This window comes from Nitrospira sp., from assembly GCA_016715825.1.
In the GTDB taxonomy this organism is placed as follows: Bacteria; Nitrospirota; Nitrospiria; order Nitrospirales; family Nitrospiraceae; genus Nitrospira_D.
In genome coordinates this window covers 288,196-403,538 of record JADJXO010000002.1, presented here as the reverse complement: position 1 = coordinate 403,538, position 115,343 = coordinate 288,196, and the positions used below count along the sequence as shown (strand labels likewise).

At 54.0% G+C, this 115,343-nt stretch carries 96 protein-coding genes and 3 pseudogenes (1 of these 99 running past the window's edge); 11 read left to right on the top strand and 88 right to left on the bottom strand.

All coding sequences use genetic code 11. From position 1 onward, the window contains the following. Positions 1-19: 19 nt before the first annotated feature. Positions 20-1,252 (top strand): hypothetical protein, encoded by a 1,233-nt coding sequence (locus tag IPM58_07965; protein ID MBK9307009.1) that lies wholly within the window; start codon positions 20-22, stop codon positions 1,250-1,252. Between the two features lie 27 nt (positions 1,253-1,279). Here the strand turns inward: IPM58_07965 and IPM58_07960 are convergent, their stop codons facing one another. From IPM58_07960 to IPM58_07880, 17 genes and pseudogenes are all read right to left on the bottom strand, one after another. Further along, complete coding sequence (locus IPM58_07960) at positions 1,280-1,519, bottom strand: addiction module protein (GenBank protein MBK9307008.1); 240 nt, start codon at positions 1,517-1,519, stop codon at positions 1,280-1,282. 91 nt (positions 1,520-1,610) lie between these two features. Then, a complete protein-coding gene (locus IPM58_07955; GenBank protein ID MBK9307007.1) occupies positions 1,611-1,982 on the bottom strand; it encodes a hypothetical protein in 372 nt (123 codons plus the stop codon). Positions 1,983-2,107: 125 nt separating this feature from the next. Continuing rightward, positions 2,108-2,587, bottom strand: coding sequence for a hemerythrin domain-containing protein (locus IPM58_07950; GenBank protein MBK9307006.1), 480 nt, complete (start codon positions 2,585-2,587; stop codon positions 2,108-2,110). A 119-nt stretch (positions 2,588-2,706) separates the two neighbouring features. After that, a complete protein-coding gene (locus IPM58_07945; GenBank protein MBK9307005.1) occupies positions 2,707-3,018 on the bottom strand; it encodes a YtxH domain-containing protein in 312 nt (103 codons plus the stop codon). 89 nt (positions 3,019-3,107) lie between these two features. Continuing rightward, positions 3,108-3,479 carry a c-type cytochrome gene (locus IPM58_07940; protein ID MBK9307004.1) on the bottom strand — a complete coding sequence of 124 codons (372 nt, stop codon included), beginning with the start codon at positions 3,477-3,479 and terminating at the stop codon, positions 3,108-3,110. 49 nt (positions 3,480-3,528) lie between these two features. Then, positions 3,529-4,278, bottom strand: a complete 750-nt coding sequence (locus IPM58_07935) for a ZIP family metal transporter (protein ID MBK9307003.1) — start codon at positions 4,276-4,278, stop codon at positions 3,529-3,531. Between the two features lie 39 nt (positions 4,279-4,317). Continuing rightward, on the bottom strand, positions 4,318-4,518 hold the full coding sequence (locus tag IPM58_07930) for a hypothetical protein (GenBank protein ID MBK9307002.1): 201 nt from the start codon (positions 4,516-4,518) through the stop codon (positions 4,318-4,320). A gap of 23 nt (positions 4,519-4,541) precedes the next feature. Beyond that, positions 4,542-5,153 (bottom strand): DUF3365 domain-containing protein, encoded by a 612-nt coding sequence (locus IPM58_07925; GenBank protein ID MBK9307001.1) that lies wholly within the window; start codon positions 5,151-5,153, stop codon positions 4,542-4,544. 54 nt (positions 5,154-5,207) lie between these two features. Further along, positions 5,208-5,819 (bottom strand): hypothetical protein, encoded by a 612-nt coding sequence (locus IPM58_07920; protein ID MBK9307000.1) that lies wholly within the window; start codon positions 5,817-5,819, stop codon positions 5,208-5,210. A gap of 130 nt (positions 5,820-5,949) precedes the next feature. Beyond that, positions 5,950-6,597 carry a hypothetical protein gene (locus IPM58_07915; GenBank protein MBK9306999.1) on the bottom strand — a complete coding sequence of 216 codons (648 nt, stop codon included), beginning with the start codon at positions 6,595-6,597 and terminating at the stop codon, positions 5,950-5,952. A gap of 45 nt (positions 6,598-6,642) precedes the next feature. After that, positions 6,643-7,708, bottom strand: a pseudogene (locus IPM58_07910) (cytochrome-c peroxidase). A gap of 125 nt (positions 7,709-7,833) precedes the next feature. Continuing rightward, the gene (locus tag IPM58_07905) at positions 7,834-9,276 is read right to left on the bottom strand and encodes a c-type cytochrome (protein MBK9306998.1); all 1,443 of its coding nucleotides are present in this window, start codon (positions 9,274-9,276) and stop codon (positions 7,834-7,836) included. A 196-nt stretch (positions 9,277-9,472) separates the two neighbouring features. Continuing rightward, positions 9,473-10,537 (bottom strand): c-type cytochrome, encoded by a 1,065-nt coding sequence (locus tag IPM58_07900; GenBank protein ID MBK9306997.1) that lies wholly within the window; start codon positions 10,535-10,537, stop codon positions 9,473-9,475. 145 nt (positions 10,538-10,682) lie between these two features. Next, entirely contained in the window at positions 10,683-11,087 is a 405-nt protein-coding gene (locus IPM58_07895) for a DUF2202 domain-containing protein (protein ID MBK9306996.1), read from the bottom strand. A gap of 16 nt (positions 11,088-11,103) precedes the next feature. Beyond that, positions 11,104-11,592, bottom strand: a complete 489-nt coding sequence (locus tag IPM58_07890) for a hypothetical protein (GenBank protein ID MBK9306995.1) — start codon at positions 11,590-11,592, stop codon at positions 11,104-11,106. Between the two features lie 207 nt (positions 11,593-11,799). Then, a complete protein-coding gene (locus IPM58_07885) occupies positions 11,800-12,489 on the bottom strand; it encodes a c-type cytochrome (GenBank protein MBK9306994.1) in 690 nt (229 codons plus the stop codon). Positions 12,490-12,546: 57 nt separating this feature from the next. Further along, the gene (locus IPM58_07880) at positions 12,547-12,990 is read right to left on the bottom strand and encodes a CBS domain-containing protein (GenBank protein MBK9306993.1); all 444 of its coding nucleotides are present in this window, start codon (positions 12,988-12,990) and stop codon (positions 12,547-12,549) included. A gap of 542 nt (positions 12,991-13,532) precedes the next feature. Here IPM58_07880 and IPM58_07875 point away from each other — a divergent pair. Continuing rightward, the gene (locus IPM58_07875; GenBank protein ID MBK9306992.1) at positions 13,533-13,868 is read left to right on the top strand and encodes a hypothetical protein; all 336 of its coding nucleotides are present in this window, start codon (positions 13,533-13,535) and stop codon (positions 13,866-13,868) included. Between the two features lie 62 nt (positions 13,869-13,930). On the opposite strand, the gene IPM58_07870 is transcribed toward IPM58_07875, so the two are convergent. The 7 genes from IPM58_07870 to IPM58_07840 all read right to left on the bottom strand — a co-directional run bounded on the left by IPM58_07870 (position 13,931) and on the right by IPM58_07840 (position 18,156). Beyond that, entirely contained in the window at positions 13,931-14,446 is a 516-nt protein-coding gene (locus IPM58_07870) for a cytochrome c (protein ID MBK9306991.1), read from the bottom strand. Between the two features lie 60 nt (positions 14,447-14,506). Next, a complete protein-coding gene (ppk2, locus tag IPM58_07865) occupies positions 14,507-15,349 on the bottom strand; it encodes a polyphosphate kinase 2 (protein ID MBK9306990.1) in 843 nt (280 codons plus the stop codon). Positions 15,350-15,595: 246 nt separating this feature from the next. Then, entirely contained in the window at positions 15,596-15,955 is a 360-nt protein-coding gene (locus tag IPM58_07860) for a DsrE family protein (GenBank protein ID MBK9306989.1), read from the bottom strand. Positions 15,956-16,087: 132 nt separating this feature from the next. Next, positions 16,088-16,492, bottom strand: coding sequence for an OsmC family protein (locus IPM58_07855; GenBank protein ID MBK9306988.1), 405 nt, complete (start codon positions 16,490-16,492; stop codon positions 16,088-16,090). Positions 16,493-16,603: 111 nt separating this feature from the next. Then, positions 16,604-17,458: a c-type cytochrome gene (locus IPM58_07850; protein ID MBK9306987.1), complete on the bottom strand. Its 855-nt coding sequence runs from the start codon at positions 17,456-17,458 to the stop codon at positions 16,604-16,606. Between the two features lie 9 nt (positions 17,459-17,467). After that, a complete protein-coding gene (locus IPM58_07845) occupies positions 17,468-17,686 on the bottom strand; it encodes a DUF2892 domain-containing protein (GenBank protein MBK9306986.1) in 219 nt (72 codons plus the stop codon). A gap of 80 nt (positions 17,687-17,766) precedes the next feature. Beyond that, entirely contained in the window at positions 17,767-18,156 is a 390-nt protein-coding gene (locus IPM58_07840; protein MBK9306985.1) for a cytochrome c, read from the bottom strand. Positions 18,157-18,552: 396 nt separating this feature from the next. On the opposite strand from IPM58_07840, the gene IPM58_07835 reads away from it, so the two are divergent. The 3 genes from IPM58_07835 (at position 18,553) to IPM58_07825 (ending at position 30,347) form a co-directional block, all read left to right on the top strand. Further along, positions 18,553-27,822 carry an amino acid adenylation domain-containing protein gene (locus tag IPM58_07835; protein MBK9306984.1) on the top strand — a complete coding sequence of 3,090 codons (9,270 nt, stop codon included), beginning with the start codon at positions 18,553-18,555 and terminating at the stop codon, positions 27,820-27,822. A gap of 53 nt (positions 27,823-27,875) precedes the next feature. Further along, entirely contained in the window at positions 27,876-29,540 is a 1,665-nt protein-coding gene (locus tag IPM58_07830; GenBank protein MBK9306983.1) for a cyclic peptide export ABC transporter, read from the top strand. A gap of 135 nt (positions 29,541-29,675) precedes the next feature. Next, positions 29,676-30,347, top strand: coding sequence for a 4'-phosphopantetheinyl transferase superfamily protein (locus tag IPM58_07825; protein ID MBK9306982.1), 672 nt, complete (start codon positions 29,676-29,678; stop codon positions 30,345-30,347). An 18-nt stretch (positions 30,348-30,365) separates the two neighbouring features. Here the strand turns inward: IPM58_07825 and IPM58_07820 are convergent, their stop codons facing one another. From IPM58_07820 to IPM58_07725, 20 genes and pseudogenes are all read right to left on the bottom strand, one after another. Next, positions 30,366-30,800 (bottom strand): OsmC family protein, encoded by a 435-nt coding sequence (locus tag IPM58_07820; protein MBK9306981.1) that lies wholly within the window; start codon positions 30,798-30,800, stop codon positions 30,366-30,368. Between the two features lie 299 nt (positions 30,801-31,099). Next, positions 31,100-31,738 carry a membrane integrity-associated transporter subunit PqiC gene (locus IPM58_07815; protein ID MBK9306980.1) on the bottom strand — a complete coding sequence of 213 codons (639 nt, stop codon included), beginning with the start codon at positions 31,736-31,738 and terminating at the stop codon, positions 31,100-31,102. 19 nt (positions 31,739-31,757) lie between these two features. Further along, entirely contained in the window at positions 31,758-32,720 is a 963-nt protein-coding gene (locus tag IPM58_07810; GenBank protein MBK9306979.1) for an MCE family protein, read from the bottom strand. A 128-nt stretch (positions 32,721-32,848) separates the two neighbouring features. Beyond that, a complete protein-coding gene (locus IPM58_07805) occupies positions 32,849-33,652 on the bottom strand; it encodes an ATP-binding cassette domain-containing protein (protein MBK9306978.1) in 804 nt (267 codons plus the stop codon). 225 nt (positions 33,653-33,877) lie between these two features. Then, positions 33,878-34,990 carry an MlaE family lipid ABC transporter permease subunit gene (locus IPM58_07800; GenBank protein MBK9306977.1) on the bottom strand — a complete coding sequence of 371 codons (1,113 nt, stop codon included), beginning with the start codon at positions 34,988-34,990 and terminating at the stop codon, positions 33,878-33,880. 50 nt (positions 34,991-35,040) lie between these two features. Then, positions 35,041-36,903, bottom strand: a complete 1,863-nt coding sequence (gene ftsH, locus IPM58_07795) for an ATP-dependent zinc metalloprotease FtsH (GenBank protein ID MBK9306976.1) — start codon at positions 36,901-36,903, stop codon at positions 35,041-35,043. Positions 36,904-36,951: 48 nt separating this feature from the next. Next, positions 36,952-37,923, bottom strand: coding sequence for a DUF1207 domain-containing protein (locus IPM58_07790; GenBank protein MBK9306975.1), 972 nt, complete (start codon positions 37,921-37,923; stop codon positions 36,952-36,954). 168 nt (positions 37,924-38,091) lie between these two features. Further along, positions 38,092-40,491: a phosphoketolase family protein gene (locus IPM58_07785; protein MBK9306974.1), complete on the bottom strand. Its 2,400-nt coding sequence runs from the start codon at positions 40,489-40,491 to the stop codon at positions 38,092-38,094. A gap of 20 nt (positions 40,492-40,511) precedes the next feature. Continuing rightward, positions 40,512-41,723 (bottom strand): acetate/propionate family kinase, encoded by a 1,212-nt coding sequence (locus IPM58_07780; GenBank protein ID MBK9306973.1) that lies wholly within the window; start codon positions 41,721-41,723, stop codon positions 40,512-40,514. Between the two features lie 38 nt (positions 41,724-41,761). Beyond that, the gene (gene glgP / locus IPM58_07775) at positions 41,762-43,516 is read right to left on the bottom strand and encodes an alpha-glucan family phosphorylase (protein ID MBK9306972.1); all 1,755 of its coding nucleotides are present in this window, start codon (positions 43,514-43,516) and stop codon (positions 41,762-41,764) included. 103 nt (positions 43,517-43,619) lie between these two features. After that, positions 43,620-44,819 carry a hypothetical protein gene (locus IPM58_07770; GenBank protein ID MBK9306971.1) on the bottom strand — a complete coding sequence of 400 codons (1,200 nt, stop codon included), beginning with the start codon at positions 44,817-44,819 and terminating at the stop codon, positions 43,620-43,622. Positions 44,820-45,634: 815 nt separating this feature from the next. Continuing rightward, a complete protein-coding gene (locus tag IPM58_07765) occupies positions 45,635-46,207 on the bottom strand; it encodes a cytochrome c (GenBank protein MBK9306970.1) in 573 nt (190 codons plus the stop codon). Continuing rightward, entirely contained in the window at positions 46,194-47,468 is a 1,275-nt protein-coding gene (gene soxC, locus IPM58_07760) for a sulfite dehydrogenase (protein ID MBK9306969.1), read from the bottom strand. Before soxC ends, IPM58_07765 begins: the two co-directional genes overlap by 14 nt. Positions 47,469-47,597: 129 nt before the next feature. Then, positions 47,598-48,708 (bottom strand): annotated as a pseudogene (locus tag IPM58_07755) (ABC transporter permease). 103 nt (positions 48,709-48,811) lie between these two features. Next, positions 48,812-49,966 carry an ABC transporter permease gene (locus IPM58_07750; protein MBK9306968.1) on the bottom strand — a complete coding sequence of 385 codons (1,155 nt, stop codon included), beginning with the start codon at positions 49,964-49,966 and terminating at the stop codon, positions 48,812-48,814. Then, entirely contained in the window at positions 49,963-51,933 is a 1,971-nt protein-coding gene (locus IPM58_07745; GenBank protein MBK9306967.1) for an ABC transporter ATP-binding protein, read from the bottom strand. The genes IPM58_07750 and IPM58_07745 overlap by 4 nt, the downstream gene beginning before the upstream one ends. A gap of 155 nt (positions 51,934-52,088) precedes the next feature. Further along, positions 52,089-53,189 carry an efflux RND transporter periplasmic adaptor subunit gene (locus tag IPM58_07740; GenBank protein ID MBK9306966.1) on the bottom strand — a complete coding sequence of 367 codons (1,101 nt, stop codon included), beginning with the start codon at positions 53,187-53,189 and terminating at the stop codon, positions 52,089-52,091. A gap of 21 nt (positions 53,190-53,210) precedes the next feature. Then, entirely contained in the window at positions 53,211-54,578 is a 1,368-nt protein-coding gene (locus IPM58_07735; GenBank protein ID MBK9306965.1) for a TolC family protein, read from the bottom strand. A 327-nt stretch (positions 54,579-54,905) separates the two neighbouring features. Further along, entirely contained in the window at positions 54,906-55,544 is a 639-nt protein-coding gene (locus IPM58_07730) for a TolC family protein (GenBank protein MBK9306964.1), read from the bottom strand. Beyond that, entirely contained in the window at positions 55,502-55,735 is a 234-nt protein-coding gene (locus IPM58_07725) for a DUF4158 domain-containing protein (GenBank protein ID MBK9306963.1), read from the bottom strand. Before IPM58_07725 ends, IPM58_07730 begins: the two co-directional genes overlap by 43 nt. A 378-nt stretch (positions 55,736-56,113) precedes the next feature. Here IPM58_07725 and IPM58_07720 point away from each other — a divergent pair, with 378 nt between their 5' ends. The 3 genes from IPM58_07720 to IPM58_07710 all read left to right on the top strand — a co-directional run bounded on the left by IPM58_07720 (position 56,114) and on the right by IPM58_07710 (position 58,685). Beyond that, a complete protein-coding gene (locus IPM58_07720; GenBank protein ID MBK9306962.1) occupies positions 56,114-56,611 on the top strand; it encodes a fibronectin type III domain-containing protein in 498 nt (165 codons plus the stop codon). 429 nt (positions 56,612-57,040) lie between these two features. Continuing rightward, positions 57,041-57,442 (top strand): fibronectin type III domain-containing protein, encoded by a 402-nt coding sequence (locus IPM58_07715; GenBank protein MBK9306961.1) that lies wholly within the window; start codon positions 57,041-57,043, stop codon positions 57,440-57,442. 370 nt (positions 57,443-57,812) lie between these two features. Next, positions 57,813-58,685 carry a hypothetical protein gene (locus tag IPM58_07710; GenBank protein ID MBK9306960.1) on the top strand — a complete coding sequence of 291 codons (873 nt, stop codon included), beginning with the start codon at positions 57,813-57,815 and terminating at the stop codon, positions 58,683-58,685. A 93-nt stretch (positions 58,686-58,778) separates the two neighbouring features. Here IPM58_07710 and IPM58_07705 read toward each other — a convergent pair whose 3' ends face one another. The 5 genes from IPM58_07705 to IPM58_07685 form a co-directional block, all read right to left on the bottom strand. Beyond that, positions 58,779-59,510 (bottom strand): FkbM family methyltransferase, encoded by a 732-nt coding sequence (locus IPM58_07705; protein ID MBK9306959.1) that lies wholly within the window; start codon positions 59,508-59,510, stop codon positions 58,779-58,781. Positions 59,511-59,632: 122 nt separating this feature from the next. Then, entirely contained in the window at positions 59,633-61,525 is a 1,893-nt protein-coding gene (gene asnB / locus IPM58_07700) for an asparagine synthase (glutamine-hydrolyzing) (protein ID MBK9306958.1), read from the bottom strand. Positions 61,526-61,667: 142 nt separating this feature from the next. Then, a complete protein-coding gene (locus IPM58_07695) occupies positions 61,668-62,903 on the bottom strand; it encodes a glycosyltransferase (protein MBK9306957.1) in 1,236 nt (411 codons plus the stop codon). Between the two features lie 29 nt (positions 62,904-62,932). Further along, positions 62,933-64,069: a glycosyltransferase family 4 protein gene (locus IPM58_07690; GenBank protein ID MBK9306956.1), complete on the bottom strand. Its 1,137-nt coding sequence runs from the start codon at positions 64,067-64,069 to the stop codon at positions 62,933-62,935. Then, positions 64,066-65,427 carry an O-antigen ligase family protein gene (locus tag IPM58_07685; GenBank protein MBK9306955.1) on the bottom strand — a complete coding sequence of 454 codons (1,362 nt, stop codon included), beginning with the start codon at positions 65,425-65,427 and terminating at the stop codon, positions 64,066-64,068. Before IPM58_07685 ends, IPM58_07690 begins: the two co-directional genes overlap by 4 nt. 97 nt (positions 65,428-65,524) lie before the next feature. On the opposite strand from IPM58_07685, the gene IPM58_07680 reads away from it, so the two are divergent. After that, positions 65,525-66,754, top strand: a complete 1,230-nt coding sequence (locus IPM58_07680; protein ID MBK9306954.1) for a glycosyltransferase family 4 protein — start codon at positions 65,525-65,527, stop codon at positions 66,752-66,754. Between the two features lie 56 nt (positions 66,755-66,810). Here the strand turns inward: IPM58_07680 and IPM58_07675 are convergent, their stop codons facing one another. From IPM58_07675 to IPM58_07635, 9 genes are all read right to left on the bottom strand, one after another. After that, positions 66,811-67,422, bottom strand: a complete 612-nt coding sequence (locus IPM58_07675) for a serine acetyltransferase (protein MBK9306953.1) — start codon at positions 67,420-67,422, stop codon at positions 66,811-66,813. A gap of 7 nt (positions 67,423-67,429) precedes the next feature. Beyond that, positions 67,430-68,311 carry a glycosyltransferase gene (locus tag IPM58_07670; GenBank protein ID MBK9306952.1) on the bottom strand — a complete coding sequence of 294 codons (882 nt, stop codon included), beginning with the start codon at positions 68,309-68,311 and terminating at the stop codon, positions 67,430-67,432. A gap of 123 nt (positions 68,312-68,434) precedes the next feature. Then, positions 68,435-69,772 carry a phenylacetate--CoA ligase family protein gene (locus tag IPM58_07665; protein MBK9306951.1) on the bottom strand — a complete coding sequence of 446 codons (1,338 nt, stop codon included), beginning with the start codon at positions 69,770-69,772 and terminating at the stop codon, positions 68,435-68,437. Further along, a complete protein-coding gene (locus IPM58_07660; protein MBK9306950.1) occupies positions 69,772-70,959 on the bottom strand; it encodes a glycosyltransferase in 1,188 nt (395 codons plus the stop codon). The genes IPM58_07665 and IPM58_07660 overlap by 1 nt, the downstream gene beginning before the upstream one ends. 73 nt (positions 70,960-71,032) lie before the next feature. Next, the gene (gene asnB, locus IPM58_07655; protein ID MBK9306949.1) at positions 71,033-72,886 is read right to left on the bottom strand and encodes an asparagine synthase (glutamine-hydrolyzing); all 1,854 of its coding nucleotides are present in this window, start codon (positions 72,884-72,886) and stop codon (positions 71,033-71,035) included. A gap of 209 nt (positions 72,887-73,095) precedes the next feature. Continuing rightward, on the bottom strand, positions 73,096-73,779 hold the full coding sequence (locus tag IPM58_07650; protein ID MBK9306948.1) for a hypothetical protein: 684 nt from the start codon (positions 73,777-73,779) through the stop codon (positions 73,096-73,098). Between the two features lie 20 nt (positions 73,780-73,799). Then, positions 73,800-74,051, bottom strand: coding sequence for a glycosyltransferase (locus tag IPM58_07645; protein MBK9306947.1), 252 nt, complete (start codon positions 74,049-74,051; stop codon positions 73,800-73,802). A 71-nt stretch (positions 74,052-74,122) separates the two neighbouring features. Next, positions 74,123-75,244, bottom strand: coding sequence for a hypothetical protein (locus IPM58_07640; GenBank protein ID MBK9306946.1), 1,122 nt, complete (start codon positions 75,242-75,244; stop codon positions 74,123-74,125). 31 nt (positions 75,245-75,275) lie between these two features. Continuing rightward, positions 75,276-76,556, bottom strand: a complete 1,281-nt coding sequence (locus IPM58_07635; GenBank protein ID MBK9306945.1) for a polysaccharide pyruvyl transferase family protein — start codon at positions 76,554-76,556, stop codon at positions 75,276-75,278. 106 nt (positions 76,557-76,662) lie between these two features. Here IPM58_07635 and IPM58_07630 point away from each other — a divergent pair, with 106 nt between their 5' ends. Further along, positions 76,663-77,739 (top strand): DUF1624 domain-containing protein, encoded by a 1,077-nt coding sequence (locus IPM58_07630; protein MBK9306944.1) that lies wholly within the window; start codon positions 76,663-76,665, stop codon positions 77,737-77,739. Positions 77,740-77,800: 61 nt separating this feature from the next. On the opposite strand, the gene IPM58_07625 is transcribed toward IPM58_07630, so the two are convergent. The 18 genes from IPM58_07625 to IPM58_07540 form a co-directional block, all read right to left on the bottom strand. Further along, positions 77,801-79,351, bottom strand: coding sequence for an oligosaccharide flippase family protein (locus IPM58_07625; GenBank protein MBK9306943.1), 1,551 nt, complete (start codon positions 79,349-79,351; stop codon positions 77,801-77,803). Between the two features lie 229 nt (positions 79,352-79,580). Then, entirely contained in the window at positions 79,581-80,876 is a 1,296-nt protein-coding gene (locus IPM58_07620) for a DUF4910 domain-containing protein (GenBank protein MBK9306942.1), read from the bottom strand. 46 nt (positions 80,877-80,922) lie between these two features. Then, positions 80,923-82,350, bottom strand: coding sequence for a nucleotidyltransferase family protein (locus IPM58_07615; protein MBK9306941.1), 1,428 nt, complete (start codon positions 82,348-82,350; stop codon positions 80,923-80,925). A gap of 136 nt (positions 82,351-82,486) precedes the next feature. Next, positions 82,487-83,857, bottom strand: a complete 1,371-nt coding sequence (locus tag IPM58_07610) for a hypothetical protein (GenBank protein ID MBK9306940.1) — start codon at positions 83,855-83,857, stop codon at positions 82,487-82,489. Between the two features lie 35 nt (positions 83,858-83,892). Beyond that, complete coding sequence (locus tag IPM58_07605; GenBank protein MBK9306939.1) at positions 83,893-84,948, bottom strand: N-acetylneuraminate synthase family protein; 1,056 nt, start codon at positions 84,946-84,948, stop codon at positions 83,893-83,895. 11 nt (positions 84,949-84,959) lie between these two features. Further along, positions 84,960-85,874, bottom strand: coding sequence for a hypothetical protein (locus IPM58_07600; GenBank protein ID MBK9306938.1), 915 nt, complete (start codon positions 85,872-85,874; stop codon positions 84,960-84,962). Positions 85,875-85,891: 17 nt separating this feature from the next. After that, on the bottom strand, positions 85,892-86,614 hold the full coding sequence (gene pseF, locus IPM58_07595; GenBank protein ID MBK9306937.1) for a pseudaminic acid cytidylyltransferase: 723 nt from the start codon (positions 86,612-86,614) through the stop codon (positions 85,892-85,894). A gap of 28 nt (positions 86,615-86,642) precedes the next feature. Continuing rightward, complete coding sequence (locus tag IPM58_07590; protein ID MBK9306936.1) at positions 86,643-87,272, bottom strand: acetyltransferase; 630 nt, start codon at positions 87,270-87,272, stop codon at positions 86,643-86,645. Next, positions 87,265-88,419, bottom strand: coding sequence for a LegC family aminotransferase (locus IPM58_07585; GenBank protein ID MBK9306935.1), 1,155 nt, complete (start codon positions 88,417-88,419; stop codon positions 87,265-87,267). The genes IPM58_07590 and IPM58_07585 overlap by 8 nt, the downstream gene beginning before the upstream one ends. A 19-nt stretch (positions 88,420-88,438) precedes the next feature. Further along, complete coding sequence (locus tag IPM58_07580) at positions 88,439-89,449, bottom strand: SDR family oxidoreductase (GenBank protein ID MBK9306934.1); 1,011 nt, start codon at positions 89,447-89,449, stop codon at positions 88,439-88,441. A gap of 77 nt (positions 89,450-89,526) precedes the next feature. Continuing rightward, positions 89,527-90,684 (bottom strand): glycosyltransferase family 2 protein, encoded by a 1,158-nt coding sequence (locus tag IPM58_07575; protein MBK9306933.1) that lies wholly within the window; start codon positions 90,682-90,684, stop codon positions 89,527-89,529. Between the two features lie 283 nt (positions 90,685-90,967). Beyond that, positions 90,968-91,882 carry a DUF3473 domain-containing protein gene (locus IPM58_07570; protein ID MBK9306932.1) on the bottom strand — a complete coding sequence of 305 codons (915 nt, stop codon included), beginning with the start codon at positions 91,880-91,882 and terminating at the stop codon, positions 90,968-90,970. Then, positions 91,882-92,844, bottom strand: a complete 963-nt coding sequence (locus IPM58_07565) for a TIGR03013 family PEP-CTERM/XrtA system glycosyltransferase (GenBank protein ID MBK9306931.1) — start codon at positions 92,842-92,844, stop codon at positions 91,882-91,884. The genes IPM58_07570 and IPM58_07565 overlap by 1 nt, the downstream gene beginning before the upstream one ends. A gap of 100 nt (positions 92,845-92,944) precedes the next feature. Next, complete coding sequence (locus IPM58_07560; protein MBK9306930.1) at positions 92,945-95,290, bottom strand: AAA family ATPase; 2,346 nt, start codon at positions 95,288-95,290, stop codon at positions 92,945-92,947. A gap of 26 nt (positions 95,291-95,316) precedes the next feature. Further along, positions 95,317-96,504: a hypothetical protein gene (locus IPM58_07555; protein MBK9306929.1), complete on the bottom strand. Its 1,188-nt coding sequence runs from the start codon at positions 96,502-96,504 to the stop codon at positions 95,317-95,319. 183 nt (positions 96,505-96,687) lie between these two features. Then, positions 96,688-97,314 carry a polysaccharide biosynthesis/export family protein gene (locus IPM58_07550; GenBank protein ID MBK9306928.1) on the bottom strand — a complete coding sequence of 209 codons (627 nt, stop codon included), beginning with the start codon at positions 97,312-97,314 and terminating at the stop codon, positions 96,688-96,690. 74 nt (positions 97,315-97,388) lie between these two features. Beyond that, a complete protein-coding gene (locus IPM58_07545) occupies positions 97,389-97,670 on the bottom strand; it encodes a transposase (GenBank protein MBK9306927.1) in 282 nt (93 codons plus the stop codon). A 71-nt stretch (positions 97,671-97,741) separates the two neighbouring features. Next, the gene (locus IPM58_07540; protein ID MBK9306926.1) at positions 97,742-98,290 is read right to left on the bottom strand and encodes a hypothetical protein; all 549 of its coding nucleotides are present in this window, start codon (positions 98,288-98,290) and stop codon (positions 97,742-97,744) included. A 679-nt stretch (positions 98,291-98,969) separates the two neighbouring features. Here IPM58_07540 and IPM58_07535 point away from each other — a divergent pair. Continuing rightward, on the top strand, positions 98,970-99,659 hold the full coding sequence (locus IPM58_07535) for a response regulator transcription factor (protein MBK9306925.1): 690 nt from the start codon (positions 98,970-98,972) through the stop codon (positions 99,657-99,659). Between the two features lie 225 nt (positions 99,660-99,884). On the opposite strand, the pseudogene IPM58_07530 reads toward IPM58_07535, so the two are convergent. From IPM58_07530 to IPM58_07475, 12 genes and pseudogenes are all read right to left on the bottom strand, one after another. Beyond that, positions 99,885-103,221: pseudogene (locus IPM58_07530) on the bottom strand (efflux RND transporter permease subunit). A 109-nt stretch (positions 103,222-103,330) separates the two neighbouring features. Next, positions 103,331-104,398, bottom strand: coding sequence for an efflux RND transporter periplasmic adaptor subunit (locus tag IPM58_07525; GenBank protein ID MBK9306924.1), 1,068 nt, complete (start codon positions 104,396-104,398; stop codon positions 103,331-103,333). Between the two features lie 23 nt (positions 104,399-104,421). Further along, complete coding sequence (locus IPM58_07520; protein ID MBK9306923.1) at positions 104,422-104,967, bottom strand: hypothetical protein; 546 nt, start codon at positions 104,965-104,967, stop codon at positions 104,422-104,424. 39 nt (positions 104,968-105,006) lie between these two features. After that, positions 105,007-105,195 carry a DUF2892 domain-containing protein gene (locus IPM58_07515; GenBank protein ID MBK9306922.1) on the bottom strand — a complete coding sequence of 63 codons (189 nt, stop codon included), beginning with the start codon at positions 105,193-105,195 and terminating at the stop codon, positions 105,007-105,009. A gap of 54 nt (positions 105,196-105,249) precedes the next feature. Then, positions 105,250-106,977: an FAD-dependent oxidoreductase gene (locus IPM58_07510; GenBank protein ID MBK9306921.1), complete on the bottom strand. Its 1,728-nt coding sequence runs from the start codon at positions 106,975-106,977 to the stop codon at positions 105,250-105,252. A gap of 15 nt (positions 106,978-106,992) precedes the next feature. Continuing rightward, a complete protein-coding gene (locus IPM58_07505) occupies positions 106,993-108,240 on the bottom strand; it encodes an FAD-dependent oxidoreductase (GenBank protein MBK9306920.1) in 1,248 nt (415 codons plus the stop codon). A 76-nt stretch (positions 108,241-108,316) separates the two neighbouring features. Then, on the bottom strand, positions 108,317-108,625 hold the full coding sequence (locus IPM58_07500) for a hypothetical protein (GenBank protein ID MBK9306919.1): 309 nt from the start codon (positions 108,623-108,625) through the stop codon (positions 108,317-108,319). A gap of 194 nt (positions 108,626-108,819) precedes the next feature. Next, positions 108,820-109,284 carry a cytochrome c gene (locus IPM58_07495; protein ID MBK9306918.1) on the bottom strand — a complete coding sequence of 155 codons (465 nt, stop codon included), beginning with the start codon at positions 109,282-109,284 and terminating at the stop codon, positions 108,820-108,822. Positions 109,285-109,569: 285 nt separating this feature from the next. Next, positions 109,570-109,989, bottom strand: coding sequence for a CopD family protein (locus IPM58_07490; GenBank protein ID MBK9306917.1), 420 nt, complete (start codon positions 109,987-109,989; stop codon positions 109,570-109,572). Between the two features lie 210 nt (positions 109,990-110,199). Next, on the bottom strand, positions 110,200-111,096 hold the full coding sequence (locus IPM58_07485) for a formylglycine-generating enzyme family protein (GenBank protein MBK9306916.1): 897 nt from the start codon (positions 111,094-111,096) through the stop codon (positions 110,200-110,202). A gap of 50 nt (positions 111,097-111,146) precedes the next feature. After that, complete coding sequence (locus IPM58_07480) at positions 111,147-112,100, bottom strand: carboxypeptidase regulatory-like domain-containing protein (protein MBK9306915.1); 954 nt, start codon at positions 112,098-112,100, stop codon at positions 111,147-111,149. A 122-nt stretch (positions 112,101-112,222) separates the two neighbouring features. Then, positions 112,223-115,343, bottom strand: the 3' portion of a protein-coding gene (locus IPM58_07475) for a hypothetical protein (protein MBK9306914.1). It continues 1,820 nt past the right edge of the window; the window shows 3,121 of its 4,941 coding nt (coding positions 1,821-4,941); its start codon lies beyond the right edge, outside the window — the gene reads right to left on this strand; it ends in the stop codon at positions 112,223-112,225.

Genomic DNA, 115,343 nt, shown 5'->3' with positions numbered 1-115,343 from the left:
CTAGCAAATAAGGCCCTATATGTGTGCAGATTGGAAAAACGGTTATAACCCAGATGTAATCACTACGGGCTTAGAGAGGATTAAGTCAACGTCCGAAAATGGGGAGGTGTCGTTCACTGGCTTCGAGTTTGACGATTACGCAACCGTTCTACTTTCATCTCTCAGCTTCATCTTTCCTTTTCCTGATCGCTACAAGAGGCAGTTTGTTCACAAGGGCATCTCCATCGTAGCTAAATCGAAAACACTTACGAAGTCAGCACTACTGCAAGAAATCTCAAAACTAGAACAAGCGTACATGCGAGAGCCTATCAAGAAGTATTTACTGGTCAGTGATATCTCTCTTCATATACCTACGGCTCGTGCGCGTGTGAGCTTAAATGATACCCGAATAATTTTCACTCGTAGCCTCCACTCTAAGATTCAAAGAGATGTTTTTCTCAAACTGGGCCGTAAGTTCCTTAATCGAGAATTACCCACAGCATACTCACCCATTGAGATAATAACGCAAGGCCGGTCCCCAGAAGAGGCTGGAATGATAGCACTTGATACCATTGACCTTCTGAGAGGAATCTGGAACTTTGCCCTTAACAGAAGGCGTCACGTCATACTCCACGCTGGAAAAAGAGATCCGATCAATAAGATATTGTTAGGCCCCTTACACTCGCTTCATTATCCGAATGGGAAACGTCTTCCCGATCCGTTCTGGTATGACTCGACTTACGTTGAGGCGGTATCGCCGATAGATCTCCGAAAAAACTGGGACTCGCTCAGAAGCTTCGAACGACAGGTTAGAAAGCAACTGTCAAAATCTCATTCGAGACCTCTTATAGAGGAAGCCTTTAGGCGGTATGCCGGTGCCCTCGACGAAAGAAACCATGAAACTGCATTCCTCAAGCTTTGGAGCTTATTGGAGCACCTCACCAGAACAACAATTAAAGACTCCCATAAAGTGACCGTTGCTCGTGCCGTCTCAGTTTGGTCAGATCGCGTCTTTCATCAAGAAGTGTTGCACCACTTACGTGATTACAGAAACTCTGCCGTTCATATGGACCAACGGAATGAAGAGATCACGAAACTCTTATACCAGCTCAAGCGTTACGTTGAAGCCTTGATAGAATTCCATGTTTTTCATGGTTACAAGTTTGCCAATCTTGGGGAGATTATCTCGTTCTTTGATCTTCCGACCGACAAGGCAACCTTGATACGGCAGGAACATCTCATCCAAAAACGGCTTCGTTTCGTTCGAACATGACGACGAGTCGCCGTGCCATCCGTCAAATCAACGATCCCGTAACTTGTTTACGATTTCTGTGCGAACGTCAGCCCATGAGCGGCCTGCGTCTGGATGTGTTCGATACGACTCTAGTCGTTCACGAATGATGTTTCGATGCCAATCAGGCACAGGAACCTGCTCGGGGGTTGCCGCAATGCGATCCCACAGGGATTGCACAAAATCGATTCGTTCTTCGACGGGGAGCTCGTCGAATCCGGGAGGTGGAGAAGGGATTGGTTTTGGCATATTAGACACCTCTTGCAAACGAAGTATATCGCAATTTAGGAAGATGAGAATAGCGGCTCCTGAGAAAAGAAAAGGAGCCCTGTGGCCTGAGTTACTGCTCCGGATTGGGGTCTTTTCTGATGAGTGCGAGGTAGAGCAAGATGTCGGCGAGGTTTTGATCGGTCATCGTGGTGTCGGGAAACATGCCGGTGCCGGGATGGCCTTCTCGAATCGCACGAGACCTCTCTTTGTTGGTTTTCAGGCGCAGGACGTTGGGATTCCGTAGGTCGGTGGGAGGAGGGTTCAGCTTTGCGATGAGCTTCGCCGTGTCCGTTTCCAGTCGAGGAATCTTGTGCAGATATCCATCAATCCCATGGCAGTAGTAGCAGACCCCTTTCCCATTAAAAATCTCCCCGGCCCTCCATGATATTGCCTTTGAGCGTTCCAGTCGGCTGCGAGGACGACGTCTCGGCCCACCCGTCACGGGTCATGGTTGTCGACTCCACTCCCAACCATCCCGTCAAACAGAGACTGAACAAGAGTAGCCGGCGGTAGCTGATCTTTGAAACAAAGCCCCTGAGATCGCCTCGCCCTCGCCTTTGATCACTGTCAATGCTGACCACAGCAGGCATTGCCCCGGTCCTCCGGCATCGTGTTCATGTCGCTGAAGATCTTTGCGCACTCGTCCGGGCTGACGACATTATCAATGGCGGGATACAGTGCCCGCTCTTCCTTCCTGTTGTGAGAGCTCAAGATATTGAGCAGCGACTGTTCTTCCTGATCAGTCTCGAGACTCTGTGCTTCTACCTTGTAGTGAATGGCTTCGAGGAGCTTCTTGATCTGGTCATGTTCAAAACGCATGATGGGCGTCGGCCCGTCCTCGATCATCCCGGTTTTCTCTTCCCAGATCGGAAACAGCAGCTCTTCTTCCCAGACGATATGGCGTTGGAGACCTATCTTAAACTCCTTGAATGCTTCCTTCGCCTTGGGAAAATCCGACCGTTTCACTGTTTGAAAGGTTTTGAACAACTCATCCAGGCGGTCGTGATCCTTCTCATAGAATGTCGTGATCGTCTGTGGTTCGCTCATGATCCCGTCCTCATAACATGAATTGATGACCGAAGAAGATGGGCATGATGTAGCACCCCTCCCCTTCGTGATAGCGGAACATACCTCCATCCAGCGGCCAGAAGATAGCACACTCCCTATCAGTCGCGGTACTTATCAATTCTCTCTTTCACCGCCTCTCGACCTGCTCTCACGGCTGATTCGACGTCCGCGCGCTTTTCATCTACAAAATGCTTACCTCGCTCAATCACCTCATCCAGGGCCGCTCGTGCTTCCTTGGCTCGTTCGATGAGATCCTCCTCCGTCCTTCGCGCATGGGTTTGTATCACACGCCGGGTCTCCTCACCGGATTTGGGAGCGAGAAGAATACCGGCAATCATGCCTCCGATTGCCCCGCCGAGAAATGCGAGGAAAACCGTTTCAGGTGAGCTTCGACCATCCTGATGTGTCATGGCAATCCTCCAACTGTGAAGAATGTTCCTGTCATCCTATCACCCCTCCTTCTCCATGACCAAGCGGGCTCTTCTCTCCCTTGATACAACTAACCGACGGGGTTGAACGGAGCCAAGCTGCGAATGTGCCTCAGCACATCTCGGATTTCTTGATCCGACAACCGATCAGCCCAACCATGCATCGGACTGAAGAGGACCCCTTGTTTGATCGCGATGTACAGTTCCATATCGGTTCTTGTGCGCAATTTCGGCGCCCGAAAATTTGCAGGCGGAACGATCAGTTCCTTGATATCAGGCCCCAGTCCATCGCCGGCGGTTCCATGGCAGCCGACACAGTGTTGTTGGTATAAGGCCTCGCCTTTCTGTGGATTTCCGGACAGAGACTCGGCTTCCACCCTTGAACTGTACAGCCCCACTGCCAGAATACTCAGAATGCCCAAATACCACATAGTTTTTTTCACGACTCCCTACCTCCCAACCAGATGAATGACCTGTACCCTTGATACTCGCTTACCCACCGTGCTGCAATCGTAAGACCACGATGGTTCCCACACCAGCCAACAGAAGCAGAAGCTGTGCGATACCGGCTTCTGCACCGATCCGTCGATGGAGCCCTGGAATCAAATCCGCCAGACCAATATAGAGAAAGCTGGCTGCGGACAGCGCGAGGATCGGCCCGATGAGCGTGCTCGATTCTTCGAGCGCAAGATACCCGAGTAGAGCCCCAGGGATCGTGGTGCTGCCTGAGATCAGATTCCATTTCAGGGCACGCTTGCGAGAAAATCCATTATCGAGCAGGACTGCGAAATCCCCAACCTCTTGGGGCACCTCGTGCGCGATCACGGCAAGCCCGGTGGCAATGCCGAGCGGAATCGACGAAAGAAACGCCGCAGCAATCACGATGCCATCTACAAAATTATGCAGTGCATCCCCGAGCAGGATCAATTGCCCTGCGGCCCCATGCACTTCACAAGACCCTCCATGGTGGCAATGCCGCCAGATCATGAGCCGTTCCAAGCTGAAGAAGACGATCAACCCTGCTAATACCGAACCAAGACTTGTTTGCAGACCGCCTTGCGCTATGGCCTGCGGCAACAACCCGAGTAATGCCGCGCCCAGCAACGTGCCGGTGGCATAACTCACAAGGAAGGGAATGATGCGATCTCGTGTCCCCTTCGGGAGCAACAAGAATGTCGCGGCGCCAATGATGGCGCCCATACTGCCAAGCAGGGCAAATCCAAGGATCCACGTTAACACCATGATCGTGCGCAGAACTTCGCGACTGTACCATTAGCGATCTTACATACAGGCCGTCACCGAACTCGAACAGTTTATGCTGCGAAAGAGTGAGGCCAATCCATACTCTGCCCGAATCAGCGAGATCCACCAGGTTGTGTACCGTTTCGGCAGAAAGCGATCGGTGCCTGTGCCCCGTAGCTTCCCCTCTGTCTTACTTTCTCCTACCAGCACGGACTGTTGATGGCGAATCACTTCGTTCATGTTCGCCTCCGGTCCACTCTCGTTCACTCGTTCGTCTTTCCCAGCGGCTGCTTGACACTGATGGCACCGCGCAATTCTCCGGCCTTGTACCCGGTCGCCGCATCAAAGGGATACTGCTGCTTCAAGACCGTTCTGATCTCTTCCGGAATCTGTTCGCTCGGTCCATGACAGAGTACGCATTGTGGCTGCAGGGCAATCGGCTTCATAAAGCGGTAGTACTGCCCGTCAGGCTCCATCACCGCTTCACTACGGGTCATGCTTACAAACGACTCGCCCTTCCCTGCACGCTCAGCGAACTCGGCCAAGACTTGCTGCTCCCACGCATCAGGCATGCCGAGCAATGGATTCCGTACTCGCGTTCCCACACGAGTCACACGCCAGCCATGCTCCCGAGACAGCTGGCCGGCGATCTCCGGGGCAAGCTCGGCACAGACCTTGATCGCCTCGATGGGGCCTCCCTTGGTCATTTCCCTTATCATGGCCGCGCCCAACTCCCTCACAAACGAGACGGCCACTTCGCTGGCAGCCTTTTCACGTTCAGTGACGTCGGCACTCACGGAGCCTGCGGCCAATGCCAAGGTTGCCACACAGACTCCTTGTACGATCAGAACCGTGACTCTGCTCTTTGCCTTCATATCAGCACCTCTTTCTGTCTTTATAGCCGGAGTGAACGCCACGGCTTTGGTGCATTACTTCGACATCGTCAATCCCATCTGCTTCATCGCATACGCCAGGGTACCAGTGACGGGAGAATCAGTATCCCCTTTCCCATGCGTTGCGACAAGGAACGCCGCCACCTGGTCCGCATGCCCGTGTGTCTGTTGCACACCGGTGCCATGGACCGATTCCCGTGCATGGTTAACCGCATTGGACAAATGGGTGAGGGCATGGTCGATGGCTTCTTGCACGGCGACGGAAGCATTGGCCTCCTTGAGCGCCTCACGCGCCTCTTCGAGATACATGAGCGCTCCGTGTCCATCCCCGGGGTTACCGACTTTCTCGAAGAAGGGCGCTTCGTGCTTATCAAAATAATCCGGTGATGTTGTGCCTCCCAGCACGTTCAGCGCCCGCTGCATATACGTCCGGACCCAACCGCTTCCCTTGCGGTGCGGGCCAAGCGCCTTCTCGGCTTGATCGATTGCCAGCTCCAGTTGGTCGTGCGCCTTCTGCAGGCTTGCTTTTGCCTTCGCGCCGGAATCCTCTGCCGACACCACGAGCGGGCTACCGATCAACCCCAGCGCAAGCACTACCCATGCGCCTATCAAGAGCTTAGCTACTACATGATCTCTTAGTCCCATCATCGCATTACCTCCAGATTGCCTGCCTACTCATAAAGGGTTGGATCCGTCGCGCAGGCAATCTGCTGGACCCACCTCAGGACTCTGTGCCATCCGTGGCTGATCACTAGCACGGCTCATCAGCACTGACGCGTCAGTGTTGGTGTTCCTGTGCTCCACCGGCGTCTCCGCCCCCATGATCTCCACCGCCCTGTCCACCGTGACCTGCGCCGCTCCCCATGCCGCCACGGCTCATTCCCCCCATACCACCCATCATCCCACCGCGACCCATACCGCCCATTCCACCTCCCTGTTGGCCTTCCTTCGCACTCTTCATCTGTTCGCGATGGGCACGGTCCTTTTCCCGTTGATCGGGAGTCAACAGGGCCATGGCGGTGCGCTTACTTTTGACCGCCTCGAACAAACAGGCCCCTTCTGCTTTTTTCAGTTGCTCAACTTTCGCTTGAATCGCTTTGAGATCAGCTTGCTCATCATCCAGTAGCGCATGCAGTTCCAACTTCGCCACCTTGGTGTCGGCTTCCAACCTGGCTTCCGAGCGTTTGAAGTCCAGCTGGATGGCCTTGAGCTTGCCGATCTGCTCCGGCGTCAGCCCGAACTCTTTGGCATGTTTCAACAGATGTTTTAGGTAGTGCCCACTATGATCATCCTGTTCTTCCTGGTCGTGGCCACCATGCCCCTTCTTCCCATGGCCTTCGTCGGCGAAGACGGGCAACACTGCCAACGCGGCAATTAACGCCGCTCCCCCGAATCCAGCTACCCACCATCCTTTCAACTTCGTCATGATTAGTCCCTCCATTCTGAAATCAGAAAACTCCATTCCATGTTGCTACTTCGGTAATTTTGGCATCTCGAACTTGATCTTCTCGCCGGTGAGCGCGTTGAGAAACGCAATCAGCTCCGCCTTTTCTTGTTCGGTCAGTCCAAGGGGCTTCACCATCGGGCTCAAGTTCGGGTTCTGCCCCCCACCCTGATTGAGAAAGTCTACGACCTCCTCGAGTGTTTTGAAGACACCGTCGTGCATGTAGGGAGCCGTTTCGGCAATGCTCCTGAGAGTCTGTGTTTTAAATGCTCCCTTATCTTTCTCCTGCTGCGTCACATAGAAGCGACCAAGATCCTCTTTCATCGGCCCGACCTGTGGTACGCCCAGGTTATGAAAATCATTGTCGGTAAAATTCGGCCCGTTGTGACAGAGGATGCAGCGGGCCTTGCCTTTAAACAGCGCCATCCCCCTGACCGCCCTTTCGTCCATCGCCTTGGCATCGCCTAGCACATATTTGTCGAAAGCGGAATTTGACGAGATAACGGTGCGTTCATAGGCGGCGATGGCCTCGGCAATCCCTTGGAGATTCACGTCCGTACCGAAGACCGTACGAAACTGCTGCTGGTACCCCTTGATCTTGCCCAGCTTCTTGACGACGTTGTCGATCGTTTCGGCCATCTCGACTGGATTCACTGGATCGGCCCCAGGGCCTGTTCTTCCAGTGATCCGGCACGGCCGTCCCAGAACTGCGTCGGGTTGAATCCGGTGTTGAAGACGGTCGGCGATTGTCGGCCGCCGATGGCACCTCCGACGCCGATCGACACCTGGCGCGGATCAGCAAACCCTGTGGTGGGAGATGACAAGCGGCGCAAGGAACTCGACCATTCTTTGAGAGTCGGCCGTCAAAATAGAGCTGCTTGCCCAGCTCCACCTTGGCCGCATAGTTGAGGTTCCCTGGAGGGATCGGCACGACCGTCGGCAGCGGCCCGATATCCGGCACGGTGATGCCATCGACTGTCACCGTTCCACCAGCGAGCGAGGATTGGGCCTGCAGTTGAGTGGAGAAGAGCGCACCACTTATCATCACTCCGGCTGCCAGACAGCCGATCATCACGCATCTGTGCTTCTTCATCGTGCGCACTCCTTCCAATCAGTGGATGGACACACTTGGTTCTCCCCGTTATCCATCTTCATTCCCAATCTTCCCTCCTGCCCTGTGCATGCGAGTGTGGCGCTCCCGCCGCGCCCTCCTCCCTTTCATCGTGCCAAGCTGCGTACATAGTGAACGATCTGCCAGGTCTCATCGTCCGACAGTCCTGGGAATGCCATCATCCCGGTTCCTGGCGACCCGTTCTTGATCACCCAAAACAGCTGGCCGTCGGAAATGGGTTTCATCGTCGCACCGCAGGTGAAGTTTCGTGGCGGTGGAACCAGCGCGGCTCCGATCGGACCGGCGCCGTCGCCCTGCTGGCCGTGGCAATTCATGCACGCGAGCGGCTTAGCGGTCTCAAGGTACAGCTTCATTCCTGCCCGGACATGCGCCGGTGTCGCCGGCAACGGATTTGTCCGCTTGAAAAACTCCGCCGGTGCTTTCTTGGTCGTTCGTGCTTGCGGACAGACCCCCACTGGGCCACCGGTCGCCCCTGTCGTAGCTTCCGCGACTGCCGTTCCTTTGAACGTCTCCCGGAGATAGGCCATCACGTCCGCGACTCCCTGCTGCCCCAAGGTCAGAGACCAATATGGCATCAGCGTGGACTTCCCGACCGCCTTGCCGCCGTAGTTGATGACGTTATAGAGGTACTCGTTGGGAAGCTTATCGAACGCGATCTTTGTGTGCACGGCCGGCTTCGGCTCCAGACCGGATGCAGCCGCTCCATCTCCCTGACCGGTCGCACCATGGCACTGAGCACAATACTCCTGGTACACCTGAGCCCCGCGTTGAACATCCGCCTTTTTGAACGGCTCAGCCGTCCAGGGCTCATAGAAGGTGAACTCGTTCCACCCTCTGGTCGCGATATATCCGGTGATGTATCGCAATCCCAACTCACTGACATCGGCCACGAACTCGCCGCTATGCGGCACGAAATCCGGGGGGTTGGAATTGAACCGATAGATCCAATCAGCCTTCAGGCGACGACCGCTGCTCACAAACGACGAGCTTTGCGGCCCGCCAGTGGGTTTGCCGTCCACCATGATCTGATGGCACCCGGTGCAGGAGTGGTCTTTGAAGAGCTGCTCTCCGAAGGTGGCTTCGATGGCGCTGAACGTGGACAAATCGATCGCGCCCTCTTTCACCCGGGGATCTTTCAAATGCTGCTCGAAGTAATCTGCAATCTGCTCCGCCTCTGCCTGAGAGACGACCGGATGACGGTCCGGCTGCTGCGATTGATCCCAGCGATAGCTCTTCGCATACACCGGCGCTTCCTTTCCCAGCAACCAGCTCATGAGCCACTCCCGTTTGAACTTGCTCCCCGCTCCGGTAAGATCGGGAGCGTTGAGCTTGAACCGTGAATCGGCTGCCCCCTCTAGACGATGACAGCCTGCGCAGGATTTCTGCAGGAGCGTGCGTGTCTGTTGCTCATCACCTGCCGACACGGCCGGCGGCAACCACCACAACAAAGCCGACACCATTATGATCCCCAGGATCACGGACCCAGCAGGGCGCGCCTCTCCACAGTCTCTCCGCTTCACGATCCTCATCGGTTAATCCCTCCTCAGAAACATAGTTGACTACAGCCTTTCGTTCACGGCGTGCCGAGGCTGTCTGGAATCGACCCGCTTCACTTCTCCCCCATCTCTTGCAGGAGGCTGACGAGGTCGTCCGCGTGCGCATGCTGCTACGACCATCCATGTCGAGAGCGCTCTGGGTGTCATGGCTTACTTCCTTGCCGATTTCCTACTTCGGCAGCTTCGGCATCTCGAACTTGATCTTCTCGCCGGTGAGCGCGTTGAGGAACGCAATCAACTCAGCCTTTTCTTGTTGGGTCAATCCAAGGGGCTTCACCATTGGGCTCAAGTTCGGGTTCTGCCCTCCACCCTGATCGAGAAAGTCTATGACCTCCTCAAGCGTCTTGAAGGCACCATCGTGCATGTAGGGGGCCGTTTCGGTGATGCTCCTAAGGGTCTGTGTTTTAAATGCTCCCTTGTCTTGCTCCTGCTGCGTCACATAGAAGCGACCGAGATCTTCTTTCATCGGTCCGACCTGGGGGACGCCCAGGTTATGAAACTGGTTGTCGGCAAAATTCGGCCCATTGTGACAGAGGATGCAGCGGGCCTTGCCTTTAAACAGCGCCATCCCCCTGAGCGCCGTCTTGTCCATCGCCTGGGCATCGCCTAACACATACTTATCGAAAGCAGAATTTGTCGAGATGACGGTGCGTTCATAAGCAGCGATGGCTTCGGCAATCCCCTGGAGATTCACGTCCGTGCCGAAGACGGCTCGGAACTGCTGCTGGTAGCCCTTGATCTTGCCGAGTTTTTTGACGACGTTCTCGTGCGTTTCGGCCATCTCGACGGGATTGACGATCGGCCCCATGGCCTGTTCTTCGAGCGACCCAGCGCGGCCATCCCAGAATTGCAGCGGGATAAATCCCGTGTTGAAGACGGTCGGCGATTGACGGCCTCCGACACCGCCACCGACGCCGATCGACGTCTGGCGCGGATCAGCAAAACCCGTAAAGGGGTTATGGCAAAAGGCGCAAGAGATCGCGTTGTTCTTTGAGAGTCGGCCGTCGAAATAGAGCTGCTTGCCCAGCTCCACCTTGGCCGCATAGTTGAGGTTCCCTGGAGGGATGGGCACGACCGTCGGCAACGGCCCGATGTCCGGTACAGTGATCCCGTCCACGGTGACCAACCCAACAGCGAGCGATGATTGGGCCTGCAGTTGAGTCGAGAAGAATGCACTGCTTACCATCACACCGGCTGTTAGACAGCCGATCATCAGAAATCGCTGTGTCACCATCCGCTATTCTCCCTTCGTCGGATCCATGAAGCTTGTTCTACTCGTCCGCCATGCAGTTCTACCGTTCTCGTGAACATATGTTGGACCACCACTAGCTCGTATCCTTCTCGCATGGGACACACCTGGCTGGCCGCCCTCGCCCCACTCACCCACCTCGCGCCACGCACCGTCGGAACGCGGGGAGATGAGCATCTCGTGATCTGGCTTGCAGCCGCTGAAACAGCGTGCGGATGTCCGGAATATCGATATCCTCCAGGAACCGGTCATACATGGCGATATTCTCGATCTCCCCCTCGACACCAGCACGACAGGCTTCGAGAACCGACGCGGGCGGCTGCAACGCACGATCCCAGTCATCGGCCGGTAGTGGAATTCCGTATCGCGCACAAAGACCTTCAAGCGCGCGGGCATGCGTGTCTTCCGCCTCGACGATATTGACGAACGGCTGTACGGGACCGAACGTCTTGATCACCAGCCGATAGAAGGCGCGCGCCTTGTACTCATCGTTCAGGGCTTCGAGGACCATGGCCTTGTTCTTTTCGTCGATCATGATCGACCCTCACAACTTATAGACTTGATGGCATAGGGGAGACACAGGCCTCAATGGTCCGCTCAAGCTGCGGCAGAATCGCCTTAAGATCCTTCGAAGGAATCACCTTCGCCAAGTCCTCCGCCGCCTGATGGTGCGCCATCGCGAGTTCATGATACTTCGAAGGAAACGTCGCCCCAGCCTCACGTTTCATCGCTTCATGATGCTTGGAAAATCCGAGTTCATCATGAGCGACTTTGGCAGCCCGCTCAAAGTCCTGCCGCCCCAATGCAGCGACAATGTCACGGATCGCCTCCAAATGTTCCCGCATGGTCAGTTTCATACCGACTGAAGCCTGCTCACTCAAATCGAGCGTCACGCGTTCGTCCCGCTGACTATCGACGGATGCTCCATCGTTGATCATCACGTGTTCATGCTGGGCTTCAGCCGCATCGACCAGACCCAATTGATTTGCCAATCCAAACCCGACGAATAGGATCGTGAGCGGCATCCTCATAAGACTCATAATGTTACTCCTCAGACGTTACGACTCAATTGACCGGAGATAGGCAATCAAGTCGGCCAGCTGAGCTTCACCGGACTCACCATCGGGATCCCTGCCACACACGACACGGCTGGCACCAGGCACAGACTTAGAGCTGTCATCGTCGGTATGATTACGATCCTTTCCATCTGTTCTCCTTGCTCGTGTCGCGTGGGACGCTTCACAGCGTTACTGGAACGTCATCATGTAGGCCGTGATGGCATATATGTCTTTATCGGGGAGCGGAGGGTTTGGGATATAGGCCCCGCTCTCCGGCTCGAAGTCGTCTGGATTTTGGTTGAAGCGATACACCCAGTCCGGGTTCAGCCGCGCGTTCAATTTGAGCAACGACGTGCTGGAGGTACCACCTGTATACCCTTTCGGTGTGTTGGCCGGTGTGAGATGACAATTCTGACACCCATGCTCCCGGTAGAGCTTTTCTCCACGAGCCAACTGCTCTGGTGTGCCGGGCTTCATCACACCTTCTTTGATGCGCGAGTCTTTCCGTGTGGCAAGGAACCCTGTGACCACTCTTGCTTGATCTGCGGTCAGTGCCAAATGCGGCTTCTTCCGTTCTGGACGAAAGTCGTAGCCGATGGGATAGTGTTTAAACTCCGGCTTCTGGAGCCACGCGATCAACCACTCCTGTTGATACTTGTTGCCGGCCCAGATGAGATCCGGCGCCTGCTTCGTCTTGCGCGCCGCCGGCTTGCCCCCGATCCGATGGCATTGCACACACAGCGACTTCACCATCTTTTCTCCTACATCCGCAGCCATAGCTATCCCGCCCACACTGACAGCCGCCACTGAAGCGATCAAGACGGCAACGTGCATGACCACCCTCGCGAATGTCTTCAGCCACACGTCATTCAGCATCATCTTGTTTCTCCAGGCTGTGCCCTCCCAGCCGCCATGAACGACCGGAAGTCATCGCCTTCAGACCGCTTGATCCTCGATGGACACGCCAAGCCCAATCCAGGCTCTCAAGAGATCATGACGTGTGATTGAATGAGAGACTTTGCCGTTTCTTTTCACCGGCAGACTCAGGAGCCGTTTCTCCTCCATGAGCTTCACCGCTTCATCGATGCTCGTCTCATCGGTCACCGCGATCCGATCCTTGGCCATCACATCCTCCGCCGTCAGACGGTTGAGGTCCTTTGCCGCCTCCAGTGCACGAAGAATGTCGAACTCGCTGATGAAGCCGACGAAGTCGCCCCCTTCATCGACGACCGGCGCACCCGGCGTATGGGTGGTCAACAACTCGACGGCAATGCCCATCGCATTCTGGTCACGGCGAAAGACGAGTTGATTCGTCGCGCGTATTTGTCCCACCGTCTTAAACCCTCCGACAGGAACTCCTGGCCTCACTAGCGTCGTCATTGCATTTCCTCCTGATTGATAGTTGACTCCGATGAATTCGTTCCTCTCCTCATCGATTATCTACAGTCCCCATTGACTAAGAGTCATTGCGACTAATTAGGATTCGTGAAAAGTTAATTGCGATTCCGGTGCCTTCACCGATTCCGCATCCGTGACCAGGAATCTTCAGCAAAACTAGATGCTTGAGGTGGTTACGCGACTCAACGAACGTACTGACGTGATGCAGAAATACTCAGGCCCCAATATTCAGATGTGGAAAATGGCGACACGGAATGAACGGAGTTGCACACACTGAGGTATGGAATCGTTAATTCATCGAGTTGTGCTTCCGAAACAGCCCAGCATCAAGGCAGAAAGAAGCGAATACACGAATCTGATAGTTGCACGCACGAGGCGTGCGGAAGCTCGCTACCACTTCATATGTTGAGCCGTTGAATATCAAGATAACCGTCATCAACTTTTTCTGAATCTCATCTGATCGCAATGACTCTCATGCAATAGAGGACATAATCGGCAGATAGCTAACCATAAGGAGGAATGTCATGAGAGCGAACAACATATTAGCCGTGGGATTCTTGTCGATGATGGTTGCAAGCGGTGTCGTGAAGGCGAATGACAGCTTTGCCTCTGAGGGACAGCGAATGGAGGGTATCGAACGAATCGGAGCAGGAGGGAGTGTGTATACCCCCAGCCAGCCGCTGGTGTCCCGGGCAAGTAGTACTAGAGTATCAGAAACGGAACGAGGGAAGGTGGATGTCATGACGCGGATCGGGGCAGGAGGGTCTACCTATTCTTCCAGCCGACCGGGGGTAGGCGCCATTGAGTGTGTTGCAGTCGAAGGCGCGACCTATCCCTGCAGCCCACCAACCAGCCACTGATCGCCCAGGAAGAGTGAACGCTGAGGAGAGCGGGTCGCAGCTCTCCTCAGTCTCAAACGACACTATTCATCACCATCTTTTCCCCCGTGACGACCCATTCCTTTCATTCCACCCATCCCACCTCTATGCCCCCTCATTCCCGGCCCATGCATGCCCGCGAAGGTGTGTTCATACTGAATCAGGGCCCAGATTTCTTCATCCGACAGGACCTGACCGAACCCAATCATGCCGGTTCCCGGAGAGCCATGTTTGATGACCCAGAAAATTTCCCCCTCCGTGCGGTGCCGCCAGAACCCATGGTGCTGGAAATTCCGAGGGGAGGGATTCAGCTGGGCGCCTCCTGGTCCTGTGCCGTCTCCGTTTACTCCATGACAGGTGAAGCACGTGCCCTTGCCGTGATAGAGCGCTTTCCCTTTTTCTACGATGTCTTGAGATGCCGGGAGCGGGCTCGCCAGAGCTCGGGCTTCGGCCAACTTATCGGCCGGGACTCTCGGCTGCATCATGTGCCGTTCTGCGCCGCTGGTGGAAACTCCGAAAACAATCATAATACCCAGTACCGAAAACATCTTCGTCTTCATCGCCCTGCTCCTTCATCGATGTGACCCACATGGAATCCATGAGCCGCCTTGCTGAATCTGTCACAGATCCAATTCCACCATCTTGCGATGGAATCGAGTAATAATGTTCGGGTCTGGGGTCAATCGGATCTGCGCTTCTTCCTTTCCTTTGTATGGCAACAAGTTCAACACGTAGCGTAAACTTTCGAGACGTGCCGCCTGTTTGTCATTCGCCTTAACGATAATCCAGGGACTGTAGGTCGTGTGCGTCTTGCTGAACATTTCTTCCTTGGTGCGGGTGTAGGCATCCCACAACTCCTGCGCCTTTTCATCGACTGGACTGAGCTTCCACTGTTTCAATGGATTCTGGCGCCTGGCTTCGAAGCGCCTGGCCTGCTCGTCCTTCGAGATGGAGAACCAAAACTTGATGATGGTCACCCCATCTTCATAGAGCATGTGTTCGAACTCGGGTACCTGCTGCAGGAAGCGTTGATGTTCTTTTTTCGAGCAGAATCCCATCACCGGCTCCACAACCGCGCGGTTGTACCAGCTTCGATCGAAGAAGACGATTTCGCCCTTGTTGGGGAGTTGGCGGATATACCGTTGGAAATACCACTGGCCCCGCTCTTCGTCCGTCGGCTTGGGCAGTGCCACGACACGCATGGCACGAGGGTTCAAATGTTCGGTGAAACGACGAATAGTGCCCCCCTTTCCTGCTGCATCCCGTCCTTCCACCAGAATCGCAATGCGTTCTCCCGTATTTTGGATCCAGCGCTGCAACTTCACCAATTCGACTTGTAACTGTCGCAACTCATATTCATACAGCAGTCTCTTGCGGACGTCCGCAAGGTCGACACCTCGGTTCTCCAATAGCTGAAAGAGGCCCTTCCTCGTATTGATTCTTTGTAGATCGTCCTCGGTCAGGGTGGAGCCTGGGTCCCCGATTTTCTTCAACACCTTGTCGATGGCTGCACCGCCAGGCGGTCTATATCCATCTCCTTCCACAGGAACTCGTGTGGGAATCGCCTCCAGATCGTTCTCATCCGCTCCATCCGTCCGTCTCGTGAGTGCGTCGTGCTCCGACTCCTCTCGAGCTTTTCGGGCTTTAGACTTCCCGGTCGATTCGCCGTCAGCAGCCATGCGGGACCTCCTCCTTCACCAGATATGAAATCAGAATGCGACGCTTCGATCTCGCTCAGCCACAGCCTTGATGTAGTCCGGCATGCCTTTGATGGAGGCGCCGGCCACGAGATCGGCGGTACCGACTTGTCTGGCGACCGCACAGGCCCCGCAGACCCAGATCGGAACTCCTGCAGCCTGCACCGCTGCAACCAGCTCTTTGAGCGGGGTCAGGTTCACACCGGTTATATGTTCAGCCACGCCTTTACGTCCCAGCGTGACAGCTTCATTCCATAGCCACAGCACCACATCGTGTCCCTGCTCTTTGGCCGTCTTGGCCGCCATGAACGGCAGCGTTGCCATCGTTGGATCATCCGTCCCTCGACTCCCTGAAATAATGAATGTCGCCATGCCTCAAACCTCCGTCTCTCGTTGTTCGTCTCTCATCGTTCGTGAAGCGCATCGGCCAACGATCGATTGCCTTAGACCAGCCGCCGTGCTTCCGGCTTGGCTGTGCATCCCTTTCGCCTCACAAGTCATAGTTCATCTAGTGTGAAGCGGGGTTAGCTTGATCCCGATGTTCGGCGTCACGGCGATGGACTGGTGCACCGTACAGCCATGGGCGACCTTCAGGACTCGCTCCCTCTGATCTGCCGTGATGCGATGGGGAAGATGAATTTCAATGTCGATGCCGCCGACACGATGCGGACCTTCCGCCATCGTCCATTCGGCCTCGACCTCCAAGCCGTCTCGTGAGAGACCGTGTCGCCCACAGAATTGCCCCACAACGTACGCAACGCAACTTGCGACGGACCCGACAAACAGTTCCACCGGCCCCATACCGGCATCCTGCCCTCCGTCCTCAACCGGCTGGTCGGTGACAACTCGATGCTTCCCGCTCACAATGTCATAGCGTGTCCCGCCGTGGTAAGTCGCTATAAGTTTCATCGCGCCGCTCTCGGAATCACTAACCGACCGTATGGAGTTCACGGTTTCACGTTTCAGGTTGTGCGGAGCTCGAAAACCTGAAACCGTGGGCTCAAACGCTTCACCTGCCCGTCAATAGGGGGCATCCGCCGGCTTGCCCCCTTTCGGCCAATCATGGATCTTGTCGGGATAGTCGGGACGTGGCTGAGTATTGATATAGGCCGCCACGTCAAACGCCTCGTCGTCCGTGACGGTCCATCCCCATCCTCTCGGCATGTTGGCCTTGATGAACGCAGCCGCCACGCTGATCCTCGCCATGTCCGCACCGATATTGTACGAACGCGGCCCCCATACTGGCGGCGCCGTCATCGTTCCCTGCCCCTCAGAGCCATGGCAGAACACGCATTTTTCCTCGTACACCTTCTTGCCGTTGAGAGGATCAGGTTGATGGGTCGACGTAAGGCGTGGGATTCCCCGCCACGGCACGGAACTGCCGGCCGGTATATTCTGTGACAGCCATTCGATGTAGGCCACGATGCCCGTCAGTTTGACACTGTCGGACGGGAGTGACGTGCCGTTCATATTGCGCTTGAAACACTCGTTGATCCGATCTGCGAGGGACACTCGTCGGCCGACACGCTCGTGATCGTGCGGGTAGAGACGACTGATGCCGACAAATGACGCTGCATTCGGGTTGAGGCCGGCATCTAAATGACAATTGGTGCAGTTCAGCGCATTCCCAACATACCGCTTCCCGTACCCTTGCGTGTCGACCACCATCATGTAACCCAACCGGATTTGTTCTCCCCGGAGATCGCCGGGAATAGTTTCAGGTGAAGGCGGAGCAAACAGCGCGTTAGCGGCTGCCTCCGCATCGGAAGAGCCCGTGGAATTCTCCCCGTCGGTCATCCGGGGAGGTGGAGCGCAACCGCTCGCCATCGACACGACAACCACTATCACGATGCTTGCGATCGACCATCTCTCCATTCACCAGCCTCACTTCTTCAAGTTGGAAGGGGGAGAACAGGTATTGATTCCCAGTAAGGTGAACAACGGGCAAAAACCTACCGCGCCGGTCAGCAGCAATATGGCTCCGATGACCACGAATACGCCGGCAATGGGTGATGAGAGTCCGGCAAAAAGACCGATCGCGATCGCCAGTATCCCCGCCCCAATCCGTATCGGTCGTTCAATTCCACCCACATTACATGTCATGTCGATACCTCCTTGGCTCACGGTGGTCTCACTCCCTAACGGACCGGTATGAGACAATTTTCACTCGTTGGATTCATCTTTTATGGTTGCCCCTCACTCCCGACCCTGAGGGTACGCACATAGGCCAAGACATCCCAGATTTCTTCATCGGAGAGTGCATGTTTCCATGCCCCCATGGCGGTATTCGGTTTGCCTTCATGAATGCGACGAAACAACGTCCCGTCGAGTCGATTGTGAACATCCGAGGTCGTAAGGTCTGCCGGAGGTGGAGCAAGCTTGATTCCCAATGCTCCTTTTCCGTCGATGCCGTGACAACGGATGCAGGTGTTGACGTAGATCTCCCTCCCGCTGACCGGATCGCCACCTTTGGCTGAGGTAACCAGCTCTTCTACTCCGAAATTGCTGAACCCCAACCCCGGTATACCAGCCAACAATGCGCAAAAAACCAGCACCCGTCCACTGATAGGCATTTGTTCTCCCTCACCAGTCAGGAACTTTGCGAGCAATATGCCATGTTTCTCAAACAGGGACTGACAGTATTCTTTTTATAAACCAATATCTTACGACACTTTCAGGGCATGCTCAACTGGTATATAGCTCCGTCTGATGAAAAACGCCTCAGGGCTGTCTCGCCCACTGGCGCAGGATGCTACAGCCCCTCACTCCCGTATTGTGAAGGCCAGACATCGAGTGGGCATGCGACCTTTTGCCGAATGGTCTCGTCCTCGAGCTCCCCTCGATGCCGGTCGGAAAATGAGAAGTTCTTTGAGCTTTTCCCCAAACACACTACGCTACACCTTCAACAACTCAATCACTCGTAGGAGAGCTTTCTCCTGAGTATCGTTTCGGACTGGCACCGTACGTAAATGTCGCATCTTTCCTCTCCCGATATAGACGATCTTGCAACACTTTTTCAGCTCGGTTGTCGGACGAATCCGAGTCACCTGGCCTACGCATTCGTCCGTGACAACCTCGACGTTGAGAATCACGTCACGTTCGTCCAACTTGAACGGACGGTTTATTCGCTTGCCGGCCATCTCGCACGTGAGTTTCCATCAGGAACCAGAGCGCTTCTTCTCTACCCCCAAGGGCTCGACGTCGTCTACGCCTTTTGGGCCTGTGTCTGTGCCGGTCTCGTTCCGGTTCCTGCTCCGGCTCCCGACCCTATCAGGCGGAAACACAGTCTCCATCGACTTCGCTCCATCATCGATGATGCTCGCGTTGCGCTGATCCTCACCACATCAGGTCTCGAAACCACGGTGTCGGAGCTTTCGACCACCGAAGATGCGAGTCCTCTCACATATATCACGACGGATCACGCCTATGAGGCAGTCGATTCAATGAGGTTGCCAGATCATAGCCATAGCGCCCTTGCGTATCTGCAATACACATCGGGATCGACGGCCACTCCTCGGGGCGTCATGATCACCCATCAGAACGTGCTTGCTCATTGCAGGGCCCTGAGCCTGGCAGGAAATATCTCGACTGACAGCCGATCACTCTGCTGGCTCCCCTATTTCCATGACTACGGATTGGTGCATGGAATCATCGCTCCGTTCTACGCCGGTATCCCTGCCTATCTCATGTCACCCCTTACGTTTCTCAGACGGCCATTGCGGTGGCTCGAAGCGGTGGCCAGATTTGCGATTACCCACAGCGGTGGACCAAACTTTTCGTACGAGTCCTGTATCCGAGCCGCACAGCACCAGAAAGAGTGGCAAGCGGACTTAACGACATGGTCGGTCGCAAGTTGTGGTGCGGAGCCCATTCACCCGGATACGGTTACGCGGTTCATCGATACCTTTGGTCCACGAGGCTTCCGGTCAACCTCGTTCGCGCCGGCCTATGGACTCGCAGAGGCGACTCTCTTGGTCACGATGAAACGAACTGGTGCGGAGCCGAGTTTCTTGAACGTAGATACTGAGGCGCTGTCCAACGCAGTCGTCCAGGAATCTCCCGCATCGGAAGGACCCATTCGTACATTGGTCGGATGCGGGGGACCGCTCGAGGAGACTGCTCTCAGGATTGTGAATCCTGAAACCCATACCGAGTGCCCATCACGTGTTGTCGGGGAAGTATGGCTGGCCGGAGCCGGAATCGCCTCTGGATATTGGGAGAAACCTCAAGAAAGCGAAGCCGTGTTTCAGGCGACCCTCGCCGGATCAGATGGAGGTCCCTATCTGCGGACAGGCGATCTTGGATTTCTCCACCACGGCGAATTGTTCCTCACGGGACGGCTCAAAGATCTCATCATCGTGCGAGGGCGAAACTACTATCCCCATGATTTGGAATGGACAGCGGGGCAAGCGCATCCAAACCTGCGGCGAGGGAGCGGAGCGGCTTTCTCCATCGAAGGTGAGACCGGAGAACGTGTCGTGCTGGTCCATGAAATCGAGAAGCGCATGCCGGAATCGGACATGATGGCTGCGATACGCTGCATCCGTCGGGCCATCGCAGACGAGTATGAACTGGAACTTCACACGGTGGTCTTGGTCAAGTCCGGTGCCATCCCAAGAACCTCCAGCGGAAAAATCCAGCGGCGCAGCTGCCGAGATGCTTTTGAATTCGACCATCTCACTGTCGTTGCAGCCCATACGCTGGACCAGGATGTGGACGCTGTCCCCGATGTATTAGGGACTGAGCTCCCGCAAACCCGTATTGAGCAAAAGGTGGCCGAGATCTGGCAAGAGGTGCTTGGAGGAGATCTTCCGCATCGCCATGCAAACTTCTTTGTACTCGGAGGCAACTCGCTTCTTGCGGCACAGATTGTCACACGCATTCTCGAGACGCTCCACGTCGAACTCCCCCTCAGTACACTATTTGAATGCCCGATATTGTCCGAACTCGCTGGGCGAATCGATGAGCTGAACACAGATCCGGGTGTCGCGGGATCGGATGCACAGCAAGATCAATATGCAGATGGTGACGGGAACGCACGGACGTTGCTGGTTCCACGTTCCTCTGGATCCCCACGACCAGGCAAGATTCCTCTCAGTCCAGCCCAGCGACGGCTGTGGTTCTTGGAGCACGTTCACCCTGGGAGCGCGATCAACCATATTTCTATGAATGTCCGTCTACGGGGGTCCATCACTCCTGAGGTGTTAGAACGGTCCGTACAGGAAATCGTCCGTCGTCACGAGATTCTTCGAACTCGTTTCGGATCGGAGCGAGGCGAGGGGTTCGCGGAAGTTTCTTCTGAGGCGATCGTCACGATCAGGCAGCAAGACTTCCAACGATTGGATGCCGCGGAGCAAGACCATCACCTACAGCAATTCCTGGAGACGGAGAAGACTCGGCCGTTTGACTTACGACAAGGACCGCTTTTCCGAGTAGCTTTGCTGTCGCTCGAACCGGGTGTGCATGTCTTGGCGTTGACATTCCACCGTCTTGTCGCCGACGGATGGTCTCTCGGTATCTTCTGGAAGGAATTAGCCCTTCTGTGGGAGGCCGGTGGCGATGCACGAGACGCTCGGCTTCCCACAGTGGCAGTTCAGTACCTGGACTATGTCGATTGGCAAAGAGCCAGGCTCGATCGAGGCCTTGGTGAAGTCCAGCGTGCCTATTGGATTCGGCAGCTGACAGGCGCCCACCCTCCCCCGGAGCTCCCCGTCGATCGTCAGCGACCGCGCGTACGCACGTTTGAGGGAGGCGTGCGATCACGATCGCTCTCTCCGGAACTTTCAGCGAGCCTTGCTCTCTTCTGCCAACAGCAGCATGTCACGACCTTCATGGTGCTGTACGCCATTTTTGCGACCTGGTTGCATCGCTACACACAAGCGTCGGATATCGTGATCGGTTCGATCGTATCAGGCAGGCGCCGGAGGGTGTTTGAAAACGTAATGGGCTATTGCGTCAATACCGTGGCGTTGCGGGTAGAACTTTCAGATGAGTTAACGGGACACGAGCTGCTGAAGCAGGTGCGCCGCCTGGTGGTCGATGCGTACGATCATCAGGACCTCCCGTTTGAAGAGGTAATCGAGGCGCTGTCGATCCAGCGCGAACGATCCTTATCCCCACTCTTCAACGTAATGATCGTGGGAGAAGAGGACCCCTTGTCCACGTTCAGCACCAAGGACCTAGAGGCCTCTCATCTCCCTTGGGAACCGACCGCGTCGGAGTTCGACCTCGTGTTGATGGTCGTCAACAAGGTGGGCGGCTTGGAGTTGGCGTTTCTCCATGATCCCACGATATTTGAGGACTCGACGGTCGACCGGATGTTGGGACAACTGGAAATTCTCCTTGAGGAATTCCTTGAGAAACCTGCTGCCCGTCTTCACCAACTTTCATTACTGACCCCCGAGGAAAGACGGAATATTCCACTGACATGGAACGAGCCGCCCTCTGTCGCCTCCGGTATTCATACGCTCATCGAGGCACAAGTTCAGCGAACTCCAGATGCACCCGCTGTGACCTGTGGAGGCCAATCCATCAGCTACCAGGAACTGAACCGACAAGCGAATCGAGTTGCTCACGCACTATTGAAGTTGGGAGTCGGCGCAGAGGTCCCGGTGGGTCTCTGTGTCGAGCGCTCAGTTGATGCCCTCGTGGGCCTCTTGGGTATCCTCAAAGCCGGAGGAGGATACGTTCCCCTTGATCCATCCTTCCCCAGCCACCGTCTCCAGCTGATGCTGGAGGATGCTCACATATCCATCGTGGTGACACAGGCGCAGCTTCGTCACCACTTACAGAACTACCGCGGCCGAATCTTCGACGTGGACACCTTGGAGACATCTCCCATCGGCGGGGTGGGGGAGGAGGAACAGCAGCAGAATCTCGTACAAGCTGCTTCACCTGATCAGCTCGCGTATATTATCTACACCTCGGGCTCGACGGGGAGACCCAAGGGTGTCGCCGTGACACACCGCAGTCTGGTGACCTCTCTTCATGCCAGGCTTCAGTCCTATCCTGAGCCGGTCTCTCGATTGCTCCTGACCTTCTCTCTAGCGTTTGACGGGTCTGTGACCGGCATCTTTTGGACGTTGCTGCAGGGGGGAGAACTGGTCATCCCATCTGAGACCGCCCAGCGCGATCCCACGGAGCTGGCAGCACTCATCGCACATCATCACATCTCGCACGTGGTGTGGGTCCCATCGTTGTACCATGCTGTGCTCGGTGAGGCGTTGAGTACTCAACTGGAATCCCTTCGTGTCGTCATTACGGCTGGAGAGAGCCTGTCCCTTGAACTTCTCCGACGACATTACCAGCTTCTGCCTCAGGCCACGCTCTATAATGAATATGGACCGACGGAAGCCACGGTCTGGTGTAGCGTGTACCAAACCACGCGCGAAGAAACAGGGGCTCGAGTCCCGATCGGCAAACCCATCGCCCACATGCAGCTCTATGTGCTGGATGAGCGTCTGCAGCCGGTGCCGATCGGGGTGCCGGGAGAGCTCTATGTCGCGGGAGACTGTCTGGCCCGCGGCTATGTAAATCAGCCGCACCTGACCCACGAACGATTCCTGACGAATCCCCACGTGGCCTGTACCAGGCTGTATCGGACCGGAGACCTGGCTCGGTATCGAGCTGACGGCAATGTGGAGTTTCTTGGACGAGTAGACCAGCAGGTTAAACTGCGTGGCTACCGGATCGAACTCGGAGAAATCGAATATGCGCTGAGCAATTTCCCCGGAGTCCATCACGCTGCGGTGCTGCTTCGGGAAGATAAACGGGACCAGCACCGGTTGGTCGGCTATCTCGCCGGGGAGTCGTCGCTCAAAGACAAACTCGAAGAGGTTCGCAGTTATCTCACCACGCAACTACCGCACTATATGGTGCCCTCCGTCATGTTGTGGCTCGACACGATGCCGCTCAGTCCTACCGGAAAGGTGAATCGAGACGCTCTTCCCGTTCCAGAACGCACCATCGGTCAAGCAGCAGCCAGAATTGCTCCGCGAAATGCAGTCGAAGAAGCCTTAGCTGAGCTGTGGAAGTCCGTGCTTGAGGTGCCCGAGGCGGGCATCCATGACCATTTCTTCGAAGCGGGAGGCCACTCGCTCTTGGCCACTCAAATTATCTCCCGGATACGCGAGCTTTTCGAGGTCGAGATCTCGCTGCAGAGACTGTTTGAGCGACCGACGATCTCAGCCTTGGCTGAAGAAGTGATGCGACTACGCCAAGGGGATCGGCAGGCGCCTGCCATGCCACCGATCATCCCGGTGCCGAGAGATCAGCCCCTCCCCCTGTCCTATTCTCAGCAACGCATGTGGTTGATGCATCAGCTGGCTCCAGAGAGTACGGCGTATAACATGCCGTTTGCCTCACGGCAGATGGGGCGACTGAACAAGGCAGCGCTCCGGAATACGATCGACGCCATCTGCAAGCGACATGAGGCATTTCGAACGATGTTCATGATGAAGGGTGAGGGGCCTGTCCAAATCATTCAGCCCTTTCGTCCTCCTCACTGGGTCGAAATGGATCTCACGCACCTCCCATCGGCCCAGCGCCAACAACAGGCAGCTCGGCTCGTCGAGCAGGAAGCGAACCGGCCGTTTGATCTGGAGCAGGGACCTCTCGCACGGTTTCTTTTGATTGAGATCGAGCCCGAGGACCATGTGTTGGTACTCACGATGCATCATATCATCGGAGACCAGTGGTCATTCGGAGTCATCGGCTATGAGTTCGCCTTCTTCTACAACGCGTTTTGTCGGGGCGACGTCCCTTCGACCAAACCGATCCTCCTTCAGTATGCCGACTACGCAGTCTGGCAGCGACGTTGTCTGACCGACGATTGGCTCAGCGTACAATCGAGCTACTGGCAGAGGAAGCTGGCTGGGCTGTCCAAGCTGTCGTTGCCGACCGATCATCCACGGCCTGTAACGCAGACCTTTCACGGCTCCCATCGCATACTGGAGTTCCCCACATCGTTGATCGAACGACTCAAACAATTCAGTGCGGAACACAATGCGACGGTGTTCATGACTTTGTTGGCGTGCTTTCAGATTCTCTTGAGTCGCTATTCCGGCCAGACCGATGTCGCCGTCGGCTCCCCTATCGCCAACCGAACGCAATCCGCGGTGGAGTCGATCATCGGTTCCTTCGTCAACACACTCGTCATGCGTACCGACCTCTCCGGCGATCCAACGTTCATCGAATTGCTGGCACGGGTTCGTGAAACCGCGTTAGAGGGCTATGCCAATCAGGACTTCCCATTCGACAAGTTGGTCGAGATGATGCACTCCGCTCGCGATCAGAGTTCTGCTCCGTTGGTGCAGGTCCTCTTCAACGTCCCGAATGCCCCGATCAGAGAGATCCACGTGCAAGGGTTGAGTTGGGTGCCCTTCGAGGTGGAGGCGCAAGCCGCACAATTCGACTTGAGCATGACGATCGAAACCGAGTTCTCACGAAAAGCCTACCTCACGTTCAATACGGATCTCTTCGAGCCTCAGACCGCCGAACGGATGTTAGGACAGTATAAAGTTCTGCTCCAGCACGCATTGGCCAATCCCCATACCAAGTTATCTGAGCTCCCAACAGTGACGTCAGCCGAACGTCAGCAGATGCTCAAGGATTGGAACCGTACGCAACGAGACTATCCGCAGTCTGAGTGCTTTCCTCAATTATTCGAAGCCCAAGTTGAAAGGACGCCCGATGCCGTAGCCATATCGATGGGACCGAAGACATTACGGTATGGTCAACTCAATGCGCAGGCGAATCAGCTGGCACGCTATCTCCAAACGCTGGGCGCCAAACCCGGTGTGACGGTGGGTATCAGCCTCGAGCGATCTGTAGAGATGGTCATTGCCTTGATCGCCGTACTTAAGACCGGTGCGGCCTATGTCCCACTCGATCCCGAGTTTCCACGAGACCGGCTTCGGTTTATGGTCCAGGACGCCTCGGTCGCCGCCGTGCTGACATCTGCAGACCTATCCGATCGGTTTGACGCTCGGGTCTGTCGCGTACTGTGCCTTGATCGCGAAGCGGAACACATCGCGCAAGAAGCTGACCATGATCTGACGCCGGTCGCCACGCCTCAAGACCTCGCGTACATCCTCTATACGTCGGGTTCGACCGGACAACCCAAGGGAGTCGAAATCCCGCACCGAGCGCTGGTCAACTTCTTGTGCTCGATTCGACAAGAGCCGGGATGTTCCGCTCAAGATGTCATGCTCTCTGTGACAACCATCTCTTTCGATATCTTCGGCTTGGAACTCTATGTGCCGTTGCTGGTCGGGGCCCGAGTCGAGATCGCCAGTCGAGCCGTTGCGATAGACGGACGACAACTCCGTAGCCTCTGTGAGGGCGTACAGCCGACGATCATGCAAGCGACTCCGGCAACATGGCGCATGTTGATCGAAGCCGGATGGTTGGGCGGTAACAACTTGACGGTTCTCTGCGGTGGAGAAGCTCTTCCTCCGGATCTGGCCACAGCGCTGTTGGATCGAAGCCTCGCCTTGTGGAACATGTATGGACCGACTGAAACGACGATTTGGTCCACGATCGAGAAAATAGAACGGACCGACCGGGAGATTACCATTGGGAGGCCAATCGCCAATACGGATGTGTATGTCTTGAATCAATTTCTCCAGCCCACTCCAATCGGCGTGTCCGGTGAGCTCTATATTGGGGGCCATGGGCTGGCTCAAGGCTATCGAGGGCGGCCAGAGCTGACGACAGACCGGTTTATCCCTCATCCGTTTTCTCCCGACCCTACCGCAAAACTGTATCGAACCGGAGACGTCGCTCGGTATCGACCGGATGGACGCATCGTCCATCTTGGTCGAATCGATAACCAGGTCAAGATTAGAGGGTTCAGAATCGAATTGGGTGAGATCGAGGTTGCGCTGAGCCGCCATGCCTCCATTCGTCAGGCAGCCGTCACTGCGCGTGAGGATCGGCAAGGGATGAAGCAGTTAGTAGCCTATGTGGTGGGCCATGAGGGGTCTGTCCCAAGTCAAGCAGACCTACGCTCCTTTCTGCGATCCGAGATTCCAGATTACATGGTGCCTTCCGTCTTCGTCTTTCTAAAGACCATGCCCTTGACGGCCAATAACAAGGTCGACAGAAAGGCCTTACCCGCTCCAGCTTCCTCCACCTCGGATCAACCGGTTCTCAGTGGTCCACGTAACGGGCTGGAAGTTCAATTGACCGCCTTGTGGCAGCAGGTACTCGAAGTCCCAAGGATCGGGATCCACGATAACTTTTTCGATTACGGTGGCCATTCCCTGAAAGCGGCCCACCTCTTCTTTCTTCTCGAACAGGTATACGGCAGACACCTTCCACTGGCGACACTGTTTCAAGCTCCTACCATCGCCGAGCTCGCGTCGGTGCTTTCACAGGACCACTGGACACCGCCGTGGCAGTCACTGGTCGCGATTCAGCCGCGCGGGACTGCGATACCAATCTTCATGGTGCCCGGAGTAGGAGGAAATGTCTTGGTTTTTGTTCAGTTGGCTAAGCTGCTGGGCACGAACCAACCTTCCTACGGATTACAGGCGCGAGGATTGGACGGAAAGGAGACGCCGTTCACGTCGGTGCCGGAGATGGCAAGCCACTATATTGCCCAGATCCGCCGCCTTCGCCCGAACGGACCCTATATCGTCCTTGGGAGCTGTACCGGTGGACTGATCGCCTACGAAATGGCTCAGCAACTGCTCGGGCAGGAGCAGGCCGTCACACTGGTGGTCATGGATACCTGGCATCCATCCACGTATCGCCCACGGCGCTCGCGATTGCCGATAAGTTTTGGGCTGCCGCTGTTTCTACTCTGGCGAGTCATACGCACACTCCCCTCGCTCGGTCGCTTGCCGATCAACGGCTGGGTTCCATTCGCCCGACATAAATACAAACGGCTCATGGCATTAGCGGGAACCGACGGCGGAAACGAGGAACTGATGGCCGAATTTCAAGTCGAGAGAGTAACCCGAGCTACGCTCCAGGCGGTGGCCCGCTACGACGTTCGCCGATACCAGGGACCTATCCTCAATATCGTGGCGTCACGGCGGTATGTCGCTCAGTCGGTTACGGATACCCGACATGCCTGGGAAGAGTTTGGGAGCCAAGGGAGCAGGACGGTGCAGGTTGCAGCTATTAATTCCGGGCAACTTCTTGTCACGCCACATGTGGAAGAAGTGACAAGACATCTCCAAACCTTCCTGGTCGAGCACAGTCGCGATGAACCGAACCCAGAGGCTGCTTGATGACGGAGCGGTGTGCCACTCGTTTTTCTCGCTGAATGGGAGGTACGTTGACGATGCGGTTCGGACGCCTTCTTCGCTTTGTCGCGCAGCGGTCGAGATCCATGGCCTGGATCATGGTCAGTGTCGGCCTGTTGTCTGGTTTATTGAGCGCCGGGGTCTTGGCGCTCATTAATCATGTGCTGCACCATCCCTCCGAGCACACTCTCCTTTTTGCATTGGGGTTTATCGCCCTCGTCGCGGGTAAGATTTTGGCCAACGTCGTGTCTCAACTGCTGCTCGTCCGATTCGCCCAAGACACAATCGTGGATATCTCGCTATCACTCTGTGCGAAGATCGTGCGAGCTCCGCTGCGTCGCTCCGAAGAGCGAGGACCTGCCAATATTCTGGTGACCTTGACGGATGACGTCAGCTGGGTAACCTGGTCGGTCCAATGTTTTCCGAGTTTCCTCATGAACGTGGCCCTGGTCTTGGGGTGCGGGATCTTTCTTGCCTGGTTGTCGTGGAGTGTATTTTTAGGAGTGGCCGGCGTCGCCGTCGTCAGCCTCCTCGGACAGCAGTGGTTACATACGAGTACTCGCAGGCTCATTGAGGCATCGCGCGAGGCCAGAGCCGAACTGTTTCATCGTTTTCGCTCGCTCACCGATGGGTTGAAGGAGCTGATGATGCATCGGGCGAGACGGGAAGAATTTGTCAATCAGGAAGTGCGCGGGGCGGCAGAGTACTATCGAGAGACCGCGCTCAAAGAGAGGCGGATACGCGCCATCCTGGGAGTTTGGACTCAGGTCTCATTTTACTCCCTCATCGGATTTCTCATTTTTTTCTTCCCATCACTCGCGACCAGTTCTCCGGAGGCCTTGACAGGCTATATCGTCGCCGTAATCTATGTGATGGGGCCTATCTCAAGCATCATTGAAGTCGTACCAACCCTTGAGAGAGGCCAAGTGGCCCTCGATAATATTGAACGATTGGGTATTTCGCTGGATGTCGACCGCGATGACCCTCAAACGAAGGAAGTGATCGGCCCGAAGCCTGCAACCGCTCCGATCGTGCACTGGGACAAGGTCGAATTTTCATATGGAGGGGGAGACGCGGCCGACACACCGTTCACGCTCGGCCCAGTCAGTCTCGAACTGCGTCCAGGTGAGCTACTGTTTATCATCGGAGGGAATGGAAGCGGGAAATCCACGCTCGTGAAAGTGCTGGCTGGGTTATACCAACCGTTACGGGGAGAGGTCCGACTGAATGGAACGACGATCACCGATGATAATCGGGAATGGTATCGCGAACACTTCTCGATCATCTTTTCAGATTTTCATCTCTTCAACAAGCTGCTCGGTCACCCCGACTCTCAGGTGGAGACGCTCGTGCCTGAGTACCTGCGATTGCTGCATTTGGACCAAAAAGTGACCGTACGCGATCGCAAGTTTTCGACCCTCAACCTTTCGCAAGGGCAACGGAAGCGGTTGGCGCTTGTGACGGCGTACCTTGAGGACCGTTCCATTTACGTGTTTGATGAATGGGCCGCGGATCAAGACCCGCAATACAAGGAGATCTTTTACAAGACCTTGCTCCCGGACCTGCGCGCGCGGGGGAAATCGGTCATCGTCATCACGCACGATGATCGGTATTTCCATCTCGGCAATCAGGTTGTTAAGCTGGATGATGGTAAAGTCATTGCGCATCATGTGAATGCCAAGGCAGATGCGCCTCAGGCATAAGGCTGGCGACATGACATCACGTGCGCGTATCTTGGACCCACTGTGCAGATATCATTTCACTCGATAGAGCGTCTCGCTCCTGCTCAATGTCAGGATCATATCCATCTTGAACCAGAGGTCATTCACCTTTGGGGGATGACGCTCGACGGATCATCACACTGCCTGAAGAAATGCAGGGAGTGGTTGGATGAGCGAGAGCACACGCGCGCGGCTCGCCTTGTTCGGGAGCGAGACCGGGAATACTATATCCTGTCGCACGGAGGCCTCCGAGCAGTGCTCAGCCGATATCTGGCTGTTGGCCCCGATGCCGTAGGTTTTGATCGCAGCGCATCGGGCAAGCCCATGTTGGCAACGACATTACGCGAGTCCTCAGCGATCACATTCAATCTGTCTCACGCCCATGGCCGCGCGCTCATTGCTGTTTCCAATGGGCAAGAAGTTGGGGTCGATCTTGAATCCGTTCGTTCAGATATCCAGGTCGAACAATTATCCAGACGTTTTTTTACCCCACTTGAACATAGGGTGGTCCTGCAATCAGCCGCAGAGCAGCGAACTGCCGTATTCTTTCGCTACTGGGTTGCAAAAGAGGCGGTGCTGAAGGCGCAAGGTATCGGGCTTCAGGGATTGTCTGGGTGTGAGATCACACTAGAGGTGGATCATGGTGGGAAAGCCAAGCAAGTCCGAGTCGATTCCAATCTCCGAGATTCGATGAACGTCCAGCTCCTCGCTTGCGACAACGGCTGGGAAGCAGCCGTGGCTGCCAGGAACCTCGACCGAATGCACCAGTGGGGTTCGAGCCTGGAGTAGGCAGCGTCTTGTACGATGCTAGCACATGATCGGCTCTAGCGTAACCGTGGCGTTCATCGAGTTGGAAATCAGGCAATTGCGCTCGGCTTTTTCGATCAGTTCCTTGGCCTTCGCCGCATCTTCCCCGGACTTCAACGTGATGGACGGTCTGATCGTAATAGCGGTGAACTGAAACTTGCCCTCCACCAGTTCCAACCGACCTTCCGCCGTACTTTCGTAAGCAGAGAAAGCGAGGCCGGCCCGCTCCGCTACAGCAAGAAACGTTGTCATCAGACAAATGTTGGCGGACGCCACGAAGAGATCTTCGGGAGACCAAATACCCTCATGCCCCTTGAATTCAGGAGGCGTGGCCACTTGGACCTCCGGTTTTCCTGCACAGGACATGAGTCCCTTGCGCTGTTCCGTCCATTTCACGGCGGTTTGATACATGTAGACCTTGCTCTTCTGTTCCATTCATCCTCCTAAGCGTTGGACATCGACAAACCTTCTTCCATCAGTTTACATCAGCGAAACCCTTTACCCAATCTCCGACCGCATGCGGCCCCCGCACCCGCCCCCCACCCCCCCCCCCCCCCCCCCCCCCCCCCCCCCCCGCTCGTTCCGCGCAAACCCCCCCCCCTTCGCCCCCTTCGGTCCACCAGCCACGCGTCATCGGCCACCGACCCGCCCTCCGTCCCCGCCGCCGGCGTCCCCCCCCGGCCCCCGCCCCCCCCCGGAACCCCCTTGACCCTCGATTGGAAACAGCAACCATTCTATGAACGGCCGCACTCCAATGAATGCCGAATACATTGCTGAAGCCACGACGTAATCTGATCGAGCAAACCAGCGACTGCTCGGTTGGCGGCCAGCACCCCCCCATAGGCATTCTCGCTTGGAGCATTCTCCACCGTCTCAAAAGACCGGGTTCCGAGAATCGCCGATTCCTTCAGGTCGACAAGCTGCAGCCGAGCTGTAATTCTGACTCGACTGGGCTGTTGGATAAACTCATGCTGGAGGAGAAATCCATCCGTATCAAGGCGATAGTCCCCAGGGATCGAGCTCGGGTGTGGGATCACAGCACGCCACGTCCCGCTGTGATTAAGTGCATGGACCATCAACGGAGCAAACATGCGCACCGGTGCATCGGCCCATTCATTCACGGCAAAATATTCGATTTGGAACGGACGTTTGACGTACACCATACGTTGCGTTTCAAATCCAGGCTCCGCTTGAGGGGGACTCACGAGCAACACCGGACCATCGAGCGGTTCACGCCGGACTTCGCTCCGCTGTTCATCGAGGCTCAACTGATACGTATGGATTTCCGGTGAATCCGATCTGGGCGACAAACAGCCCGGCAGTGCAGAAATCCACAGGGCACATATGACATGAAGGAACCAATACTTCTTCATAGCATGATCGTTCCGGATCTTATTCCCCAGGACCACGTGGTCGTGCCTTCCGTCCAAATACCAACGAGCTTGGTTCTCGCTCCAACTCCCGCGCCACACGACTCAGCGTACCCGTAAGCTGTCTGAGCTCCGTGACTAATAGGCCGGCGTCGGGTAGTGTGCGTTTCGAGAATTGCTGGAGCTCCGGTTTGGATTCGTTGACGACCGTTCCAACGGTCTTACTGGTCCGGGCCAGCTCATCGGTAGCGGTTCCTAGCGCCTCGACGCTTTTATTGATGTTCGTGAGCAACGTCGGAACTTCCGCATTCAATGACGCCGTCACCTTGACGAGGTTGTCGACACTCCTCGCCGCACCGTTCAAACTTTGATCAATCTGAGTTCTGTGGGTGGCAATGGTTTGGGCAACATCTGAGAGATCCTTGATCGTGCGTTTGAGCAGCGTTTGATTTTCCTCATCGAGCATCTTCGTCACGCCTACGGCTGCGGAATCAAGATGTACAATCAACTGGGCCAAACCTTCCTCGGAAAGCAACCGAGAGACGGCCTCATCCAAGCGGAAGAACAGCGATGGGCCGGTCTTGATGACCGGATACATCTGCCCTTCTACCGCAACTAATGCTGGTGCCTCTCGGCTGCCTCCCGTCAAATTGACTGTCGCAAGACCGGTGAGCCCTTGGGTTTCGAGCACCGCAAGCGTATCCGTCTTGATCGGGGTTCCGCGGGCGATATCAAGTATCAGGAGGACTTCTTCCGGATTATCTGGCTTCAAGGCAATGTCCCTCACTCGACCTACATCGACACCGCGATATTTAACGGTCGAATTCACACTCAATCCTGCGACCGACTCCTTCATATGGGCTTCGTACCGGTCGTATAAGCCTCGATAGTCGGTCTTCCCGAGCCACAAGATCCCGACCAAAACAGCCGCTCCGAGAAACGCCACAAACGAGCCAACAAGCACATAGTTGACCTTTGGTTCCATTAGCGCCCTTTCTCGTATCTCATCGTCTGCATCTTGACCCTGAGTCTCAAGTTTCGAGTTTCACGTTTCAAGTGGCATGAGGGCATCCTCTCCAAACCTGGAACTCGAAACTGAGTGCGAACTACGCTTCACCTCTTTCGGTGGTTCCATGCCGCCTGTTCGCTTGCTGCACGCCCGCGAGGCCCTTGAAAGTATTCACGGATCACAGGATCACCCGATTGAGACAATTCCTGCATCGTGCCGATCCCAAGCACCCTTCCACCACCCAGCACGGCGACACGGTTGGCGATGCGCCATAGGGAATCCAGATCGTGTGTCACCATCACAACCGTCAAACCCAGGAGATTCTTCAATGAAAGCACAAGATCGTCGAACCCCGCGGCGATGATCGGGTCGAGTCCGGCCGTCGGTTCGTCAAGAAACAGCAATTCCGGGTCCATGACGATCGCCCGGGCCAGTGCCGCCCGCCGTCGCATACCGCCGCTGAGTTGGTTCGGATACTTCGCGGCACTGTCCGGCGGTAATCCGACCATTGCAATCTTGGTAGTCACAATATCTCGAATCAGGTCGGCACTCAAGGTGGTATGCTCCCGCAGCGGCACCGCCACATTCTCCGCCAGAGTGAACGAGCTGAATAAGGCACCATGCTGGAACATCACCCCGAATCGGCGGTGGACCGGGTGGCCATCCCCCGCTTCCAGTCGACGGCTGTCGATACCGAACAACCGTATCGTCCCGTCCGATGGTGTAATCAGACCGATAATCTCCCGCAACAAGGTAGTCTTGCCACATCCGTTCCCCCCGGCGATCGAGAAAATTTCGCCTTGGTGGATAGACAGACTAACATCCTCATGCACCACCGCCTGTCCGAACTTCGTAGCGACGTGACTTACGTCGATCACAGGTGTCTCAATATTCGTGGCCGACGGCATCAGGAACTCCCTCTTACACGCTTGCTCGTTGAAACTCAGACCCAGGATTCAAAAGCCGTCCCCCCCCCCCCCCCCCCCCCCCCCCCCCCCCCCCCCCCCCCCCCCCCCCCCCGGGCGGCCCCCCCCCCCCCCCCCCCCCCCCCCCCCCGGCCGGGACCCCCCCCCCCCTCCTTCCCCTTTGCCCCCGGCGCGAGAACGCCGCTGAGGGACTTTTTCAACATCCTGCTACAGATCCCACCAATTGAGCAGGATACTGCACAGCGCATCGAACACAATGACGAGAAAAATGCCCTGCACGACACTGATGGTAGTGTGTCGACCAACATCGTCGACTCCGCCTCGAATCTGAAATCCTTGATAGCAGCCCACGAGGGCGATGATGGCCGCAAAAAACGGTGCTTTTGCCAACCCGATGAGAAAATGCCGCAGTGGAACCGCTTCCTCAAATCGAGCGACAAACTCGGCAAAGCTCACGTTGAGCTCTCCCAAGGCAATCAGCATTCCGCCGAATACACCGACGATATCCGCGTACACCGTCAAGAGGGGAAGCGCGATGACCAGACCAAGCGATCGCGGCAACACGAGTAGGTTCATGGGTGAGACGCCCAATGTTCGTACCGCGTCTAATTCTTCCGTGACCTTCATCGTGCCGATTTCGGCCGCATAGGCCGATCCCGAACGACCCGCGATAAGGATCGCCACGATCAACGGCGCAATCTCGCGCAAAAGGGAGATCCCGACCAAATCCACGATGAAAATATTCGTGCCGAACTTTCGTAGCTGTTCGGCACCCTGATAGGCAATCACGACACCGACAAGAAACGTCAGCAGACCTGTGATCGGCAACGCTCTCACACCGTCCATCTCCACGATCCGCAAGAGCGCTCGCCACCGGATGGAACCAGGCCGCATAAGTGATCGACCGACCGCGATGGTACTTTCACCCAGGAAGGCAAGCCCATGGATCACGGAGGTTTGCCGGGATTGTAGCGCGAGCGAGACACGTTCGACCCACCGTGTTCCTCGGACAGCAGACCCGCGTTCAGCCTGAGGCCGGTCGATGTCCACCTTCCGAAGCAGTTCCGCAAATTCAGGTTTCAGCCCTTGGAGGGACGGCTGTTGGCCCTTCCGCCGCAAACCGTCCATGCAGCGCCGCAACACAAGTGCGCCTCCTGTATCCATGGCGGTGACCTCGCCGAGATCGCAGAGGACCCTCGAGGCATTCGGCCATTGAACCATTCGACCCCTCCGCTCCAACTGGGTCAAATTCGGTAGGGTCCAAGCCCCTCGACAATGAATCACACTATCTTTGACGGAGATGGTTGCCTGTTCTTCCATTCAGCCTCACTTCGTCGCTCGATCGCGAGTTTCCTTTCAAGTTCAACGTTTCAAGTCGAAACCCGACAAACCTGAAAGCTTGCACGAGATACGGTCTCCTCACAACGACTTAATGCGCTTTCCATGATCGCTTTCAGCTCAGGCCCAGTAATCACCTCGCGTTCTATCAGGAGCTTCGCGCCCTGATGGAGTGAGGCCTTTCGTTCTTCCAACATCTGCTTGACTCTTCCGTACTGCTCGTCAACGATTCGCCGCACTTCGCAATCGATCTCGCGAGCGGTCTCTTCCGAGTAGTCCCCTCTTTCGGAAGCGACAGGAAGCTGGAGAAATTGTGGCTGTCGTTCTTGCTCCAAGGTGATGGTGCCAAGCTTATCGCTCATCCCGTAGGCCTTAACCATGCTCTTTGCGATATCCGTGGCCTTCACGAGATCGTTTTGCGCTCCGGTGGACGCCTCGCCGAAGATGGTTTCTTCAGCAATTCGCCCGCCCAATAATACCGCCACTTTATTCTCTAACTCGGATTTCGTCATCAGAAACCGGTCTTCCGTCGGAAGCTGCAGCGTATAGCCGAGCGCCGCCACGCCGCGAGGAATGATCGAGATTTTCTGCACCTGATCCATCCCCGGCAAAGACATGGCGATGAGGGCATGCCCGGTTTCATGATAGGCGACCCGTTCTTTCTCCATCTTATTCAGGACGCGATTCTTCTTCTCCAAACCAGCAATGACTCGCTCGACCGCCTCGTGTAATTCGGAAATACCGACCTGATCCTTGCCACGGCGCACAGCTAACAACGCCGACTCATTGATGATGTTAGCCAAATCAGCTCCGGAGAATCCGGGGGTCATCGCGGCGATGTTTTCAAGATCAGCGTCTGGACCAAGCGCCACCTGCTTAGCATGCACGCGAAGAATGGCGAGGCGACCGATCTTGTCCGGACGGTCCACCACCACATGGCGATCGAACCGGCCGGCTCGCAGCAACGCAGGATCAAGAATCTCAGGGCGATTGGTCGCTGCCATGAGAATGACCCCGATGCGAGGATCGAAACCGTCCATCTCGACCAGCAACTGGTTGAGCGTTTGCTCCCGTTCCTCATGCCCCATGGGCCCCGCGCCACGCGCTTTCCCAAGTGCATCCAACTCATCGATGAAAATAATGCAGGGAGCTTTGAGTTTTGCCTGATCGAATAGATCACGGACCCGGGCTGCTCCGACCCCGACGAACATTTCCACAAATTCAGATCCGCTGATGCTGAAGAAGGTCACGCCAGCCTCACCAGCCACAGCACGGGCCAGTAATGTCTTGCCGGTCCCCGGAGGTCCGACGAGCAAGATCCCCTTGGGAATCTTGCCGCCGAGCTTGGTGAACTTCTCCGGCGTCTTGAGGAACTCGATCACTTCACGCAGTTCTTCTTTGGCTTCGTCCACACCGGCGACATCGGCAAACGTCACCTTGATGTCCTTCTCCACGTAGATCTTCGCTTTGGATTGCCCGACTTGCATGAATCCACCTTGGGCCTGACCAAACCGACGAAAGATAAAGAACCAGATACCGACGAACAGGGCGACCGGAATGATCCATGACAGGAGATCGCGCAAAAAGGTGGATTCAATAACACCGGTGAAGGTGACTCCATGCTGGTTGAGCTCACGGACGAGATCCGGATCATCAACCCGCACGGTCCTGAAGGCTTTCTGTTCTTTCGAGTCCCCATCGGGCTTCAATTTCCCGGTCAACACCTGGCTGGTCACCGAAACCTCAGCAACCTTGCCCTCCGTAACTAGCCGCTTGAATTCACTGTATGGAAGTTCTTCGACTTGGTTCAGAGCCAGAATGAAGTCGTGTACGATCACGACCGCCATGACGGCAAGCAGCACGTACCAAATCGAAAAGGAGACTTTCTTGTTCATCGTTCGCGATCCTCTACGAGTAATACACGTCTTTTGACATACGAACCGCTAAAACATGAAATAGGCCCCGAGGCCGATTGATTCGATCTTCTGGTTGATCGCAAACAGGCCATAAGGGTTAAATCCATGGAAGTAGTTTGCCAAGATTCGAAAACGCCGGAGCGAGCCTGTTCGGGACCATTCAAACCCGCCGAGCACATTGGTATCGATAATCCACTCATGTGCCTGTATCGACTTGAAATCAGCCGACAGCACCGGGGTCACGACAAGCCGGTCGAGGAACGGCACCAAGATCCGAGTACGCATGGATGGAGCCCGTGCTTCGAATCCCCATTGCACCTTCCCACGGTCGAAGGTGGCCGGTTCTCGATGCACCAGATACCCGCCTCCTCCATAGACACGCAGCCACCTATAGTCGTAGGAGAGAATCCCATCCACTTCCTCAAGGATAAACGTAATCGGCTTGAATCCTGGATTAGCCCCCAAAAACTCATCACCGATGTGGCTGCTCTGGTGATAATAGCGCAATCGTGCAGACCAATTGCCTGAGCGCCAGGTAATCGGGATGCCGACATTGAAGTCCGTGTTGACCAGTTGGGCATTCTTTTCATCTAAGTCGAATTGGGCAAAAATCCCGGTGAGCAGACTGATCTGCCACCCATTGCACCCGTCTCGCCTCGTGTAGAAGCCAAAGTTTTCTCCAATCGCCACGGACCCGATATTGGAGGATGTACGGTCTGTGCGTGATCGCGTCGACCGCCAGTTCGCAAAGAACTGCGGCTGCTTCGGATCGGCCAACAGCGGACGGAAGACATCGTCGGAAGGAAACGCCTCTCCATCAGTTTGGCCATCAGTTTTCTCATAGGCTTGTCCATGCCGACAATCGAGCGGTACCTTTATGTTCGCCCCATCCGGATTCTTGTCGGCTGTCTCGTCAGCATAGGCTTGTCCCGCTAACAAGGCAGAAAGAGACAATATTCCGACAATCCATCCAATACAAGACAGCACTCCCCGGCCCATACCCTTCCTCCCCATTTGCAATTTTGTATGATGTACGCTGGACACCTTTCATACGGCCCCTTCGATAGCATATTTGGGGAGAACATTCATAGATATTGAAAGGCATCGCTGACTAGAATCACGATCTTATGCGGGCTACGTTATCCTCACCATGGAGCGGTTCACCGTTTATCCGTGCCTCCTGTGCACAGACTTCCGGCTCACGGTCCACTTCCACTGGCTGATCTCCGGCATATCTTCCCCATATTCCGCGATGTACTGTTTGTGTTCGATGCGCTTATCACGAAGGGCCTGCTTGGCATAGTCGGCCTGCGAGCCATGAAGCGGTATCCGATCGATCACATCCGCAACCAGATGAAAGCGATCGATATCGTTCATCACGGTAATGTCGAAGGGAGTGGTGGTAGTTCCCTCTTCCTTATACCCACGCACATGCAAGTTCTTGTGATTGGTCCGCCGGTAAGTGAGCCGGTGAATCAGCCAGGGGTAGCCATGAAAGGCAAAGATGATCGGCTTGTCGGTCGTGAACAGGGCGTCGAAATCCCTGTCCGACAATCCGTTTGGATGTTCCGTGCGCGGCTGTAACTTCATGAGATCGACCACGTTGATGACGCGAACCCTGACATTCGGGAGATAGGTCCGCATCAAGAACACCGCCGCCAACGTTTCCATCGTTGGAACATCGCCGCAACAGGCCATCACGACGTCCGGCTCACTGTCCTTATCATTACTGGCCCATTCCCAGATGCCGATGCCGGCCGTGCAATGCTTGACTGCGGCATCTATGTCGAGCCATTGGAGTGCCCGCTGTTTGCCCGCCACGATGACGTTCACCTTGTTGCGACTGCGGAGACAATGATCGGTGACAGACAGGAGCGTATTCGCGTCGGGTGGCAAATACACACGGATCACCTCGGCTTTCTTGTTGACGACATGGTCGATAAACCCAGGATCTTGATGACTGAAACCATTATGATCCTGTCGCCAGACGTGGGAGGACAACAAATAATTCAACGAGGCGATCGGTCGCCGCCACGGGATATGGTTGCAGACCTTGAGCCATTTGGCATGTTGATTGAACATCGAGTCGATGATGTGAATGAAGGCCTCATAGCAGGAAAAGAAGCCGTGCCGGCCGGTCAGGAGATACCCCTCCAACCACCCCTGACATTGGTGTTCACTGAGCATCTCCATGACCCTTCCATCCGGCGCTAGATGATCGTCATGCGGAAGGCGGTCCGCCATCCAAGCCCGATTCGTCACTTCCAAGACGTCTTGCCAGCGATTGGAATTGTTTTCGTCCGGACTGAACAAGCGGAAATTGCGTTGGTCCATATTGAGCTTCATTGTGTCCCGCAAAAATGCCCCCATCACGCGGGTGGATTCCGCTTCGAGAGCGCCGGGGCCTGAAATTGTGACGGCATACTCTCGAAAATCAGGTAGCCGTAGATCCTTGAGCAGCAGCCCGCCGTTGGCATGGGGATTTGCGCTCATGCGACGGCTTCCTCTCGGCGCCAGCTCTGCCAATTCAGGACGAAGAGCGCCCGTCTTATCGAACAGCTCGTGGGGTTTGTAGCTCTTCATCCACCGTTCAAGGATCTTGATATGGCCCGGCTTGTCCATGTCGCCCATCGGCACTTGATGGGATCGCCAGTAGTCTTCGGTCCGTTTGCCGTCGATCTCCGGCGGGCAAGTCCAGCCTTTCGGCGTCCGGAGGACGATCATCGGCCAGAGCGGCCGCTCCATAGAACCATTTCGGCCTGCATCGTCCTTGATACGTTCAATGTCCCCCACGATGGCATCGAGCGTGGCAGCCATCCGTTCATGCATCTCCCGCGGATCGCTACCCTCGACATAATGGGGGCTATACCCATAGCCACGCATCAGGTGATCCAGCTCATCGTGACTGATTCGAGCCAGCACGGTCGGATTCGCAATCTTGTAGCCGTTCAGATGGAGAATCGGCAGGACAACGCCGTCGGTGACCGGATTGAGAAACTTATTGGAGTGCCAGCTTGTCGCGAGCGGACCGGTCTCCGCTTCGCCGTCGCCGATCACACAAGCCGCAATCAAGTCGGGATTGTCGAAGACGGCCCCATACGCATGTGAGAGGGCATATCCCAGTTCGCCCCCCTCGTGAATGGACCCCGGTGTCTCCGGCGCCACGTGGCTGGGAATACCGCCGGGGAAAGAGAATTGCTTGAACAGGCGTTTCATCCCGCACTCATCCTGCGCGATATTCGTATAGACTTCCGAGTAGGTACCCTCGAGATAGGCGTTCGCAACGAGCCCAGGACCGCCGTGACCTGGCCCGGTGATATAGATCATGTTGAGGTCGTGTTCGTTGATAATGCGGTTCAGGTGGACATAGATGAAGTTCAATCCCGGCGTCGTCCCCCAATGGCCGAGCAGCCGCGGCTTGATGTCAGCCCGCGTGAGCGGCTTCTTCAATAAGGGATTGTCAAAGAGGTAGATCTGACCGACTGACAGATAGTTAGCCGCACGCCAATAGGCATCCATGTGCTTCAGCATTTCAGGGCTCAACGTCTTGGATTGTGTTCGTTGCATAACCTCCTCATTGTTTATCCTCATGACCCGGCTCTGATCAGCTCTAACACGGACCGCGCGATCTCACTTTCTTCGTCCGTATGAATGACTCGCACGGTCACGTTGCTGCTATCATTGGAAATCACAACTTCACCTGCTTCATTGCGCACAGGATCGATGATAATGCCGAGAAAATCCAACCCTTCGCAGATGCGCGCGCGGATGATCGGTGCATGCTCTCCGATCCCAGCGCTGAATACCAATGTATCCAACCCACCCAACACCGCCGCCAATGAACCGATGGACTTTTTGGCGTGATAACAAAACAGTGCGACCGCCTCGGCTGCCCTCGCATCGTTGCCTTCCTCCCTGAGGAGATCGCGCATATCGGAACTAGTCTCTGAAACGCCGAGCAAGCCCGACTCGGTATTGACCATCTGGTGAAACTGATCCACCCGCATGCCTTCCGTCCGAGCAAGATACGCGACAAGCCCCGGATCGAGATCCCCCGAGCGCCGGCTCATGGGAAGGCCGGAAGTCGGCGTAAACCCCATGGTCGTGTCGACAACTTTTCCGTTTTTGACCGCCGCCATGCTCGCGCCATTGCCGAGATGAGCCAGGATGACACGACCATTGACCTCGTGCGGAGTACCGACCCGCCCCAACTCTCTCAAGAGAAAGGCATAGGAGAGACCATGAAATCCGTATCGTTGAACGCCCAGCTTTTCATACCGTCGAGGAATGGCCAGGAGACGAGCCACAGGCGGCAGATCACGGTGAAAGGCAGTGTCGAAGCAGGCGACTTGCGGAAGATGCGGGTACCGTTGCGCCAACCCCTTGATGAGTTCAATCTGACCCGGGAGATGTTCAGGATCATAGGCACTCAACCGCTGTAACTCGTCCATCACAACCGGTGTCAGCGGTTGAGGAGCACGATAGCGTGGGCCACCATGTACGACTCGATGCCCTATTGCGACCAGTGGACGGTGCGCTTGTCGGTCTGTGACACAGCTGAGCAGGGGCTCGATGCAGGCGGCATGGTCCGGCACAGCTACCACCTGAGAACCAACGGTGGCGCCTCCCTCATGTGTCCATCTCATTGTCCCTTCCGACGAACCGATACGATCAATCGAACCGGACAGCTCACGAACCGGAGTCGTCCCAATGCGAAACAACGCAAACTTGAGCGTCGATGATCCTCCATTGATCACCAGGATCAAGCCGTCGCTGGAAGCCGAAATGGACTCCGTCATGAAAGTTCCATAATCAGACTTCCCATCAAGCCATGCCGCTATTCACGTCGGAGATACTCCCCGACCAATCGATATGCATTATGGAGATATTGGGCCATCATCCTCTGAGTATTGAAAAACCCGCCGTTCAACGCAATCGCATGCCGCATGATCCCGATGAAGCGTTCATGATCATTGTAGTAGCAGGGCAAGACCTTTCGTTCTAGTTTGTCATACAGCGCCGCGGCATGGCACGCATCCATGTCCCCACTTGGCTCGGAGCAGGCTTCGATCCGATCGCCGATCGCCCAGCCGGTCACATCCTCCACATGCCCCTCGACCCACCATCCATCGAGGACGCTCAGACTTGGCACACCATTGACCGCCGCCTTCATGCCGCTGGTTCCTGAGGCCTCCATCGGCGGGAGAGGCGTGTTGAGCCACACATCCACACCGGCACAGAGCAGTTTTGCGAGCGTCATGTCGTAGTTCGCGAGATACGCGACCCGAACCTTCCCCCGCAAGGCATCGCGGAGTTCATGAATTCTCTGAATAATGTTTTTCCCATCCTGGTCACGTGGATGTGCCTTGCCTCCGAAAACGATCTGAACCGCTCCGATCTGTTCGGCAATCTTGGCCAACCGTTCGAGATCGTGAAAGATCAGAGTCCCTCGCTTGTAGGCCGCCGCCCGCCTGGCAAACCCGATCGTCAACACATCGCGGTCGAACCCGGCATTCGACTCGCGATTCACATATTCGACCAATACCCGCTTGGCCGCGCTGTGCGCATCCCATATGTCGTGATCGGGAATGCTGATCGCGTATCGAAGCGAGAGTTGATCGCGCCGCCAGTCAGGCAAACGCCGGTCGTAGAGCGATTGAAAAGCGGGAGCAGCCCAGGTCACCGCGTGGACACCGTTCGTAATCGAGTGAATCGGGTACCCAGGGAAGAGGCTATGCGACACCTCGCCGTGTTTCATGGCGACCCCATTCACGAACCGTGAGCCACCCAACGCAAGTTGCGTCATGTTCAAACTATGGTCATGCCCACAGGCCTTGAGCCATGCACAGCGCCGGTCGCCGAGCACCCGATGGGCCAGGTCTTGGGGAAATTGATCATGCCCCGCCGGCACCGGCGTATGGGTCGTAAACACACATTGTTCGCGAACGGCGTCGACCAGATCGGCTGGAACACCCTCCTCATAGGACCTCGACGTGAGTTTTTCTTCCAGCAAGGCGAGCACGAGCAAGGCCGCGTGCCCTTCATTCATATGAAATCGGCGGAGGTGCCCGTAACCGAGTGCCCGGAGTATGCGAAATCCGCCGACTCCCAGCACAAGCTCCTGGCAGAGTCGATAATAATCGTCTCCGCCATAGAGCCGATCGGTGAGCGTCCGGTCCCATGGCTGATTCTCGGGAAGATCCGTGTCGAGCAGGTAGACCGGCACCTCATCTCCTAACTCTCCCTTCACACGGTATTGCCAGGCTCCCACATGTACCGTCCGATCCTCGAGTTCGACCGTGACACGCGAGCGTACAGGATTGCAGAAATCATTGATCGGCCAGGCCACCGGCTCTTCACGCTGCCGGCCCTGTTCGTCCAACCGTTGATAAAAATATCCCCGCCGATGCAGGAGTGTGACCGCCACCATGGGAATTTGGAGATCGGCGGCAGATCGAACTGAATCTCCCGCCAACACCCCCAACCCACCTGCATACGTCGGCATGGCGGGATCGAGACCGATTTCCATAGAGAAATAGGCGACCAGCGGGCTTCGCCCTCCAACCACCTCTCTGATCAGTCCATCAGTCATTGCGATATCTCCCCACCGTTCTACTCTAAGGAGGTCTCACCCCTAAGACAATCTAAATGCACAAGTCTCATCCGTTTTTTAAAAACCGACCAGGGACACCGGACTACACAACCTGATCATTCCGCAACTTCACCACTAACTCCTTCTTCGTCATCAGAATAGATCCGAGGCCTATCACGATCGTCAACATCGTGATCACTCCTCCGACCAACGGTAGGAGAGAGAGAATGAAATAGACGACGAGTCCTGCGATGAAGGCTCTTGTCGTTGAAGATGGGGCCGAAACCAAACTTAGAAGCCGTTGCCCAAGCCACAACATGACGAATACCCGTCCCAGATAGAGGGTCACGACATACATCGCCGCCAGCATCAGTCCGATCGGGATTCCCAGAATCGAGACCATGCATAAGGCAATCAGCAGCGGAACGCCGAACAACAATGCGCCGCCGACTCCGAGCACAACCCAGGGCCGTTCTTGAATCTTCAACGTGACCCGCGACGTGAAGATGGGGTAGATATGCAGGAGCAGAAGGCCGAGCAACAAGGTCGAGGTGAAGCTGATCAACCCGGCAATAAGCTTCACTCCCGCAAGCCCCCGTTTGGCTTCCTCGCCTTTGAAGACTTCCGGGATGGGATGCCGTGTGACGGTGCCGCGCACGGTGGCTCCCTCATCGATCGACGGTTCATCGTCGCTCCAATATCTGATGTTTTTTCCGACCGACGCCCTGGAGGTGAGACGAATCGCCGGTGACGCGACAGCAAAATCTCCGCCGATCGCCTTGGACAGCGTAACATTGCCTGCACCGATCCGGACATTGCCGTCGATCGATCCCCCAAGCAACAGATTCCCGGCGCCGATCACGGCACTCCCTGTGAGATGCGAGGAATCAGTCAGATGCACGTCTCCGCCCGCGATGGTTGCGTTCCTGTGAATCTTGCCGCTGAGCGTCACTGTCCCTCCGGCTATCCTGGCATCCTGTGTGACCTCCCCCGATACCCGCACTTCACCACCGGCCACGATCAAATCCCCGTCCACGATTCCGTCCACTAGCACCTCTGCCCCTGCGGCATAGACGTCACCGTGCACCGTCCCTGAAATCTCCACATGTGGGCCAAAGGCAAAGTAATCGCCCTGCACTTCCTGCCCGGCACGCAAGACCACGCGCCTCTGCCATTCGACCTGATCCGCTGAGTCTTCAGCCCATATAAGACCAGGCGCTAACGGATACACAATCACCGCAAGGAGCACGCTCATGACTCTCAGAGAGATGCTCGACACGTTGTACGTAGGTGATTCGGCCATCGTTGCACCTCGCGTAGGGAAAGTGGACGGTGACGGCTATGGTAAGGACAAGACACCCACTGCCTTCCCTGTTTGTCGCGCTTCACTTCCAAGCGACTGTGCAAAGAGGAGACCTTATTCCCCAGGTACGGCTGGTGCTCGAAAAGCTCAAGATCGTTTAGGCTTTTTGCGGTTCTGAAGAACGGGGAGAGGGAGGCGTGGAGTCTTGCTACAGTCCCATAAACAAGCCCTGTAGCGGAAGACCACATTCATCCAGGATCACGGGCCGAAGGCCTGAAGACTTTCGCCGCACAATCCCGAGATTAGGGCGCAACGACAAGGTCGTGGAGACCGAGAAAGACGAACCCAGGCATCGAGAATGTTCCATCGAATCCGTTCAACGGCATCCTAGAACTATCAAGACGGGCAATCGCGCGGCCAAAGACGTTTGGATCTGCCCCACCCCTTGGTCCCCCCTGGGAAAGAAACCCGCTGTTTGGGCGGTTCCCCCCGCGTTCCCCGGCGCCCCCCCGGTGCCCCCCTCCCCCTTCTCGCCCGCCCCCCCCCCCCCCCTCGTCCCGCCGTGTCCCCCGCGTGGCGCGCCGCTTTTGGCGCGGGTGGCCCCGGGCCCCCCCCGGCCCCCCGCGCGGCGGGCCCCGCCCGAAGAGGGTGTTTTGGGGGGGCCGTGGGGCCCCGGCGCGCGGGGGGGGGGCCCCCCCTCGTCGCTGGGGGGGGCCCCCGTCCCCCCCCCCGTTGCGCCCCTTGTCCCCCGGCGGGGGCGCCCCCCCCCCCGTCCCCCCCTCTGGTGCGCGGCGACACACCGAGATGCTCTCCGGTTAGGGTTTCGGTACGTCCGGCCGGGGATCCTGAACGAAACCTCCCCGGTTCGGCATGGAGATGACCGGCAGTGATTGGGCATCAAGCACGAGATCCTTGGCTATGATCCCGTTCTGGTACAGCAGCCAGGCCACGATTGAGTAGACCTCGTTCGGTGCGAGACTTTGCGGAGCAGAAAAGGGCATCGCGCGATGAATATAATCGTAGAGCGTGGTGGCATAAGGCCAATAACTGCCGATGGTCTTGATCGGTTGTTGGCTCGCCAACGTGCCGACGCCACCGACCAAGCGATCCATCGGGCCTTCCTGACCCGTGGTACCATGACAGGCTGCGCAGCGAGCGGCAAAGAGAGACGCTCCCTCCTGAACCGTCCCCCGCCCAAGAGGCAATCCTTCTCCCGTCGGCGCTACATCAATGTTCCACGCCTGGAGCTCCTGGTCCGTGGCGGCCTGTCCTATTCCATAGCTGTGCGTAGGTTCCTGTCGGTTGATTGTCTCGCCGGCCCACAGGTTCCCGCAGCCCAGGCTCAGGATGGCGGTCAGTCCCACTGAGAGGATGTTACGACTGCACATGGCTCACGTGCCCATCTGCGGCAATCTGCCAACTCTGGATCGCATTGTAATGGTAGAAGGAGTTTATCCCCCGGACCGCCACCAAGGAAGCGTGATCCGGCTGCCGGTACCCGGTCTCATCCTGACAGCGGCTTTGTAGAATCACGTCCTCTCCGCCCCATCGCCAGGGCAGACAAAATCGCGTATGGCACTTGGGCAACACAGGATCCTGTAGGGCCGCTCGCTGCCAGGATCTTCCTCCGTCGACGCTCACCTCGACCTCTGTGATACGACCCCTGCCGCTCCACGCCAAGCCACGGATTTCGATGAATCCCGGTTGGATGCGTTGTCCGCCTGAGGGAGAGGTGATGACGGACTTCGCCTCCATGAGCATGGTGAATTGGCGCGCCGTGCCGTCCGGCATCAAGTCCGTATAGTGCGACGTCTCTTCACGAGTCATAAAGGGTGCCCGGCCGAGTTTCAATCGTCGTAACCATTTAATGCAGGTATTCCCTTCCCAGCCTGGGATGACCAGGCGAAGCGGATAGCCCTGTTCCGGACGAAGCGGTTCGCCGTTCTGGGCATAACACACCATCGCCTCATCCAGGACGGATTCCAGCGGAAGGCTGCGTGTCATGGCTGCCGCATCGCTCCCTTCTGCCAAAACCCAGGACGCCTCGGGACTCACCCCGACTTCGCGCAAGAGGGTCTTGAATGCCACGCCGGTCCATTCACTCGTACTCGTCAGTCCATGGGTCTCTTGCACGGTCTTTCCGGTCGGCCCACGCCATTCGATGGCCGAATTACCGGAACATTCGATGAAAGCTAACCGTGAGACGGCGGGGAACCGCTTCAGATCGTCTACGGTGAAGGTCCAGGGCTGGTCCACCAACCCATGAACAAGAAGCCGGTGGTGCGCCGGGTTGATCGTCGGCACCCCATTGTGATGTCGTTCGAAGTGCAATGCCGAGGGAGTCAGAATCCCGTGAGAGTCTTGCAGCGGTGTCAACGAAGCGGACTGGGCACGAGGCATACGGGTGGCCGTTTCAAAGGTTGACCGTTGCCCATAGGGCGTGGGAGCCTTGCCCGGTACGCGGGTCGGATCGTCCGGCGCCACCGGCGTGGCCGTGTCCGCGGATCCTGTCACGGACTGGAGCACGATCGCGCCCACCATGCTCGCCGCTCCCGCGAGGAGACTCCGACGATTTAACAGCGAGGCGCCTTCCGCTTCAGGTTGCCTCTCATCTCCGGCCGGTTCATCCGTTTCAAGGCGTCTTGTCATACCGTGCTCGTGCATGGGTCAGCAGCTAGGTCTCGCGGCTGACCACGGTTCCGAATGAATGACCCCGTCGGTGGATTCTAAGTAGTCGGTGAAAAGGTTTCAACCCTGTCACCCCCAACTCCTTACCCTCTATTCGAATTGTCTACGAAAACGCCAAAGGCCAAGCCCGAACATCGTTCCGCCCAAAAGGGCCATCGCCAAGATGGAGTCCCACAGCAACTCAAGTCCGACTCCCTTGAGCAACACGCCATAGGTCACATCGATATAGTACCGGAGTGGAGACAGTGCCATGAGGGACTGGACCCATGGAGGCATGGCTTCAAACGGTGTCGTGATGCCCGACAGCAACAACATGGGCGCGATCACCAGCAAAGCGACCATCCCGACCTGTGCCTGGTTCTTGGTGACGGTGGCGGCAAACAGACCGAGCCCGGCGGTTGTGAAGCTGTACAGCATCGTGACCAGAAAGAACAGGGAGACGCTGCCCCTTGATCGGCACACCGAAGACCGGCTTGAGCACGGTCACCATCGCAAGCGCCGTGGCGGCCAGTATCACCAGCGTCATGGCCAGCACCTTCGACAGCATGATCTGAAGGGGCGTGACGGGGGACACGAGCAACTGCTCAACGGTTCCATGCTCTTTTTCGCGTACCAACGCCGCGGCAGGCAGGAGAAAGCCGAACAGCGTGATCATGCGCAGGATATGGGAGATGGACTGGAACCAGGTTTCGTCCTGATCTTGGTTGAACCAGACTCGATGGGCGCTGTTGATCACCGGCATTTGCATGTCGTCGCCCGAGGCGGCACCGAGTCGAGACTGGGCGACGTCGAAGGAAAATTCCCCGACGATACGGGCGGCATAGGCAGCTGCCGACAGCCCTTGCGGCGCATTGGTGGTGTCGACCTGCAATTGAACTGCAATCGGTTCCCACCCAAGGATTGACTCATGAAACCGTGGAGGGATGTCAAGCAGCACCATGGCGGTTCCTTGGTCGAGCCGCGCCAGGCCTTCCTTCGGGTCCGATACCTCTCCGTCGAACCGGAAATAGGGTTCGCGGAACCGATGGATTAATTCTCGTGAAGATTCACTGTGGTCGTCGTCATGCACCAACAGGCTGGCGTTGGTTAATTGCATCGCGATTCCTGCGCCGCTGATGTACACGGAGAGCGAGAAGGAATACAGCAGAAACAACAGCAACGGAACGTCGCGCCCCAACTGAAGCAACTCCTTCCGTGTCATAACGAACAGACGAAGTGCCCACAAGCGCACGGCTTCGAAACTCGAACCCTCGTTCCTATTCACCCGTTCCCCTCACTCAAGCCAGCTCCCCGGCCGCACCTGTTCAGGTCTTCGGCCGTTTTGTGAAGAGACCATAGGCCACCAGCCGCAACACGACGGCAAAGACTGCCAGCGCGAACAAGTCGGTCCACATGGCGTTCAGGTCCAGCCCTTTGAGAAAACTTCCTCGCACCACGTCGGTGTAGTACATGGCGGGGAACAAATGGGCCTGGATCTGAGCGCCGGGGCTTAGCGATGACACCGGAACGAGCAAGCCAGAAAAGAGAAGGGTCGGAACCATGGCAATGATGATGGTAATGATCAGCGCCGCCATTTGCGTCCGTACCAAGAGAGAGATGATGAGCCCAATGCCGGTGGCGCACAGGACAAAGAACAACGAGGCCGCGAAAAAGACCATGAAACTTCCTTTGAACGGGACCCGAAAAATCGAGACAGCCAGCAACCACAGCACCACGACGTTGATCATCGAGATGATGAAATACGGAACGAGCTTGCCGATCAAAAACTCCGCCTTGCTGACCGTCGCGCTATAGATGTTATAAATCGAGCCCGTCTCTTTTTCTCGGACCACCCCCAAAGCCGTGAGCAATGGTGACGCCACCATCAACGCGAACATGATCAGGGCCGGCACCATCGACCACGTACTCCGAACTTCTTGGTTATACAGGTACCTTGTCTCGATGGACACAGGCTCCACGAATCGGCGCGCCTCCTCCGGCACAAGTCCTCTCGTGCGCGCCAGGAAATCTGTGAGCAATTCCTGGGTGAACGCACTGTTGATCGCAATCACATAGCCCTTCAAGGTATCGGCGTGCAATGGGAACGTACCGTCCAGCAGGGTTTGGATCGCCACGGGTCTTCCCGCCAGGAGCCGTTCTTCAAACCGATCCGGCACGATGATCGCCATCCGAATCGCCGTGTCACCCAGCAACCGATCGATGTCCCGTTCATTGTAGATGGATCCACGGTAGTCGAAATAGCGGGATCCCATGAACCGATAGAGGTAGTCTCGGCTCAGCGACGACTGATCTCGATCCAACCACGCGAATGGAACATGCTCGACGTCCAGCACTAACCCATGCCCGAACACCACCATCCACAGCGGCGGCAGTAAAAAGGACATGAGCAGGAACAATCGGTCGCGGACCGTTTCTTTCCATTCCTTCGTCGCCACGGCCGCGATTCGCCTCAGGTTCATGCCGCCTCCTCCTGCTTGGCCGCCTGTTCCAACGCCATGACTCGGTAGACAAACACGTCTTCCAAACTCAGCGGCCGCTCATGGATAGAGGCGACCCGTACCCCGCTCCCTTCCAACGCTTGACGTGCGCAGTCCTTGTCTCGAAGCGGGTCACGACAAAAGAAATGGAGTTTGGTCCCAAAGAGCGCCGCCCCGTGAAACCCGGCTTGCCGCAGATGCACCACCGCCTTGGCCGGTTGATCGGCAACGACTTCATACAGGCGGCCCGCCTTCTGCTCGACTTGGCGTTTCATATCCGCCGGGGAGCCCTCCGCCACGATCCGTCCCGCATACATGAGGGCCAGATTGTCACAGTGCTCGGCCTCGCTCATATAGTGGGTGGTGATCAGAATCGCGACACCGTCCTCACGCGCGAGCCGTGACAAGATCTCCCAGAAGTGGCGGCGCCCGATCGGATCGACCCCGGAGGTCGGTTCATCGAGAAACAAGACGCGAGGGTTGTGCACCAAGGCGCAGCCGAGCGCCAGCCTTTGCCGGACTCCCATCGGCAGTCGACTGGTCAAGCTCGATTCGTACCCCGACAATCCCGCCATGGTGATGATCCACCGATACCGTTCGGCCATGGCGCGCTCATTGAGTCCGTAAATCCCGGCGAAGAGCCTGATGTTTTCCTCAACGGTCAAATCCAGGTAGAGCGAAAAAGCCTGAGACATATACCCGATTCGTTCCTTGATGGAACCGGCCGCCGTCCGCATATCGGCCCCCGCCACGAGTCCGGTCCCGCCCGTCGGCAAGAGGATCCCGTTCAGCATTTTGATGACGGTCGTTTTGCCCGCACCATTGGCACCCAACAGGCCGAATATTTCCCCCTGTTTGACCTGAAAACTCACTTGATCAACCGCGCGGAAGGACCCAAAATCTCTGATCAGTCCTTCGGCTTCGATCGCCGACTCATTGTGATCGTGCACTGTTGTTGATGCCGATCGTCCACCGGACGCCGGTTTATGTTCGCCATGTTGAAGCAGCAGCGCTACGAACACATCTTCCAGCTCCGGCTCCTCCACCCTGACCGACGAAGGGGCGAGGTCGCCCAGTGCAGTTTCGATCTGGAGTTGCGCTTCAGACTGATCGACCGTGGGGGTGAATACATGCAACCGAGGCCCCAACGATTCGACCTGCTTGAACGAGTGTTTCAACCGGGTTATCGCCTCGACCTGCGGTGTGGCTTCGAACGTGACGACCGACCCAGGAACCAGCGCCTGCACGTCCGTGGGAGTCCCCGAAACCAGTACCTTTCCTCTCGATAGGAAGGAAAGCCGATGAAATCTGGCCGCTTCATCCATGTACGCCGTAGAAACCAAGGCCGTCATACCTTTTTCCTGTAGCAGATCGGCCAGGATCGACCAAAAATCACGGCGCGAGACCGGATCGACACCGGTCGTCGGTTCGTCGAGAATCACCAGAGCCGGTCCATGGATGAGCGTGCAAATCAAGCCGAGCTTCTGCTTCATCCCCCCCGAGAGATTCTTCATCGGACGGTCGCGGAATCGATCGAGTCTGGTCATGGCCAGCAGTCTGGCCTTGCGTTCAGCCAAGTCCTTGTCCGGAACCAGACGAAGCTGTGCAAAGAAGTCGATATTCTCGTCGATGGACAGATCGGGGTAGAGATTGAGCCCGAGTCCCTGTGGCAGAAAACCGATATTCGGCTTGATTCGTTCGGCAGCTCGCTCGGAATCGACCCTGGTCCCGAATACGTCGACGGCACCGGCATCATAGGTCAACACCCCGGCGATCGCCTTCATCAGGCTGCTCTTGCCAGAACCATCCGGCCCGATCAGCCCGTAGATTTCTCCTCTCCTGATCTCAAGATCGACCCCGTCGACCGCCACGTCATGCTTGTAGCGCTTGACGAATCCTGACACCTGGACGATCGTGTCCGAATACTCAGAAGAATGTTTTGTTCCCATTTCTTCCATTCTCTTCAAGTTAGGACGAGTGGGGGACCCTTTACTGCGGGCATTGGGCGAGCACCATGAATTACACCCGCCCATTCCCGCATCGCCAAGACTCCGCTTTACCCGACTCGTGCTCGCTCAGCGAGCACGAAGGTTCCCCGCTTGCCCTAACCCCTCGGCTTCACCCATGCCACATCGTCCTTCCAACGAATGATCGCATCAGCGGGAAGTCCCGGTGTCAGGCGATGATCGGGATTCTCGGTGAGATACAATTTGACCGGAAAAATCAATTTCACTCGCTCATCCGGAGTTTGAACTTCCTTCGGGGTGAATTCGGCTTTGGACGCGATATACCGGACCGTCGCGTCAAACGGGTGGTCGAGGAATGCATCCGTATAGATCTTCGCCGGAAGATCCAGCCGAACCTTTCCGATCTGCACCTCAGGCACATACACCTTGAGGTACAATCGATCGAGATTCACTAATTCCAGGAGAGGGGCACCGGTTGAGACGACTTCCCCCACATCGACCATGCGTGTCGTGATCGTTCCATCGGACGGGGCGGTAATCGTGAGGTCCGTCAACACACTCTGGGTCTCTTCCAGCACTGCAGAGGCCTGGTCCCGCCGACGTTCCAAGGCCGCGACCTCCGCCTCTTTTGCTTTGATGCGTGTCCACCCCAGCTCGGCTTGCGCCGATTTCTTTTCTGCCTGGGCCTGCCCTGCATGAGCGATCTCAATCTCTTTCTTGGCCACGTTCCATCGCATTTCAGCCTGTTCCCACTGTTGTCTCGTCGCTTCGTCCTTCTCGACCAATTCACGAAACCGCTGCGCATCGCTTCTCGCTTCCTTCTCCACAGCATTCGCTTTGGCCACCTTCGCGTGGTACTCAACAACCTCGGCACCGGCTGATTCGATCGCCAACGGGACATCCAGGTTCAACACCGCGAGGTCTGCGTGAGCAGCTTGCACCTCCGCCTCAACGGCTTCGAACGCACGCCGTGCTTGCTCGACCCGTGCGGTGGTTTGGGCGTCGTCCAGCTTTACAAGAACTTGTCCCTTCGTGACCTGATCTCCCTCGCGAACCAGCAATTCCTGAATGCGTCCGGGATATTTGCCTGCGATCGCCACGTGGTCTCCCTCGATCCGGCCGTTCACCTGGATCAAGCCCTCCGGCAATCCGCTGTTCCAGACCCAACGGTCCATCGCCACATACCCGATTCCGGCGACAACGGCTAGGACCGGGAGGACCATGAGTTGTTGTCTCATCACTGCCATCGGTCCATGTCTTCAGAAGAGTTTGTCGATTTCGCCCTTGGCGCGAGCCAGATTGATCCGTGAGGCGTTGAAGCGGAACAGCGCCTCAATCAGATTGTCCCGCGCGCGAGCCATGGACGTCTGGGCGTTGGTGACTTCAATGTTGGTCGTCAGCCCGGCTTGGAACCGATCACGAGCAAAGGTCAACTCTTTGGCGGCCAGATCGATCCCCTTCTGAGCCACTGCGACTTGCTGCTGAGACGACTCCAGCGTCAGGAGCGCGTTCCGGACTTCCAGCGTCACTTGATCGGACACGTCCTTCATACGGATCAATTCTTGCCGCACCCGACTACGGGTTTCTGAAATCCGGCTTTCCCGCTGGCCGCCGTCGAAAATCGGAATGGAAAAGGTCAGTCCGATCGAACGCGTGGCCAATGCGTCTTCCGGCTTCAGCCCGATCCAGCCATAGTCGCCGGCGAGCGAGAGGGATGGAACCCGTTCGCTGGTCACGGAACTCAAGCTGAGTGCTGCGAGTTTCTGCCGGTTCTCCTGCGCCCTTAACTCCAGCCTCTGTTCCCGCGCAATCGTGAGGACGTGCTCAGGCGACTGTGCCTGCTCCGGCACAAACCGGAGTTCGTCGGTCAAGACCACCCGCACCTCGAAGTCGATCCCGAGGGCACGGATGAGGCTGAGTTTGGCGCTCTCTTGATCGTTCTGGGCGACCAGCAATTGCAGTCGATGATTCTCCAGCTGGACCTCTTCTCTCGTCACGTCGAGACCGGTTGCGACCCCGGCCGACCTCCTGTCTTTCGCCAGCTTGACCAATTGTTGGGCCAGGTCGATGTCGGCTTGCCGCGCCTTGACCGCTTCATCGGCCCGTAACGCTTCGATATAGAGCAATCCAACGGTCGCCATCACATCCCGCTTGGTGACCTCCGCCTCCAAACTAGCGACGTCCACACCGCTTTTAGCGGCACGCCATCGTTGAATCAGACTGAGGCTGAAAATGTTTTGCACGAGCGTCGCACGCGCGTCATACACCTCGAACGGGTCCGTTACGCTGCGCCTGAGGCCCAACCCGGCAAGTCGGTCGGGTGGGAGTCCAAACGCACCGAGATTGACGGTCTGGCTCCGCCCGCTGACGTACCCGGATACGTTCGGCAGGAGTGCGCCGAAGCTCGTATTAGCCTGTGCTTGTGCTGCCGCGATGCGCTCTTTCAGCAACCTGACGTTGACGTTGTTGTCGATGGCGGCCTGAATGGCATCACGGAGGCTCAGCTTGAGTTCAGGTGGGCTTGAATCAGGCGACTCTGCGGCCGCAATTCCGACACCCGGCAGGCAGAAGACTGTGGTGAGGATGAGAAAAAGGCTAGGCCCTGTGACCGCGCGTCGTCGTTGCATGCTTGGGGAAAGCCACATGAACAGATTCCGTGATGACAGAGACCGCTGAACTGCAAGGAGAGAGCCGGTCAGAGAAACCGATCAAATGAGGCAGCATTCGACTGTGAAATTCATGACTTATATACAGGTGGGAGAGAGGAGAGGACGAGCATAGGGGAAAGTTGCGACAGGGAGGAGACCGCTACTGTTGCAGAAGGCGACAGGTCTCTCCCCTGCCCTTTGCACAAAACCATCACTTGATGTGGAACGTAGCCCAACACTACGATCATACTGTTTGAAGCAGAGGGCTGAGCAATTCGGTAAGGTACGCGACATTCCTCCGGCAACCTAGTCGCGTCCAGCCACGGGGTGACCCGAGAGACCGGCCGCCGTCTTCGGATCCCCATACTTCGCCAAGGACTCTGTCGGCCAAGGCTTCGACAGCGCGCCCCTTGCCCACAGCATCCCTCCACGCGCCACCGCATAGTCGGCCTGCGCCCGATACAGCTGATACGCTGTTTCCACTACGTTGCGCTCCCGATGTTTCACAAACAGCACGGTGCTGGCACCCAAATTGAAGCGAGTCCGTTCGCCCTCTTCCAACGTCTTGGCCAACCGCAGCGCTTCCGTCACCGCCGTCACCCGATCTCGAGCCCGCACGATCGCCGAGAGCCAGTTCTCCACATCGACACTGACTTGTTGCTCGGCGTACAGCTGACTCATAACCAATTGCTGTGGCTCCGCCTCCGCGTACAGGACCTTCCCCCGCCCTTCCCGTTGAAACAGCGGCATCGCAAACTGCTTGATCCGGAGATGCCGGTTCAAGCCTTGAAGAACCGTTTGATCTTCCACCGTTCTTTCTAGATGACGGCAATCGTACCGGCAGCAAGCTGCATAAGGTTGGTCAGGATGGCGTCTGGAGCCATAGAGATTTGCGGCGCGACCTATTGCAGCATGGCAATAGTCAATACCACCTCTCCGAACCATGGCCGTCCAGGATGTGTGGGCATGGTCCGTTGCACGGCAAAGCTCAGACGGTTATGGCTACCCAGTCGAGTACGGAGACGAGTCCACTCAGACATGATGAATGTGTAGAAACGTACTAACTCGCGAGGCTCAGAAGGTAAGTCCAGAACGTGGGTTCGTTGGGCAGATGTGAGGCGGGTACGGCAAGTCACTCAGGGCTTCATCCACGATAATTAGTTTTCTGGGTAGGCTCCCCGGAGCCGTGCCAGCAGAAACCAGGGATGACCTCTGGGTCCATTCTTGTTCTCCGTTGACCTTTCTGAAGGGTGAGCCCTTCACGCTGTTGGTCTTTCTGAAGGGTGATCCCTACACCGTCTACATCCTAAAGACCCTAATCGTTTCATATAAGTAGTTGATAAACCGTGCTATTTTGTCATGCTTATCCCGGCATCGCTATTGCTCAATGCTGCTATCGTCCAAGGATATGAATTGATGGTGAATGTCTAGCCTACTGTGATCGTGAGTCAAATCAGGCCTAGTAGCACCAGTGGTTCTATCTGAATGAATACACCTTTAGGAGTGCGGCTATTATGTTGACACTTGAAACATTGATTCGTTCTGTCAGTAGTAAGTTAGTTACCTCGATGGTTCGTCTGATTCTTGTGATTCCTTTGCTTATGTCACTCGCTAGTTGCGCGGGTGAAGAGGCAGGAGGGATTGACCCCAATTCTGGGATCGCGCATGCCGACGGTGGGGATGAAGATCCGATCGTTACGATGTCTTCGACCGGAACAGGAGTTACTGCGCAGGTGACTTGGGAACCTCCACCCGGTTTCGTAGCAGCTGGTTACGAGTTCTACTATGGAAAGCAATCGTCCGACGAAGTCGCATCCGACGAAATCGTTTCAGATGAACCAGTTTCTTGTACTCGTGGAGAGAAGGAAACCGTCGATGCCCCACAGGCAACCATCACCGGTCTCGAACCTAACGCTCAATATTTTTTCGTGATCCGGGCGTTTAACGAGGATCAATCGGAAACCATGTGCTCAAACGAAATTACGGCGGAAACAACACCAGCCCAATCCTAACAAGGAGAATCGGGTGATCTTTGGGTCAGAAACCCCACAACTTTGTCGTAGTTCGTACGGCTGGATCTTAACCACAGCGGACAAAGTAGTGGGGTTCGCACAGACGGAAGGGTTAATATACCAATGAGACACGCTCAACAAATCATTCACGAAATAGTTCGAAGCTGCTGTATTGCTCGTTGCGGGACTAGGTCTGGGTTTGGGTTATGGAAAATCGGCTTCATCACATTTATCTGCCTGGGACTCGTGTCGGAAGGGTTGGCGTGCCATCTTCCTATTACCCCGACATCGCTGACATTTCACTCGGTGCAGGGTGCGACAAATCCGCCGAACCAGACTATAACTGTCTCCAGGAGTAGCTCTACGACCGCTACGCTCACAGCCTCAGACAATCAATCTTGGCTGACGGTGTCTCCCACCAGCACAAGCATGACATCAAGTAAGAAGCTCACGGTCGCAGTCAATACGAGCGGGAGAGGAGCCGGCACCTACACCGGAACCGCCACCATCAAGGTGGGCACCTGGTGCACCTATAAAGCTCCGGTCACATTGATTATCTCGCCTGCCACCTCGTCGCCGCCCCCTCCAACTACTTCGACATCCTCCGCAACGGTCACGTGGAATGCAGTTACCGGCGCATCGGTCACCGGCTATAAAGTCTATGTGGGGGAAGCTCCCCGCCAGTATACGCGAACCATCAACGCAGGCACTGCCACATCATCGACCGTGAACAGCTTGACTCGTGGTCGAACCTACTATTTTGCGGTCTCGGCAACGAATAGCACTGGTGAGGGACCTACCTCTAGCGAAGTCAGCAAGACAATCCCATGATTCAACGACGGGGATCTTTCAGCAACTCCAGGGTAGACCTTGGAGGAGAATGCGGCTTCAAAAAATGAACCACAAAACAGCAACGGGCATCCAGGCGCTTTGAAGGTCCTGGATGCCCGCTGAAAGGTACGTGAGAATGACGATGGAAAGAACGATTAATTACGCAGGCTTAAATTTAGATCGAGGGTGATGCAGCCGAAAGATTGCATAACGTGTTGATGTTCAATGATGCTTGTCGTCCAAACAATTTTTTAAACCAGCATGAAACTAGCACGCATCTTGCTCATGTCATTACCATGACAAGCAATGATAAGCTTAATGCGTATCTCTGCTTCTTATTCTTGTCACTGCTGGCAAAGGAGTTTGTATTATGCATACGGCCCATATGAAACGATTACTATCGGCAGGAAAGTTTAAGCGATTCATCTGTCTGAGTTTTACCATGCTTTTACTGTCTCCGGTCGCGTTCTTGGACGTATCCTATGCAGCAAGCCGAGTCTTTTACGATGATTTCGAGGATGGGACCACAAATAAGTGGAGTCAGGACGGTAACCGCAATAGGTGCACAGTTACAACCTCAGCTGTAGATGGTTTGAAGGGTGCCTTTGCGGGATCGCGGATGGCTCGCTGCAACTGGAACGGAACAGTAGCCTGGAATGCTCCCACCAAATATGAGTCGTTGACGATTAATTCAGTGCCGTATACGAACGAAATATTCTATCGCTTCAAAGTGCGCCTTGACAATAATGTGAATCGGACCGACGGTTCTTCGTTAAAATTACTGCGTATCTACTATTGGGATGGTAATCAGGCCACCTATAGAGACATATATGCTACCGCTTTCCCAGGACCAAGCATGAACAATCGGGGCAACGCAGGGAATACAGCATTAACTACTTATTGGGGCGGGGCCGCGGGGGATAACACTGGCCTCTCAAATTCCTGGCACACAGTCGAATATTACTTTAATCACGCAACAGGAAAAATCAAGGTTTGGCATGACAAAGTACTGGTCCGCGATAACAACGTGAGTATGGGTGGACAGAAATGGCTTCCATTTTATCTGACATCTAATTTCGAAGACGCCCATGACGCTACGAACTACATCTATTTCGATAACATTGAAATATACTCGGATGCGGGAACTGGCGCATCGGGGTCAATGTCAGATGCGACCATTGGTGGCTCAGGTTCAAGCACTGCCACACCACCACCTGCACCGACTAACGTGAGAGTTCAATAGTCTAGATTGGGTGCAGCCCTTCAGGATATGGATAAGGGAGTTTAGGTTCCCACCGACCTGCGGATTGTTCCGTTGGTGGAGCAACACATGAGATCAGCTTTTCTTCAAGTCTTCCCATTGCACGTCCTTGCTATGAAAAACCACATTTGGTGATTCAGGTAATGCCGTACTGATATATCCCAGTGATTCTAGAAGTTCTCTCGTTTCACCGTGAGGCGCCTCTATAATAAGAATTGGATGGTCCCGTAACAAAGTGTTCCGCATTCCCTTGAGAACAGAGTATTCGTGTCCCTCAGCATCAATTTTTATGAGTTTAACCTTTTCCGGAATCTGAATAGAATCAAGGCTGACCGTCAAGATCCGCAAATTGCTGTCCGCCGAGCTTGTGAGGTGTGCTTGGTAATAATTTAACTGACTCGTATTGGAGTAGTCCGGTATGGATATTCCCACCAACTTAGTTTCTTCTGAAACAGCTGTATTGAATAGTGTTACATTGGTGAAGCCACATAGTGCAGTGTTACTAGCCAATAGCACAAAAGTTTCCGGCACAGGCTCAAACGCCAGCACTCGGCCTTCCGAGCCAACTAGTTCAGCGAGGCGCTTTGTGTAGAAGCCAACATTTGCACCGATATCAACAACCCAATCTCCATTGGTAACGAATCGAGACAATATCGAAAACTCTGGTTCATCAGAACAAAAGGTGCCACGACGGATGCGGTGACGATAATGAAGGCGCTTAAGCTCAGATTGCCACGACCTAGGAAATCGTGCGGCAACATCCCGTAACACTTGCAAGCTAGCCTTTGCGACAGATAATCCTCTCATTTTTGGCAGCTCTCCGAAAAGCGAATGAAATCTGTAATACTATCTCGTATTACCCCACAATGGATACACTTGTTTCGCAAATGGGAATCGTCCTTCTACGACAACCGAAGATAAGTTCGACCTTAGATACTCTGCCGTTCGTACCATTCCTGAAACATTATCAGTGAAAAGAGCAACTTGTTGTTCTTATGGCGGCCAGCAAGCTGTTCTTCCAGCTTTGCAGATACATAGTCGCAATCAAACAGTTCAGACTTTCCCAAGCGATTCTTCCCCAAGATGTCTCGCGCGTAATTGGCCAAATCCGTGCGGAGCCATGCAGCCATCGGGGATTCGAAGCCTTGCTTGCGATGCGTCAGTATTTCGGATGGTAACCAGCGTGCCGCAATCTGCTTTAACAGGATTTTCCTCCGACGCCAATCAAGCTTGTATTTGACAGGAAGCTCAGCACTTAGTTCGACTAAGCGATGATCGGCGAGTGGCACGCGAACTTCAAGGGAGTGCCACATACTCAGTCGATCCGAAAGAGCAAGAATATCATCGGGCATGTACATCTTGATATCGACGTACAATGCCTTGGTCACATCGTCTGGAGCACCACATCGATCAAACTGGTCTGTAACGATTCGGTCAGTTGCTTCAAGGTCAATCTTCCTAGCCGTGTCACCGACATAGAGGCGATGCCGCTCACGCGAATGGAGGGTCGACACAAAGCCAAGGTAGCGTTCGGCAGGTGATAGTAGCGCCGCGGAAGAAAACCTCTTCGCATGATCGATGTGGTGACCACCGTGAGCAGGTTCAGGCAGATATTGAACTAGCGGGTCGATCAACCGTCTATGTAAGACTCTTGGCACAAATACAGAGTAGGTCTGACTAAGCAGCAGGCCGGAATATCGTGCGTAGCCAGCGAACAGTTCGTCGCCACCCAGACCAGACATGGCTACTTTGACGCTACGGCGTGTAAACTGCGAAACGTAATAACTCGGGATCACTGAGTCGTCAGCAAAGGGCTCATCGAAGGCGTCAACAATCTCTCCAACGATGTGGCGGAAGTCTGGGTACACGGTGTGTTCATGGAAATTGCATCCGTAACGATCAGCGACCTGTTTGGCTAGTGGGCGCTCATCAAGCAGCGGATTTTGCGCTCCACCAAAGCCCATGGTAAAAGTCTGTATTGGATCGCTCCCCCAGCGACTCATTAATGCGACAACGAGGCTGCTATCAATCCCACCTGACAAGAACGCCCCGATCGGCACGTCGCTGACCATATGCGAGCTTACTGCATCCTCAATCGCTCGCTCAAAACGTTCAACCCATTCCTCCTCATCGGTACGGTAGTCAGGCTGGGCGACATTGAGATCCCAGTATCGCTGATTCTGCACCTTGCCTGACTCCCAGACCAGCAGGTGACCTGGTTCCAGCTTCCGAACGCCACTATAGATTGTGAGCGGTGCCGGGATATATGTGTAGGTCATAAAGGCGTCGAGGGCTTGCTGATCAAGTTTCCGATCTACCATGCCTGATGCGATGATGGCCTTTAGTTCAGAGCCAAACAACAGCGTGTCGCCAACTTGTGCATAAAATAGCGGTTTGACCCCGAGCCTGTCTCGCGCAATGAGTCCACGTCGACGGTGCTTGTCCCACAGAGAGAAGGCAAACATACCTCGGAGATGATCGACGAGCTTGGCACCATACTCCTCATATAGATGGACAATTACTTCTGTATCAGAATTAGTATAGAATCGATGACCACGCTTCGACAGCAGGGCTCTCAGATCACGATAGTTATAGATCTCTCCGTTGAAGACGACCCAAACAGTAGCATCCTCATTGTGAATTGGCTGGCGCCCCGTATCCAAATCGATGACGCTCAAGCGTCTCATGGCCAAGCCGACACCAGGTTCCAGAAAAATTCCACTTTCGTCTGGTCCTCGTCGGATCAGCACGTTGTTCATCCTTTCCAATGTGCTATTGGAAATTGCGCTGCTTTTACCAAAGAACCCGCATATACCGCACATCAGTTTTTTCCTTTTTGACTTAGATTACGCTTGTGTTGGAATCGCACGAGCGGTCGGTCAAATCTACTATTAGCGGAGAGCTACTCTAGAACAAACTAGCCACCATGCCTACAGAACATTCGTGAACGGCTATTCAAAGTGATCAGCAACATCCTTTCCCCTGGACAACATCATTAATATAATTAGTGAATCGCTCAGCCAAAGCATCCCATCCATACCGTTGCTCAACCAACCTCCTACCCTCAGTAGCCAATTCCTGGCACCGGTTTGAATCGTTAAGAAGCCGTAACACTGTCTGTGCGAAGGTTCTGGGATCATCGGCCAGCATAATGTGCTGATTATGGACGACGTCTAGCCCCTCTGCCCCAATAGTGGTTGATACGACTGGGCGCTCCATAGCCAAGGCTTCCAGAATCTTCAGACGAGAACCGCCGCCAATCCTCAATGGGACGACATACACGGACGCCCGCTCGACATAGGGCCTCACGTCCGCCACAGTTCCCGTGATATGCACCCCGGATATCTCTCCCAGACGCAGGATATCTATTGGCGGATTACGTCCCACAAAAGTGCATTCAAGATCAGGACGTACCTGCTTTAATATCGGCAGTATTTCCCGGATGAAATAGTGCGCTGCATCCTGATTTGGTCGCCAGTCCATGGACCCCGTGAATACCAGGTGGTGTGCTTGGGTAGGTGGCGGCAAGGGACGAAAATACTCTAAATCGACCCCATTGGGTATCACAGCTATTCGTAACTGTGGATGGTGCTTAGCTAAACTTATACGATCCAGGTCAGAAACCGCTGTCGCACCATCTACCCATGTCAGGGCCGACTGTTCAAATAACTGAACCTTACGCCACTGCTCCCAGATGTACCATCGGCGCAGAAGGTTGGTCTCGTTTTCATGGTACCGTTGCCAAATATCCGCTTCGACATTGTGGGCTGATACCAGCTTTTTCACTGATAATAACTTCATGACATAGATCGCATAAGGAGTCCATTCACAGAGAACTAAATCAGGTTGGAATTCAGCCAAGCTAGCGAGTACTACATCCTGATAGCTCTTTGAATAGTGGCTTGTGACAATGTACGGAAGAGGTGAGAGCAGATTAGTCAATAAAGACAAATAGAATGCGGGACCTTGTTTTGGTGGCATCCTCCTAGACACTAAGATCGGTTCTATCCCTTCAGCCCTCAGTACCTTCGCAGCCGCTGAATCGGAATCTCCGTAACCGATGTACCGTATTCGCAAAGTCGTTCCCAGACGGCGATAGAGATTAAAGCTCCGAATACGTTTCCCAGTATTAGTCGGATATGGGAGCTCTTCATCAAGTATCAGAATTTTCAGAACTACGTTATTCAATTGTTTTCTCATATGAGAGTATACTAGAGGGCGAGGCAAGTTCATCCTTCGATGAGCTCGAGCATTAACTTTTCAACCTCTGCCACGCTCCTTTTCACCTCAAATCGGTTTGCAGCCTCTGTTGCGAACTTTTTTGCACGGCTCATCGTTGGGGCTCTCATCTCCATTGCCAGAGCTTCGGATAAGGCAGTACTATCTTTCGCAGGGACCACGTATGCCGGCGTGTTTTGCAACACTTCCCTCAGCCCTATGCAATTTGTTCCCACAAGAGGTATGCCGGCTACCAGTGTTTCCATCGCAAGTAAGCCACATGCCTCCGAAAGCGAGGGCATTGCTACGATGTCCAGCCCCTTCAGAGTCGATGCGACGTTTGACACAAATGGCAAGAATAACACTGACTCACCGAGACCCTTTTGCTTCACATAGTCCTGATCCTCTCTGATAAACCCGTCTGGCTGACTAAAAGTTAACAGCAATGGCTTCTTCGGAAGGCCCTCCATTTTTCTTACCTGCTCAAACGCGTCCACAAGGTAACGGAATCCTTTCAGAGACATGAATCTGCCCAAAAAGCCTATGAGGAAAGTATCAGGAGGCAGATCAAACTCTCTCCTCAAATCCCTTCTCTCCGCATTCAAAAATCTCTCGCTCTCAATACCATGAGGAATTGCGACGACTTTTTTCCTCTTAAGTTTTAGAATGGGGACGTGTGCGAGCAAATTGTCACGAGCATCGTTGCTAGCACAGTGTATAGAATCAATCATGGATAAGAGCCCCCCTAGCCCTAACCTCATGACATAACCCTTAAGTCCGACAAGCTGTCCGGACCCGATAACATCATGACAGGTCAACAGATGAGGGATGCGCTTGGTAAGGGCACCGCTGACAGCGCACACCCCAGCCGTAAAACCGTGAGAATGAATCAGTTCAAAGGAGTGAGTACGGATAATCTTTGAGACGAGTTTGAAAAGCTCCTTATTGTTTGCTTGCCGGCTAACCGGAACGTACTCAATGTCGAGATCTTTGAGATCCTCCAGTAATACCTGAACTTCCGGCACATCAGGTGCCAGAAGTGTGAAATGATACCTCACTGGGCTGAAATTCTTATAAACATATCGAAAATATGTTCGTATGCCCCCCACCGGGTGCTTGACGATGAGCAGAACGCGGTACTTGCTCATGTCTTTGCTCCTAGGCCCACAGCGGTCTTACCTTGAGTCTCCGTGGCCAACCGTTGCATAGTCACTGACATACCGCCCAAAAAATACCACTCGTAGCTGCTGAGCCCATAGCTGGCAAAGCTGAAGATAAAGTTCATGAATAAGATGATCTGCATGCAGTCAACTAGGTTTCGCAGAAAGATACTCACATCTAGTTGGCTATATGCCTTTTTGCACCCATTGAAACCTGTATATACAGATTTTAGAAGCACGACAAAAATCGTGAGCCCAACAAGACCCAGTTCTTGAGCGACTTCAACATAAAGGTTGTGTGCAGGTTGATCAGTCCCACCGAAATTTGCATTGGCCTCTCGAGACGTCCCAAGCCCATGACCAAAAACAGGCCTATGTAGTACGACCATAAAATTATCTATGACCCCACTGACTCTACCCTCCGCTGTCCCGGCATTCTTTTCCCCAAGCCCAATGACCGATAGATATCGATCCTGCATGTTTGCGCTTAACATCGGAAAACTTACAATGCCAATAATAACAACGGATGTCACCCACATGACCCGTCTTTTTGCCTTCGCGAGAATTCCCAGAAGGATCACGAATAACCCAACAATCCCTGAACGTGACCCCGTAAGTGCTAAGGTGTAGAGACAGGTCGAAGCCAGGAGAATGGCCACGATACGACTCTTCCACGACAATCCAGCCATGAGGTACAAGAACGGTAAAACCAAACAGATGATGAAGGCGAGTCCATTGGGATTGATTACGTCACTAGGCGCTCCAGATAATCGGTCGAGGGCTTCAGTGCCCGCTAACATGTAGGCGACATCGCCCCAATACCCTTCCGTGATGTGTAGATACAGGGGTTCAATGATGCGCACCAATTGGCATGAGACAAAGACGACGATGAGCTTCTTCACATCCCGTTCGGTACGAACAAACGCGACGGTAAAGTAATAGAAGACAATCGCCTTAACGAAATTTGCTATGCCGGTGTTGATCACACTCCCGGGCCAGTAGACGAATGGAATTGTAAGGATTGAATAGGCGACCAACACCCTCAGTATCGTATCGGTCTTCGCTCCCTCGGAATTGGGAACTTCATCGTGTGCATCCGTAGCTTTTTTGCTCATGAATGCCAAGTACATCAAGACACATACGAGGAGCAAATCAAACCGGATGACACCGAGGAATGGCAATCGTGCTCCCAAATGCAAAAACCAGCTAACCGCAAATAATAGATAGATATTGAGCCCCCATTTTTTCGTCCCCTCATCATCCGCAGACATGGAGCTGGGGATTGAAACGGGCGGCTTGCGCCTGGAAGCTAACGAAGTCGGTTTATGGATATCAAATTTCTTCAAGGGATGACTCTTATCGGCTATAGTTGAGAGAGCACTTACAGGTTGAGGTCAGCATACCAATGTGCCTTTACTCAGAACTCTGTGGGGACAAGAAGTCGTGCAACAAGATATAGGGATATCGGGCTCTCCCCATTCTGATAATTCTGTTCGTCATGGCCTTGCATCGCCTTCGGAAGATGGTCGCTGGGGCCTTCAAAAAGTGCCCTCCTCGGGAAGTCTCAACAGCATTGCGATATGCACAGTTGGTGAGCTCTTCGGTGGGGTTGAACGCCAGGTCCTTGGCCTGATCACCGGACTTGCAGCACGAGGTGTGAGTACACTACTCGTACTTTTTCATGACAGCGAACTGGCAGCCCAGGCTCGGCTACAGGGAGTCGAACCAGTCATCCTATCCGATCGTAATCGGTCTGTGTTCACCACTTCCCGGCAACTGGCTCGACTGTTCAGGCACCGCAACATCCATGTCGTACATGTCCATGGCTATAAGGCGACGGTCTTCTGTGCATTGGCACGGAGATGGTGCTCTTTCGCGATGGTCAAGACTGAACATGGATTGCCGGAATCGACCGTAGCTGGAGTGATCCACACCCTGCGCAATCGATTCTATTCCTTTCTTGAAAGCGCCGCTACACGTGTGGCCCACGCGACCGTGTCCTACGTGACTAAAGACCTACAGGAACACTATCGTCAGGCGCACTTCGGTCTCAGGACAACGGTCATACCAAACGGCGTGGCAACTATGAATCGCTCCCAATTCCCTTGCCCTGCAGAGATCGACAAAGGTCTGTTCAACATAGCAATGGTAGGTCGACTCGATATCGTGAAGGGGCCTCATACGGCTATTGAAACTATTGCCTCCCGAGGCATACCACAAAACGTACATCTATACATTATAGGAACCGGTCCTTGCGAGATAGAGTTGCAGGCACTCGCTGAGGCTCGTGGAATTGCAAACCGCATACATCTCCTGGGTTTTCGCAGGAACGTGTATGATTACCTTGCTCATTGCAACGTCTTACTCATGCCCTCTTTACACGAAGGACTACCATATACCTTGCTCGAGGCTATGGCCCTTGGGATTCCTATTGTCGCATCTCGTGTTGGGGGACTCGCCGAAGTTGTACTGAATGAGACCACCGGGTTGCTGGTCCCTCCACGCAATGCTGAGGCTTTTGCACAATCAATATGTCGGCTTTATGAAGACTCTCTGCTTCGTTCAGAAATGGGTAGTCAAGCGCGATCCCTTCAGCAAGCTAAATATTCTCTTGAAGCGATGACGGAGAAATATTTGGCGATCTACCAACATCTGATGACACGCACCAGCTGAGCACGGCTAGGACAGGCTTCGGTCTTGTGCCACATTTTGGCATGAGGTGCTATACGCTATCCTGCTCTCCGAGTGGCTTGTGTATTCACCACATAATCGGATGATCCTTTCGACGATATCTTCTTTGCCGGAACGCCGGCGACCACACTCGCGGCTGGGGCCGAGTCGACTACAACGGAATTGGCTCCAACCACCACATCGTTTCCTAAGCATATTCCGCCGATGACCTTACACCCCGGTCCTAAATACACGCGGTCGCCGATCACCGGTACTCCTGGGTTTCTACCACCGTATTTCATCCCGATCGTCACATCATGATTGATATTACAATCACAGCCGATGACAACCTCGCTGCTGATTACAATGCCACCATGATGTCCGATGTACAACCCAGGCCCGATGCGCGTATTGTACGGTATGGAGATACCGTACCTCAGGCTATAGCGATGAAGAATCGCTCGACACAGGTAGTGCGCTGGTCGCCAGAGTATGGATTCTTGCCGAAGAAGATTCGCAACACGCATCCAGAAGCTATATCTGAAACCAGGTACAAGAAAGTATTGTTTGGCGAATGAGCCGACTGAGACACCGTGACCATATCGATAGAGATCTGCTCCGATCACACTCCAAAACGTAAGTTGTTGCTGTCTGCTCTCATCGGAAAGCATGCGTCTCCTAGGGCAAGATCGCTCTAACGATCGCTTTCCATGCGGGAAGATACCCGGGTTTATGGCAAAGAGCCCTCCAAAACAGGTGTAAGGCTTGGCCTCGCCGACGATCGATCTCCTGTACGCATTGGCCGAACCCGACGTACGTATGGGCCCATGCTTCCTGTTCCGTGGTCTTATCGACCGCTCCAGGAAATTCATGAAGAAAAGCTTTCATGATCTCGATTCCATTTAGATAGCGGCTCCTGAAATTCTTTGACATCTGCCCCCCCCACACACGGTAATCCAGGAGTGGTTGGTCAACATAGTCAAATTCATACTGAGTGGACAATCTGAGCCAGAGGTCATAGTCGATACCCATTTTCACGTGTTCTTTGAAGCCTCCTAAACGGTCAAAACATTCTTTTTTGACAACACAGGTCCCAAATCCGATGAAGTTACGAATGAGGAGCAGGCCGCTCACTCGCCCGCGAAACAGCTCATTATCCGGGATCCCCAGTTCCTTTCCGCGTTCGTCGATATAGCGCATTCGGGAATACACGACACCGATCGCTTCAGACCTTGAAAAAAGAGGCATCTGCATTTCGAGTTTTTCCGGCGCCCACATATCATCGCCATCAAGAAATGCCACGTAGTCCCCATGTGCCTCACGAACCCCATAATTTTTCGCAGCCGCCTGTCCCCGATTGTCCTGAAATAGATACCGTACGCGAGCATCATTTAAGTAGGGTTTTACAGCATCCCGAGTGTCATCAGTTGATCCATCATCAATAACAATCACCTCAATGTTCGAGTAGACTTGGTCCAGCACTGACTGTATGGCCAGAGGCACATAGGCTACTAAGTTGTACGTCGCTATGACCACACTCACAAGCGGCTTGTCTGCCATTGTCAGTTCCCCGCACATTCCAGGCTACACTCAGGCCTCTTAGGCAGACAGCTCTACGACAGGTATCGAGCGTATGCCCTTTTACCACTATCGGTGACAGCGAAACAGGTTCTCACCAAACGGTTACACGTTGCAGATCGCAAAGCGATACTTCCCTGCTCTAGTTTGACCCAAGGCGGGAACGTAGTGCACATCGACGCTCACCTCGTCGCCAAATACCGTCTTCAGTTCATCGCGCAGTCTACCTTCGGAGATATCAGAATATGTCTGGTCTCGAACCACCTTTGCAGAAACGTGGTTCAATTTATCTTGGACCAGCTGCATCTGCTCGATGCCTGGTATCGCGGTGAGTGTGCGCTCGACCAGTGAGACGCCGGCCACGAGTGATCCATCCGGCCGTTTTAGAAAGTCTGCTTGCCGACCCGTCACCTGGTCCATGAGCTGAAGGCCACGGCCGCAAGCGCAAGACCGGCTACTTGGAACGCCCACATCGCCGATTTGATAGCGGATAAGAGGCATTCCACGATTGACGAGGTCAGTGACGATGATATTCCCCTCTTCACCGGGAGCGGCCTCTGTCCCATCATCCTTCAGAAACTCCACGAGCACATGGTCCATATTCAAGTGGAGGCCCTTATGTTCCTCGCACTCACAGGCTATCAGTCCTACCTCCTCACACCCATATCGGTTGGTCACTCGACAACCGAATACCTCCTCGATCAACCGTCTCTCCGGCTCCAGCAACATCATGGAAGTCGAGATGATTCCATTCGGATGAATGCCCTCGATGCACAGACGTTGGAGATACATCGCTAAAATATAGATGGAATGGGAATGCCCGAAAATGACTCTGGGCTTCGCCTTCCTCCATTCCTCGACAAAGCGCCGGACCGTGTCTTCAGTAATTTCCATAGTATCGAGATAAATCGTGCGATCGAGGAGGAGGTTGCGAAGCTTTTTCTTCAGCGTATCCGCGATGGGGGGATTCCCCCATATGGCCGCAACCGGCATGCCGATATCCCATCCCGCCCATCGATCGCTACGCATGGCCGCCGCATTGCGCTTCTCTTGGCACTGCTTGTCGAAATACAGCTCGAGTGCTACACCAGTTGATCCACCTGTTTTTGACTTCTCAAGATCTTTCTTCTCGAACTCGCGTGAGAGGAGGTTGTTACCATTCGCTCGAATGTCTTTCTTTGTTAAAATGGGTATGCGTCGAAAGTCTTCCCGGTCTCGAAGCGCACCATCAAACCCTCCCCCGGAAAGGCGCTCCTGATAATAGGGACAATGATTGGAGGCATAACGAACCATCTCGCGCACACGCACCCATTGGTTCTGACGCAAGGTCTCCGGATCCGACCACTGGCTTGCCGAGAGTTCATGCAGATACTCAGCGCGATGAGCTCCATCCTTGACCTCCCACAACGGGAAGAACACGTGCTTTGAAAGCCATGTCAACATCACTGCATAGTCCTTGATGCCTCGTTGGGTGACCAGCTGAATCGAGAACCCGATAGCACAGCGTCATAGCACGCCATCTGCTCTTCAAGCATTCGATGAGGAGCACACATCGAGCGAACGGTCTCTCCTGCAGCCTCGCCAAATCTCCTGGCCAAGGCGCTGTCAGTGAGCAACCTGATCAGCCGCTCTGCTAGTGCAACGACATCACCGACAGGTACCAAGAACCCGTTCTTTCCATCCTGCACCAATTCAGGGTTGCCCCCCGTATCGCTGCAAATGATCGGACGCCTTGCCTGCATATATTCCAGCATAGAATTAGAGAGCCCTTCCGACTCTGAGCACAGGACTGCCACGGCAAACTGCTTGATGTACGGTACCGGATCGTCGACGGCTCCCATGAAGACAACCTGATCACAAAGCCCCAATCGACCAGCTAACTCTTCTAACTCTTCCCGCATACTTCGGCCCTGATTCGAGGGCCCATCTTTCCCAATGACGACCAAACGTATGCCGGGGCACTGCTTACGCACGACAGCGATGGCCTGGATCAATACGTCAATGCGCTTGATCGGCTTCAGATTGGCCACAATCCCCACGACAGTTCCCTTGTCGAAAACGCGAGAAGGTACGGCTTCTTGTGATAACTCGCGATGGTGGTCCGCTCGAGGAAACAGACCATTGTAGACCACTGATATTTTCCTTGATGGCACCCATTCCTTTTGCTCCACCACACCAGCAACTGCCTGGCAGTTTGCCACATAAGAGTCAACGAACGGTGAGACAAGCCTCAGCACTGCCAGGTTACCTGGTGTGTACCAGAATCCCATATCTCGACGGGAGACCATGACTCGGATTCCGAACGCTCGTAGGAGTGGGGGACTGATCAATGATACATCGTTTAAGAAGCAATGGACGAGCCGATACCCTTCCCGTCGAAGCGTCTGTGCAAACCGCGAAACTTTAATGATCGCTGTAGGGCTGGCGAGCTTTGTAAGATGAAGAACCTGCATAGGACAACCGAAGGAGTTGTGCTCAATCCAGTCGCTGCCACGAAACAAAGTTATCGCCGGTTGGAACCGAGAGCGATCAAGATGCTGGACGAGCTTAAGAAGTTGTCCCTCGGTCCCTGCTTGTGGCCCTGCGTAATGGTCTACTAGGTACATGATTTTCGTCGGTATGGCAGTCATGCTATTCAGTCGAAGCGGCAGGTAGTTATGATGTGAACCGTTTCAGAGCGCGATGTACAGATAGCGGGTGCCGTCACACAGAGGCAATATTGTGAACGCTCGATTTCTGTGCCAACCAGACGGCTAAGACCAAAAGCGTCCAGCGCTGCATCAGGTTGCTACGTAGCAACATCTGTTGCGTTCCGTGGTAGGAGAGGATCTTAAAAATGGGCGCGGCCGGATCTCGCAGAATAGACTGTTCCAATTCATTGATCGAAGGGTGGCGGAACCATCTGGCGAGTGGAGCACCAAACCCTTGTTTGCTGCGTGCCCGAATGGACTCCGGCCATTGTGCCGAATAGGCCTGACGCAGGATGATCTTGTCCTCACTCGTGGAGATCTTGAGCCGATACGGAAGAGACAGACAGAATGAAGCAAATTCGACATCAAGAAACGGGGCGCGCAGTTCAAGGCCATGCGCCATCGATGCTCGATCGATCTTTGTTAAGATATCAGCGGGCATGTAGTCCTTAGCGTCGAAACGGAGCACATCATCCATTGACGCCGACGCATCGGTTGTATGCGAAGCATGAATGGAGCGTCCTCCCCCAATCCCCAACAGTTCCAAGTCACGCGGATCGAACATGGACATCTGCCCGCTATGCGCTCCCAATATCGAAGAGTACCGCCTTCCATACCCCAAGCCCGTGATACGCAGCTCACGCGCGACCGCACCTGGCAAATGAGCTAAACCGCAGAGCCGACTGATCATGCGTGCGGCTATCCATCGCAGTAGCCCGACTCTCCCTTCCTTTTCCATCCAAAGTAACGGTTTATACCATTGGTACCCACCAAACAACTCATCGCCCCCGTCCCCAGTCAGAACCACCTTCATATGCTGTCGCGCTTCTCCACAGAGCATATAGGTTGGAATATTGGAAGAATCAGCAAACGGCTCATCGTAGACTTCTTGCATACGCCACAATTGCTCTCCGATGTTTGCACATTGGGCGGTGAGTTCTGCATGTTGCAGGCCATAGGCTTTGGCAACTGCACGGGCATGAACGACTTCGCTGTGATCTCCCTCGAAATCGAATGAAAAGGATTTCAAGCTGCTGTTGAGTTGACTCGCCAACAAACAAATCGTACTGGAATCCAAGCCACCGCTGAGAAAGACACCGACTGGAACATCAGCCACCAATTGACGCTGCACGGACTTTAATAGCAGGATCCGAAACTGTTCCACAGCCTCTCCTGCATCGATATCTCCTTCAATCTTAGGTAGTACCCAATACCTTCTCACCTCGACTACGCCATTTTGGTAACGAACATAATGCGCGGGAGGCACCGCGTTGATATTCGAGTATATGGACTGATCTGCGGCCACACATTGTCTCTGTAGATATCGCTCTACGGCGTTTCGATCCAACACGGGCTCGACCAAGCCCGAAGCTAATATTCCTTTGATCTCGGATGAGAAGATGAACTCCCCATTCCTCCCAATCGCGTAATACAAGGGCTTTTCGCCAAACCGGTCACGGGCGCAGAATAGCTCCTGCTCTTGATCATCCCAGATCGCGAACGCAAACATGCCGGGGAGAGACGTCACAAATCCTGGACCGTGCTGTCGATACAGGGCAAGGACAACTTCGGTATCTGACTTGGTTCGAAATGGGTACTCAGACAACTCTGTCCTGATCTCTTGGTACCCATAGATTTCTCCATTGAACGTTACAGCCACTCGATCATCATGAGTCGTCATGGGTTGTCGGCCTGTTTCGACATCGACAATTGCCAGGCGTCGATGGCCTAACAAGCATCTATTGAACAGCTTTCGTCCTTCCCCATCTGGCCCTCTATGTGTGAGTCTGTCTGTCATACGCTTCAACGCCTCTACATGGCCGACGGCATGTTTTGAGGAAGTAACAATACCAGCTATTCCGCACATACGTTTATTAACCTTGCTTTCTTAAGCTCTGACATGTCCAGACGCACGAACGCTCACCATCCACTCTCATGACCACGCGTAATGCATTCGATATTCGAGAAGTTAGAATCTGAAAGACTGATGACTGACAAAGAGGAACAGAGATTGGAACAGGCTAGTCAAGGAGCGAAGCATCGCCAGAGTGCGCGCAGATCAGAACGTAGTACCTGCTAGTTTTGAATAGCCTGCGGCTTATGCCTTCCTGAAACATACGAGAGCACTCCTTTTACTAACCCCATATAAGGCCTCATGTTCGTCCAGTTCGCCTTTACGGACTGGATCTGCATAGCTGCTGATTCCCACAACTGACCTTCTTCACACAGTGCGTATCCGAGCCCCCAATAAACCTCTGATATCCGTTGTTTCAGACATAGGCGAGTCGCGCTGTCATGTGATGTCACAAGCTGTCGTTGGAGTACCGACAAGTAACATCTTTGAACCTTCTTCATATTCTGAGTCATATTTGTGGCATGCAACCGTCTCCGGTGCCCTATCATATCCACATACCCTAAGCTTCCAACGGCTGCTGCCCTAAAGACAAAATCAATATCTTCACTACTCTGCAGTTTTGGATCAAAACTACCGATGGAAGCAGTGAGCTTCTTCCGAAACATCATCGAAGAAGCTCCCACAAAATTTTCGTTTATCAGCGTCTTGTACGCAGCTTGTGAGTCAATAATGTAGACGTGTTCTGCCACTTCATTAGTTAATAATGAGCGAAATTGCTGACAGGTCAATGTGTGTCGAGACCCGATACCAAACTCGCCGAAATTCACAAAATCGGTGAACACGAAATCGACTTCAGGATGGGAGTCTAAAAGACTCACCTGTGCTGCAAGCTTACCAGGTTCCATTAAATCGTCGGCATCGAATATTACAATATATTCCCCTGAGCAATCTCGATTCCATCGTTTCTCGGAATCGAACAGCCTCCGCTGTTTGACTCACGTTCCAACAGAGAGACTCGAGGTATATTCCGAATGAGGGCTCGACTGCCATCAGTCGACCGATCATCGACACATATAACTTCTACATCGCACAGTTCCTGGGCGGTGATGCTGGCAAGGGTCTCACGAATAAAATGCTCTGCATTGAAGACCGGAATTATTATGCTAAGTTTTGGCACAGTTGCATTCTCCCACCACTAGAAATGTTTGAGCTGCACCACTCGCGGAAGGGCACGATCTCCCGATGCCTTCATGCGACCTTAATGTTCGCACCCTTCACAGAGCGAATCTGTCGGTAGGTGTGTTCGACAACGTCCACCTGCTTCAGAAGATCCTCTTGCGGAATGTAGAATGCGGTTAACTCTACGTTGTTGCCTAACATAGAAGCCAAGTTCACAAGCGCCGAAGAAAAGAACGAAGCAACCCCACGGGGTGCCTCTTCCCCTAGGGAGATCGCATATTCAATGGGAACAGAAAAGTGTTGTATGGGGAAACCCAGTTCTGCTCCTACCATTTGCACATAGTGTTTCGACTCTCTCGGATGAGGAACATAGACTACCTTCCTTCCGGAAAAATAATCTACGATCCGTTGCATATGGCGCACAAAGGTTTCTAGCCGTAGATACTGCTGGTCTACCAGGGGCTGTCCAATAAAGAACACGACGTCGACTCGCCTGACGTTTTGCATCCGGCTTTGCAAACATCTGTAGTCGTTCGTGATCACTTCATCACTTGGATGTACATCAGGCTCATAGCATGTAAAAAACGTGAGCTTGGAGACCCCGTCACTGTCCCAGTCAACAAAACGATTGCGAACTGCTCGCTTGAATTTCGCAAACCATGAGCCAGTCGATGGTGCAGAGACCTGCTTTGCTAGCTGCTTAGCGAGAGCCTTGGAGGACTTATCGTTCTGTTCTTGCAGACGTTGTCTGGCGATCCTCAACGTATCAGTTCCTACATCCAAGAGGAACAATCGCTCATATCGAATGCGGTTGGCAAGGTGTCTCATGTGAAGGTCATAGTCATTCAGATAGTTACCTAGAAACAGATTCGTGACATGGCCAACTGATGCACAGAAGCGATTTATTCTCCAGCGTTTCAGCATCTGATCGAGCACCAGATATAGTTCGAGCAAACGGTCATATAAATTGCTGGGAAAATCCTTTCCAAAGTCACGATCTGTCAATCGATACGTAAACGAGACAAACAGTACAGATTGCCAGGACTCTTTATCGATCATCTTTTCGTAGGTGTGTCGCTGGAACAGCCCTGTATCCAACACTACGAGAGTATTGCAAGCTAGTTTCATACGTTGAATAGCTTCAATGCTATTGAGAATTTGATAGGGAGCCGCAATCACAAATACATTCATCTCGCGTCTCACCAGGTCTGTGTATCACGCGTCAGATCGCTTTGGCTCCTACACGCTTCAAGTAGGCTACATTGCTCCAACACTTTTCTGCTTGTCCTCCAGCCCACTGCCGCAATTTGTCTCTCAACGCTTCACCTTGCTTCAGCAGGTCAAGAAGCTGCGAAGATATTGCCTCTTTGGATGCGGCAACAGCATATGGATCGTATAAACGCGTCTCGAGCCCCGCCATTTCTATTAATGCACGCATCTTGAATGTTTTGGAAGTAACGGAAATGACCGGGCTTCCTCCGCGGAGAGAAAAGATGCTCGGATGCCACCTGCCACCAATATAGGCATCGGCATTCCCAAGCACATCAACCGCCTGCTGAACCGGCGTATTGATGCTAATCAAGGGCAACTGCAACGTGGCTGCAATCGGACGAAAAATGGCCTGATCAACAATGTCCGACACCGTGAGAATGATTTGTCCTTGATAGACTGACCGAAGGTGTCGAAGAAGTGCTGCCCAGTCGTCAATAATTTCTGCTGGCGTCCCGTCATACGAGAAAGCGGAAGTTCCTCCGACGCAAATATAAGACTTTGTTGGGTCAAAGCACGCTGTATCCGGCCATACATCCATGTAGGTGGGGCGCTGCGCGAGCGTCGCCCACTCTTCTTTCTTGGCCGGGCTAAACCAGAAGGCAGAATCTGGAACATACCGACCTTGGCACATCGCCCGGCATCGTTCCACTGAGATCTGATCGCGGAACGTTATGTCATCGAGCATGGGATACACGTGTTCGGCAATTTCTTGAAGAATGGGATGGTCAAGGTCTGCAGTGTGATTGATTAAGATGACAGAGCGGTTAAGATGTTTCTTCCCGAAGTACGCTAGGAATAATTCAGCCCGAGCCATCCTCGGATTACCCACCATCGAGCCATCTCCGTGGATGACGATGATTTCTGATTCCCGCAACCCCGTTAACAATTTTGTGTAGAGATGCTCTTGTTCGAGCAACAACTTGGCACGAGGGGCAAATTCATCCCACCGCTGAGGAATGATATCCTGGCTTTCCTTTTCTGGTAGATACTGCTCCAGCCTCTGCCGGACACTCCAGACCACAGGAGGTGCAAGTAAGCGAATGATCCTTGCGCCGACACGATGGGTTTCCCTAAGAGGCTCTCTGAATGAAGAATGGACGAGTGCATCTTCGGTGATAGCGGTACAGATCGTTCCACCGCATTGTGTAACCATATGCTTCAAGGATATTGCAGCAGCACGATCGCCCCAGTTACAATTGCTCGTTGAGTCGTTTACGAAGAGAACTTTCATTCCTCGATTCCTTACCTGCCTTGAGACCGCCGAGTATGGTTCAGCTTACGTTGTCGACCATCTTCAGCCGTGTATTGAAGTGTCATGCCACCCTGTTGCGTGTTCCATGGCGTTTTATCCAGGCACGGAGGTGAATGCTCTGGCGAACCGAATTCCAGCATTAGATCTCCTTCGCGGCATGATCATCGTCTTGATGATCATTACGAGCTACCATGGCAATCTCAAGCAGAGCTTTCCCTCTCTGATACAGACTTTTGGCTGCGGGCTGAGCATTGCGGACTTGGTTGTGCCAACCTTTTTTTGGATGATTGGCCTTTCACTTTCACTGTCGATTTCTTCCAGACTCGCTAAAGGTGCTACAAAATATCAGCTACTCAAGCATATTCTGCTACGAAGTGCGGCGTTGTATGCAGTGGGAATTGCACTCGATGCTTCGACTTGCCTTGACTCACCTGGGCGTTTTGCTTGCTTGTCTGAATCACGACTGTTGGGGATTTTTCAGAGAATCGCTCTTTCCTACCTATTCGCAGCCCCAATGGTGCTTTTTACAGACTGGAGAGGCCAATTCAGCCTCCTGATGGCGACATGTCTCGGCTATCAGCTCTATCTCAATGGATTGGATCTCCCGCCTTGTGATCCGACATATCGACGAACTCTTATGACGCTCATTCCTGGTGTGAGTCTTATCCTTGCTGGGTCGCTCGCCGGGTTCTTTGTCCGACCCGATCGTAAGGTTCAAAGAAACCGCTTCTTGACGATACTCGGGTCAGTACTTGTTCTCGCGAGTGTCACCCTCAATCCATCTCTACCATTCTTTTTCCAGCAATTGAACGTGACAGCTTGTTTACTTTCTGCCGGCGTGGCCACGCTCCTATATGCCCTGTTGAGCGTGGTTCCAAGTAGGCATCTCGGCAATGCAGGATGTGCACTACTAATTGCATTGGGGGAAAACCCTCTTCTGTTGTATGTCGTGAGCGCGATGCTCTATTTGGCGGGTCATACCATTGGGATGCAGCAGGCATCAGGTAGCTGGATCTCCATCTGGCACTATGGATGGATGGTTGGCACAGCTGGACTTGGGCACGCACAATTGGCATCTCTCCTGATGAGCCTGATACTCATTGCAATATCGGCTAGCATCGCCTGGTGGCTGTCACGAAAAGGCATCGTGATAAAGATCTAGATCCTCCGGGCAGCTTAGGGAGCAAATCTTTGTGCGAGAGGTCATTCAATCTATCTCATGCCTAAGCAACACCGGCTGCTTGATCCCGTTTCAATATAGAACCTGCATTCACAAGCGGGAATAAGGCCAGGAAGGATAAGCTCAAGAAGCAATTAAAGATAAATGATATGACGTATTCCTGTCGATCTTGAAGGATCTCAATGACTTTCCCTGCCGTCCAGTCTTCAATCGGCATTAATGGTACGAACTGGACAATGCCCGACATCACCTCTGCTGCGATCGGACTCAAAGCCTCATAGGTGGCCCCATTGAGCAGGACAAACAAACCTGCCGCATAGAGAACGATTGTTACAATTTTTTTGTACTCCAGTGGAAGGGGGTACAACGAATGTCCTTTTGGTGCAACCCATCCTAGCCAGGTAAGCTCGACAATCAATGCGGACAAGGCGGCTCCGGCCAAGCCCCATTGCATAATAAATAGCCACCCAAGAAGCAGCTTGATCGGGACCAAAGTAATTCTAGCAACGGACAGTACTTTGGTTTGTTTTCGATATAACACGCCAAATGACAAGTAGGTACCACAGGCTGTCAAAATAGTGGTCACAATTTCGATCTGAGCGATGCGGCTCGCCGGCCAAAATTCAGGAGGTGTCATTATCTTGAGAATATCCTGGACCGTTAGCGCGAGCAGAAGCCCCGCGAACATATTTAAATAGAGAAATCGTGTGAACATTGATGCGATGGCCGCTGGACCATCAACCTGATCCGCTATTTCCATGCTCTTTGTGTTCCACGCTCTTCGAAACGGAATACCGATGAAAAGATTCAAGAGAGGAGGGAATTTGTATCCCATTTCAAGAATTCCCACCCCTTCGAGACCTACCAGGGCACGAACCAAAACTCGATCAGCCTGCCTGCCTAGAAACCCGACCATCTCGCCTGGCATCAATGGTAGCTGAAATGCCACAAGTTTTCGGGCAATGTGCCGATCAAATCCAAATCCATGTTCTCTAATCGCCGCAAAATGGAAGACAGCCGCATTCAGAACGGCAGTTATGAACGATGATAAGAAGAAACCAATCAGGCCTACCTGCAAGACGACAACGAGCCAAATATTCAAGGACAACCCGACAAGTAGTCTTCCAAGACCAATCGCAGAGAAGAGTACCGACTGCTGCTTGATGATCTGGGCCGTACTCGCGCTTTGGCCAGCAACATCAACCACGAAAGTTGCTAATGCAAGGATGATTAAAGAAGAATGTTCCTCAGTTCCAAACAAAAGCTCACTGAGAGGTCGGCTGGCAATAGTTGGAATAACTGTAATGAGAAAAGCAAGGCACCAGACCAGTCGGATACCTGTACCGATCGAAAGGCTTTTTCGAAAGGACTCTTCTTCCTCGTGGTAGATACGAATAATTGCCAGTTGTAATCCACCTGCTAGAAGGACCGTAAACATCCCAAGACTCGTATCAATCAGAGCCATCACCCCATAGCCTTCAGCTCCAAAAAGGTGCGCGTAGAAGGGAAGCAGAAGGAAGCTGGCAAGACTTCCCAAGACATTCGCGACGCTATAGATGGCAGCATGTTTGAACGTCTGTCGACCAAGGCTCATGCGCCAGACCTCACTCTCTTTCTCTTCGAACCTCTATCAAGCGGCAGTGTCTCAAAATAAAGATTTCTTTCTGCGACCAGGTCTCGTACATGCACGACGAATCAAGAGAGCTTCCCATGGAGATAGTATTGCGAAGAACAGATCTGGAATAGCCCATATGTCAATCGCGGGAACCCTTCGGCGTGGAGGAGTACTAAGATCGGGATGTGTCTTACTTCAGCAGGCTCCACTAACTAACTTCTGAGAGAAGACCGCCCTCGACTAGTTTAGCAGTGAGAGGGAGCAAACGGGAGAACGGGATATGGGTTTTCATACTCATATCGACAAGATCGTGCTGGCCATCGGCATAGGCTAGAACATTTAACGTATCAGCGACCACTTGATGCCGATCTTTCCTGCTGAGCGTTGGAAACAGCCCCCGTCTCCCAAGTTGCGGCTCACCAAGGCAGGTCGCACGATAGATCCTGTTACATTCAAGTAGCTCGAGACAATCCCTTAGCACCGAAAACCCTCCTTGGAGGCCGGAGGGTGTCACAAACTGCATATTGTCAAGTGAGGTATGATATTCTGGGTATTCTCGATATTTTGATCGCATAACAGAGACTACAGGAAGATCAACACCCGGACTACAGTACTGCCGCTCATCACTGCCTCGATCCAAATACGAATAGCGGGTAAAGTTTTGGTGTTTGGAGCCAAGGATATTGAGCGCAACCTTGTCAGCAAGTGTATTGCCATGACGGGACGGAAGATATGAATAGGCTCGGTCATCGCCAATGCAGGTTACGTTAAACCCTGCAATGATCTTCTCCTTCATTCGGTCGAGATTGCGGCTCAAGTAGGTAATGGCTCCGATCGTCTCAGGGATGAAGACGATCCGGTACGTGTATCGACGTGGTGTGCTTGCAATCCACTTTGCCAGCATCGTCGTGACGACAGGTCCTGATAGTTCATTGTTCGCCATTGAAGGATGACACATATAGGTCGAGAGGAATATCTCCTGATCTGATTTTCCCGGAATGATCAGCTCCGCATACGTCAGATGACCGTCTTTCAGCTCACTATCTATGCACACCCTATAGAGGCCCTCTTTCAGCGTTTGCCGCAGGTTATGCTGAAGACAAAATCCCCACCGCTGTTCATAGTAGGACGTAATATACGGAATGGCATCCGGCTGATCTTCCAATGAATAGAGATGCTGCTGAAGTTCTCCAAGTGACATGGTCTTATTCACCGGAGTAGAGTATCCGACCACATGGAGGTTGTTGTCCTGAAAATCTATAACTCTCTTTCCGTTTGCGTCTAAGACGTAAGCATCTCGAATGTTCCATTCTTTTGGGACGGTCCAGTCAAACACCTTAGTACCCGACGGAACCTCATGAACGACAATCGGAACATGCTTTTGGAGAATACCCAAGGTCTGACGTACACCATCTCCCGTGATACTTCGGCAAATGGGGAACAGCGTCGCCGCCAATTCATGCATCCACTTACCACAATCATCATAGTTGAGTGTCGAATCCATTGGTTCCTAAAACCCACTCACCCGGCTGAGACCATAAAGAAGAGATTCAGATGATCCCTTTACAGAAGTCTTCCTGAGCCTTTTGATAATCAGCATGCTGCCCTACATCCAGCCAATACTCCATGATCGGAAAGCTTGCGACGGGCATTTTCAAGTCCACTAGTTTCTGTATCAGATCGGTCATATTAAAATATTGTCCCTCCGGGACATACTCGCATGCAGAAGGTTCAAGTAAATAGATCCCGGCGTTCACGAAGAACGTGAAGGACGGCTTTTCCTTTAGCGCCGTCACTCCGGCCTCGCCGCATTCAACAATCCCGTAGGGGACCTTCATTTCATACTTTCTCACCCCCACGGTAATTAGTGAGCCGCTCTTTCGATGGTAATCATGCATCGTATCAAAGGAGAGCCCTGTCAGAATATCTCCATTAATGACCACAAACGGGCGCACAGGCGGTTTCATGAGTCTCAGTCCGCCGGCTGTTCCTAAGGGATTATCTTCCTGAACATAGCTCAACCTCACCCCGAACGATCGGCCGTCTCCAAAATGTTGTTCGATGCTGTCTGCCAAATAGTGTGTGATCAAACTGATTTCTCGAATTCCTGACCGACGTAACTGTTCGATGGTTCGTTCCAGGAGTGGTCGATCCCCCACAGGCAACATCGGTTTCGGCACATGCGCCGTCAAAGGAAGCAGCCGTTTCCCATACCCCCCTGCCATAATCGCGGCCGAGAGCCCTGACTTGGCTTCGGCTACAATATCCTTTCGCAGAATTAATTCAACAACGTTACCGTCAGAATCAACAACCGGCAGCTGGTGAATATCGCGCTCATTCATGAGTTGAAGCGCGACAGTGGCAGAAATCGGCCCCTGGACCGTTGAAGGGCTCACATTGGCAATACAATCGCAGGAGCTGTCGAGCGCAATTCCACGGAGCATGGCCCTGCGGATGTCACCATCTGTTAGGAGGCCCTGGAGCTTAGTACCTGTTGAACAAAGGATCAGTGCGCCCGTTCCTGCTTTATCCAGCTGTGCCATCGCGTCGGTTATCGAGGCACTAGGTCGAATGGTCACACTATCAAGCCGTCGCACAGATCTGGCGATCAGCTCTTCCTCTACTCCAATATCACTACGAAGCAAGAAATCAATGATTTCGCCTTTGTTGTTCAGGACCGGCAGATGATCGATATCGTGTTGATTGAGAATGCGTAAGGCTTCAATCGGCAACAATGGAACCTTGGTGACGATTGGTTCCCTATTGGCAATTTCACCACACGGAACATTCAAATCAGTGAGACGAATCAACGCTCGGCGGAAATCGCCGTCTGTCAAGATTCCGTAAAGCTTCCTTCCACCTGTACAAACGATTAATGCTCGAGTCCCTGCACGGTCTAACTGCGCCATCGCTTCTGCAAGGGTAGCCTTCGTGTCGACAATTGCGCTATTGAGACGCTCATAATTTCTTGTCAGCATGCGCAGGCCTCGAGGACAAATAGAATTGGATGAGGAAGAACTCTAGCCAGGTAAAACTTGGACAGCCACAGCAGATTGATTCCCGTTCACCCGCATCCGATGATAGAGAAGACAATGAGGCTGAGGACTGATGGAGTCAGTGGGACATATTCCAGAACCGCCTGACGCTTTTTCCGGTCATCGGGTCCATGACAGCGACCGTGGTTACCCCGATCGCATTATTCGTAGCGACGCCAATGGCGCTTAACGCGTGCAGAGGGAATGTTTCCTTATCGAACACATATTGCCATCGATAAAATGGTTCTTCGATGTCACAGTTATCATGATGGTATGTCCCGGATGCCGTTTTTAGCGCCAGCCAAGGCTGTGGACCGAATGTCGGAGTAGACGATCGTATCTCTAAGACGTGGGTTGAGTCGTCTACGGTCTTCAGTGACATATCCAGTTCACAAGCTGGTTGTTCGGGTAGTTTTAACGCATCCCGCATGGCACTCACCGCTTCGGCAAACTTAAATCGGACGTCGGGGAACTCTCTAGAAACACCCAACAGGAGGCGACGGACTTCATTCACATCGGGACGCATATCCCGAAAGTCGTGATTGGTAAACGCAAGCACCACCGGCTTACCTTGTCTGGCTTCTTCGAATGCTTGGCGCACATCTAATTCCCCTATCAACTTATATCGAGTTCCGACGTTGAGACAGCGGGCAATCCAGCGACGACAAGACCCTGCGGTCTGATAGTCGTCCTGTGCCGGATGATAGGGTTGCCAGTTCGTCGGTGCCCTTCGCCAATCACCCCAACGACCTCCTTGAATGCCAAACTGGGCTTTATCCTGCTCAGTCGGCGTGAATGCTTGATTGGAATAGTCGAAAGGAATGAATTGTTCAAGAAACCAATGGCTATCTGGTCTGAGGACGTGAAAGCCCGGACGATGCACAGCGGGGAACCACATTCTGTCGATCACACGTCTGGAGAGGATTTGATGTAAGCTTCCAGATGATTCCCACCAATGGGTTGCACAATGATGCGCCTCACCGCTGAATGGATGAGGGTGATAGTGAAACCCCATGCCATCCTGGAGGGATTTCATTTCATGAACCATGGCGCAATAGTGATCAAAAACGTTGTGATAGCCGATATCTCGCCGACGGGCATTGGTTTGATAATCCACATGGTCGACACAGAACCAGTTATAGATCCAACCTCCGCCAAAGCTGTCCAGCATGCTGGTGCGAAAGTCTTCCGCCATACAGTTCATCAGCATGTCATCGACCTTATCCCATGTATCGTTATACGCAAGTAACTGTGGGTTGACGACTTTCTTCACAGCCGCTTCTAGTCCATCGAGAGGCAGGGTTCCCGCCTGTAATCGGCGCAACGTTTCTATACTCGGTTCGAGTTGTAGCTTGAAAATAGCCCGGAGGCGCTCAAACGTCGCGTCAACCGACTCGTAGAGTGGTCCTTCTGTATCAATACAATGCACGACGTAAATTGTAGAAGACATGCAGTTCCTTCCGACTTCTTAGCGATGAGAAAGATTCAGTATGTCAGGTACTCCCAGTGAATGACCTGGTCTTCTTCTAGATCCTGTGTGGTCTTGCGTCCCAATACGTACTGCAATTCGTCAGGGGCAATCCCAGTGCCTGGGCGCTTGGCATCAAGATCCAACATGGTGAGCACATGCCCCTTTGGAAGGCCGCGCGAGGCTACAAGACTTCTTCGGAACTTCTTTCGTTTTTCAAGTTCTGCTTGAGTAACTATCCGACGGCTACTGCCTAACGCCGCGAACACGTTCTGCCCCTCATCAACAATCACCTTCAGTTGCTCTGGATCGGCAGAGATCGCGTGATCCCATCCCTCCATTTTCTGATCGAGCGTGAAATGCTTTTCAATAACACACGCACCCAACGCAATAGCGGCCAAGGGGATTGCAGTGCCTAAGGAGTGATCGCTAAAACCGACCGGTACATCGAAGGATTTCCGTAGGGTTTCAATATTTCTCAGGTGTATCGAAGCGTATTCCGGAGGATAGATTGCGATGCAATGAAGAAGGATAATCTGATCGTTACCTTCTTTAACGACTGTTTCCACAGCCTTTTCAATTTCCCCCATCGTGGCCATCCCCGTAGAAATAACGACGGGGCGACCTTTGCCGGCCACATATGACAAGAGTGGTAAATTGACGATGTCCATTGAGGCAATCTTGAAGAAAGGAACCTCCAGTTTTTCAAGCAGATCAGCTTCTGACTTTGAAAATGGAGTGGAGCAGAACACAACACCATTGTTGAGGCAGTACTCACGGGCTTCCACATGTTGTTCCGGGGTAAGTTGGTACGCTGTTACCATCTCTTGCAAGGATCCAAAGTGACGCTTCTTATCAGAGTAGCTTGAATTGTTTTCATACTCTTCTTTTGCGATGAGAGACTTATCCGACCATGATTGAAACTTCACCGCATCAGCACCGGCGGTCGCCGCGGCATCGATTAGTTTGCGACAGAGCTTCATGTCGCCATTATGATTGGATCCTATTTCAGCAATGATGTAGGGAGGACAATCTCGTCCAACCTCACTTTTTCCAAGTTTTACAACCTTCATTTAGCCCTCCTCTAGATTCCTTCCGCCCACATCGTCCGCAATGACGGATGTGCCACGCTTGCCCACCAGATGGGAGTTGGTGGTAACTGATTCAATGATTCGAGATATGACTTCATCACTGATGTTCGTACTACGACTCTGTCGTAGAATGTTTGAATGTCGTGCCTTACTTGATCCAGCCGTTGTACTCTCTCAGTAATAGTTTCCGGCCCTAACATCCTTGTAACAATTTGAAAGTGCTCAATCACACGGTTCGTGTCGCGTGTTATTTGGATTTCGGTAAACGGGGGTCTGACTTGAGCCATGTTCTGGTCATGCTGGCGATAGTCCATTCTCGCTATTCGATCGAACAGCAAGCGCCCTCCATAGAGCCAGGCCCTCGTTGAGAGAAACCAGTCTACCAGGACGGTCGCGGAAGGGATCGGGAGACATCGCCGAAGAAGATCAGTTCGAAATGCGGAATTGGAGAGGCCGAATATATTGTTCCGGGGAAACAACTCATCAAGCAGTACCGTGGATGGCAGAGTCATGATCATATCAAGCGGTGTCCCGGTTCGATCTATGAGATTGAGCGCACACCCGGCGAGATCACCCTGTTGGAGATCGGTTCGCGCAACAGCAACGCGAGATTCGTGCAAAATGTCATCGCTGTCGACAAGCACCACCCCATCGTAACGCTCCACAATTCTTTCAAGGGCGCGCTGTCGCACTTGAGCCGGAGAATCACCGGGCTCCGAGAGGACCCATGTTGCCTTCGCGTCATCACCAATTGCGGCCGTAGCTTCTTCGACGCTCATAGCGTCCAAACCAACCCATAACTGGAAGTCCTGATCCGTCTGTCGAAGTATGGATTGATACCAATCGTTCAAGTACGGCTTGGCACTTGGATACATGGTTGTGTAAACACACAGGGTAGGATTCGGCATCGGGGTGGAACTGCTCCCTAGACTGGTGCGTCACAGAACTTGCCGAAACCGAGATGTAATAGCGCCTCAGCCAACGCCCAATCGTCCTCAGTATCAATATCCAAACCTTTTTGCCAAGGCATTTCCCATCCGGTCTTACCCGGCACGTGAAAACTTCTCTCTTTTCTCAACACGTCGGCCTTGATCCACCACACTGCGCCAGTTGGACAATACAATGCCGGCAGATCCTGGCTTCGCGAGGTCATGAAGTCCTTGAAGACAGGCGCCAGGATTTGATGTTCGTTCATTTCCATCGCCCACCACGGGTTTTGCCATCCATAGCGAACAACCGAAATTTGGGCCTTTGCACCTGTCTCAAGAAATTGGTGATGGCTATCGACAATATCGGACGTGGTGCGTAGCGGACAGTTCGGCATCAATTGGCAAACATACCGATACTGCTGACCCAACAAATCTATTTTGTCCAACATATCGGCTGTGACCGCTGAAACAGGCGTTACGTCGTCTGCCAGGTTTGCATCCCGTAAAAATGGAACGTGTGCGCCCAGTTGTGTAGCGATAGCCGCGATTGCCTCATTATCAGTGCTGACAATGACTTCCCTAAAGAGATTAGAGTCCAGGGCGGCCTGAATGGCATACGCCAAAAGCGGCTTGCCACCCAAGAGACGAATGTTCTTTTGAGGAATCCGCTTTGAACCGCCTCGTGCCGGAATAACCGCAAGGCAGGTATCAGTGTGCATCATCCCCGATTCCCCTTCATTCGAAACATCATCGGATCATTCTTGCTGGGCTTCCTACGTACGTCCCTGCCACAGATATATCCTCGACCACCGTCGAGCCCGCACCAATCAGGCATCCTTCACAGACCTTGACGGATTGGATGATGCGTGTTCCGGTTCCAATCGTGCAATTATCGCCTATCGATACGCCTCCACTCAGAGTAACTCCTGGGGCGATGTGGACATTCGAACCGATGACGCAATCGTGATCGATGATGCACCCTGTATTGAGGATACAGGCCTCACCAATGGTCGAACCAGAATTCACAATCGCTCCATCCAGTACGACAGCACCTGCCCTTATGGTTACCTCCTCATTAACAACCGCATGAGGAGAATGAATCACCGGGAACGCAAACCCAAGTTTGGCAAACCGTCGTTGCAACGAGAGTCGTGTATCAGACGTGTCGACCTTCCCGATACTAACGACCGCGGCTAAACACTGGTTCCTTTCAATCAGTCCACTCAAACTTGAATCGCTTCCCAAACGAGGAATGCCCAGAATGATCCCTCGATCATGGTTGTCCGTATACCCTTCTATGGCATAACCCAATTTCTTGAGCACGCAGATCACCACTTTTGCGTGTCCTCCACCACCGATGACTACGATCTTATCCATGGCGGAGATTGCTTATCACACAATCGATATCGCCTTCCGTAAGATTCACGCTGCATGGAACACACAATGTCTTTTCATGCAGTGTTATCGCCTTCTCTATCCGATAGCTCTGGCATGTGCGGTACGGGACCTGCAGGTGGTTAAGATGCCATACAGGTCTTGTTTGAATGTCTTGCTCCTTCAAAAATGCCATGAGCTCTTCGCGATTCTTCCCGTAACGCCTGGTATCAAGCTGTACCGCCACCATCCAGTGATTGTTCTTTGCGTAGGCCGGAACATCTGCAACTGACACCCCTTCGATCGCACACACTTTGTCTTTATATGTGGCGTAGATTCTGCGTTTTGCCTCAAGAAAGTCCTGCAAACATTCCAGCTGCGCGACGCCGATTGCTGCCTGAATATTGGTCAATCTAAAATTAAACCCTACTTCATTGTGCACGTATCTAACTTCATCATCCTTGGCTTGCGTGGTGAGATATCGCGCTTTTTCTGCATACTCGGCACTACTCGTCACAAGCATTCCGCCGCCACCGGTCGTAATAATTTTATTGCCGTTAAATGAAAAACAACCGATATCACCTACCGTGCCCGTATACCGACCTTGCAGCTCCGAATTAAGATAATAGGTACCCAGACTCTCCGTCGCATCCTCCACAATGCGAATGTTACGCTCATGGCAAGGATCAATAAATCTATGAAGCATGACGGCATTGCCGAACACGTGAACGGGTATTATGGCAGCAATTCTTCTCCCTGTTGTCCTGTTGTACGTATTCCCATTTCGGAACTCCGTCTCCTTGGCCAAGAACTCCAGAGTCTTATCAACGTCAACATTGTAGAAATCATCACAGTCCATAAAGACTGGTTCAGCCCCCACATACCGGACAGCATTGATGGTGGCAATGAATGTAAGAGTCGGGACGAGAACTTCTTCACCAGGTCGAACACCTAGGATCACGAGCGCGACCTGGAGCGCTGCTGTTCCATTTACACAGGCAACTGCGTTTGGCGCGTGTACAAATGATGCAAGGTTAGATTCAAAACGCTCCACATACGTTCCCGCCGATGAAACCCATTCTGTATCTAAACATTCTTTGACATACTTCAATTCATTTCCCTTCAGAGATGGGACTGACAGTGGAATCATTTGTGTCTTCTTATGTGTGCTAAATGTTGTAAATGCTTGCCTTATACTGCTTGAGATGTGCTGAATGAGTGAACCAGTTGATTGTCCGAGTAAGACCCTTTCTCAGGCCTTCTTTTCCGGCATATTCAGGAGCATGGTTCAGAAGCTTCCTTGCCTTCGTGATATCAGCCCAAAGTCTTTCCACCTCGCTCTTGCTGGGCCTCAGGCGCTGTTCATCTATGGCAATTGTTACGTCTACACCCATAATCTCCGCAATCATGTTGGCAGTTTCCCCAACCGAGATTTCGAAATTGCTGCCAAGATTAATCACTTCCCCCACGGAGTGCTCGCAATCAATGGCTGCAATAAAGCCCGCTACCGTATCAGCGACATAGTTGAGATCTCGAGTTGGATGTAACGCCCCAAGCCTCAGGACACGAGTTCCTGAAGCGATCTGCGTGATTACCGTAGGAATGAACGCTCGAGCTGACTGTCTCGGACCATACGTATTGAAAGGGCGAATGATAGTAACAGGGGTGTTGAACGAATAATAAAACGACATCGCCATCTGGTCTGCCGCGATCTTTGAGGCAGAATATGGTGACTGACCTTGCAATGGATGTTCCTCTGTAATCGGTACAAAGCGCGCGGTGCCATATACCTCACTTGTTGATGTATGAATCACCCGTTGAACCCCAAGCTCCCGTGCAGCCTGGAGGACATTCAATGTCCCCTTTACATTCGTATCTATGTAGGTATCCGGCGAATGATAGGAAAACGGAATCGCGATAAGAGCGGCGAGATGGAGAACCAGGTCACATCCCTTCATCGCCTGCTTAACACCATGAGGGTCGCGTATGTCCCCTGCAAACACTTCCAGGCTGCTTAGCAACTCTGGTTCGGAGTGATCAAGCCATCCCCACGAGTTAAAAGAGTTATAATTCACAAATGCTCGAACCTTGAGTCCCCGACGGACAAGCTCCTCTGTTAGGTGTGAACCAATGAATCCATCAGATCCGGTCACAAGAACCTTTTTGCCATTTATGTCCATTGCCTTTGACCTTCCTCTGACACACAGATGCTCCTATAGTTCTCGCTATTCATACAGAAGCGTTTCCCCTCCTCTCCTTAGGCCCCTAGCCTTGGAGACCAAAGAACTATCTTCTGTCCTCGAAGAAACTTCCAAAAAGATAACGCGCAGGCCATATTCAGAATTACGAAATAATATGGGATTAGCATTTTCGCTACTCCCCATGACGTGTTCCGCAGGAAGTGTCCAACAATAGCAACGGTATAGGCAATAACCTGCAATCCCAAAAACCAAACATAGAGTGAATGTCGACCCACTATCATCATGTTAAACATGAGCAATCCCATAAGAGGGAGGAACGCGCCGTACCTAAAGACCTTATGAGAGACCAATTGCCATGCGTACAATGGATACCTAAGAGGATTCAGCAGGCTTCTTTTGTCATACAACGCCCACATAGCGCGAAGAGATACCCGTACGCGCATTCGAAATTCATTAACCGCATCAGAAAGAGCCGGTTCATAAAGAACGGCGTTTGGCTCATAGATGACTCTTCTTCCTTGCTCAACCACACTAAGCGGAAGAACAAAGTCTGGTAGTTGGTCAGCTTTCATCTGAACGTAACACTGCCGACGAATTGCATCGATTCCACCATCAACACCAACAATTGATCCTATCTTGGATTCCCACATCCGCAACGTATTTTCATAGGACATATATGAACCAGACCCTTCAGCAATCCCTGTCATTCCTGGATTCCCGTAGAGCATCTGACCAGTCACGTATCCAACCGAGGGATCAGAAAAATTGCGAACGAGCGCACGAATCGCATCAGGCGCATAGATAGAATTGGCATCTGCAAATACGACGATATCGGACGACAGATGCTGGACCGCCATATTCAACGCTTGGGTCTTGCCTTGCCGAGGTTCCTGCCGAAGAAGCATCACCCTATGCGTGTGATCCTTCGTGAGAGTTTTAACAATCTCATCCGTACGATCAGCAGATCCATCGGAGACCACGAGAACCCTGAGTCTGTCCGATGGGTAATCCTGATTCAACTTGTTCATCACGGTCGTTTCTATCTCAGACTCTTCATTGTAAGCGGAAATGACGACCGTCACTGTCGGCTCCAAAGGAGATCTGTGAGAACGATGTCTATAGACCGTGGACAGCAGGAACACACAAATGGGATAGCCGACATAGATGTATGCGACTAGTCCGACGCACATCCAGAATCCTACTTCTAGATACATTCTAAAGACCTATCGTTGCCTGATCCTGCTCGAAGCAGATAATGGACGTAGTAGGAAATGCGGAAGTCGGTGTGATATTTCTTGCCAAATATGACGGCGCCTCAACGGGGTAGAAAACGAACAGCTTCGACGTCTTGCGATGAACAGAAAAGGAGCCCCACCGCACCTGTTAGCCAGCGAGGCAGAAATCCGAGCATTGCTGCAACAGAAAGACTTCCTCAATGATTTTGATGAGAAATACCCACATGCGCCACACCAGGGTCTTCCCAGAGGACAATACAATTCATGAAGATGCTGCGCAGTGAGCTTGGTGGCCTTGTGCCCGCATCCGGACCATCTCGCGGATTGGCTGAATGGTGTCTACGACGGAGGCAAAAGAAAAATCGCGCAAGAGAGATTGGAGCCGCCTCTCCGTTCTCTTGAGGTTCAAATAGTGGCGGACTTGTGAAACCAGAGGCCCGTCCATTCGAGGCTGATCCGGGTCAATCTCCCAAGGATGAAGATACACGACAAATTGATTGCCTGTTTTCTCAAACTGCTTCAAAAACATTCTCGACGCTGAATAGGGGAGGAGGCGAAAATACCCTCCCCCAGCAATAGGGAGCTGAATCCCCCATAGATTTGCCGTAGACAAGGCAACTTCAAAAATGTTTCCCCCTGTCGTTATAATCTCGCGCACACTGGACTCGCTCATGACTCTTTCCGAACGTTGGAGTCGTGCATAGATACTAGAGTCGTAGAGATAGCCCTCTTCCGCTAGAATTGCGAACGCCCACGGAGTCCGATCAGTAATCGAGAAACTTGGAGCACGATAGCCGAATACGCTCTTGCCCGACAAGTCTTCCAAAATGTGCTTTGATCGCCTGATGTCCTCCCGGAACTCACCTTCCGTCTGATGAGTCACTAACTCATGTCCGTAACCATGCGAGGCAATTTCATGCCCATGTTTCGCCAACACTTTGACCAACTCCGGATGGCGCTCCGCCACCCATCCCAGCACAAAAAATGTAGCCTTTGTTCCGGTCTGTGCCAGGATCTCCAGGAGCCGGAGTGTATTAGACTCCACACGACTTTCCAGTCGGTCCCACTGTTGTCTTCTCGCATCGGACCAAAAGGCCGATACTTGAAAATGTTCTTCGACGTCAAACGAGAGTACATGCCGTCCCGTCCTCTCCTGATGTTCCTGGCCGAGAGCCATCACTTCGCCCCTTCCCCGAGCAATATCGTTCGCATTGTCTCGACGAGTATTCTCATGTCAAGCATAAAAGATAGACGCTTGACGTAATAGAGGTCATACTGAAACTTCATATGGGCATCTTCCGCAGAGGCGCCATATCGAAACTTAATCTGAGCCCATCCCGTGATTCCTGGCCGTACCGTATGCCTCAAGTCATAATATGGAATGATTTTGCGCAAATCTTGGACAAACATCGGTCGCTCTGGGCGTGGACCAACAAGACTCATCTCCCCTCGTAGCACGTTGATGAGCTGCGGAAACTCATCGATACGAAACTTTCGCAGCAATTTTCCCATGCGAGTGATTCGAGGGTCATCTGTCTGAGCCCACTGGGCGCCGGAGCTCTCAGCGTCTTGTTTCATTGATCGAAGTTTCCAAATCAGAAAGGGGCGTCCGCGCAATCCCACACGAAGCTGACGGTAGATGACCGGCCCCGCAGATTCAGCTTTAATCAGAAGTGCCACCAGTATGAATAGCGGGGACAGCACCAGCAACCCAACGGCTGAAACCGATAGGTCAACGAATCGCTTGGTAACACGGGTTACCGTGCTCTGCTTGAAACCAGTTGAAAAAATGAGGTTGCTTGGACGGAGTGAATCAATGGAGAGCCGACCAGAAACCTCTTCAAACAATTGGTGCCCATCAAGAACGTCTATCCCCATTGCCTTCAGATCGAGAAGCTGTTCAACCGGCAGGACGGACCGGCGATCCTCAAAACAAACCACGATGGTATTGACCCGCTGTTCTTCAACGACTCGTGCCAACTGCTCGTGGGTGCCGATTAAGCCTGGTATTTCATGGTTTCTCTCTATTCGATCATTTTCCACGACCAGCGCCCCAACAATCTCCATGAGGTCTAGGCGCTCGGAGAGTACGAATTGATAAAGCTCCTTAGCAAGCTTCCCACCCCCCAAAATGAGCATCCGTCTTCTGGAATGCAGCGAATTCCATTTTGGATATGAATCCTCTGTGAAGCGGCACAATTGCTGATCAAGATCTGCAACCGCCTCTTTGTTTATCAGCTCAACTGTTCTTAGCGGCATAGTGGTTCTCATAGGAGAGATAGGGGGTATAGTCCATCTCGACATGCGTCAAGACAACTCCGCCGGTGTCGCTCTCGACACCAAGATGTCTCACTGCTTTGCGTGCCATGTCCTGGCTCGTCAAACCAGCTCGCACGACGAAGATCACCTGATCCGCCATGCTACTAAGAACATTGGCGTCTGCCAGGACCAACGCAGGCGGTCCATCTAAAATGACATGGTCATAGCGGGTTTTTAGCTGCGGCAAGACCTGCTTCACGTACTGAATCCCTAAAATACTGGCCGGTCTCCCCTTGGCATTACCACATGGCAAGATCGACAGCGGGATGTTTTCATAGTGATGAAGACAATGTTCAAGAACTTCCTTTCCCTGCTCTGCCTCACTGAGACCAGGCTCCATCGAAATTTCCGCATATTCGTGGACCATAGGCCGCTTGAAATCACAGTCGATCAAGAGAGTAGATTTCTTCAGGTCATGGGCTAGAATGTAGGCAAGATTGACTGCCGTGGTCGTTTTTCCCTCACCCATGGTACTGCTGGTGATAAGAGTGACCACTTTCTCCTTTTCAGCCGTCTTCAATAGGAATCGCGTAGAGGCCACTCGATATTGCTCTGCAATTATAGTCTGTGGCGCCCACTTTGCGATCAACTGCATATTAGCGGGCAGGCCTGTGTCTGCGGCGCGCTTGCTACCGGAGTTCGTACGTTTCCCGTTTTTTCCGTACTCATAATAGTCTGCGGCACTTCCAGAGGTTCCAGCGCCGCTCTTGGGCCCTGTAAGTAGCGCCTGTGAGCGGATTGAGCGCATTCCTGTCATCCCTGCCGTAAAAGGAGGTATCGACGCGAGAACGGGAAGGCCAAGCAGGCTTTCGATTTCCTCAGGCCGGTGGAAGCCCCTCTTGAGAAGCTCTAGTCCAACAGCTCCTCCAAAACCTAGAGCACACCCCGCTCCAAGTCCACCGAGGAGGAAATGTAGGAGTGTCGGAGGCTCCGGGGATGAAGGAAAGTTAGCCGGTTCGATGATTCGGTACTGTTCACCGAACTGACGGGTCTCATAGTTTTCAATAATTTGTGCATTTGTTCGCTTATCAAGAAGAGATTGATACCCCTTCTGGAGATTTTCATAGTCTCGAACTAGAACTGCAAGCCCCTGTTCAGCAGCCGGCGTACGGGCGACATGGGTTTCCAGTACCCTAATCTGCTGAACTGTATTGGCTTGTTTCTGCCTGAGGAACGCAATTTCACTCCTTACTGCATCATGCTCCTTTTTTAGTTCGATCAAGAAAGGATCGCTTGCTTTACGGATTTCTCGACGGGCGCTCTCGTTCTCCCCTGCCGCCTCTCCGTTACCAGGCTCGACCACCGTTGGTTGATCCTTATCTGACAGTACGAGTGCCGATTCCAGCCTGCGAATTTCTTCTCGAAGGTGCACCACATCCGGGTACGTGTCCTTATAGATGACCAGAAGTTCGTTTAGGTTTTTCTTCAACTCTGCTAATCGCGCACGACGGGGCTCGACAGGCTTTGAGATATTTATCCGACGGCTAGCTCCCTCAATCGAAAGCACCTCCGTCGACTCGAGACTAGAGAATTCCCTGATGGCTCTCTCTAAGGCAGTAAGCCGTTCTCCTGCTTTATTCAGTGACTCAGTGGTACTGGTAAGGTCAGCCTGCAATCGATCGAGGCTGCGCAAGTTGGCATCCAATTGTGCTGGTAATTCACCCGTATGAGCCTTCTTAAATTCTGAGATCGTGTGTTCCTTCGCCTCAAGCTCCCCCTTTACTCGCTCAAGTTCGCTGGATAGGAATTTCGCGGTTGTCTCAATGAGTCCTTCACGGCGTTTCGCATTGTCCTCCTGCAGCATAACCGGCAAAAGAGCCAGAACGCCTTGAGCTATCAGAGGATCAAAGTGCACATAGGAAATCGCAATGCCAATTCCATCCTTGGATCTTGAGAGCGTGATGTCCTTGCGAAGGCGATTGATCGAAGACTCCGCTGGCGCACCTCCACTGACTGGATAGGGCTTAATCTTCTCAATGATGGGGAGTAATACTGACTTGTTCGTAAGGGCCAACGTGACCTGTTGCATGGCAATAGCTGCTTGGTCGTCCAGGCCTCGTCCCTCTGGTCCTCCTAAACCTTTCACGTAATCCTTTGCGACTTTTGGACTATCAACCGTCATGACAACAGAGGATCTATAGGTCTTCGGAAACCATTTCCACGATCCATAGGCCAGAGGAACACAGACCACCACGCAAGTCAGGATCCACCATTTTCTCTTAGCTAGTATTAACAGCAGATCTTCTTGTGTCAGCGATCGCATCATGATCTAGACCTTAAGTGAAGGAGTTTTTAGTAGAATGCCTGAGTCAAAAATATCTGAGCTAGGTTCCTGTCTAACTCAAATATTTGTGACCCAAATCTGTTATTAAATCGTGAATAGCTGTAGATCAAAACGACGTACGTCTTTGGCGTGACCTTATAACTCATCCCTCCGGATCCACTATACGAGGTGTATGAGATTTCCGATGAAGATGATGAACTACCTCCACCCAATTCATTCCCTCGGCCATAATTTAGACCTACAAAGGCCGAAAGATTCTCGATGAACGTTCGTTGGGTTACCGTGAAGTTGACTGCGTGAGTAAGAATTGGGCGCCCTACGAACTGCAATGACGGTGTGAGGCCCACGTTGTAGGAAAGGCGCCAAGATCTTACGGTATCGTTCCAGAAGACGGTCAGGGAACCGCCAGGTGCGATACTGGAATTTCCTGAACCAGAATTATCATTTACCTTCTGAACGCCTACTGTAGATCGCAAGGTCACTTTCTTAGTAAACATGTGATCCCACCCCACGAAACCACCATACCCTGAAAAGGACTGCGTACTGCCGGAGTCTGCCTTGGATCCTAAAAACGATGCCGACACGGTATCCTGCAACGAAATCCTCTTCCCAAGCCCCACCGCATACGTTTGGAATGTGGTGTTCAGTAACGCACCATCTAATACACCCTCTTGTTGAATCTTTGGCTCGCCAAAATGCGTAAGGCTGTTCAGATAGCGAGCCGTGAGGTCAAGGCTCTGACTTACGGGAACCGCAAGTGCTACGGAGACGCTGTTGCTATGTGTATTTGCACGAATAGCCTGAAACCCTCTTAGGAGTGGATTCACTTCCTGTGTGTCTAGATTCCCCGTCAAGAACGCGAGTGGCTCTGGGGTAAAAACATAGGAGTCCGCCACGGTAAACCGAGTCCCAGGCCAGAATTGACCCAGGAACTTACTTGCGTCAACAACCAGCCCTACATTCGCGCCCACGTTATTCAATTCACTGTTCTTGGCAAAAAATTGACCGATCGCTCCAACTCGTGTGTTCAGCGAGACCAGATCGCCTCCAAAAAGGACTCGTGCCTGAGGACTCACGGTTGTGACAAAATCGTCTCGGTCAAGCCCCGGAGTCTTGGGCGCAAAAAACACGTTGCTGTCATATCGCTGACCAACAGTAACCATTGGCACAATATGGAAACCACTAGCCGTTCGCATCGAACTTGGATCCGTCGCACTCTCAAAACTAGCCCCTGGTATGGCTCCTATCGATCCACCCCCTCCTCCCATGCCTCCCATGCCCCCCATGCCCCCGATCTGGGCTTGACTTGGGGACCATAACCCAACGCCTAGTCCAAGAGTGATGCTTGCAATTGGCGCAAGCAGCCATCGTGTACGCAATTACGGCACCACAATGACATCGCCGCTCTGCAGAATGAAGTTTCCCGGCACGGCGGTGCCCTTTAGAATGTCGGTGTAACTCACGGGAATTTCAATCTGTCGCTTTTCCTCATGCCCTTCGGAACCGGTGCTGACATTGCGCAATACCTTGATCTTGTTCTTGGATGCAAACGGGGCAAAGCCGCCGGCCAGCGAGATGCCCTGCATCACATTGGCATAGGACTTCAGCGGATACTTGCCTGGCCTCACTACTTCTCCCAACACATAGATGAAATAGCTGTTCACTTCTTTTACTTGTACAGTGACAACTGGTGATGAGACGTATTCTGTAAGCCGTTCCTTGATGTGTTGGGCTAGGACATTGGCCGTATGTCCGGCAGCCGGAACATCACCGATCAACGGCATGGTGATCGTGCCATCTGGACGAATCGTTATCTCGCCTGATAGATCAGGACTTTTCCACACAGTTACTTTCAGCACATCCTCCGGTCCAAGAAAAAAATCAGACGGTTCAATCAGGTCGACTTTGTAGGTCACCTTTTCATTGGCGCATGCCACCGCACCGAGTGTTATGCCGACGAGGAGAATCGAACTAAGTACTGTGCAAGATTTATCTCTAATCGCCATGAGGAACTCTTTCTTTTTGAGGACTGATATTTGCGAGTCAGTCCGTTACGCATATCATGGACAACAGTGCTTCTCTAACAATCTCCCCTGGCCTCCTCGATCAAGGCAGTCCGCAGCGCTGCGTAATCAAGCGCAAGCTCCGCGAATTGTTTTTTCAGTCGTTGGTAGTCTTCCTCTAATGAACGGAGCCTCTCTCTATCATCTAGTTGCTTTGCATTACCAAACTTTGCCCGCCACCGGTAGAGAGTATTTGGGGAGATCCCGTGTTTCCTGGAAACCTCGCGGACCGGACGACCGGCACTTACCTCTGCGAGCGCAGCTCTTATATGCTCCTGGGGAAAATGCAACTTAGACATCACAACTTCTCAACATTTTGTGGACAAAGTTTCATGGACATACTTTGGGAATCTTGCGAGCGGCAGGCTCACTAGATGGGAACGACTTCGTCAGCTTCGATATGAATGAGCGCCGCCTGCTGAATACATGACGCGCGAATCACCAACCCATGCTGTTTGGTCTTCCTTACGAATTCTCCCCTGAGTCCAGCAAGGGGGCCCCGTACTACTTCAACCGAAATTCCTTCGACGAGATAATCACAAGGTTCAATTGGGCGATCAGATGAGACGATCTGCTGAAGAGCTATGATCTCTTCGGGTCGGATGGGTTCTGGTTTCATGATGCCAACAATACGAGCGACACCCGGTGTCTTGCGAATGGCTAAGCTCCGATCTAATCCGAACCTAGCGAAGCAGTATCCACGAAAAAGAGGTGATACCGTCCACACTTTCCGGTCAGACCATTGACGATATTGTCTGGTGACCGGCAGAAACGGCTCTATCCCTGCTGCCAGCAGTCGGTCTCGAACCTGCTTCTCTTGGTGGCAGTGTGTATGAAGGGCATACCATCGTAGCTCTGCCTCGACCGCTGGGGCCTCTTCTTGCCTCATCATCTGCATTTCTTGATAGCTGGTACGCATAGCTTCGCCCCATTGGTCCCAGTCTATTGCTTCGACCACCTAGCTTATTCGGTACCAGGGCTAAAAAACTGTATGGTTCTACACATAGATCCATACAGCCCCATTTATGCCAGAGACTACCTTCATGGACCATGGGCCGAATGTATAATTCTTGTGCCTCCCCCACCAGCACATTCGTCCGCACAAGTCGGTTCATTTCGCCTATGGACATGTAATCATGATATTTATTTTAAGTATGTATAACAATTACTTATGTTAATCACAAATGAAACGTTCTCCTTGTACTCGCACCAACTATCTACGCACGGGAGCATGGATCAAGATCTCAACCGGATAGCCTAACCACATACAGAGAGACGATAGCACCTATCGACCTATACGAAAGCGTGATGGCATTAGGCACCGGACAAGATTAGATTCTAATGCTATTTAGCTCGACCATATGGATCTATCTATGGTAGATTCACTTGTACCCATCCAGTAAATACTAGGTCGTGCCTGATGGAGCCCTACTATGTTTGTGTAATAAGGGCTGGATCTGCCATCGCGTAGAATCACGGCTAGCGAACAAGGCCCAGAGAATCAGATCTTATCTCATGACCGAGTTACGCCCTATATTTGGAAGCCTCTCCTCACTGACAACCTCACGTCCTGACATGTGAGATTGATAGGAAACACCATGACGAATTCCGCAGTTCCCACCCTTACCGTAGCTATCGTTAGTCGGCATCATCTTCTGTTGCTCGGATTGCAGAAGATGTTCGAGAGTAAAAGAACGGAGCATCTGCGGGTCGTAGTGCATCAACATCAACGGATGACGCCAGCAGTCATACTCCCAGAAAACCGTCCCGACGTAATTATTCTTGACATGGAGACTGAACGGGACACGCTCGGTACGATCAGACATTTAAGAGAAGCTGCCCCTCTGTCAAAAATTATGCTGTTGAGCGGATTCGAGGACAAGGAGAGCACGCGCGAAGCTGTGGATTACGGGGTTGATGCTGTAATCCTGAAGATTCAACCCCCGACGGTTGTGCTCGCAGCCATTGAAGCGCTATTACCCGTTGGCCCTCATGCTAACCCCGTGGAGGGTGATGTGGGAAAGTTCGCAACCCCGACAAGTGTCGTCGGGAACACAGCCTCTACAAAACCTGGCCCCGCAGTCTGGCCTGCTGAATTGACCCAGCGCGAGCGAGAGGTGATCAGATTGGTTGGTCAGGGGCTGTCGAACAAGGACATCGCGAACCAGATGTCTATCTCTGACAACACAGTCCGTCATCATTTAACCAGTATTTTCGACAAGGTCGGTGTTCCCAATCGACAGAAACTCTTGGTCCATGCGCATCATATCCGCTCCACACAGGTCTGACCGACTAACTGGAATCACTCCAAACTCTTTCTTGGTATCACCATTCGAAGTCGAATGCTGTACACCCTACTAGGGTGTGGCTCTGTTGCTGATCCAAACATTACCGGTAACGGAGTTAGAGGGTAGCCAGGTTAACTGCTTTGACAGGCTTCATCATGAGAGGGTACCTTCTGTACTGATTCGGAAGAGAGTTTCCCAGGAGACGATCACAGGGTTACGACAGAATTAGGCGGAGACTGCCTGTGAAGATTTCCCGTGAGAGTTGGCATCTTCGCTTCCTATGGCCCCGCAACCATCGGCAGGATTCGGACCTGCCGACCTCCCCATCATATGGTAGTAGAGCACAGGAATGACGACGAGGGTCAGGAGCGTGGACGCCCCGACCCCGAACAGCAAGGAGACGGCCAACCCTTGGAAGATCGGGTCGAGAATGATGACAAAGGCACCCACCATCAGGGCTGCGGCGGTCAGTAGGATGGGGCGGGTCCGGATGGCTCCGGCTGTGATCACGGCTTCCGACAAGGATACCCCTGCTCGTTCTTGAAGTTGGATGAAATCGACGAGGAGGATGGAATTCCTCACGATGATACCCGCCAGCGCGATGAATCCGATCATCGAGGTGGCGGTGAAGTACGATCCGGTCAGCCAGTGTCCCGGCAGAATGCCGATCAGCGTCAGTGGGATCGGGGCCATGATGATCAGCGGGGTGATGAAGGATTGGAACTGTCCGACAATCAACAAATAGATCAACAACATAGCCACAGCAAAGGCAATCCCCATGTCACGGAACGTTTCATAGGTAATGTGCCACTCGCCGTCCCATTTCATGGCAAGCTTCTCTTCCGACCAAGGCTGCGAAGTGTAGTATTGTTCGATCTGATAGCCTTCCTCAGGTCGGAAGCTCTTCCAACTTTTTTCCGACTCCGAGCACGCCATAGACCGGACTCTCAGCTTGCTCCGCTCCGGGACCGCCGACATCGGCAAGCACATAGACCACCGGCTTCTGATTCTTATGGTAGATCGCCTTGTCCTGGACCGTCTGCTCGATGGTAAGCAGTTCGGATAGTTGGACGATGCCGCCTGTGTTCGTGCGCATCCCGATCTCTCCCAGGTGCTCCAAGCCCGTCCGCTCAGCAAGCGGGAGGCGCAACACGATTTGAACCGGACTCTTCTCCTGAGGGATATGGACCAACCCAACCTTGGCTCCCTGGAGCGCCATCCGGAGGGTATGGACGATGTCCTGGCTGGAAATCCCGGCGAGGGCGGCCTTTGCTCGATCCACCGTGAAGACATATTTTGCCTGCTCCTCTTCAATATAGTCATCCACATCCACTACTCCGGACGTGTGTTCGAACAAGGTCCGCACCTCACGGGCCACCGCAAGCTGTCTGTTGTAATCGGGACCGTACACCTCCGCCACGAGCACCGACTGCACAGGGGGGCCGGGAGGCACTTCGACGATCTTGACGTTCGCACCAAACTCCCGAGCGATCTCGTGCACAGATGGCCGGATCCGCTGTGCAATTTCATGACTTTGGGCGTCCCGCTCGTGCTTCGCGACGAGATTGATCTGGATATCCGCTTCGTGAGGGAGTTCCCGCAAGTAATAGTGACGGACCAACCCGCTGAAGTTAAAAGGCGACGCCGTGCCGACATAGGCCTGATAGTCTCGAACCTCGGGAATGGTCCTGACATAGCGGGTCAATGCCTGCGTCACACGAGCGGTCTCTTCGAGTGTCGTTCCCTCCGGCATATCAACCACCAGCTGGATTTCACTCTTATTATCGAACGGAAGCATTTTGACGACGACATGACGCGTGTAGAACAACAGGGTCGATCCCACGAGCAACAGGCCGACCACCCCGAGAAACGTATAGGCCAGAAGGGGATAGGCCAGTAACGGAGACACGATGCTTCGATAGATGCGAGCTGTGAATCCTCGTTCGTCCCCCTCATGGTCGACACCGGCCACGACGGCTCCTGGGCGATAACAGGTCTGGCAGAACCAGGGAATCACGACGAACGCGACGAGAAGCGAAAAAAACATGGCGATGGAGGCGTTGACGGGAATCGGTCTCATGTAGGGGCCCATCAAGCCGGAGACGAAGGCCATCGGTAGGAGTGCGGCAATGACGGTGAATGTCGCCAGGATGGTAGGATTCCCGACTTCATCCACCGCCATAATGGAGGCTTCGTGATGCGACGTATGGCGCAATTTCAGATGCCGGTAGGTGTTTTCGACGACGACAATCGCATCATCCACGAGAATACCGATCGAAAAGATTAGGGCAAACAGCGTGACGCGGTTGATGGTGTATCCAATCATCATCGAGGTGAACAAGGTGAGTGCCAAGGTCAGTGGGATTGCAATCGACACGACGAGGGCCGGCCGTAGCCCCAAGGCGACGCCGAGGAAGGTGACCACCGCCACGACGGCGATAAGCAGATGCCACAGCAATTCATTGGCCTTTTCCTGAGCCGTCTCACCATAGTCACGAGTGACGGTCACGTGCACATCCGATGGAATGACGAGGCCTTTCATTTCATCCACTTTGCGGATCACATCGGCGGCGACGGTCACGGCATTCACACCAACCTGCTTCGCGATTGCCACCGTGACCGCGGGAAATTCGTGAAGCGTATCTCGTGCAGTGTCGTTCGTAGGCTCCGCTTCACGCTTCACGTCCGACGTTTCACGGGTACCTCCAGCGCCAAGACCGTGCCAGACATAGCTCGTCGCTTCCGCTGGGCCGTCGGTCACCTCTGCCACTTGACGAAGATAGACCGGTCGCTGCCCGCTGACACCGACGACTAAGCTTTCCAGATCGTCCCGCGACCGGATGAAGCGGCCGGTCTCCACGAGGACACTTTGATTGCGGCTGTCAAAGCGACCCGTCGACAACGCGCTATGCTCCCCACGGACCACGTTCGCAACTTGCAAGGGCGTGAGTCCATACGCCTTCAGGCGAGTCGGGTCTATTTGAATCCCGAGTTCACGCGGCCGCCCGCCGACGATAAACCCGGCCGATGTGCCGGAGACCTTCTTGACTTCCTCTAGGACCTGTTCCGCGAGGCTATGAAGCTCAAAGTCTCCATACCGCTCACTGGAGAGGGTGAATGTGACGATCGGAACGTCATTCACATCCTTCGGCTTGACCAGAAACGGTTCGGCACCCGGCGGTAACAGATCTTGGTTCGACATGAGTTTGTCGTAGAGATCGACCAGACTCTGCTCCATCGGCTGCCCGACGTAGAAGCGGACGATGATCAGCGCACCACCGGGGCGTGAAATGGAATAGACGTATTCGACGCCTTTGATCTCGGAGAGTTTCCGCTCAAACGGCTTGGTGAGTTGCTCTTCGACGACTTTGGCCGAGGCACCAGGAAATGGCAACCAAACATCGGCCATCGGCACCACGATCTGCGGCTCCTCCTCACGAGGAGTGCCGATCACCGCAAACAGGCCCAGCACCAACACACCGACCATGATGAGCGGCGTGAGCTTACTGTCGATGAAGAGGGCAGCGATGCGGCCACTGAGTCCTGGGCGATAGTTCGTCATGCGTCGTTCGTATCTCGACTCCGAGTTTCAAGTTCAAAGTTTCATGTTGATCAGAAACCAAGCACTTGAAACCTGAAACATGAAACTCGAAACCGTTCGCCGATACGCTTCACGGTGCCCCCGTCGGCGGCGCTGCCACCGTTTGGGTGATCTGGACAGCCGCTCCGTCAACTCCCTGGCTGCCGTCACTCAAGACTCGTTCACCCTCGTTAAGACCTGATAGGATTTCCACCTGGTTCTCAAAACGCCGGCCGAGTTTGACCCAACGAAGTCTCGCGACCCGATCCGTTCCTACCGCATAAAGACTGGTCAGTTCGCCCCGTTCGACGACGGTTGCCGATGGAACGAGCATCGTTGGCGTGGTCCCCTTGTCGAGCTGGAACCGACCGAACATGCCGGTCTTCAGTCCTTGAGTGGTGGGTAACTCAACTTTGACCATAAAGGTATGGGTCCTCGGATCGCCGGCAGGAAGTATCTGACTGACCGTGCCGTTCAAGACATCTCCTTCTAACGCATCAATGACCACAGGAATTTTGTCGCCGTTAGAAACGGCCTTCAGATCACCTTCCGCCACAGTGGCTTCCAACCTGAGGCGCTGAGGATCTTCTATCTTGAGCAGTGGCTGGCCCGGGGAGGCTAATTCGCCTGCTTCCACGTTTTTTTCGGTGATGACACCATCGAACGGCGCCCTCACCACCGTATAGCTGAGCTGCGCCTCCACTGCCTTACGGTTGGCTTCTGCCACTCGGTAGCCCCTGGTCGCATTCTCCATCTCCTGTTTTGACACGGCATCTTGGGTATACAGTTGGTCCATACGATCGAGGTGGGCTTTCGTATTTTCGACGTCGGCATTGGCACGGGCCAAGTCTGCCTGAAGGTCACGACTATCCAGCCGAATCAGCACCTGACCCTTAGAAACCTTCGTGCCTTCCCTGACGAGGAGCTTGTCGATCGTGCCTTGGATGCGGCTGGAGAGCGTGGCCTGAAAAATCGCAGCGACCTGACCGGTCACTTCAACACGGATCGGCACCGCGGTCGACTTCACCTCGACCACCGAAGCCTGAATGGTCTTTTCTGGAGCGGCCGACACCACGGTTGTGGCCGGTTCCTCCTTGGGCCCACAACCGGCCAGAAGCACGACGGCAACGAGGAGGTGCATCACGGATCTGCCCGTCATCGGTGACGTACATTCATCTTGGCTCACTGTCCACCAGTGGCCGCGCGAGCATGGTCCTCACAGCGATCCTCCGGTCGTGCATGAGCCCCCTTTTGATCGTCCCATACCCCGCGCCTGGCCCCCAATTGGCGAAGGAGACATTCGGCCGTCGCCAGCAGCTCTTCTATCTTGCGATCCGGTGTCGCACCGTAATGTCCGCGATCGAAAATAGGGATCTGAAGGCACATCTCGGCACGATTCCGGCGTTCCGGAGAATACATGATCCGATGCATCGGTGGTTCGGGGTGTTCGCAGGGCTTCAAAAGGTCCAATGACTGAAAGAACACACGACAGAGGCGGCGCAGCTCCCCGACTAACTCGCGCAGCTCCAGGTCTTCACCTGACGGCAGATGCCGAGGATCCTGAAAGGCTGAGTAGAGGTTCAGTTGAAACCCGATTTGGACGACCCGCCCTGACCCATCTCTCACGTAGAAGGGATTGTGATCAAAACAGACCTTTCGACTCACAATCATGCCCCGTAGGGCCTCCTCGCTGTCGAATGCACCTTCGAGATTCAACGGGATGGCCATGGTTTCTCCTGACCCGTCATAGTCCTCCGCAATACACGGCTATTCTTGTACCCCAAGCTTACGTAACAACGCCATCATGGGGCACCACCCCGTAAAGGCCGATTGGATCAAATTTACCGCCACAAAGGCGGCGAAATAATTCCAGTATGGATGAACCGTTGCACCCAAGACGACGGCGACAAGCACGAACACGCCGGCGATTAATCGGAGCTGCTCATTGAGTTTCATGGTTGCTCCCTCCTCTGCTTCTTGCTCATGAGAGACCGACCCAACGCAAAGGATTCACACAGACTCAGAAACGAGCCTCTGCCAGCTGACAAACCCTCCGGTCAGGTTACGAACAACCGTCATGCCTCCCTGCCGGAGCACTCGCTCGGCAAAATATCCACGCTGGCCGACCGCGCAGTAGGTCACGACCGGCCGATCAGTCGGCAGCTCGCCCACTCTCGTGCGCAATTCCGGTAACGGGATGTTGATGGAACCAGGAATATGGTCCTCGCCGAACTCAGTGGGACTGCGCACGTCGACCACCAGCGGTGGGGTGGCCGTCTCCAATGCGGCCCGCAGTTCAACAGGAGTGATCGGTATTGTGCCGCCGCGCACCACATTGGCCCCCTGGAATCCCGCGAGGTTTATGGCATCCTTCGCACTGCCGTATTGTGGGGAATAGCACAGCTCGGCCTCCTCTAAATCGAAGACCGTGGCTCCCATTTGAATTGCCATGGCCAGCACGTCGATCCGCTTATCGACCGCCTCTTCGCCCACACCTTGGGCGCCAAGGATTCGCCCTGAAGACGTTTCAAAAATCAGTTTGATCGTGAGCCGCTTCGCTCCAGGGTAATAATGAGCATGGTGATAGGGATGCACATAGATCACCTCGTAGTCGCGATGCCGCTCCTTGCCTGCCCGCTGGAGTGCCTTCTCGGACTTCCCGGTGATGGCGGCGGTCAAGTCAAAGACTCGCACGATCGCGCTTCCCTGACTCCCTCGGTAAGGCGGGACAGAGTCGCCCCTTCCTTGTACCCTGGCGATGATGTGATCTGCTGCCAACCGGCCCTGGCGATTCGCAGGACCGGCTAATGGAATATGAGTCAATCCTCCCAATATTGGATCCGGCACCTCGATGACATCGCCGACCGCATAAATGTGTGGGTCATTGGTTTGCAGATGTTCGTTGACCTTCACCGCACCGCGATCGTTGGTTTTGAGACCAGCAGTTTGAGCCAACAGGTTTTCCGGCTGCACCCCGATGGCCAGGACGACCACATCGCCTTCCAGGACCCGACCGTCGGTCAGAATCGCTCGCACACCCTGATCGTGGCCGTCCGGTTCCAGATCGACCACGGCGTCACTGAGATGCAGAGCAACGCCCCGCTCGATCAACGCCTGTTCGAGCGGCACGACCATTTCTGCATCGAATGGGGGTAACACTTGCGGATTCTTCTCGACCAACGTCGTGGTCACACCTCGGTGGGCAAGCTGTTCGGCGACTTCCACTCCGATAAACCCGCCCCCTAGGACAATTGCTTTCTGAGCGCCACCATCCACAATCCCCTTGAGCTGGTCCACATCCTCCAGGTTACGGAGGCTCACGACACGTGGATGTTTCAACCCGACCTTGGCCAGCAGGTTGGTGGGCCGAAGCGGAGCAGCCCCGGTTGAAAGGATCAAGAAGTCAAACGGCTCACGATACCTTCTATCGGTCGTGAGTTCGTGCACTTCGACCTCCTTCGCTACCCGATCAATCGCGACCACCTCGGTCTTTGTCCGAACATCGAGCGCGAGTGAGCCCTTGAGAGTCTCTGGATCGGCCACCAGGAGGTCATTGCGATCTGCAATTTCCCCGCCCATGTAGTAAGGCAAGCCGCAGTTGGCAAAGCTGGCATGGGAACCACGCTCGAATAATACGATGTGGGCCGACTCATCAAGTCGCCGCGCCCTGGCTGCGGCGCTTGCTCCGCCTGCGACTCCGCCGACAATGACGAGACGGAGCGGTCGAGTTGAGGTCATAGATCTGAATTTTCCCTAGAGCGCCTTTTCACGCTTGGTGATCCCCATCCCGTGGAGAATCGCCTTTTCGAAGAACGGCTCACTCACGCCCTTTTTCATTTTCATGAGAAAATACTTTTCGAGGGCGATTTTTGCAAGATGTACCCATTTGCCCTTCCTGGCCCACGTGACGTTGCGTGGAGCCATTTGCGGCAGCGCCACGAAGGCCATCCCGGTATCTCCCATATCCGCCAGACAGATGGCATTCCACGTGGCCGTTTCTTTCTTCGGATTGTTCTCAATATCCGCTTTGATATTGTGAACGGCCGCCGACACCATCGATTCGATCATGTACCCGGTTTTGGGCGCGCCGGTCGGCACCGGCGTCTGTTCGACCGGTGGAATAGCAACGCAGACCCCAACCGAATAGATGTTCCGGTACTTAGGATTCGCCTGGTATGCATCGACATTGACAAAGCCTTTGGGGTTGCACAAGCTCGGCGTCCCCGCTACAGCATCGACTCCTGCAAATGGTGGAATCATCATCGAGTAACGGAAGGGGATCTCCTGGCCATCTTCCAACAGCATCTTCCCAGGCTGAACTTCCTTGATCGCCGCGTTGTGGAGCGGCTTGATCGAATGCTCGGCGAATTCGTCTTCCATCAGCCGACGTGATTTCCCGACTCCGGCGAGGCCCATGTGGCCAATATACGGTTCCGGTGTCACAAAATAAATCGGCACCTTTTTCCGAAGCTTCTTCTTCCTCAAGTCGGTATCCAGGATGAAGGCCATTTCGTAAGCCGGACCGAAACAGGAGGCACCTTGCACGGCACCGATCACAATCGGACCTGGGTCCTTCAAGAAACTCTGGTACGCACCCCAGGCCTGTTCAGCGTGATCCACGTTGCAGACCGATTGCGTGTACCCGCTCGGACCGAGGCCTGGCACAGCGGAAAACTTGAGCTTCGGCCCCGTGGCGATGATGAGATAGTCATACAGCACATCTCCTTTCGCCGTGACGACGCGGCTTTGTTCCGGTTCGATTCGATCCGCCGTGGCGTGAACGAATTCGATCCCTTTCTTAGCCAACACGGGGCCCAGCTCGAAACTGATGTCTTTGCGGCTACGCCAGCCGACCGCGACCCATGGATTCGAGGGTACGAAGTGGAACGAGCTCACGTTTGAAATGACAGTTACCGTATGTTTCTTGTCCAACAGCGCCCTGGCTTCATAGGCGGCCGGCAACCCGCCGATTGATGCGCCGATAATCGCCACTCGTGCCATCGTTCACCTCCCATGCCGAGTGCTGAGTCGAGTCGCCAACTCAGCACTCAACTGACAGCGCACTGAATTCGCATTATCACCGGCCACGAGCTGCTCCACCGCGCTCAGGCCGCTCCGCTCTCTCGTGCTGAGGCTTTTCCGGACGCTCCGTGCGAGTCTGCTCTCGGGTCCGTTCGCGTTCCCGTGTTCTTTCCTGCTCCTTGAGCTGATCCTTTTCTCTGAGCTGATCTTTGGTCTGCAGCTTGTCCTGATCTTTGAGTTGTTGCTGTGTCTTGAGTTGATCGCGGTCACGGTCGAGATCCTGTGCCGACCCGATCGCCACGAAACCAACCGGCAACAGCATGGCTGCAGTCAGAACCGCACGTATGATAACTCTGGACTTCATAAACACCTCCGTAATGACCGTACCGGAGCGACATTGCTCTCGGTTGTGGCGGATTTCCCGCCGTTCCGGCTTCGTGCCATCCGGCCATGACAGGAGCTCTCAGTTATATGGGAGTCTCGACATCGGAAATGGATTCGCCTCTGCTCTCATCTCCTTTCCATTACTGATTGGCGACTTCTGAATACCAGCAGCCATTAGTGCGCGCTGAATCTGTACATGTCGTGACAGGTCGTGCAGCGGGCTGTCATGCTTGACAATCGTTGCAAGAGTTGTTGAGGTGTCTCGTTCTGCACGATCGCATCGGCCAGCGCATCCATATCCTTGTGGATCGACATGCCCAGCTGTTTAAAGGGGAGCGGCAGCTTGGCCATCATCGCCGGCTCCACGTCTGCGGCCATGTTCATCCCAGCCCCTCGGGCTGCTGCTTCCATTGCTTTTAGATCAGGTTTCGGTTCTCCCAATCCCCTGATGATGCCGTCTACCGCTTTCAAAAGATGCCGCATCTCCGCGAGGATCTGATCCCGCTCAGCCGGCGCTAAGAGGATTTCGGTCCGCCCATCACTTCCTTTCGCCGTCCACCCCTTCACGAAAAACCACCCGGCTGCTGCAACCGAGAGCACCCACAGGATCACCGCTGCTCGACATAGTCCTTGTTTCATCTGATCTCCTCGTTTTCACCGCATGGATCTTTCTTCACGCCGAACCGACACCCCTCCAGGGAACTCACGCACAAACCTTCTGTCAGAACCATCGGTGACGACGCACGGTGACAGTGGCCTTGCAAATAAGACTCCGCACGGAAATACCGCATGGCGATACAATTCCTTGCACTGAAGATTCAATAAGTTAGGGAACACTTACGACAAACCAACTCGTGGAGAAAGGGGGAGCTTTTCTACATGTTGGAGCAAATCGCTGTTGCAGAAGGCGACAGCGGCGTGAATTTAAGACCGTGCCAGCATCGCCGCTGCAACGACTACGGCCAGCGCGATGAGCAACGAAAGACGCGGCAACCAGCGAGCAGATTTGAAGATGACTCGCTCTCCGGTCGTTCGCTGAGATTCTGCGATAGCACTGACCCGACTGACCTGAGGACCGAAGACGAGGTCATGAAGCAAGGTCAAGCAGAGTAACACCCCCACCAGTGTCAGTTTCACCGTCACAATCCCAGCCCACGAAGATGGGTACATAATGGAGATGCCTCGGTGTGACAACAACATCGGTCCGGTGATGAGCAATACCGCAATGGCAACCCAGACAATCGGGCGAAATCGGAGGGCCGCAGACCGAAACAGCGCCATGAATTCCGGCACCGCTTTCCGTCCCCTCACCAAGGGGGCCAGGACCAGGGAGAGAAAAATCATCCCTCCTATCCAGATCATAGCGGCGAGTATGTGGAGAATTACCAGGGTTGAATACATGCCTTCTCAAAATCAATCGCAGGGATCATGTTCATCTCAGGATCGGATTTTTCATCAAGGTTTGTGAGACACCCGTGACCGCTTCCGACCCATTATTCATTGGGTGAGAACCTTCACATTCAACCGATCATCTGCTCGGTCCGAATGGGAGGCTTAACCAGTCACGCCAGATCCGGACTTAGCGCAGCGGAACCCGGTTAAATAGCTCCTCCGATCGGGAAGGCCCGCATTGCGACCGGCGGACCGAGCAACTTCCGGGTCCTCATTCCACGAGCCGCCACGAAAGACTTTCAGTTCTCCGGTTTTAGGCCCTTGCGGATTCCTGTCTTGAGTATGGCGGTAGTACGCAGGATCGAACCAATCCGACACCCATTCACTGACATTGCCTGCCATTTGATAGACCCCATAGGGGCTCGCCCCCTTATCATACCGATTGATATTGGCCAGCGGCGGATACTTGAATCCGCGCTTCGATCCGGAATGGGCGATGTTGCTCTTCATCCAGCCGGCCGGCTCATTGCCCCAGGGAAAGATCCGTCCATCCACCCCACGAGCCGCCTTCTCCCATTCGGCCTCGGTCGGCAAACGCTTTCCCGCCCATTGACAGTAGGCATCCGCCTCAAGCCAGCTGACATTGATCACAGGATGGAGTGCATTCTTTTCTGGGAAGGGACTCTCCCGCCAAAACATCGGCCACTCCGCCCCCGTCCCAAGCACGAACCTCAGGTATTCGACGTTTGAAACCTCATAACGGTCCATCCAAAACGCATCGAGGTGGATCCGATGTTGTGGGAGCTCTTGTGGACCCGCGGCACGATCCTTATGAGGATCGCTCCCCATGATGAACTCTCCGGCGGCCACCAGCACCATCCCATCCGGGTTGTCCATCGTCGCCAACCGCTCCGGTTCATCAAGCGGCGTCCAGAGCGGTGGCTGTTTCGAGCTTTCATGGTCGGCCACCGCCGAGACAGGAATGAGCCATCCCACCCCGCACAAGGCTATGGCGAAGACAGCTCTCGTGACATGCAACCATGAGCACCACACACACATCGAAGTCGTGCATCCCTTTCGTAGTGACTCGTGTAGAGGTTTCTTTCACCTCACCGTTCCTGCTTTTCGATCATCGGCTCGATCTCTTTCTGCGCCTCCTCCGTCACGTTGTAACGGATATAGTCGTGCTCCAACACCTCATTGGCATAGAGCCGCCCCGTCGGAGCCTGAACCGTGATATTCGCTTCAATGGTCTCGTTCTTGCCGACAACCACCGTCTGCTCATTGGTAGTCCTCACATAGGGATGCCAGACCACCAGCTTATAGGTTCCCGGTGGGACATTCGTGATGGTAAACCGACCCTCTTCGTCGACCTTGGCAAAGTAGGGATTCTTCACCGCCACACCCCAACTCTCCATATACGCATGGAAGCCGCACTGCATGACAAAAATCCGACGGTTCTTGCTGAGATTCACCAATTGCTTCATCGGCGCCCCAGCCATATGCTTGTGGTACATCGCAGCATCGCTACGGTCTTTGAAGTTGCGAGGGTGTTGTGGATTCATCGGCAGCGGAACATTGAACAGCACTCGAGCACCCAGATGAGACGTTTCATAGGCTTGAATATCGTGCATGACCGGATCCATGTTGACGACCGTCACCGATTGGTCGTCTCTCACCACCGTCGTAAAGGGGAGGAACAGGCAATCCTTGGCTTCGATCTGAGAAGCACTGCCCTCTTCGAACCGTTTTCCCTTTTCGACCCCTTCCAGATAGACCACGACCTCCCGAAATTCCCCCTTCGGCCCGACGTTGAACGGCTGCAAGATGCGCCACCCCTGTCCGTCTGAAATACGGCCGCAATAGAACGCATCGGGCAATGTCGTCAGATTATAACCTTTCGGTTTCGGCACTTGACCTTGCAAACTCACGGTACCCATGATGGTTCCACCTTCAGAAACCGTGATTTCCTGATACGCCACAGCCTGACCGCTCAGCGCAATGATCGCCAAGCCCGTCATCAATCGCGTGATCCGTGTAACGTTCATTCTCGCCTCCTTCATGAACCCCCTCTATTGAGTATTCACAGCATACACGATAGAGGCGCAACGACCAAAAACACAAGTGGGGGAGTCGTGTGAATCACACGACTCCCCCACTTGGATTTCAACCCCTTCCTATCCGCCTACTTCATAGCGGTCGGAACGGCTTTCACCGCTGGTTCTTCTTCAGCTCGCTTGCTTCCGGCTGAAGCACTGCCCAACGGTTGGATTCTGCCATCACCCACCGGCAAGACCCGCAGGTACCCCCACTGCCCCGACTGCGTGTACGGCAGCCGCTGGTTGGACCACACGAAGTCACCAACCTGGCGATAGGGTCCACCTGCGCCGCCTCGCAGGAAGACGTCGAGTATTTCAGAGCCTGCGTACTCGACCACGCTGATCATGTCGGCTCCAGGCATATACGGTTCGATCGGCCATTCATGACCTTCGACACCGAACATCCCGTTCTGCTCGCTGTTGGCTCCGATCAGATGAATCCTGACCGGATCGCCGGCATGGGCCTCGATCAGCGGTGTGACCGGATCTTCAGGTTTGTCCACCACGCAGGGCTGGAAAATCTTCCCCAACGAGCAGCCTTGCTCCTCACGGAACAAATACGGCTCAGCGCGGTAGTTCACCGATGTTAACCCCGCCACATTCTGCACATACGGCATGAAGGCGGTTCCGATGATGTTGTCCTCATCCTGGAAGAAGAGGGCCACATCACGGTAGTTCCGCTTGCCCACGTTCTCCGGCAGGCTCGCATCGACGATGACGTCCGCTCTCCAGCTATTCTTCTGGGAGAGATCCGCACCGCTGACCGGATCGCGATATTGGGATCCGCGCGGACCGACGATGATCGCGCCGTACAATCCGTTCCGCGGATTGACCACGATGTTCCCACCGTCCCACACCAGCGACGTCGTCTCCTTATTGTCAGGATGCGCGTAGTAGGTGTAGGTGCGGGCTTCTCCCGGAGCGACGGTCTGATCGCCGCCGTTCGTGCCGACGTTCAGCCCTTGGCTGTCCTTCGGATCAAAGGCCAAGCCCGGCGCGAAGAACGATGCCCGGCTCGCCTTCATCTTGTTCTTGAGATTCACTTTGATGCAGTCACCGAGGTTCACGCGCAACGTTAATGGATGCGGCGTGGATCCTGAGGCAACCGTCGTCGCTTCCTCTTCGAGCGCGAAGATCTTGCCTTCCGGCATGGTCATTTCGATCTTTCGCTCGAAGTCCACTTCGATCGCGTCCGGGGCTTTTGGATTGAGCTTCATCGGCCGATCGACTGCCACGACGTTGAAGTTTTTCATCGGGGCATCCGCCGGGCAAACTGAACCCGGTGTGGCTGGAATACCCTTGGGATTGGTGCCCTTCGGCAACGGCTTGAGATCGGGCACTTCCTTATCGAGCACACGCACGATCCCCCACCCACCTTCGGCGAAATGCGATGTCCGTCCGTTAAAGTGGATGTAGTCTCCGGGCATCCCTTGGAATCCGCCGGCCTTGGTCACAAGGTCATATCGCTCGGCGATTCCGACGTGGATTGAGTTCTTCCGGTTGGCATCAGCCGCGTACCGCTCCGTGAGGAAGGTATGCCCGGCGATCGTCCACACGTGCGACTCGTTCATCAGCTGGTGCAGCAGACGAAACACCATGGTGTCTCCCGTATACGCCCGCAAGAGAGGCGTGTCCGGGTCTCCGTGGATCGCGCTGCTGAACAACTTCGACGTATCCGGATTATTCGCCAGCCTTTGCGCAAACGGTTCGGCGCGGAAGTTAAACCCGCTGCCGGTCGTATGCGTTCCTCCGTTGATATAGGGGTTCGGTGACTTCAAGATCTTCTCCGGCATTTGGAACGACACGGTCTTCCCCGCCTCCAACGCAACTTCGACCGGCTGTCCAGGAGGATTTCCGGCTTCGATCACGTTGACGGTATGGGGCACCGTGTCATGAATGGAGACCATCAGTTCACGGAAACTTCCACTGACACCGGCACCGATCGGCTCATTGCTATGAATATCCGCGATCGGACCGCTATAGACCAGCTTACCGTTCTTTGGGTCGTGATAGGTGGACCCGAACGGCTCCACGATCGTCACGCCGAAGCCGCCGTGCGGCCAGGTCGTCGCGCCGAAGGCATGGTCATGCCAAAAGACCGTCCCCATATCGACATCCACCCACCACCGGTACCGGACGAATTCCGGTGAGACCAGGTCATTGGCCGGGTGGTTATGCTTCAGGGGTTTGAAGAACGTGAGTTGATCACCCTTGATCGACTTGATACGGGCGACTTCCGAACAGCTCTTATCCCGCGGAAGCGACGCCGTGGGATCATTCCCTTTCTGCAAACAGTCCATGCCCACCATGACTTCGGTATTCACATGGAACTTGCTCGCACCGGGCGCCATTTGAATCTTGATCGACTTCGCACCGGCCTTGGCTCCACCCACAAGCTTGGCCACCATCGGCGCAGGAAGTCCATGCTTGGTCTTCTTGCCCCACATGGTGAACGGGCGCACAGACATCTCATATTCGAACCCGGAAATCACACCATCCGAGTTCCCGGTATCGAATTGGAAGAAGTGTGGGTGGATATTGATCTTGGACGACTGGAAATTCGTATAATCATCGTCGTCCCACTCACTGGTCAGAACCACATCCACACAGTCATACACGTTGGCACGAATGACGGCTGGAAGTTTCAGGTCATCATTCGCTCTCGTGAGTCGTTCTTCCTCATGCAACAGGTAGATCAAGCCGTCCTTATCCACGATCGGTGGCTCGTTCCCCTGCTTCTTGGATAGCGTGATGGGCATTCGCACGAAGTGGATGTTGTAGAACTTCTGATTGGCATTGTCCGGGCACAGACTCCATCGGCCCTGCTCTCCCGGCTTCGCCGGCTCAGATGTCCGTTCCCCATTCTCATCTTGGTGAATCGGCTCGAGCCAAGGTGCGCCGTTATGGTTGGCCGAGAACGGCACTCGTTTCCCGAAATGCGGCTTGAACAGCGGCCAGGCCATCCGACCTGTCGTGGGATTAAACAGAATCTCTGGTCTCGTGTTATCATCCCACTTGGCTGCCCAATTGTACTTGGGATTCTTTGCTGTACTTTCCCGCTCACCGACTGCGACGTTGCCGTTCCACTTCCAATCCCATACGGTCGCATCATAGGCCATGATCTGGCCCTTTTCGTCGTCGGTGTGGCCCGGTTTGCCTTGTGCGGGTATCCACATCTCGACCCAGTCCTTGATGTTCACGACCACC

Excerpts from the sequence above, each read along its gene's own strand:
- IPM58_07735 (MBK9306965.1), bottom strand. The coding sequence starts at position 54,578 with ATGCAACGACGACGCGCGGTCACAGGGCCTAGCCTTTTTCTCATCCTC.
- IPM58_07630 (MBK9306944.1), top strand. The coding sequence starts at position 76,663 with ATGGCGTTTTATCCAGGCACGGAGGTGAATGCTCTGGCGAACCGAATT.
- IPM58_07690 (MBK9306956.1), bottom strand. The coding sequence starts at position 64,069 with ATGAGCAAGTACCGCGTTCTGCTCATCGTCAAGCACCCGGTGGGGGGC.
- IPM58_07960 (MBK9307008.1), bottom strand. The coding sequence starts at position 1,519 with ATGCCAAAACCAATCCCTTCTCCACCTCCCGGATTCGACGAGCTCCCC.
- IPM58_07870 (MBK9306991.1), bottom strand. The coding sequence starts at position 14,446 with ATGAAGACGAAGATGTTTTCGGTACTGGGTATTATGATTGTTTTCGGA.
- IPM58_07540 (MBK9306926.1), bottom strand. The coding sequence starts at position 98,290 with ATGCGTACCAGCTATCAAGAAATGCAGATGATGAGGCAAGAAGAGGCC.
- IPM58_07885 (MBK9306994.1), bottom strand. The coding sequence starts at position 12,489 with ATGATGCTGAATGACGTGTGGCTGAAGACATTCGCGAGGGTGGTCATG.
- IPM58_07815 (MBK9306980.1), bottom strand. The coding sequence starts at position 31,738 with ATGAAGAAGTATTGGTTCCTTCATGTCATATGTGCCCTGTGGATTTCT.
- IPM58_07665 (MBK9306951.1), bottom strand. The coding sequence starts at position 69,772 with ATGTTGACATGGCTTTCAAAGCACGTGTTCTTCCCGTTGTGGGAGGTC.
- IPM58_07845 (MBK9306986.1), bottom strand. The coding sequence starts at position 17,686 with ATGACATGTAATGTGGGTGGAATTGAACGACCGATACGGATTGGGGCG.
- IPM58_07945 (MBK9307005.1), bottom strand. The coding sequence starts at position 3,018 with ATGACACATCAGGATGGTCGAAGCTCACCTGAAACGGTTTTCCTCGCA.
- glgP (MBK9306972.1), bottom strand. The coding sequence starts at position 43,516 with ATGACTGATGGACTGATCAGAGAGGTGGTTGGAGGGCGAAGCCCGCTG.
- IPM58_07485 (MBK9306916.1), bottom strand. The coding sequence starts at position 111,096 with ATGTGTGTGTGGTGCTCATGGTTGCATGTCACGAGAGCTGTCTTCGCC.
- IPM58_07515 (MBK9306922.1), bottom strand. The coding sequence starts at position 105,195 with ATGAAACTCAATGAGCAGCTCCGATTAATCGCCGGCGTGTTCGTGCTT.
- IPM58_07565 (MBK9306931.1), bottom strand. The coding sequence starts at position 92,844 with ATGCTCATTTTGGGGGGTGGGAAGCTTGCTAAGGAGCTTTATCAATTC.
- ftsH (MBK9306976.1), bottom strand. The coding sequence starts at position 36,903 with ATGAACAAGAAAGTCTCCTTTTCGATTTGGTACGTGCTGCTTGCCGTC.
- IPM58_07560 (MBK9306930.1), bottom strand. The coding sequence starts at position 95,290 with ATGATGCGATCGCTGACACAAGAAGATCTGCTGTTAATACTAGCTAAG.
- IPM58_07650 (MBK9306948.1), bottom strand. The coding sequence starts at position 73,779 with ATGGAACCTGGTAAGCTTGCAGCACAGGTGAGTCTTTTAGACTCCCAT.
- pseF (MBK9306937.1), bottom strand. The coding sequence starts at position 86,614 with ATGCACACTGATACCTGCCTTGCGGTTATTCCGGCACGAGGCGGTTCA.
- IPM58_07835 (MBK9306984.1), top strand. The coding sequence starts at position 18,553 with ATGTCGCATCTTTCCTCTCCCGATATAGACGATCTTGCAACACTTTTT.
- IPM58_07915 (MBK9306999.1), bottom strand. The coding sequence starts at position 6,597 with ATGACGAAGTTGAAAGGATGGTGGGTAGCTGGATTCGGGGGAGCGGCG.
- IPM58_07585 (MBK9306935.1), bottom strand. The coding sequence starts at position 88,419 with ATGATTCCACTGTCAGTCCCATCTCTGAAGGGAAATGAATTGAAGTAT.
- IPM58_07675 (MBK9306953.1), bottom strand. The coding sequence starts at position 67,422 with ATGCTTTCCGATGAGAGCAGACAGCAACAACTTACGTTTTGGAGTGTG.
- IPM58_07625 (MBK9306943.1), bottom strand. The coding sequence starts at position 79,351 with ATGAGCCTTGGTCGACAGACGTTCAAACATGCTGCCATCTATAGCGTC.
- IPM58_07610 (MBK9306940.1), bottom strand. The coding sequence starts at position 83,857 with ATGTCTTCTACAATTTACGTCGTGCATTGTATTGATACAGAAGGACCA.
- IPM58_07880 (MBK9306993.1), bottom strand. The coding sequence starts at position 12,990 with ATGACGACGCTAGTGAGGCCAGGAGTTCCTGTCGGAGGGTTTAAGACG.
- IPM58_07820 (MBK9306981.1), bottom strand. The coding sequence starts at position 30,800 with ATGGAACAGAAGAGCAAGGTCTACATGTATCAAACCGCCGTGAAATGG.
- IPM58_07950 (MBK9307006.1), bottom strand. The coding sequence starts at position 2,587 with ATGAGCGAACCACAGACGATCACGACATTCTATGAGAAGGATCACGAC.
- IPM58_07490 (MBK9306917.1), bottom strand. The coding sequence starts at position 109,989 with ATGATTTTTCTCTCCCTGGTCCTGGCCCCCTTGGTGAGGGGACGGAAA.
- IPM58_07935 (MBK9307003.1), bottom strand. The coding sequence starts at position 4,278 with ATGGTGTTAACGTGGATCCTTGGATTTGCCCTGCTTGGCAGTATGGGC.
- IPM58_07660 (MBK9306950.1), bottom strand. The coding sequence starts at position 70,959 with ATGACTGCCATACCGACGAAAATCATGTACCTAGTAGACCATTACGCA.
- IPM58_07605 (MBK9306939.1), bottom strand. The coding sequence starts at position 84,948 with ATGAAGGTTGTAAAACTTGGAAAAAGTGAGGTTGGACGAGATTGTCCT.
- IPM58_07590 (MBK9306936.1), bottom strand. The coding sequence starts at position 87,272 with ATGGATAAGATCGTAGTCATCGGTGGTGGAGGACACGCAAAAGTGGTG.
- IPM58_07535 (MBK9306925.1), top strand. The coding sequence starts at position 98,970 with ATGACGAATTCCGCAGTTCCCACCCTTACCGTAGCTATCGTTAGTCGG.
- IPM58_07600 (MBK9306938.1), bottom strand. The coding sequence starts at position 85,874 with ATGCCGAATCCTACCCTGTGTGTTTACACAACCATGTATCCAAGTGCC.
- IPM58_07545 (MBK9306927.1), bottom strand. The coding sequence starts at position 97,670 with ATGTCTAAGTTGCATTTTCCCCAGGAGCATATAAGAGCTGCGCTCGCA.
- IPM58_07810 (MBK9306979.1), bottom strand. The coding sequence starts at position 32,720 with ATGGAACCAAAGGTCAACTATGTGCTTGTTGGCTCGTTTGTGGCGTTT.
- IPM58_07730 (MBK9306964.1), bottom strand. The coding sequence starts at position 55,544 with ATGGTTCGGAGAGGTGGTATTGACTATTGCCATGCTGCAATAGGTCGC.
- IPM58_07765 (MBK9306970.1), bottom strand. The coding sequence starts at position 46,207 with ATGTGCAGTCGTAACATCCTCTCAGTGGGACTGACCGCCATCCTGAGC.
- asnB (MBK9306958.1), bottom strand. The coding sequence starts at position 61,525 with ATGTGCGGTATATGCGGGTTCTTTGGTAAAAGCAGCGCAATTTCCAAT.
- IPM58_07830 (MBK9306983.1), top strand. The coding sequence starts at position 27,876 with ATGCGGTTCGGACGCCTTCTTCGCTTTGTCGCGCAGCGGTCGAGATCC.
- IPM58_07615 (MBK9306941.1), bottom strand. The coding sequence starts at position 82,350 with ATGCTGACAAGAAATTATGAGCGTCTCAATAGCGCAATTGTCGACACG.
- IPM58_07890 (MBK9306995.1), bottom strand. The coding sequence starts at position 11,592 with ATGAGTCTTATGAGGATGCCGCTCACGATCCTATTCGTCGGGTTTGGA.
- IPM58_07805 (MBK9306978.1), bottom strand. The coding sequence starts at position 33,652 with ATGCCGTCGGCCACGAATATTGAGACACCTGTGATCGACGTAAGTCAC.
- IPM58_07770 (MBK9306971.1), bottom strand. The coding sequence starts at position 44,819 with ATGGCCGAATCACCTACGTACAACGTGTCGAGCATCTCTCTGAGAGTC.
- IPM58_07750 (MBK9306968.1), bottom strand. The coding sequence starts at position 49,966 with ATGAACCTGAGGCGAATCGCGGCCGTGGCGACGAAGGAATGGAAAGAA.
- IPM58_07785 (MBK9306974.1), bottom strand. The coding sequence starts at position 40,491 with ATGCAACGAACACAATCCAAGACGTTGAGCCCTGAAATGCTGAAGCAC.
- IPM58_07745 (MBK9306967.1), bottom strand. The coding sequence starts at position 51,933 with ATGGGAACAAAACATTCTTCTGAGTATTCGGACACGATCGTCCAGGTG.
- IPM58_07510 (MBK9306921.1), bottom strand. The coding sequence starts at position 106,977 with ATGACCTCAACTCGACCGCTCCGTCTCGTCATTGTCGGCGGAGTCGCA.
- IPM58_07780 (MBK9306973.1), bottom strand. The coding sequence starts at position 41,723 with ATGACGGAGTCCATTTCGGCTTCCAGCGACGGCTTGATCCTGGTGATC.
- IPM58_07495 (MBK9306918.1), bottom strand. The coding sequence starts at position 109,284 with ATGAAACAAGGACTATGTCGAGCAGCGGTGATCCTGTGGGTGCTCTCG.
- IPM58_07800 (MBK9306977.1), bottom strand. The coding sequence starts at position 34,990 with ATGGAAGAACAGGCAACCATCTCCGTCAAAGATAGTGTGATTCATTGT.
- IPM58_07695 (MBK9306957.1), bottom strand. The coding sequence starts at position 62,903 with ATGAGAAAACAATTGAATAACGTAGTTCTGAAAATTCTGATACTTGAT.
- IPM58_07580 (MBK9306934.1), bottom strand. The coding sequence starts at position 89,449 with ATGGACATAAATGGCAAAAAGGTTCTTGTGACCGGATCTGATGGATTC.
- IPM58_07505 (MBK9306920.1), bottom strand. The coding sequence starts at position 108,240 with ATGGCACGAGTGGCGATTATCGGCGCATCAATCGGCGGGTTGCCGGCC.
- IPM58_07790 (MBK9306975.1), bottom strand. The coding sequence starts at position 37,923 with ATGGGCCGGGGAGTGCTGTCTTGTATTGGATGGATTGTCGGAATATTG.
- IPM58_07500 (MBK9306919.1), bottom strand. The coding sequence starts at position 108,625 with ATGAAGTCCAGAGTTATCATACGTGCGGTTCTGACTGCAGCCATGCTG.
- IPM58_07575 (MBK9306933.1), bottom strand. The coding sequence starts at position 90,684 with ATGTATCTAGAAGTAGGATTCTGGATGTGCGTCGGACTAGTCGCATAC.
- IPM58_07895 (MBK9306996.1), bottom strand. The coding sequence starts at position 11,087 with ATGATCGACGAAAAGAACAAGGCCATGGTCCTCGAAGCCCTGAACGAT.
- IPM58_07905 (MBK9306998.1), bottom strand. The coding sequence starts at position 9,276 with ATGAGGATCGTGAAGCGGAGAGACTGTGGAGAGGCGCGCCCTGCTGGG.
- IPM58_07640 (MBK9306946.1), bottom strand. The coding sequence starts at position 75,244 with ATGAATGTATTTGTGATTGCGGCTCCCTATCAAATTCTCAATAGCATT.
- IPM58_07925 (MBK9307001.1), bottom strand. The coding sequence starts at position 5,153 with ATGAAGGCAAAGAGCAGAGTCACGGTTCTGATCGTACAAGGAGTCTGT.
- soxC (MBK9306969.1), bottom strand. The coding sequence starts at position 47,468 with ATGACAAGACGCCTTGAAACGGATGAACCGGCCGGAGATGAGAGGCAA.
- IPM58_07715 (MBK9306961.1), top strand. The coding sequence starts at position 57,041 with ATGACATCAAGTAAGAAGCTCACGGTCGCAGTCAATACGAGCGGGAGA.
- IPM58_07930 (MBK9307002.1), bottom strand. The coding sequence starts at position 4,518 with ATGAACGAAGTGATTCGCCATCAACAGTCCGTGCTGGTAGGAGAAAGT.
- IPM58_07875 (MBK9306992.1), top strand. The coding sequence starts at position 13,533 with ATGAGAGCGAACAACATATTAGCCGTGGGATTCTTGTCGATGATGGTT.
- IPM58_07705 (MBK9306959.1), bottom strand. The coding sequence starts at position 59,510 with ATGAGAGGATTATCTGTCGCAAAGGCTAGCTTGCAAGTGTTACGGGAT.
- IPM58_07850 (MBK9306987.1), bottom strand. The coding sequence starts at position 17,458 with ATGGAGAGATGGTCGATCGCAAGCATCGTGATAGTGGTTGTCGTGTCG.
- IPM58_07920 (MBK9307000.1), bottom strand. The coding sequence starts at position 5,819 with ATGATGGGACTAAGAGATCATGTAGTAGCTAAGCTCTTGATAGGCGCA.
- IPM58_07900 (MBK9306997.1), bottom strand. The coding sequence starts at position 10,537 with ATGGTGACACAGCGATTTCTGATGATCGGCTGTCTAACAGCCGGTGTG.
- IPM58_07480 (MBK9306915.1), bottom strand. The coding sequence starts at position 112,100 with ATGAAGGAGGCGAGAATGAACGTTACACGGATCACGCGATTGATGACG.
- IPM58_07710 (MBK9306960.1), top strand. The coding sequence starts at position 57,813 with ATGCATACGGCCCATATGAAACGATTACTATCGGCAGGAAAGTTTAAG.
- IPM58_07670 (MBK9306952.1), bottom strand. The coding sequence starts at position 68,311 with ATGGCAGACAAGCCGCTTGTGAGTGTGGTCATAGCGACGTACAACTTA.
- IPM58_07855 (MBK9306988.1), bottom strand. The coding sequence starts at position 16,492 with ATGAAACTTATAGCGACTTACCACGGCGGGACACGCTATGACATTGTG.
- IPM58_07555 (MBK9306929.1), bottom strand. The coding sequence starts at position 96,504 with ATGCGAACGGCTAGTGGTTTCCATATTGTGCCAATGGTTACTGTTGGT.
- IPM58_07840 (MBK9306985.1), bottom strand. The coding sequence starts at position 18,156 with ATGCCTATCAGTGGACGGGTGCTGGTTTTTTGCGCATTGTTGGCTGGT.
- IPM58_07740 (MBK9306966.1), bottom strand. The coding sequence starts at position 53,189 with ATGAGACAACAACTCATGGTCCTCCCGGTCCTAGCCGTTGTCGCCGGA.
- IPM58_07525 (MBK9306924.1), bottom strand. The coding sequence starts at position 104,398 with ATGACGGGCAGATCCGTGATGCACCTCCTCGTTGCCGTCGTGCTTCTG.
- IPM58_07570 (MBK9306932.1), bottom strand. The coding sequence starts at position 91,882 with ATGGCTCTCGGCCAGGAACATCAGGAGAGGACGGGACGGCATGTACTC.
- IPM58_07520 (MBK9306923.1), bottom strand. The coding sequence starts at position 104,967 with ATGGCCATCCCGTTGAATCTCGAAGGTGCATTCGACAGCGAGGAGGCC.
- IPM58_07720 (MBK9306962.1), top strand. The coding sequence starts at position 56,114 with ATGTTGACACTTGAAACATTGATTCGTTCTGTCAGTAGTAAGTTAGTT.
- IPM58_07635 (MBK9306945.1), bottom strand. The coding sequence starts at position 76,556 with ATGAAAGTTCTCTTCGTAAACGACTCAACGAGCAATTGTAACTGGGGC.
- IPM58_07825 (MBK9306982.1), top strand. The coding sequence starts at position 29,676 with ATGACGCTCGACGGATCATCACACTGCCTGAAGAAATGCAGGGAGTGG.
- IPM58_07620 (MBK9306942.1), bottom strand. The coding sequence starts at position 80,876 with ATGGATTCGACACTCAACTATGATGATTGTGGTAAGTGGATGCATGAA.
- IPM58_07965 (MBK9307009.1), top strand. The coding sequence starts at position 20 with ATGTGTGCAGATTGGAAAAACGGTTATAACCCAGATGTAATCACTACG.
- IPM58_07860 (MBK9306989.1), bottom strand. The coding sequence starts at position 15,955 with ATGGCGACATTCATTATTTCAGGGAGTCGAGGGACGGATGATCCAACG.
- IPM58_07550 (MBK9306928.1), bottom strand. The coding sequence starts at position 97,314 with ATGGCGATTAGAGATAAATCTTGCACAGTACTTAGTTCGATTCTCCTC.
- asnB (MBK9306949.1), bottom strand. The coding sequence starts at position 72,886 with ATGTGCGGAATAGCTGGTATTGTTACTTCCTCAAAACATGCCGTCGGC.